We start from the raw sequence: 115343 nt of genomic DNA, 5'->3' as shown, positions 1-115343 counted from the left end.
GCACGAGGGCCGGTGGGCCGCGCGCGCCGCCCGGTGACCTTCTCGGCGGGGGCGCGCCGACCTACCATCCAGGGGTGCTCCTCGCCCTGATCGTCCTCGCCGTCGCGTGCCCCGTCCTCTACCTCGTCGCGGCGGTCCGGGTCGTCCCGGAGGCCACGGCGGACGTCGTCGAGCGCCTCGGCCGTCACCACCGCACGCTCACGCCGGGCGTGCGGCTGGTGTTCGCGCCGTTCGACCGGGTGCGGGCGCGCGTCGACCTGCGCGAGCGCGTGCTGCCGTTCCCGGCCCGGCCGATCGCGACGGCGGAGAACCTGCTCGTCCACGTCGAGACGGTCGTCCGGTACGAGGTCGCCGACGCGCGCGCCGCCACCTACGCCGTCGCCGAGCTGCACAGCGCGATCAGCGAGGTCGTCGTGACGGCCCTGCGCGCGGCGGTCGGGACGCGCGAGCTGGAGCAGGTCGCGCCGTCCCGCGCCGTCATCGGCGACGAGGTGCTGGCCGCGCTCGAAGGCCCCGCCGGACGCTGGGGGCTGCGGCTGCGCGCGGTCGAGCTGAAGGCCGTCGACCCGCCCGCCGGGCTCCGCGACGCCATCGAGGACGAGGCGCGCGCCGAGCACGAGAAGCGCGCCCGGATCCTGCGCGCCGAGGGCGAGCGGCAGGCCGCGATCCTCGCCGCCGACGGCGAGCGGACCGCGACGGCGCTGCGGGCGGGCGGGATCGTCCCGGGGTGACCCCCACCCGCCGCCCCTTTTCCGGCCCGCTCTACGCTTTCGGACCGTGGACGTGCTGGAAGGGGTCGCGGTCTTCGCGGCGGGCATCGCCGCCGGGGGCATCAACACCGTCGTCGGCTCCGGCTCGCTGATCACCTTCCCGACGCTCGTGGCGCTCGGCTTCCCGCCCGTCGTCGCGAACGTCTCCAACAACATCGGGCTCGTGCCCGGCTCGGTGACCGGCGCGTACGGCTACCGGCGCGAGCTGCGCGGCCAGCGGGACCGGCTGCTGCGGCTCGGCTCGGCGTCCCTGCTCGGCGCGCTGCTCGGCGGGACGCTGCTGCTCGCGCTGCCCGCGGGAGCGTTCCAGGTCATCGTCCCGGCGCTCATCGTGGTCGCGCTCGTCCTCGTGGTCGTCCAGCCCCGGCTCCAGAAGTGGCTGGTCGCCCGCCGGAACGGGACGCGCCCGCACGGCGGCCCCTGGCTGTGGGCGGCGATCCTGCTCGCGGGCGTCTACGGCGGCTACTTCGGCGCCGCGCAGGGCATCATCCTCATCGCCGTGCTCGGCATCGCGCTGGACGACGAGATCCAGCGCGTCAACGCGGCGAAGAACGTCCTGTCGGCGGTGGTGAACGGGTCGGCGGCCGTCCTGTTCACCGGGCTGTGGCTGTTCTCCGACACCCGCATCGACTGGCTCGCCGTCCTGCTCATCGCGCTCGGCGCGACGCTCGGCGGCCTGCTCGGCGCCCGCGTCGGCCGCCGCATCCCGCCGCCGCTGCTGCGCGCGGTGATCGTCGTCGTCGGGCTCGCCGCCCTGGCCAAGTTCCTGCTCTAGGGCAGCGGGCGGACCTGGACGACGCCGTTGTCCAGCACGCGCGTCTCGAACGCGGGCTGCCGGCCGGTCGCCGGGCCGTGGACGACCGCGCCGTCGTCCACCCGGAACGTGCTGCCGTGCCACGGGCAGACGACGCACAGCTCGTCGTCGCGGTCGTACACGATGCGGCCCTGGTGCAGCGGCCCGCCGAGGTGGCTGCACCGGTCGGTGAGGACGTGGATGTCGTCGTGGATCCGCAGCACGAACAGCGCGATGTAGCCGAGCCGCCGCGACACCGGCGCGCCGGGCGGCAGGTCGTCCAGCGAGCACAGGTCGTGCCAGCCGAGCGGCACCAGGTGCTGCACCGGGTCGGCGTGGCTGACGCCCGCCGCCTGCCGGTAGGCGAGGTGCCCGCCGAGGTAGGCGCCGCCGAGCACCGCCGTGAGCCCGGCGAACCCGAGCGCGCGTCCGGCCGCGTCCCGGCCGCGCAGCCGCGCGACGAGCGACGCCGCGTACAGCGCGGTCGCGGCGGACGTGCCGAACGCGTGGACGAGCCCCGTCCGCTGCTGCTCGCGGTGCAGCGACGACCAGTCGGCGAGCCCCGCCAGCGCGGTCGGGACGGCCCCGGCGAGCCCGGCGGCGACGAGCGTCCCGGCGGCGCGCCGGTTCCCGGGCAGCAGGTCGAGCACGCCCGCCGAAATCCAGCACCCGATGGGCAGGTCCGTCATCGGAGCGTGCGCCGGATGCCCGAACGGCACGCCGTTCAGCAGGTCCCGCAGCCTCCCGGGCGGCAGGACGCGCCGCGCGACGGACTGGACCGCCTCGACCACCGGGTCGAGCCGCTCCGCGCGCTCCATGCTCTCGGCGACGTCGGTCGGCCGCGCCCCGCGGCTCGGCCTGGCGACGCGCCGGAAGATGTTGCTCGCCCGTCGGTTCATGACCCTCCTCGGGAGTGTGGCGCCGCTCTCGACACTATCCGCCGCTCCCCGAGGCGGCCACTCGGGGATCGGGCTCCTACCGCGCGCGGTTCGCGCGAAACCCGGTGGTCATGCGATGGGTTCGACGGTGACGGGGACGCCGTTGAGGACGGCCGTGCCGGAGAGCGGGTCGATCTCGCGTTCGTCGGTGAGGGTGTTGACGCTGACGCCGGGGTCGGCGCTCGCGACGCGGGTGCGGGTGCCGGGACGGTCGTGGCCCCAGCCGTGCGGGAGGCTGACGACGCCGGGCATCAGGCGGTCGGTCGGCTCGGCGACGGCCTCGACGGTGCCGGTGCGGGCGGTGACGCGGACGCGGGCGCCCGCGGTGACGCCGAGGCGTCCGGCGTCGGCGGTGCTGAGCTGGAGCGTGCAGGTGTTGGAGCCGCCGGTCAGTTCGGGGACGTTGTGCATCCAGCTGTTGTTGGAGCGCAGGTGGCGGCGGCCGATGAGGACGAGCCCGGGATCGGCCGGGGCGGCGTCGAGGGCGGCGCGGAGCCGTCCGGTGTCGGCGGCGAACGCGGGCGGGCACAGCTCGATGCGGCCGGACGCCGTGCAGAGCACCTCGTCCAGGCGCGGTTCGAGGGGGCCGAGGTCGATGCCGTGCGGGTGCTCGTCGCGCAGCCGGGCGAGGGTGAGGCCGGACGGGTCGTCGCCGAAGCCGTCCCCGTACGGGCCGAGACGCAGCATCATGTCGAGCCGCTGCTCGGTGAGCGTGCCGTCGGCGAGGGCCTTGCGCAGTTCGCCGGGGTCCCGGCCGTGGACGGGCGAGCCGGGCAGCGCGACGGCCTTCCGCAGCGTGTCCGCGATGATCATCTCGTCCAGGTCGCCGGGCGCGGCGTCCAGGCCGGACGCGGTCACGGCGAGGCGGGCGAGGATCGCGGCCTCGCCGGGCCGTCCGGCGGGCGGCGCGACGACCGGCGGCGAGTACCGCGCGTAGTTGCGGACGGCGAGGCCGAGCAGCGCGACGTCGTAGTGCGGCGTCTGCCGGGGCCGGGGCGGCGGCAGGACGACGTGGGCGTGCCGGGTCGTCTCGTTGAGGTAGGGGTCGACGCTGACCATGAAGTCGAGCGTGCCGAGCGCGCGGTCCAGCCGGGCGGCGTTCGGCGCGGACAGCGCCGGGTTCCCGCCGATCGTGATCAGCGCGCGGACGCGGCCCTCGCCGGGCGTCTCGATCTCGTCGGCGAGGGTGGCGACGGGCAGTTCGCCCATCGTCTCGGGGAGCCCGCGGACGCGGCTGTGCCAGCGGCCGGGCGCGAACGGTCGGCGCAGGCGGTGGAGGGACCGGTGCGCGGCCCGCGCGAACATCGCCCCGCCGGGACGGTCGAGGTTGCCGGTGACGATGTTGAGGACGTCCACGAGCCAGCTGCTGAGCGTCCCGAACGCCTGGACGGTCGTGCCGAGCCGCCCGTAGACGGCGGCGCGCGGCGCGGCGGCGAGCGCGCGGGCCAGGCGCCGCGTGGTCGCGGGCTCGACGCCGGTGACGCGCGCGACGCGTTCGGGCGTGAGGTCGCGGACGAGCGCGCGGACGTCGTCCAGCCCGTTGAGCCGGTCGGGCAGCGCGGGCGGCGCCGCGACGAGGTCCTCGGCGAACAGGACCTGGACGAGCGCGGCGAGCAGGAACGCGTCCGTGCCGGGCCGCAGGAAGACGTGCTCGTCGGCGAGGTCGGCGGTGCGGGTGCGGCGCGGGTCGACGACGGTGACCGTCCCGCCGCGGGCGCGGACGGCGCGCAGCCGCTTCGGGAAGTCGGGCGCCGAGCACAGGCTGCCGTTGGTCTCCAGCGGGTTCGCGCCGAACATCAGCAGGTGGTCGGTGCGGTCCAGGTCGGGGACGGGGATCGCGGTGGGATCGCCGAACAGGTGCCCGGAGCTGACGTGCTTGGGCATCTGGTCGGCGGTGGACGCGGTGTAGACGTTGCGGGTGCGCAGCGCCTTGACGAGGGCGGGCGCGTACAGCGGCCCGGCGATGGAGTGGGCGGCGGGGTTGCCGATGTAGACGGCCACTGCATCGTTCCCATGCCGGTCCAGGATGTCCCGCAGCCGGGCGTGGACGTGCCGGAACGCCTCCTCCCAGCTCGTCTCGGCGTGCCCGGCGTCGCCGCGCAGCAGGGGCGCGTCGAGGCGGTCGGGGTCGGCGTCGAGGCGGCCGAGGGACGCGCCCTTGGGGCAGAGGTAGCCCCGACTGAACGGGTCGTCGGGGTCGCCGCGGACTTCGGTGATGACGTCGTCGTCGATGCGCAGCCGGAGTCCGCAGACGGCCTCGCACAGGGGACAGGTTCGGAAGGCGGTACGGCTCGCCATGAGATGCGCTCCAGGCTTTCCAGGGGTGGTTCCACCATGATGCCCGTGCGGACGGTGGTGGTACGGTCCGATCGCGGCCGAACGCTGAGGAGAAAACCGTGGTCATCCAGGGACACCGGGCGCCGGCCGCCGCCGTCGCGGCCCTCGCGCTGCTGGCGCTCGCCGCGTGCGGCGGGAACGAGGACCCGGCCGGTGCTGGGACGCCGCCCGCGTCGTCGCCGCCGGCCCGCGCGAAGACCTCCGCGCCCGCGAAGGAGCCGATCCTGCTGGCCTTCGGCGGGGACACGCATTTCGAGGGCCAGTTGCGGTCACGGCTGGCGTCGCCGAAGACGGCGCTCGGCCCGGTGGCGAAACTGCTGCGGGCCGCCGATTTCGCGATGGTCAACCTGGAGACGGCGATCACGACGCGCGGCACGCCGGCGCCGGGCAAGGAGTTCACGTTCCGCGCGCCGCCGTCGGCTTTCACGGCGCTGCGCGCGGCCGGGGTGGACGCGGCGTCGATGGCCAACAACCACGGCATGGACTTCGGCGAGGTCGGCCTCCAGGATTCGCTGCGCGCCATCAGAACGAGCAAATTCCCGACGGTCGGCATCGGGAAGGACGCCGACGCGGCCTACCGCCCTTATCGCGTGACGGTAAAGGGCAACCGCCTGGCCATCATCGGCGCGACGCAGGTCCTGGACGACCAGCTCATCCAGGCCTGGACGGCGACGGACACGAAGGGCGGCCTGGCCTCCGCCAAGGACGAGCCGCGCATGGTCCAGGCCGTTCGCGAGGCCCGCAAAACGTCGGACATCGTGATCGTCCACCTGCATTGGGGCCAGGAGCTGAAGAACTGCCCGCTCCCGCGCCAGCAGACGTTGGCGAAGAAACTCGTCGCGGCGGGCGCGGACGTCGTGGTGGGCGGCCACGCGCACGTCCCGCTCGGCGGCGGCTACCTGGACGGGAAGTACGTCCACTACGGCATGGGCAATTTCGTGTTCTCGTCCGCGAACGGCCAGACGGCGAACTCGGGCGTCCTGTTCCTGAAGATGCAGGGCCGCAAGGTGACGGCCGCGAAATGGAGGCCCGCCCGCATCGCGAACGGCCTGCCGATCCCGCTGACGGGCGCGGCGGCGACGGCGGAGACGAAGCGCTGGAACGGCCTGCGCGCCTGCACCGGCCTCACCGCGCGCCCTTGAGCGGCGAGAACTCAGGCGCGTGAGCGGGCGATCAGGTCGCGGTACCAGGTGAAGGAGCGCTTCGGGGTGCGGCGCTGCGTCGGGTAGTCGACGTGGACGAGCCCGAACCGAGCGTGGTACCCCGCCGCCCACTCGAAGTTGTCGAGCAGGGACCAGACGAAATATCCGCGCACGTCCACGCCGGAGTCCATCGCGTCCTGCATGGCCGCGATGTGCGAGGACAGGAAGGCGATGCGGTCGGTGTCGGCCACCGCGCCGGACGCGTCGGGCTCGTCGGGGAACGCCGCGCCGTTCTCGGTCACGACCAGCGGCGGCAGCGCGGCGCCGTACCGGTCGCTCAGGCCGCGCAGCAGGGCGGTGAACTGGTCGGGGACGATCGGCCAGCCCGTCCCGGTGACGTCGTGGCCGGGCGCGTCCACCATGTCGAACGGCAGGGGAGCGTCCGGGCCGGGCTGCGTGAGCCAGGTCGGCTGGTAGTAGTTCACGCCGAGGAAGTCCAGCGGCGCCGCAATGACCGCGAGGTCGTCGGCGCGGACGACGTCGTCCAGTCCGGGGATCTCGGGATACGAACCCGTCAGCACCGGATCGGTGAAGAGACGGTTCATGAACACGTCGAACGCCTCGGCGGCCCCGGCGGAGGACGCGTCCGCAGGCAGCGCGGGCGAATAGTGGTTCGCCAGACCGATCCTGGCCGCCCCGCGCTCACGCAGGACGCCCGTCGCGAGGCCGTGCGCCAGCAGTTGGTGGTGCGCGGTGGGCAGGGCGTCGAGCATGAGCGTCCGGCCCGGCGCGTACATGCCGAGCGCGTAGCCGTACGCCATGACGACGACGGGCTCGTTCAGCGTGATCCACGCGTCCACCCGGTCGCCGAGGCGGTCGGCGACGAGCGCGGCGTAGTCGGCGAACCGGGCGGCCGTGTCGCGGTTCATCCAGCCGCCCGCGTCCTCCAGCGGCTGCGGCAGGTCCCAGTGGTAGAGCGTCACGACGGGCGCGACGTCCTTGCCCAGCAGGCCGTCCACGAGCCGGTCGTAGAAGTCGAGCCCCGCCCGGTTCGCGGGGCCTGAACCGGACGGCTGCACGCGCGGCCACGCGACCGAGAACCGGTAGGCGTCCACGCCGAGGGCGCCGAGCAGCCCGACGTCCTCGGCCCAGCGGTGGTAGTGGTCGCACGCCACGTCGCCGGTGTGCCCGTCGCGGACGCGGCCCGGCGTGTGCGCGAAGACGTCCCAGGTGGACGGCCCGCGTCCGTCCTCGTCCACCGCGCCCTCGATCTGGTACGCGGCGGTCGCGACGCCCCACTGGAACGGCATGGGCAGCCCCCTCAACGCGAAGGAGATTCGGATTCTAGCGGCGCTTCAGGGTGATCGGCCGTACGCGTCCCGTCGCGATTGGGTGACAATGGTCGGGTGACCGAGATCCGGACCCCCCTCCGCCGGCGTCCCGCCCAGCGCCGCAGCGCCGAACGCGTCCAGCGGATGCTCGACGCCTGCGCCGGGATCCTCGACGAGGACGGCTACGACGGCCTCACTACGACGAAGATCGCGCAGCGCGCCGACGTCGCGATCGGGTCGGTCTACCAGTTCTTCCCCGACAAGCGCGCCGTCGCCCAGGCCCTCGCGCTGCGCAACTTCGAGCAGTTCGGCGACCGCGTCGCCGAGCGGCTGGCCGCCGGCGCGTTCGCCGACTGGTCCGACTCGGTCGGCGCGATCATCGAGGTGTTCGTGGACATGCACCGCACCGTCCCGGGCTTCCGCGTCCTGCGGTTCGGCGACGTCGCGGACACCAACCTGCTGGACGCCGCCGCCGACAACAACTCCGTCGTCGCCGAGGGGCTGCGCGAGCTGGTCGTCCGGACGTTCGCGCTCGCCGACACCCCCGCGCTGGCGCGGGCGCTCGCGGTCGCGGTGGAGGCGGGCGACGCGATCCTCAAGATGGCGTTCCGCCGCAACCCCGACGGCGATCCGGCGATCATCGCCGAGGCCGAGCGGCTGATCCACGGCTACCTGGCCGACCACATCGTGGAGGCGTGAGCGGAGCGGCCGGGGTTGTGCCACACTCCCCCAAACCCTCCGAGCGAAACAGGTGCGAGCGTTGGACGACGCGCAACTCCAGAGCCAGCAGCGGCTGCTGATCCGGCAGCGGATCCGGCTCATGGTGAACCAGTACGAGGTCCACACCGAGAACGCCGACGGAAGCGAGGGGCCGCTGCTGGCCTTCGCGCAGCAGAAGCGGCTGGCGTTCAAGGAGCAGGTCACGATCTACGCCGACGCCGAGAAGTCCCGGCCGCTGCTCGCCTTCAAGGCCCGCAAGCGCATCGACCTGGCGTCCGCGTACGACATCACGGACGCGTCCGGGCAGCCGATCGGCGTGTTCCGCAAGAACTTCAAGAAATCGCTGGTGAAGTCCACCTGGCACCTGGAGCAGCCGGGGCTCGGCGAGACGACGGGCAGCGAGCGCAGCACGTTCGTCGCGGTGCTGCGGCGGCTGTGGAACTTCATCCCGTACGTCGAGAACCTGCCGTTCGCCTGGCCGTACCACTTCGACTTCACGGCCGGGGACCAGGTCGTCTTCACGGTGGACAAGAAGTTCGGCTTCCGCGACCGCTACGTGGTCGAGATCAACGACCCCCGGCTGGACCGCCGACTCGTGATCGCGCAGGCCGTGGCGCTGGACGCCCTCCAGTCCCGCTGACCGTCCGGCCGGGGCAGCGCCCGCCCCGGCCCGGCCCGTGCCTACGGGCCTCCCGCCACGCCGCTCGGGCGCGGCTGCGCCGCCGTGACCGCCGGGACGGTCACGAACAGCCGGAAGCCGCCGCCCGCACCGGCGCCCGCGGTGACCGTCCCGCCCGCCGCCGCGACGCGCTCGGCGAGCCCGGACAGCCCGTTGCCCGGCGCGGGCGCGGCGGCGGCCCGCCCGTCGTCGGCGACCTCCAGCGTCACCGCGTCCCCGGCGCGGACGACCGTGATCGAGCAGTGCCGGGCGCCCGAGTGCCGCGCGACGTTCGTGGCCGCCTCCCGGACGGCCCAGCCGAACAGGGCGTCCACGTCGGCGGGCAGGTCGCCGTCGGGCACGTCCACGGCGGCCTCGACCGACGCCGCCGCCAGCACCGCCCGCGCCGAGACGATCTCGTCGCGCAGCCCGCGGGCGCGGTAGCCGGAGATCGTCCCGCGCACGTCGGCGAGGGCCTGCCGCGCGACGGACCGGATGTCGTCCACCTCGGCGGTCGTCCGGGCGGGGTCGCGCAGCGCCACCTCGCTTTTCAGGACGATCAGCGACAGGCTCTGCCCGAGCAGGTCGTGCAGGTCGCGGGCGATGCGCAGCCGCTCGTCGGCGGCGGCCAGCCGGGCGACCTCGCCGCGCGCCTCCCGGAGCTGGTGGACGAGCGTCCGCGAGTGCCGGAAGGCGCCCATCAGCATCCCGACGGAGAACGCCGTGATCGCGAGCGGCGCCGTCGTGCCCGTCCCGACGCCGGCCGCCGCGCCCTGGACGGCGAGCAGCGCCGCGCACGCGACCGGCGCGGCGAACGCGACGCGCTGCGGGAGCGTCATCGTCGCGACGGTCGCGAGGTAGATCGGCAGCCCGACCCAGGTCGCGCCGAACGCGAACGGCAGGGCGGCCGTCAGCACCGTCAGCGCGCCGAGCAGCACCCAGGTGGCGACGGGCGACGGCTCGAACCAGGACCGGCGGCTCGCGAGCGTCGCCACGTAGACCGCGACGTAGAGCGCGAGCGCGGCGAACTCGAGGACGCGGCGGGGGCCGTCCTCGCGGGCGATGTCGAACGCGGACGGGACGAGGTACACGAGCCCGATCGACGCCCACACGGTGCGGCGGAGCCGGGCGGGCGGCTCGGGGTGGCCGAAGAACACGGAGCTGACGGTTTTCATCTGGCCCACACGGTAGCCGTAGCGCGCTTTACATGTTACGAAGGAATGTAAAGCGGTGGGCTCCCAACAGCCCTCCACCCCCCGAGGAGGCGTGCCCGTGAGTTCCTTCGACCTGTACTCCGTCCCCGTGCCGCACGACACCTGGAACGTCCCGATGGCCGGCGACTCCCGCTTCACCTGGGAGTACGACGGCGGACGCGACCGTCTGCTGAACCTGTACCAGAAGGGCAAGGACAAGCAGTGGGACGCCCAGAAGCGCATCGACTGGGACCTGGAGGTCGACCCGAACAACGTCGCCGGCCTCCCCGAGGAGTTCAACCCGCTGCTCGGCTCCGACATCTGGGCCAAGATGTCCGAGCGCGAGCGGGACGAGTTCGGCCGCCACCAGGGGTCCTGGCTGTTCAGCCAGTTCCTGCACGGTGAGCAGGGGGCGCTGAACGTGTCCGCGCGGATCGTCCAGTCCGTCCCCGACCTGGACTCCAAGTTCTACGCCGCCACCCAGACGATGGACGAGGCGCGGCACGTCGAGCTGTACGCCAAGTTCGTCCAGGAGAAGATCGGGATGTACTACCCGGTCAACCAGGACCTCGCGCGGCTGCTCGCCGAGTCCCTGGAGGACAGCCGGTGGGACCTGCCCTACCTCGGCATGCAGGTCCTCATCGAAGGGCTCGCGCTCGCCGCGTTCGGCCTCTACCGCGACCTGGCGACCAACCCGCTGGTGAAGCAGCTCCTCGCCTACGTCATGCAGGACGAGGCCCGGCACGTCGCGTTCGGACGGCTCGCGCTCAAGGACTACTACGCCGAGCTGACCGAGAAGGAGCGGGCCGAGCGCGAGGAGTTCGTCGTCGAGGGCTGCTACCTGATGCGGGACCGGTTCACCGGACGCGAGGTCTTCGAGACGCTGGGCATGCCCGTGCAGCAGTGCATGGAGTACGTCGACCAGTCGTCGGTGTTCCGGCTCTACCAGTCGCTGCTGTTCAGCCGGATCGTCCCGTGCGTCAAGGACGTCGGCCTGTGGGGCGACAAGGTGCAGGCCGCGTACGCCGACATGGGCGTCCTCGACAACGCCAAGGCCGACCTCGAAGCGCTCATGCGGCAGGACGAGGAGATCGCCGAAAAGGTGGACGCGGAGCGCCACGCGCAGGAGCTCTCCGTCCGCAAGCAGGAGGTGGACGAGGCCATCGAGCTGGGCGCCGCCGGCTGATCATTTCGCCGCGGGGCCGCGCCGGGAGACCGGCGCGGCCCCGTCGCCATTCTCGTGATCTTCCGGTGATAGTGATCATGGCCTTTCGGTAACGCGCGGGTACTGATCCACTCCATAGCGCTGAAACAGCAGGTGATAAACCCCACAAAGAGCGTCCGCACGGTTGTGTCACCGGGATTTCCACCTACGGTCGAGGACTTGTGTGCGGAACGCCGTGAGGAGGCGGCGCCCGCACCGGCCGGACGCCGGCCCGCGGCGACGCGGGCGAGCGCCCTTCGGGGGCTTGAACAGGCGGGCGCGCCCACGGGGTCGTTTCCCCCGGCGGGCCGGCCCGCGCGGTGCGGCGCGCGCGTGCGCGCCCCCGCGATCTTCCACGGCGGGAGACGGCGTGCGCGCCGCCCCGCCGGGCGTCCGGGGACCTGTCCCCGACCAAAGGACCTTTCGTGGGCCGACATCGCCCTGAACTCGATATCCGTCGCTCTCTCGCACGTCTTCCGCGCGGTGTCGCCGCCCGGATCGCCTCTTCGGGGGCACGGCTGCGGACCGTCCTCATCGTCTCCGGCGCGGCCGTCGCGGTGCTCGCCGTGAGCGCCGGGACCGTCCTCGCCACCGGCGGCTCCGACCCCCGGCCCGCCGCAGCCGCCCAACCCACCCCCACAGCGCCGCTCGCCGACGCGCCGCGCGCCACCCCCAGCGTCACTCCGACGCGCAAGGTCCGTCCCGTCAAGCCGCTCGCGCAGAGCGTCCGGGACGAGAAGCCGAAGCCCAGGCCCAAGGTGCTCGACAGCGGCACCTGCGAGGCGTCCTTCTACGGCGAGGGCCAGATGACGGCCAGCGGCGAGCCGTTCGACCCGAGCGGGCTGACCGCCGCGCACAAGACGCTGCCGCTCGGCTCCAAGGTGCGGGTCACCAACCAGAACAACGGCAAGTCGGTGGTCGTGCGCATCAACGACCGCGGGCCGTTCGTCGCCGGACGCTGCCTGGACCTGTCGACGGGCGCGATGCAGGCCGTCGGCGGCATGGGCTCCGGGGTGATCCCGGTCCGCTACGAGGTGCTCTCGCGCGGCTGAGGCACCAGCAGCGCCGCGCGGCCCGGCTCCCTCGGCGCCGTGACGGCCGCGAACCGCTCCCGGAACCACTCGGTCAGCGCGGCGTCCAGCCGCACGGCCTCGGTGATCGGCGGCCGGGCCTCGGTGCCCGGCTCGGCCGCCAGCGCGTGGTCCATCGGGAACGTGACCGCCTCGGTGGCGGACGCGCCCGTCCGGACGAGCCGGTCCCGCAGGGCCGTGACCTCGCCGGGCGGGACGATCCGGTCCCGCGACCCGGCGACGAGCAGCAGCGGGACGTTGCGGTCGGCGAGGTCGCGGGCGCGGGCGCCGAGGTCGAGGCGGCCGGCGAGGGCGGTGGCGCGCCGGTCCCAGGTGCGGCGCCGTCCGGACCGGTTCTCCAGCGCGCGCGCCGAGCGGTGCGGGGACACGACCGGCGTCACCAGCGCGGCGGCGCTCACCGGGACGGTCCCGGCGGCGACCGTGAGCAGCGCCGCCGCCGCGCCCGTCGAGAAGCCGGTGAGGCCGATCGGGCCGTCGGGGACGCCGAGGTCGCGGCGCAGGTCGTCCAGGACGGCCGGGAGGTTCGCGACGGCGGTCTCGACGGCCGTCCCGTAGGACTCCATCGCCCGCGACTCCAGGAACGAGCCGGAGCCGAGGCCGTCGGGCGGCGCGTCGCTCGGCAGCTCCAGGTAGACGCGCCAGGTCGGGACGCCCGTCAGCGGCAGCGCGAGCGCCAGCGACACCGCCGAGCGCGGCGGGTCGAAGCCGGGCCAGCCGACGATCATGCGGGTCGGGCCGGCCGGGCGCGCGTCCACGGCCGTGGGCGGCAGGGCGAGATAGGCGACGCCCGCGGCGACGCCGTGGACGGGTCCCTCGATGTGCTCTCCGCTCATGACCTGCGTCAACTCCTGAAGCCGCGTCTCCCGGTCCCATGGTTCCAGCGGACGCGTCCGGCGGCGCGGTGAACCCGGCCGTCCTTGGCCGTCGCGTAAGGGAGCCGTCACCCTTCGTAACACGGCTGGCACGACGCCGTCAGGGTTATGGCGGCATCTGCCCGGATACCTCGGCCGCAAAAGGGAACAAACAGGCGATCGTGTCCGTCAAAGGGAGTCGTGGGCGCTGCGGGGGCGCGCCCGTCCGAGTCACGGGGAAGGAGCGCGCCGATGGACAAGAGGCGCGGTGCCGCCGCCGCAGGGCAGGCGTGGCAGATCTACAGCGAGACGCGCGAGGCCGGGGCCCCCGGGTTCGGGGAGCGGGCGCGCGCGGTGCCCCGGATGGTGAAGGCCGTCCTCAAGGGTGAATACAAGGGCCTGTCGATCGGGACGCTCGGGCTGCTCGCGCTCGGGATCGTCTACATCGTCTGGCCGCTCGACGCGATCCCCGAGGTGCTGCCCGTCGTCGGCCTGGCCGACGACGCGGGGGTCTTCCTCTGGCTGCTCGCGATGCTGGTGCGGCACGCGGGCGACTTCGTCCGGTGGGAGCACAGCGGGCGTCCGCGGGCCGTCCCCGGCGACATCACCGACTGACGCCGCCCGGGGCCAGCTCCGCCGCGAACCGCTCGGCGATCGCGCGCATGGCGGGAACGACGGCGCCGAGCGCCTCGCCCGTCATGCGCGCGGACGGGCCCGACACCGACAGCGCGGCGGGCGCGGGCGCCCCGGGCAGCGGCACGGCGACGCAGCGGACGCCGATCTCCTGCTCCTCGTCGTCCAGCGCGTACCCCCGCTCGCGGGTCTTGGCCAGCTCGGCGATCAGCGCGTCCGGGTCGGTGAGCGTGTGCGGGGTGTTGGCGGGCATGCCGGTGTGCGCCAGGATCTCGCGGACGCGCGGCTCGTCCAGCTGCGCCAGCAGCGCCTTGCCGACGCCGGTGCAGTGGGGCTTCACGCGCCGTCCGACCTCGGTGAACATGCGCATCGAGTGCCGGGACGGGACCTGCGCGACGTACACGACCGCGTCCCCTTCCAGCACGGCCATGTTCGCGGTCTCGCCGACCTCGTCCACGAGCCGCGCCAGCGCGGGCCGCGCCCACGAGCCGAGCAGCCGCCCCGCGCCGTCCCCGAGCCGGATCAGCCGCGGCCCGAGCGCATACCGCTTCGACGGCTCCTGCCGCACGTACCCGAGGTTCACCAGCGTGCGCATCAGCCGGTAGATCGTGGGCATCGGCAGCCCCGACACCTCCGTCAGCTCCGACAGCGCCAGCTCGCCCCCCGCGTCCGCGAGGTGCTCCAGCAACTCGAAGGCGCGCTCCAACGACCGGACGGCTTCCGCCACGGACGGCTCCTCTCTCCCGGCCCCGCGCCCGATTCTACGGAGAACTGATTTCACTATGCGAAATGACCACGAAGGGTTACCGACCGGGGATCGTCGGTAATAACCAAGACAGCCCGGTGCACCGCACAACACCCCCCGGGGCGTCCGAGCCGCACCAAGGGGGGACAACCGTGCACACGGCCCGCGCCACCCTCACAGCCCTGGCCGCAGCAACCCTGACCTTCCCCACCCTCCCCGCCACCGCCACCACCCCACCCTGCACCCTTCACCCGAACGCCGAAGCCTCCCCGACGCCGCCCGCCTTGCCCGACCCCCTGACGCTCCTCCTGGACATCGACCTGGGCGACCTCTCCCCAGAACCGCCGCACACCGCCGCCGACGGCTCACCTTGCCCGCGCGCCGCAAGCAGTGCGCCGCACCCGGCCGTCCCGCAAGAGGACGCGGCCGATGGCCCTCGCCCGGCGGCATGCGCGACCACCAAGAAAAGCGGCCCGGCATGCCCCGCGGGCAGCGCCCCGCACACAGGCGCGACTGTTCCGCACGGCGGTGCGACCGCCCCGAACAGCCCGGCGCACGCGAGTGGCGGAGGGCTGCGCCCGGCGGCAGGCGACCAGCCGCGCCCGCGCGGGGGCCCGGACGACGCGGACGCCCCGACTAACGTCGGCGGCAGCTGCCGCCCGACGCCGGGCGCGGCGCCCGACGCCGCAGGCAGCGTTCCGCGCGCCGCGCCCACCGCGCCGCACCCGCGTGATGCTGTCCCGCGCGAGGGCCCGGGTGCGCCGGTGCACGCCGACGGCGGACCTCGTCCGGCGACGTGCGCGGCTGGCTTCCCGTGCCTTGCGGACGGCGGCCCGCGCGCGGGCGCCGCTGCTCCACGCGGAGGCGCGGCCATCCCGGCACATGCCGACAGCGGCGGGCCTCGTCCAACGGCGTGCGCCGCCGGCTCCCCGTGCCTTGCGGGCGGCGGTCCGCACGCAGGCGTGGCTGTTCCGCGCGGGGACGCGGGCGGCCCGGCGCACGCCGTCAGTGGCGGGCTGCGCCCGGCGGTGGGCGGCCGGCCGCGTCCGCGTGGGGGCGCGGGTGCGCCGGGGCACGTTGGCGGCGTGCCGCGTCCGGTGGTGTGCGCGGGCGGCTTGCCGTGCGTTGCGGGTGGCGGTGGGCCGCGTGCGGGTGCGGGTGTTCCGCGCGGAGGCGTGGACGCTGCGGGTGGTTCGGTGGTGGGGGGTGGGGCGCGTCCGCGTTCTGGGGCGGGTGCGCTGGCGCAACTTGGTGAGGGTGGGTCTCGGCCGGGGGAAGGCGTGGGCGGTGGGGTGGGTGGGCTTTTGGCTGGTGGGGGGTCGCGTTCGGATGAGGTGGAGGGCTTGCCGGAGGTGGGGGGTGGGTCTCGTCCGGCGGACGGGGCCGGGGTGGGGGAACTGCCGCGGGCTTTGGGGGGTGGGGTGCCTCGGTTGCCCAAGGCTGCTCCTCGGGTGCCTGTTGTTGCTCCTTCGGTGGCCGGGGGTGGTGGTCGGGGGGAGATGACGCTCACTGCGCAGGACGGGGCGGGGAGTGGGCGTGACTGGGTTGTCGTGCTTGCGGCGTTCGTGCTTGCTGAGACGGCGATCCTGTGGGTGGGCGCGTGTCTGGGGGTCTGGCGGCGGCGTCGGGCGTTGCGGGAAGAGTGACAGACGGCGTGGTGGTGAGGGCGGGGGCGTTGTCACGGGGGTGACAAACGTGTCCGCGTCGAATGTGGTCCCCGGCTAATATCGCTGTCCATTTACCTTCGGGTAGCTTCACATCGCACGGTCCCGCCGGTCAGCCGGGGCGAGCGTCGCCCGCCCGGCGCCACACCGCCGCACGTCCGCCGACGGAGCGCAGCCTGATGCGTCCGTCCGGCCCATCCCCCGGGAGTTTTTTCCAATGGCACTGGGTTCGCTGCTTCCCGAACTCCGTCCCGGCGGCTCCGGCCGCACCCCGCTCGTCGAGCGGGTCGCGCGCTGGGCCAGGGAGAAGCCGGACGCGCCCGCCTACACGTTCGTGGACTACTCCCTCCGGCCGTCCGGCGCGCACCTCACGCTGACCTGGAGCGAGACCGACCGGCGGGCGCGGGCGCTCGCGGCGCGGCTGCGGCAGGTCGCCGAGCCCGGGGAGCGCGCGGCGCTGCTGCTGCCGCAGACGCTCGAGTACATGATGACGATGCTCGGCGCGATGTACGCGCACGTCGTCGCGGTGCCGCTGTTCTCGCCGGACCTGCCGGGCCACGCCGAACGCCTCATCGGCGCGTACGCCGACGCCGAGCCCGCGGTGATCGTGACGACGCGGAACGCGCTGCCGCACGTCGAGAAGTTCCTCGCCGACCACGACGTCCCGCAGCCCCGGGAGATCGTGTTCGCCGAGGAGGTCGACGCCGATCTCGCCGGGACGTGGCGGGACGAGCCCATCGGCTTCGACGACCTCGCCTACCTGCAGTACACGTCCGGGTCGACGCGGCGTCCGGCCGGGGTGGAGATCACGCACGGGAACGTCACCGCGAACGCCGCGCAGCTGTGGGCGGGGTGGGCGCCGGACCGGCCGAACCCCGAACTGGTGAGCTGGCTGCCGCTGTTCCACGACATGGGCCTCATCGCGACGATGGCGCTGCCGCTGGTGAACGGCGACCACGCGATCTACACCGACCCGGTGTCGTTCATCATGAACCCGATGCGGTGGATGGAGCTGATCGCGAGCCGTCCGGGCAAGAACGTCTACACGGCCGGGCCGAACTTCGCGTACGAGTACGTCGCGACGATGGCGAAGCCGAACAAGATCGCCGGGCTGGACCTGAGCGGGCTCACGACGTGCCTGAACGGGGCGGAGCCGATCCGTCCGTCCACGCTGCGGACGTTCGCGGACGCGCTGGCCCCCGCCGGGCTCCGGCCGGGCGCGCAGGCCCCCGGCTACGGGCTCGCCGAGGCGACGGTGTTCGTGTCGGCGGCGGCCGAGGACGCCCCGCCGCGCCTCATCACCGTGGATCGCGACAAGCTGACGCAGGGCGTCCTGGAGGAGTGCCCGGCGGACGCCCCGCACGCGAACACGCTCGTGTCCTGCGGCCGTCCGTACGGGCAGATCGTCGCGATCGTGGACCCCGAGGCGCGCACCGAGCAGCCGGACGGCACCGTCGGCGAAATTTGGGTCCACGGACCGAACACCGCGCGTGGCTACTGGCGCAACTCCGAGCGCAGCCAGAGCACCTTCGGCGGCGAGCTGGCCGAGCCGGGCGCGCTGCCCGCCGGGCCGTGGATGAAGACGGGCGACTACGGGGTCGTCCACGACGGCGAGCTGTACGTGACGGGCCGCATCAAGGACCTGATCATCGTGGACGGCCGCAACCACTACCCGCAGGACATCGAGGTGACGACGCAGGAGGCGCACGAGGCCGTCCGGCCGGAGTTCGTCGCGGCGTTCGCCGTCCCGGGGGACGAGACGGAGCGGCTGGTCGTCGTGGCGGAGCGCAACCGGCGCGTCCCGCTCGGCCGCCTCGACCTGGAGGAGGTCGAGTCGGCGGTCCGCGCGGCGATCAACGTCGAGCACGAGATGAGCGTCCATGAGTTCGTGCTCATCGAGCCGGGTGGGATCTCCCGGACGTCGAGTGGCAAGATCGCCAGAGCAGCGACGCGGCAGAGGTACCTTGACGGCGCGCTGTTGACGACGGCGGCGCGGATCGCCTCCCGCGGCTAACTCTGGAGGATCATGTTTACGGGGCTGGGCCGGCTCCTGCACCGGCGGCGCTGGATCGGCCTCGTCGTGATCGTCGGCGGGATCCTGGTGGCGGGCTTCTGGGGCCTCGGCGTCCTCGCGAAGTTCAAGAACGGCGGCTACGACGACCCGAAATCGTCGTCGTCGCTCGTCACGAAACTGGGCTCGACGTATTTCGGGAGCACCAACCCCGACATCCTCATCCTCTACAGCAGCAAATCGCGGACGGTCGACGACCCGTCCTACATGCGCGACGTCATCACGACCCTCGCGCGGCTGCCGAAGGACCGCGTCTCGTCCGAGGTGTCGTACTGGACGCTGGACGAGAAGAACGCCAAGAGCCTCGCGTCCGCGGACCGCCGCTCGACCATCGTGTCGCTGATGATGGCGGGCAAGGACGACAAGACCAAGGCCGACAACTACCTCTGGGTCAAGGACCGCCTGGCCGCGCCCGGCCTGGACACCCATCTCGGCGGCGCGTTCCCACTCGGCACCGAGTTCGGCGAGCAGGTCGTCGCGGACATCGTCCGGGCCGAGACCATCACCGCCATTCCGCTGTTCCTGCTGCTCGTCGTGCTGTTCGGCGCGGTCGGTGCGTCCGTCCTGCCGTTGTTCGTCGCGTTGTTCTCGATGCTGGGCGGCCTCGCCGTCCTGCACGCGATCTCGTTCCTGACGGACGTCAACTCGATGGCGCTCGAAGTCGTCACGATGATGGGCGTCGGTCTCGCGATCGACTATTCGCTGTTCATCATCAGCCGCTATCGCGAGGAATACGCCAAGGCCCTCGACGAGCACATGATCCCGCCCGGGAAACCGTGGAAGCAATTCCCGACGCGGCGGGAGCGGCGGGCCAAGCGCAGGGCGTACAAGCGGGTCGTCGCGCCACTGCGCCAGGCCGCGCTGGGACGGACGATGGCCACCGCCGGACGGACGATCATCGTCTCCGGCATCACCGTCTCCGCCGCGCTCTCCGGCCTGCTGGTGTTCCCGCAGCTGTTCCTGCGGACGATCGGGCTCGCCGGGATCGCGACCGTCCTCGTCGCCGTCCTCGGCGCGACGCTGCTGCTGCCGACGCTGCTGGCGGTGTTCGGACGCGGCGTCGAGTGGATGCAGATGCCGTGGCGCCGTCGGCGCAGCCCGAAGGCGCAGGAGGACCGGTTCTGGTTCCGGCTCGGCACGAGCGTCATGAAGCACCCGCTGCCGTATTTCGCGATCGTTCTGGTGGCGCTCGCCGTGATGGCCGGGCCGTTCCTGAACATCCGGTTCGGCGCGCTGGACGTCCGGCAGCTCCCCGAGGGCAGCACGACGCGGACCGTGGTGGAGACCGTCCAGAAGGAATTCCCGAGCGGGTCCGCCGAGCCGATCGACGTGGTGGTGTCCGGCGACCTCATTCCGAAGGACTGGCGGCCGTCGCGGGCGGGCGACAACATCCCGCAGTACCTGGAGGAATTCCGCCTCCGGCTGGCGCAGCTGCCCGGCGTGAACCAGGCCAAGTTCAGCGGCTATTCCGGGGACTACGGCGCGGTGCGGATCTCGGTCTACACCAAGTACGCGCCGATGGACGACCGGTCGTTCGACCTCGTCAAGCGGATCCGCGGCATGACCGTCATGAAGAACGGCTATCCGATGCATCTGGACATCGGCGGCACGACGGCCATGCAGGCGGACCAGATGGCGAGCCTCATGCGCAGCCTGCCGAAAATGGCGGCCGTGGTCGGCGCCTCGACGTTCCTGCTGCTGTTCATGTTCTTCGGGTCGATCCTGCTGCCGCTCAAGGCGATCGTGATGAACGTCCTGTCGATCGGGGCGTCGTTCGGCGCGATCGTGTGGGGATTCCAGTACGGGCATCTGGCGGGCATCCTGCATTTCACGCCGACCGACAGCGTCGAAGCGACCAGCATGATCCTGATCCTGGCCGTGGTGTTCGGGCTGTCGATGGACTACGAGGTCTTCCTGCTCAGCCGCATCCGGGAGGAATGGGACCACACGCACGACAACCGCGCCGCCGTCGCCCGGGGCATGCAGTACACCGGCGGGATCATCAGCAGCGCGGCCGTGCTGTTCCTGCTGGTCATCGGGGCGTTCGGGCTGGCCGGGATCACGGTGGTGAAGCTCATCGGCGTCGGCATGTTCGTCGCGGTCGTGGTGGACGCGGCGCTGGTGCGGGCGCTGCTCGTCCCGGCGACGATGCGGTTCCTCGGCGCGGCGAACTGGTGGCTGCCGGGGTTCCTCGCGGGCCTGCACGCCAAGGTCGACCTGCGGGAGGTCAGCGACGTCGCGGGCGCCGCGCCCGCCGCCCCGCCGCCGCTGCCGGACGACCAGCCGTTCTCCTTCCGCGTCCAGTGGGCCGAGAGCGCCGAGACCCCGGTGCGCGGCACGTCGATCTTCGCGAACGTCCCGGCGGACCCCCCCACGCTCGCCCCGACCCCGCCCGAGTCGCGCCCGCACGCGTCCACACCGCGCACGTCCGCGCCGCGCACGCCGGAGCCGTCTCCCGCGCCCACGCCACCAGCACCCGCGCCGCGCGCGTCCGAGCCGTCGCCCGCGGCGGGCGGGGACGTGCGTCCGGTGGGCGGGGACGCGTCGATTCCGGGCGACGCGCCGCGCACGCCGCTGCGCAAGGCGCCGGGCCCGGACGAGCCGTGGCGCCCCTGGGCGGACGGCCCGCCGGAGCCGCGGCGTCCCGGGACGTCCGGCGGGCGGCGCCAGATCGTCCCCAGCCCGACCGGCAGCGGCTGGGTCTGGCGGACGGTCCCCGACGACGAGTAGCGGTCAGCCCTCGGCGAGCGCGGCGAGGACCTGCTCGCCGTACTTGGCCAGCTTGTTCTCGCCGATCCCGCTGATCCCGCCCAACTCGTCCAGGCTCGCCGGACGAAGCGTGGCGATCTCCCGCAGCGTCGCGTCGTGGAAAATGACGTACGCGGGCACGCCCTGCTCTTTCGCCGTCGCCCCCCGCCACGCGCGCAGGCGCTCGAAAAGCGGCTGCGCCTCGGCGGGCATCTCGATCGGCGCCCGCGACTTGGACGCCGACTTCGCCTTCGCGGGCTTCGTCCGCTCCGGCTCGCGCCGCATCGGCACCTTGCGGGCGCCGCGCAGCACCTCGGCGCTCGCGTCCGTCAAAATCAACGACCCGTACATCGACTCCACCGCCACCAGCCCCTGCGCCAGGAGCTGACGCACGACGGCCCGCCATTCGGTGTCGCGCAGTTCCGTGCCGATCCCGAAAACGCTCAGCTCGTCATGCCCGAACTGCTCGACCTTCGCGTTCTTCTTGCCGAGCAGGATGTCGATGATGTGGCCCGCGCCGAACTTCTGCCGCCGTTCCCGGTCCAGCCGGACGATCGTGGACAGCACCTTCTGCGCCGCGACCGTCCCGTCCCACGTCTCCGGCGGGGAAAGGCACGTGTCGCAGTTCCCGCACGCGGCGCCGGACTGGCCGAAATAGTTCAGGAGCTGCGTCCGGCGGCACTCGACCGTCTCGCACAGGGCGAGCATCGCGTCCAGATGGCGGCTCAGCCGACGGCGGTGCTCGGCGTCCCCCTCGGACGAGTCGATCATCTTCCGCAGGTTGACGACGTCGTTCAGCCCGTAGGCCAGCCACGCCGTCGACGGCAGCCCGTCCCGGCCCGCGCGGCCCGTCTCCTGGTAGTAGCCCTCGACGGACTTCGGCAGGTCGAGGTGGGCGACGAACCGGACGTCCGGCTTGTCGATCCCCATCCCGAACGCGATCGTCGCGACGACGACGAGCCCGTCCTCGCGCAGGAACCGCGCCTGGTTCGCCGCGCGGACGTGCGGGTCCAGCCCGGCGTGGTACGGGACGGCCTCGATGCCGTTCTCGGTGAGGAACGCCGCGTGCTTCTCCACCGAGCTGCGCGACAGGCAGTAGACGATGCCCGCGTCGCCCGCGTGCTCCTCGCGCAGGAACCGCAGCAGCTGCCGCTTGGCGTCGGTCTTCGGCTCGATCCGGTACTGGATGTTCGGACGGTCGAAGCTCGCCACGAACTTCCGCGCGTCCTCCAGCCCGAGCCGCGTGGCGATCTCCGCGCGGGTGGCCTCGGTGGCGGTCGCGGTGAGCGCGATGCGCGGAATGTCCGGCCAGCGGGCGTGCAGCTCGGACAGCATGAGGTAGTCGGGCCGGAAGTCGTGCCCCCACTGCGCCACGCAGTGCGCCTCGTCGATCGCGAACAGCGCGATGTCGATCCGGCCGAGCAGGTCGACGGTGGCGGGGACGCGCAGCCGCTCCGGCGCGAGGTAGAGCAGGTCCAGCTCGCCCGCGAGCAGTTCGGCCTCGGTCATGCGGCGGTCGTCGGCGTCCTGCGCGGAGTTGAGGAACCCGGCCCGGACGCCCACGGCGCGCAGCGCGTCCACCTGGTCCTGCATGAGGGCGATGAGCGGCGAGATCACCACGCCGGTGCCGCGCCGGACGAGCGCCGGGATCTGGTAGCAGAGCGACTTGCCGCCGCCGGTCGGCATGAGGACCAGCGCGTCGCCGCCCGCCACGACATGCTCGATGATCTCCGCCTGGCCGTCGCGGAACGTCTCGTACCCGAAGACGCGCCGCAGCGTCTCCAGAGCCGGGGAATCTGTCGCGGGGGGCAGCACCATCGCTCCATCGTACGAGCCGGGTGCGACGGTCGCGCCGGAACGCGTCAGAGCCCGGCCACCAGGTCGCCGGTGATCTCGTCCAGGGAACCGGCCACGAACGCGGCGCAGCCGAGCGCGTCGCCGGGCGGGCGCTCCGGGTGCGGCACGGCGATCACCGGCATCCCGGCGGCGTGCGCGGCGCGCAGGCCTGCGGCGGAGTCCTCGACGGCGAGGCATTCGGCGACGTCGGTGTCCATCTGCGCCGCCGCCGCGAGGTAGGGGTCGGGCGCGGGACGGCCCCGGTCGACCTCCTCGGGAGCGACGGTCGCGAGGAACAGGCCCGCGATGCCGAGCCTGCCGAGGACCAGATCGATGATCGAGCGCGGCGACGAGCTGGTCAGCCCGATCGCGAACCGCTCCGACAGCCGCCGGACGGCGTCCACCGCGCCCGGCAGCAGCGGCACCGACTCGGCGTACCGCTCGGTCATCCGGTCCACGACCTGGTAGGCGACGTCGTCCACGGACGCGCCCGGGACGAGCCGGCGCGCCAGGTACTCGGCCCACTCGTCGGTGCTCATGTCCATGAGGCGGCGCTCGGTGCCCGGCGGCCACGCGCCGTCGCGGTCGCGGACGTACTCGCGCCGGACGTCCGCCCAGACGGGCGCGGAGTCGACCAGCACCCCGTCCATGTCGAAGATCACGGCTCGTACGGTCACGGCTGCCTCCCTCGTCCCAGGATGACCCCGCAGGTCATAAGGCCGTGGCCGAGCGGAGGTCAAATCCTGGCAAGGCGGATCTCATCCGCCGTGATGAGCCCGGGACGCCGCGAATCGCATCACAGGGGGATGCCGCCGGACGCCGCCGCCCGAGATCATCGGGAGCGTGCGGATACTACTGAAGATCGGAATCACGGCGGTCGCGCTGTGGATCGCCACCGTGTTCATCGACGGCATCACCGTCGGCGGCGACGACACCGGCCGCAAGGCCCTCGCGCTCGTCGGGGTCGCGGTCGTCTTCGGCCTCGTCAACGCGGTCATCAAGCCGATCGTCAAGACCCTCGGCTGCGCGTTCTACATCCTGACGCTCGGCCTGTTCGGGCTCGTCGTCAACGGCCTGCTCATGCTGCTCACCAGCAAGCTCGCCGAACGGCTCGACCTGCCCTTCCACGTCGACGGGTTCTGGCCCGCGTTCTGGGGCGCCATCGTCGTCGGGGTCGTCGGCTGGGCGCTGCACCTCGTCCTCGGGGACGACGACGACTGACGCGTCCTCCAGCAGTCCGCGGGCCGGCCGCTCGTGGCCGCTCCGGACGGCGGGGCGCTCCCCGTCCGTCCCGACGAGCACCCAGCGGCGGGCCCGCACGGCGCCCACCAGGAACTCGGCGTCGGTGATCTCGCCCGCGCCCGCGACGACCAGCGTGTCGGCGTCGGGCAGCGGGACGGCGCCGAGCGCGACCGGCGAGCCGCAGACCACGTCCGCCTCGGTCAGCAGCGGCGCGTGGTCGCCGACGCCGCCGAGCAGGCGGGCCAGCGTCTCGATCCGGCGCATGACGCGGGCCTGGTGGGCGGCCAGTTCCGCCGCGTCCGGGTTGTCGCCGCACAGTTCGCGGACGCGTTCGCGCGAGCGTTCCTCGGTCTCCCGGGCGCCCGTCAGTTCGGCCTCGTCCAGCGCCACGCGTTCGGCGACGGCGGCGTGCAGGCGGTTCAGTTCTTCGCGGGCGGACGTGACGCGTTCGTTCGCCGCCTGCGCCTCGCCGCGCGCCCGGTCGGCCGCGTCCGCCGCCGCGTCCGCGATCCGGGCCGCCGCCGCTGCCTTCTCTTCGAGCAGCAGGGCCTCCTGCTCGGCGTGGCGGGCGGCCGTCCCGGCCTGCGTCGCGCGGTCGACGGCCTCGCCCGCGCTGCGGGCCTGCGCGCGGTGCTCGGCGACGGCGGTCTCCCGCTCGGCGCCGAGCCGGGCGATCTCCTCCGCGAGTCGTTCCTGGGCGTTCTTGGCGCCCGCGAGGGCTTCGCCGCCTTCGACGAGGAACTGCTCCAGGCGCTCGCGGTGCGTCCGCGTGCGCTCGGCCGCGGCCTTGATCTCGTTGGCGCGGCGGGCGGCCTCGTCGGCCTCCCGCGTCCGCGCCCGGACCTCGTCGCGGAGCCGCTTCAGCTCCGGCGGGGGCGCCGCGACGTGCAGTTTCTGGGTGAGCGTCATCCGCTGCCTGGCGGCGCTCAGCGCGGACTCCGCCGACACCAGGCGGTAGTAGCTGGCGTGGCCCTCGGCGACGGCGTCGGCGTCCTCGGCGCCGAGCCGGTCGGCCTCGGCGGCGATCTGCGGCAGCTCCGACCGCGCCCGCGCCAGGTCGACGGTCAGGCGCTCCTCCTGCTGCCGGGCGGCCTGCGTCTCGGCGTGGGCCTGCGCGGTGCGCTCGTCGATCGCGACGCAGCGGCCGTAGGCGAGGTCGGCGACGCGGGTGCGCTCGCGGGCCTCGTCGGCGGCAGTGTCGGCTTCCGCGCGCAGGCGGTCGGCCTCGGCGCGCGGGCCGGCCGCCTCCTCGGCGGCGGCGTCGCGGTCCGCCGTGCGGCGCTCGGCTTCTTCCTCGGCGGGCGGGACGGCCTCGGCCGCGCGCTCGGCCGCCTCCGTCAGCTCCTCGATGCGGGCGGTCAGCGCGGCGATCTCGGCGTCGGCGGCGCGGCGGCGGCTCTCCTGGTCCTCTTCCAGGGCGCGGAGGGTGGCGACGTCGCGGGGCCACTGCTCCAGCCAGAGCAGGCCGCGCCGCAGCTCCTTCTCCTCGTCCTGCCAGGCGGTCCGCCACTTCGTGCCGACGGGACGGATCAGCACGCCCCGGACCAGCATCTCCGGCGCGATCTCCTCGTCGGCGATGGGCTGCAGGGCCTGTGTCTCTTCGCTCAGCGAGGACGCGTCCACGACGAGTTCCGCGTCCGGCACGGGCGGCAGCGCCCGCGTCTCCTCGCTGGGCGACGCGTCGGCGCGCGGCTCCCCGAACGGCGTCGCCTCCTCGTCCCGCGCCGCGCGCGGCCGACCGAACGGCGTCGCATCGTCGTCGCGCGGCGGGCCGGACGGCGCCGCCTCCTCGCCGCGCGCCCACCCGTCCCGCGCCGCGTCGGCGTCCTGCGCCGCGCGCGGCTCACCGGACGGCAGCCCGTTCTGCGTCGCGTCCTCGCCCCACGCCGCGCGGGAGGCGCCGGGTGGCGTCGCGTTGTCGGCGGGCGTCGGCCCGCTCTGCGTCGCGTTCCCGGCCCACGCCGCGCGGGAGCCGCCGGACGGCGTCGCGCTGTCGCCGTGCGTCGGGCTGTGCGGCGTCGCGTCGGTGGCCTGCGTCGCGTGCGGGTCGGGGACGGGTGGGAGGGCTTGGGTGGCCTCGCTGGGGGACGGGAGGTCGTCGGGCGTGACCGGGCGTAGCGGCAGCGTCCCCGTGCTCGGGCGGCCGAACTCCGTCGTCGGCTCGCGCCGCTCGTCCGGAAGCGCCGCGACGACGCGGGTGTCCTGGCGGGTCGCGGTGGACGGCGCGGACGGGGCCGCGAACTCGACCGTCCCGCCGCCGCGCCGCAGGACGGGCGCGGGGCCGGTGCTCGGCGGGTCCTCGGCGAGGTGCAGCACGAACGAGCCGGACGTGTCCAGCGCTTCCAGCAGGCCGGGCAGGCGTGCCGGGGGTGCCATCAGCAGCACCCGTTCGCCGCGCGCGAGCACGGCCGCGACCGCGTCGGCGACCGCGCCCTCCTGGTCGTCGGTCCGCAGCGCCGACGACGCGGACCCGGCCAGCGCGGCGGCGAGCGCGGACGCGTCCCCGGCGACGCGGCCGGAGCCGAACGCCGCCAGCGCCGCGCGCTGCGCCGTCCAGCCGAGCGTGCCGGACGGCGCCGTCAGCCCGTCCAGATAGGAGGCGAGCGCCCCGCGCAGTTCGTCGTCCACCGTCATCCCGCTCTCGTCCGGCCCGGGACATACTTCCCCCGCTGCCGCGCTCTAACGTCTCACAATCAGTGCGGGTTGGCCGCCAGCAGCTCCGCAAGAAGATCGTCCAGGGTGACGATCCCGGCGAACCGCCCGTCCGGCGTGTTGACGACGGCGAGCGGAGCGCGCGTCCTGCGCATCCGCGAGACGGCGTCCAGGACGGTCGTCTCCGGCGTCAGCTCGGTCGCGGGATGGGCCAGCCCGGCGGCGCCGCCGCGCACGTCCGGCGCGGTCACGGCGGCGCGGACGTGGACGATCCCGACCGGCCGTCCCGCGTCCGTCACGACGAGGCGGCTGTGCCCGCTCGCGGTCGAGACGCGGCGGACCTCGGCGGCGGACGCGGCGGCGTCCACGGTCGTCACCGAAGCGGCCGGGATGACGAGCCGCCCGACCGTGCCCTCCCGCGCGGCGATGGCGCGGTTCAGCAGCTCGTGGTCGTTGCGGCCGATCAGCCCGAGCCGCCGCGACTCGCCGACGAGGTGGCTGAGCCGCTGCGCGTCCGGATGGTCGTCGTGCTCGTCGCGCGGCGTGATCCGGACGAGCCGCAGCATCCCGTTCGTCGTCCCGTTCAGCACCGCGAGCACCGGCCGCGACACCTTCGCGAACGCCCGGAACGGCAGCGCCAGCGCGATCGCGGACCGCTCGGGGTTCCCGATCGCCCACGACTTCGGCGCCATCTCCCCGACGACCATGTGCAGGAACGTCACGACGGCGAGCGCGACCGCGATGGCGATCACGGTCGTCGCCGTCTCCGGGACGCCGATCGCGTGCAGCGGCGGTTCCAGGACGTGCTCGAACGCGGGCTCGGTCACGATCGCGAGGCCGAGCGAGCACATCGTGATGCCGAACTGGGCGCCGGCGAGCATGAGCGACAGTTCGCGCGTCCCGGCGACGGCCGCGGCGGCGGGACGGCTGCCGCCCTCCGCCGCCCGCTCCAGCGCCGTCCGGCTCGCGGCGACGAGTGCGAACTCGGCCGCGACGAAGAACCCGTTGCCCGCGAGCAGCAGCGCGGTGATCAGCAGCGCGGTCACGGGACGTCCTGCGGGACCTGACGCGGGATCCGCAGCCGAACCTGCGCCGGGACGCGCCGCGCCACCGACACGACCTCGATCTCCACGCCGCCGACCGTCACGCGGTCCCCGGCGGCGGGCAGCCGCCGCAGCTCGGCCATGACGAGCCCGCCGACCGTGTCGTAGGAGTCGCCGGCCGGCAGCGGCAGGTCGGTGATGCGGGTGGCCTCGTCGATGCGGAGCCCGGCGGTGACGAGCCAGGTGCCGTCCGGGCTCGCGGCGGCGGGCAGCGAGTGCGCGTCGGTCTCGTCGGAGATCTCGCCGACGAGTTCCTCGGCGATGTCCTCGAAGGTGAGGATGCCCGCGAGGCCGCCGTACTCGTCCACGACGCACGCGAACTCCTGGCCGGACTCGCGCATCCGCTCGATCACCCCGTACAGCGGCTGGCTGCCGGGGACGAGCAGCGCCGGCGTCGCGAGGGCGCGCAGCGGCGTGGCCGGGTCCAGGGCGTCGTCGGCGACGGACGGGACGCGGGCGACGCCGATCACGTCGTCCACCTCCTGCCCGTAGATCGGGTACGCGGTGTGCCCGGTCGCCCGGATCATCGCGATCATGTCGGTGACGGTGGCGTCGCCGGCCAGGACGCTGACGCGGGGGCGGGGCACCATGACCTCGTCGGCCGTCCGCTCCCCGAACGAGAGGGCGCGCGACAGCAGGCCCGACAGGTCGTCGGGCAGCTGGCCGGAGTCGTTGGAGCGGCCGATGATGTCGCCCAGCTCCTCCAGCGTCGCGCCGCCCGCCAGCTCCTCGACGGGCTCGACGCCGACGCTGCGCAGCAGCCGCGCGGCGGCCCGGTCGAAGAACCGGATGACCGGCCCGGCGACCGCGAGATAGACGAGGGTCGAGCGGGCGAGCGCGCGGGCCAGCGTCTCGGCGCGGGCCAGCGCGAGGTTCTTGGGGAACAGCTCGCCGAACAGCATCTGCACGAGCGTGGCGACCACGAAGCCGGTGCCGAGCGCGACGGCGTGCGTGGCGGCGTCCGGGACGCCGCACAGCTCCAGCAGCGGGCCGATCAGCCCGGCGAGCGCGGGCTCGGCGATGAAGCCGACGACGAGCGTGGTCATCGTGATGCCGAGCTGGGCGCCCGACAGCATGAACGAGAGCCGTCCGATCACGGCGAGCGCGCGGCGGGCGGCCGGGTCGCCCCGGTCCGCGGCCTGGGCCAGGCGCGCGCGGTCGGCGGCGACGAAGGCGAACTCCTGCGCGACGAAGTAGCCGGTCGCGGCGGTGAGCACGAGGACGGCGAGGACGCCGAGCACGGCGGTCACCATCGGGCACCGGGTCTATGACTGGGGTCCGACACCGCGGACGCTCAACTCCCTTCCTTCCGGTTCTTCTCTGTTGAACGCCACTCCATACCAGGTCGTTCCCGAGCACAAGCGGACGCGGCGTGACGTCGGCCTCGCGGCCGAAGACAATTGTGAAGAATTACGCCTTGTCGGGAAAAGTGTCACCGATCACACTGGTTCTGGAGCCGACCTTCGATCCTGACGCCGGTACCACCGACACAGACAACGGGGCCGACGTGACCGACAGCGCCCTCGGACGCGCGGCGATCGACGACGTCCTGCGCTCGCGCGCCGCCGACCGGGACCGGATCTCCGCCGCCCTGCTCGACCTGGACTGCCACGACGGGCACCGGCTGCTCGCCGGCGCGTCTCTGACGGGCGAGACGTGGCGGCGCTGGGACGAGACGCAGCACCGCGTCGCGCTGCTGTGGCGGCTGTTCGCCGAGTACCAGCGCGTCCTGGACGAGGCGGTGGCCGTCCGCAACCGACGCCGTCCGGACCTCGCGCTGCTCACCCGGCTGCTCACCGGCGACGCCGTCGAGATGCCCGGCGGCGAGATCCCGCTGGCGGAACGGACGCTGCTCGGGCCGCCCGTCGAGCGCGTCACGCTCCGCGAGGCCGTGGACCGCATGTCGGACGCGTTCGAGCGCGCCGCCGCCGTGATCGCCGCCGCCGACGCGGCCTGGACGGCGCTGCTCGTCCCGCTGGAGGAGGCCGAACGCGCCTGGCGCGCCGCCGCCCGCCTCGCCGGCGCGCTCGACGGCGCCCGCCGTCCCGAACTGGACCGCCTCGGGCGCGAACTGGACGCGCTCGGCCGCGTCGTCCGGTCCGACCCGCTGTCGCTCGTCACCGGCGGGCGCGCCGACACCGAGCGGCTGGACGCGCTGTCGGCCGAACTCTCCCGGCTCTGCCGCGACCTGGACGACGCCGTCCGCCTCCGCGACGCCTACGACGAGCGCACCCGCGCGCTCGCGGCTTCCATCGGCGCGGTCGCGGCGGCCGAGGACGCGGCCCGCCGCGCGCACGCCGCCGTCCGCGTCAAGATCGACGCCCCGGACGCCGAGGACCTCGTCCCGAGCGCCCCCGCCCTGCGCGACCGCCTCGCCGCCCTGGACCGCCTGCGCGCCGAACAGCGCTGGACCGAGGCCGCCGCCCGCGCCGACGACCTCGACCGCGCGGCCCGCGCCGCCCGCGACCGCGCCGACGCCCACCGCCGCGCCAGCACCGCCCTGCTGGACTGCCGCGCCGAACTGCGCGGACGCCTGGGCGCCTACCAGGCCAAAGCCGCCCGCCTCGGCCTGGCCGAGGACGACCTCGTCACGTCCCTCCACACCCGCGCCCATGACCTGTTGTGGACGGCTCCGTGCAATTTGCGTGAGGCGACGGCCGCAGTGGCGGAGTATCAACGGACGATCCAGGCGGCCGAGCACGAGACGGGATCCCGGCGATGAGCGAACGGGTCTGCGCGCAGCCCGGTTGCGGTGGCGCGATCGACGACGGTTTCTGCGACACCTGCGGCATGGCGCCCGCCCCCGAACTCCCCGTAGCCCCCCTCCCACGCCCCTACACCCCACCACTGCCCGGCGCACCACCCAACAACCCGCCCGAAGCACCCGCACCAGCCGGCACGTCCGGCACACCGCCCACCGCCACGCCCAGCGCGCCTCCCGGCGTCCCGCACGCCCAGCCGTCCACCGGCCCGCACGGCACTCCACTCGGCGCCGCGCCGCCCGCCTCACCGCCTGCATCGTCCGCCGCCGCGCCGCCGGGAGGCGCACCGCCGACCGGGCCGCCGGGCGCATCGCCCGGCGGTCCGCCTGGCGCTCCTGCGCCGGGTGGTGCGGGTGGCGCCGCGCCGCCCGGTGTGCCGCCGTTTGCGCCGTCGCCCGACATGTCGGCCACGGGCGCGGCGGGTGGTCCGCCGTCCGGCGCCTTGTCCGGCGCGCTGTCCACCGGCCTGCCCGGTGCCGCGTCGCCGTCCGGCGCGGCGGGCACCGGCGTGTCCGGCGCGGCGGGGGGCGGGCAGCCTGCGGCGCCGGGCGTCGGGCCGCAGGGCGCTCCGTCCGCCGCCGCGCCGTCGGCCCCGGCTGGGATGTCGCATGTGTCGACCGGTTCTGGGGGGTCTGGGGCGGTCGGGGGCGGGTCCGGGATGGTGGGTACCACCGTTTCTGGGGGGACGGGCTCGCATCGGCGGGGGATGCTCGGCGCCGGGCTGGTGGACGTGCCGCCGGTGCCGTATCAGGATCCCTCGGCGGCGGTGCTCAAGGACCCGAGGGTTCCCGAGGCGCGACGGTTCTGTAGCGCGTGCGGGGCCAAGGTCGGGCGCGGGCGTGATGGGCGGCCGGGGCGCACCGAGGGGTTCTGCAGCAACTGTCGGCATCCGTTCTCGTTCACGCCCAAGCTGCGCGGCGGGGATCTCGTCGTCGGGCAGTACGAGGTGCTGGGGTGCCTCGCGCACGGCGGGCTCGGCTGGGTGTACCTGGCGCGGGACCGCAACGTCAGCGATCGGTGGGTCGTCCTCAAGGGGCGGCTGGACGACGAGGACGCCGACGCGCTCGCCGCGGCCACGGCCGAGCGGGCGTTCCTCGCGGAGGCCGAGCACCCGAACATCGTCAAGATCTACAACTTCGTCCGGCACGCCGGGTCGGGCTACATCGTCATGGAGTACGTCGGCGGCGAGTCGCTGAAGGACATCCTGAAGCGGCACCGCGCCGAGCACGGGGCCGAGAGCGCGCTGCCGCTCGGCCAGGTCATCGCCTACGGGCTCGAAGTGCTGCGCGCGCTCGGCTACCTGCACGGCGTCGGGCTGCTGTACTGCGACTTCAAGCCGGACAACGCGATCCAGTCCGAGGAGCAGCTCAAGCTCATCGACCTCGGCGGCGTGCGGCGCACGTACGACACCACCAGCCCGATCTTCGGGACGGAGGGCTACCAGGCGCCCGAGATCTCCGACCGGGGCGCGTCCGTGGCGTCCGATCTGTACACGGTCGGACGGACGCTGGCCGTGCTCAGCTTCCCGTTCCGCGGCTACACCGGCCGGTACCGGCACGCGCTGCCGCCGCGCGCCGACGTCCCGCTGCTGCGCAGGTTCGAGTCCTACGACCGGCTGCTGCGCCGCGCGACCGATCCGGTGCCCGAGCGGCGGTTCGCGAGCGCCGCCGAGATGGCCGACCAGCTCACCGGCGTGCTGCGCGAGGTCCTGTCGGCCGAGGACGGACGGCCGCGTCCCGCCCCGTCCCCGCTGTTCGCGACCGGGCCGCGCGCCGCCGGGACGGAGCTGACCGGCGCCCTGGACCCGGCGGAGGCCGCGGCGGCGCTGCCCGTCCCGCACGTCCACCCGTTGGACCCGGCGGCGCCGTTCCTCGGCGGGCTCGCCGACCGCGACCCCGAGGACCTCGCCGCCGCGCTGGCCGCCGCGCCGGCGCGGACGCCGGAGGTGCGGTTCGCGCTCGTCCGCGTCCGGATCGAGCTGGGCGACGCCGAGGCCGGGCCGCTGCTGGACGAGCTGGCCGGCGACCTGCCCGGCGACTGGCGCGTGGCGTGGTACCGGGGCGTCCGGGAGCTGGCGGCCGGGCACGGCGCCACCGCCGCCGCGATCTTCGACGGCCTGTACGGGCTGTTCCCCGGCGAGATCGCCCCGAAGCTCGCGCTCGCGTTCGCCCGCGAGACCGAGGGCGCCCCGGCCGGACGGCTGTACGAGACGGTCTGGCGCACCGATCCGACCCATGTCAGCGCGGCGTTCGGGCTGGCGCGGGTCCGGCTGGCGGCGGGGGACGCGGCGGCGGCCGTCGCCGTCCTGGACTCGGTGCCGCGCATCTCCAGCCACTGGCAGGCCGCGCGGATCGCCGCGTTCACGGCGGCCGTGCGCAGCGGACGGGCCCTGGACGACGCCGCGCTGCGCGACGCCGACCGCAGGCTCCGCGCGCTCCCGCTGGACACCGAGCGCCGCGCCCGGTTCACCGCCGACCTGCTGGAGGCGGCGCTCGCCCGGCCCGGCGGCGGCACCGGGGACGGCGTGCTGCTCGACGTCCCGCTGCGCGAGGGCCCGCTGCGCCGCCGCCTGGAGCACACCTACCGGCAGCTCGCCAAGCTCGCCGACGGCCCGGCGGAGCGGCACGCGCTCGTCCGCCGCGCCAACGCCGTCCGTCCCCGGACCCTGTTCTGAGGAGCCCACGATGACCGCGTTCACGCTGACCGTCGACCAGAACCCCCATCTCCCCGCGGGCGGCCGGGAGATGCACGCCGTGCTCGGCGTGCGGGCGGAGAGCGGCGGGGGCGGGGTTGCGGCGGCGCAGATCATCATCATCGACACGTCCGGGTCGATGGGGTACGCGGGCAGGATGAAGGCCGCCAAGGCCGCCGCCCGCGCCGCGCTCGCGACGATCCGCGACGGGGTGGCGTTCGCGGTCATAGCGGGCGCGAACACTCCGCGGATGGTGTATCCGTCGCGGCGGAATCTCGTCCGAATGGACGCGGCGTCGCGGGAGGCCGCGCAGACCGCCGTCGCGCGGATGGTCGCCTCCGGAGGCACCGCGATCGGTACCTGGCTGGTGCTCGCGAACCGGTTGTTCGAGGGACGGTCCGAGGCCGTCCGGCACGCGATCCTGCTCACCGACGGCAAGAACCAGCACGAGCGCCCCGAGGAGCTGGGCCGCGCGCTGGACGCCTGCCGGGGCGGGTTCGTGTGCGACGCGCTCGGCGTCGGCACCGACTGGGCGGTCGCGGACCTGCGCCGGATCACCTCGGCGCTGCTCGGCGCGTTCCTGGACGTCCCCGAGCCCGCCGACCTGGAACGGAGGTTCCGCGAGCTGACCGAGACCGCGATGGACAAGGAGGTCGGGGACGTCGCGCTGCGCGTCTGGACGCCCCGGCACGCCACGCTCCGGTTCCTCAAGCAGATGGTGCCGGTGCTGGACGACCTCACCGGCAAGGGCGTCCCGTCCGGCCCGCAGACCATCGACTTCCCGCTAGGGGCCTGGGGCGCCGAGGAACGCGAATATCACCTCTGCGTCGAGATCCCGGCGGGCGACATCGGACGCCGGATGCGCGCCGCGCAGGCACGGCTGCTGCTCGCGGACGGCGCGCAGGCGGCCTCCGGGGACGTCCTCGCCGAGTGGACCGACGACGTCGCCAAGGCCACGCTCATCAACGGCCGCGTCGCCCGGCACACCGACCAGGCGGAGCTGGCCGAGGCCGTCCAGGAGGGCCTGGCCGCGCGCCGCGACGGCGACGAGGACACCGCGACCGCCCGGCTCGGCCGCGCCGTCGTGCTGGCCCGCGAGGTCGGCAACGACCAGGTCGCGGAGCTGCTCGACCGGGTCGTGGACGTGCTGGACCCGGTGTCGGGGACCGTCCGGCTGAAGAAGGACGTCGACAAGGCCGACGAGATGTCACTCGACACGCGCTCGGTGCGGACCGTCCGGACCCGCACCGGCGAGCCCGCCACGAGCCGCACCGCGCGCACCCGTCCCGGGGACGCGTCATGACGGCGCGCTGCCCGAACGGCCACGCTTCGGCGTCCGAGGACTACTGCGACGTGTGCGGCGAACCGATCGCCTGCCCGTTCTGCAACGCCCCCCGGACCGGCGGACGGTTCTGCGAGGACTGCGGCTACGGCTTCGCGTCCGGGGACCGTCCCGAACCGCTCGCCCGCCCCGAGCCGACGTCGGCCCCATCGGGCAACTCCGGCGCGGCCTCCCGCCGCCCCGGACGCGGCTGGACGGCCACCATCTCCCCCGATCCGACCTACTTCGCCACCGTCCAGGCCCAGGACGGCCCCGACACCCCGTCCCTCCGCTTCCCCGCCGACGACCACCCCCGAACCGTCCCACTGCTGGGCGACAAGGTCCGCATAGGCCGCCGCAGCGTCGCGCGCGGCCTGCTGCCCGAGATCGACCTGAGCCTCCCGCCCGCCGACCCGGGCGTCTCGCACGCCCACGCCGTCCTCGTCGCGAGCCCGGACGCCTGGACGATCATCGACACCGGCTCCACCAACGGCACCACGATCAACGGCGGCCTCGACCCCATCCCGGCGAACGCCCCCGTCCCGGTCGGCGACGGCGACCGCATCCACGTCGGCGCCTGGACGACGATCACCCTGGCGTTCGACCCCGGAGCCCACCCGTGACCCCCGACAACACCCCGAACACGGGCCCGAACACCCCACCCCCGCCCAACACCCCACCCCCGCCACGCACGCCGAACGCGCCAAGCGCGCCGAGCGCGCCGAGCGGGGTGACCGCCCCGAGCGGGCCGAACGCGCCGGGCGGGCCAAGTGCGCCCAACGCGCCGCGCGGGGTCAACGCCCCGAGCGCCCCGAGCGGCCCGGGCCGCCCGAGCGCGCCGAATGCCCCGGACGCTCGGACGAGCGGGCTGAACGCGCCGAGCGGCCCGAGCGCAGCGGGCGTACCGGGCGCGGCGAACGCGCCCGGCGGGGCGAGCGCGCCGAGTGGGCCGAGCGGGCCGAACGCGCCGAGCGGGCCGAGCGGGCCGAGCGGGCCGAGCGCGCCGAGTGGGCCGAACACAGCTGACGCGGCTAGCGCGGCGAACGGGCCAAGCAGCGCCAGCGCGGCGAGCGCGCCGGGCGGCCCGAGCGCCCCGAGTGGGCCGGGTGAGCCCGGTGGGCCGGGTGGGGCGGGCGGAGCGGGTGCGGAGGGTGGGGCGGTGCGGGCGCTGGGCGTGGTTGCGGCGTGGCTGCGGACGGTGCCCGGTCGGATTCGGGCGGGTGCGGTCGGTGTTCTCCTGCTGCTCGCCCTGCTCGCGGCGGTGCTCGCGGCGGGGGTCGGGCAGGCGCGCGGCGGTGTCGACACGATCGGGCATGACGCGGGGCCGCAGGTCGTCGTGACGGGCGATCTGTACTTTGCGCTCAGCGCGATGGACGCGCAGGTCGCCGACATCCTGCTCATCGGCGGCGAGCACGGGCTCGGCATCGGCTACGACGCGTCCGTGCGGCGGTACGACCGCTACCGGGGGCTGGCGGACACGGCGGCGGTGCAGGCGTCGCAGCTCGCGGGCAGCGACCCGGCGCGGCTCGGGACCGTCCACGCGGTCCTGGACGGCCTCGGCCGCTACGAGCGGCTCGCCGCGCAGGCCATCCAGCTCGCCGACCAGGCCGGATACCCGGCGGGCCGGCCGACGCCCGACGTCGTGGCCACCTACCGGCGCGCGACCGACCTGATGCGGCTGCAGCTGCTGCCGCAGGCGTACAACGTGACGCTGGACAGCGGCGCGACCGTCCGCGCGTCCTACGAGAGCCGCCGCTCGGCGGTGCTGGCCGACCGGGCGCTCGTCCTCGTCGCCGGGGCGGTCGTGCTCGCCGCGCTGGTCGCCGGGCAGATCTACCTCGCGCGCGGCTTCCGGCGCGTGCTGAACCCGGCGCTGGCGCTCGGCACGGTCGCGACGCTCGCGCTGGTCGTCGCGGGCGCCGCCGTGCTGTCGGCGGAGGCCGGACGGCTCCGGGAGGCGAAACGGGACGGGTTCGACTCCGTCCTCGCCCTGTCGCGCGCCCGCGCCATCAGCCACAGCGCGTTCGCCGACGAGAGCCGCTTCCTGCTCGACCCCGAGCGCGCCGACACCTATGAGCAGACATATCTGGACAAGTCGCTGGCCGTTCTGGACGTCGAACCGGCCAAGGACCAGCCGTTCAATCTCGCCACCTACTACGCGGGCCTCGGCCGCCAGATCACGGCCTTCGCGGCCGGGTACGGCGCGTTCCTCGGCTTCTTCGGCGACGAGGCGCGGCAGGAGCGGACGCGTCCCGGGCTCGTCCGGACGCTCGCCGCGTACCGGACCGTCCAGGACAACGACCGCCGGATGCGCGCGCTCGCCGGGCGCGGCGACCTGTCCGGGGCGGTGCGGCTGCGGATGGGCACCGGACGGTCCGGCGCGATCGGCGCGTTCGACGCCTACGACGCGGCGCTCGGCGCGCTGCGCGACCAGCACCGCCACGTCCTGAACGACGCCGTCCACGCCGCCGACGCCGACCTGCGCGGCTGGGACTGGATCCCGCCCGTGACGGCGGTCGGCGTGGCGGTGCTCGTGCTCGCGGGCGTCCGGCCCCGGCTGGCGGAGTTCCGGTGAGGGGGAACGCGATGCGCCGCGCCGCCGCCGTGCTCATGCTCGCGCTCGCCGCGACGGCGTGCGGGCCGGGGGAGTCGTCGGTGACGGCGAAGCGGTCGCTGCGGATCGGCGTGAAGGCCGACCAGCCCGGCCTCGGCCTGCTCGACCCGAAGACGGGCCGCTACAGCGGGTTCGACGTGGACGTCGCCACTTACGTCGCGGGGAAGCTGGGCGTGCCGCCGGAGCGGATCACGTTCAAGACCACGCCGTCGTCCACACGGGAGAAGGCGCTCGCGGCCGGAACCGTCGACATGATCTTCGCGTCGTACTCGATCACGCCGCGCCGCAAGACGCAGGTCACGTTCGGCGGGCCGTACTACGTCGCGCACCAGGACACGCTGGTCCGCGCCGACGACCGGACGATCACGAACGTCCGGGACCTCGCCGGCAAGCGGATCTGCGCGGTGTCCGGCTCCAACTCCTGGAAGCGCGTCACCGAGGAGCGCGCGGTGAAGGCCACGCCCGTCGAGATGGCGACGTACAGCGGCTGCATCGCCGCGCTCGCCGCCGGACGGATCGATGCGCTCTCCACCGACGACCTCATCCTCGCGGGCTACGCGGCGGGCACCCGCACCCGCGTGATCAACGCGCCGTTCACCGACGAGAAGTACGGCGTGGGCCTGCGCAAGGGCGACCTGGCGGGCTGCGAGGCCGTCAACCGGGCGCTCACCGCGATGTACCAGGACGGGACGGCCGCGCGCCTGCTGGAGCGCTGGTTCGGGCACTCCGGCCTGAAGATCAACCCGTACGTCCCGCAGTTCGAGGGCTGCTCCTAGTGCGCGGCGGACGGCAGCGCGCCCACGGCCTCCTCCAGTGAGTCGTACACCGGGATGAACCGGTCGACGGCGGTGATGTGGAAGATCCGCCGCACCCGCTCGGTCAGCGCGACGAGCACCAGCGGCACCCCGGCCCCGGCCGCGCGCCGGTTCGCCGAGACGACGGCGTTGAGCCCGGTGGAGTCGCAGAAGGTGACGTCGTGCATGTCCACGATGAGCGCGTGCCCCGCCTCCACGACGTCGAGCATGGTCTCCTCGAACCGGTCGCGGGAGACGAGGTCCAGCTCGCCGCGCACCTCCACGATCGTGTACCGGTCGTGCCGGACCAGGTGAAGGCCGAAGTCCACGACCACCTCCCACCACCGTCGGCGAAGGCCCAGGGACCTTCCAGCATGAACGAGCCGTGCCCGTGGTCAAGACCGGCGCGCTTTAGGGACGCGGCGGCGCGCGCCCGGTCCCGTCCGTAACCGGGGACGGGCCGCCGCGTCCAGCCTACGGGGACTGCGGCGACCGTGCGTCACCGGTGCGGGACGAATCCGCCACAAGGCCCTGGCGCTGGGCGGAACGGTCTCCTCACCCCGGAAAGTTACCGATGAGAAACCTACGACAACGAAACTTACCATTCAGTAGAAATGGCGGTGACCGCCGGGTCGTCTGGGTCTTGTGACCGCTTGGTCCCCATGTGGCCTAAATCTCGCGATCGGTGCGCTGAGCTGGGAACTTTCCCCTGTCCGGTGACCGGCCTCCCCGTTACTTGGGGCAGCGGTTACAGTGGCGAGTGCCGAATTCGGGAGGCCGGGTGTTCTACACGTTCATGTCGCGCGTCGTCGCGCCGATCCTGCGCCTGATATTCCGACCGCGCGTCGAGGGCCTGGAAAACGTGCCGACCGACGGTCCGCTCATCGTGGCGGCCAACCACCTGTCGTTCATCGACAGCTTCATCATCCCGCTGTCGATCCCGCGTCCCGTCACCTACGTCGCCAAGGCGTCGTACTTCGAGGGGAAAGGGCTGAAAGGGCGGTTCGTCCGCTGGTTCCTGACCACGCTCGGTCACGTCCCGATCCAGCGCGGCGCCCAGCGCGCGGCGATGGGCGCGCTGGAGCAGGCCGTCGGGATCGTCGAGTCCGGCGGCGCGTTCGCGATCTACCCCGAGGGCACCCGCTCCAAGGACGGACGGCTCTACCGGGGCCGCACCGGCGTCGGCTGGCTCGTCCTCGCCACCGGCGCCCGCGTCCTGCCGGTCGGCCTCGCGGGCACCGAGAAGATCCAGCCCGTCGGCACCGGACGGCCCCGGATCCTCGCGCCGCGCCCGACCGTCCGCATCGGCAAGCCCCTCGACTTCGGCCACTACAGCGAGCTGCCGCCCGCCAAGGCGCGCCGCGCCGTCACCGACGACATCGTCGCCGCCATCCAGGAACTGACCGGCCAGGAGTACACCGGCGCGTACAACGAGCACGCCGACGCCGCCGGTTAGGGTCGGCGCATGACGCGCAGGATCCTTCCCGTCCTCCTGCTGGCGACGGCGGCGACCGCGAGCGGCTGCGGCGGCGACGGCGGCGGCCCGTCCCCGGCGTCGACGGCGCGGGCCCAGCTCGGCGGCGCCGGCTACACCGCCGCCCAGCTCGAACAGGCGCTGATCACCGACCTGCCCGGCTACCGCCGCGCGGGCGCGCCCGACTCCGGCGAGTACGGGGCGCTGCGGTCCGTCCAGCACTTCCGGCAGCTCCAGCGCGCCGTCAAGGTGGACCGTCCGGACTGCGCCCGCACCGACCCCGCCGCCGCGCTCGACGCGGCCACGCCCGCCGCGATCGTCTCGTTCACCAAGGGCGGCGGCGTCAGCGTCACCGAGACCCTGCTGTCGCTGCCCGACGACCAGGCCGCCCGGCTCGTCGGCGAGCGCACCCCCGCCGGGTGCCGGACGTTCACGACGACCGTCGGCGCCCAGAAGGCCGAGCACCGGGTCGTGGAGCCGCCGCCCGGGACGATCGGGCAGGGCTCCCGGACGGTCGGCGTCACGACCGTCAGCGGCAACTCCCACACCAAGACCTGGTACGTCGTCCTGCGCGGACGCCGCACCGTCACCACGATCAGCCTGTTCGGGCCGGTCGCCACCCGCGCCGACGCCGAGGACATCGCCCGTCGCGCCGACGAGCAGGCGCGCCGCATCCTCTCCTGACCCTCGCGGCGGACCGGACGAACGGATAGTTTTCCGGTACGCGTCCGTGACGAGTGAGGGAGACGCTTGGTCGGCAAGGAAGGCCGGGTCACCGGCAGGATCGGTCCCGGGCTGGTCGGCGAGGTCATGATCGCCGTGCGCGGCGGCGCCGAGGCGTTCTACGCGCATCCCGTCAATCCCGGGGACGAGTTCGCCGTCGGGCAGATCATCGTCGTGGTCGAGTACCACCCGCCCCGGACCGTCTATGTCGCGCCCGCTCTGAGCTGACATCGGGCGGAACCTCGGGGCCGTTCGCGGCGTCTACGCAGATGCACGACTTCAGCGCCGTCCGCGCGGCGGCGCGCACCCCCCCGAGGAGGCACCCATGCCCATCGCCGTGGCGGTGATCGGCGCCGTCGTCGCCGTCATCGTGCTGATCATCATGTTCAAGATGGTCTGGCGCGTCGCCGAACCGAACGAAGCGCTGATCATCTCGGGGCTCGGCGCGAAGTCCAAGCCCGTCAACGGGATCGACAGCCTCGGGTTCAAGATCGTCACGGGCAAGGGGACGTCCGTCCTGCCGGGCTTCCAGGTCGCGCGCCGCCTCCGCCTCGACAGCCGCGCCGCGAACCTGGAGGTCAACTGCGTCACCCAGCAGGGCATCCCGGTGAAGGTGCGCGGCGTCGTCATCTACAAGGTCGGGGACGACCTCGTCTCGATCGCCAACGCCGCCCGCCGCTTCCTGGAGCAGCAGAGCTCGATGGACGGCGCCATCCACGAGCTGTTCACCGGCCACCTGCGCTCCATCATCGGCAACCTGACCGTCGAGGACCTCATCCTCAACCGCGAGCGGCTGACCAGCGAGACGCGCAGCTCCGCCGCCGACGAGATGAGCAAGCTCGGCCTCGTCGTGGACTCGCTCCAGATCCAGGAGATCGACGACGAGACCGGCTACATCACCAACATCGGCCGTCCGCACGCCGCGAAGGTCGCCGCGACCGCCCGCATCGCCGAGGCCGAGCGCGACCAGGAGGCCACCCGCCGCGAGCAGGAGGCGGCGCGCGAGAACGCCGCCGTCATCCGCGACACCCAGATCAAGAAGGCCGAGTACGAGGGCCAGGTGCAGCAGGCCGCCCAGCAGGCCCGGCAGGAGGTCATCCTCAAGGAGACCCGCAACGCCGAGCTGGAGGCCGAGCGCACCGAGAAGCGGCTGGAGAGCGAGGTCCGCAAGCCCGCCGACGCCCGCGCGTACGAGCAGGTGAAGCTGGCCGAGGCCGAGCGCGAGGAGCGCATCGCCTACGCGCAGGCCGCCGCGACCGAGGTCCAGCTCAAGGCGCAGCGCGAGGCCGAGGCGACCCGGCTGCTCGGTGAGGCGCAGGCCGAGGCGACGCGGCAGAAGGGCCTCGCCGAGGCCGAGGCGATCCAGGCCCGCGCGCGGGCGCTCGCCGAGAACCAGGAGGCGGTCATCGCCCAGCAGCTCGCCGAGAAGTGGCCGGAGATCGTCCAGGCCGGGGCGGGCGTGTTCGGGAACGTCGACAACATGGTCGTCCTCAACGGCGCCGAGGGCGTCGAGGACCTGCTCGCCAAGGCGCTCACGCTCGGCGGCACCGGCCTCGGGCTCGCCCGCACGCTGCTCAACGGCATGGGCGGCGCCGCGGCGAAGGACGGCGGGAACCCGGCCAACGGGCAGGTTCCGGCGGCCATCGAGTCCGAGAACTGACGGTTCGCGCCGCACACCGGTCGGTCGGCCGGTGTGCGGCGCTCTGGCCGCGCGGACGTCCCGGACCGATTATGTTCATGGGCATGTCCGTGCCGCGGCTCGCCGTCACCGTCGACCTCGTCGTTCTCACCGTCCGCGAGCAGCGGCTCTGCGCGCTGATGTGGCGGCGCGACCGGGCGCCCTACGACGGCGCGTGGTCCCTGCCCGGCGGCTTCATCCAGCTCGACGAGGACCTGCCCGCCGCCGCGTCCCGGCTGATGGCCGAACGCGCGGGGCTCGCGGACGTCCGGATCCACCTCGAACAGCTCGCCACCTACGGCTACCCCGACCGCGACCCGCGCCAGCGCGTCGTCAGCGTCGCCTACCTCGGCCTCGCGCCGGACCTGCCCGCGTCCAGCCGCGCGCAGGTCCTCTGGCAGGCCGTGGACGACCTGGTGGAGCGCGACCGTCCCGCCTTCGACCACCGCCGCATCCTCTGCGACGGAATGGAACGGGCGCGGGCGAAACTCGAATACACCTCGCTCGCCGCCGCGTTCTGCCCGGCCGAGTTCACGGTCGCCGAACTGCGCCGCGTCTACGAGATCGTCTGGGGCACCCCGCTCGACCCCCGCAATTTCCACCGCAAGGTCACCGGCGCGGACGGCTTCCTCGTCCCGACCGGCCATTCCACGACCCGCGACGGCGGCCGTCCCGCCCGCCTCTACCGCCGCGGCGACGCCGAACAACTCCGCCCCCCGATGCTCCGCCCCCGCCCCTAGTCGCCCTCTTCGTAGGCGGCGAGACAGTCGCGGCGGAGCATGTCCGTGCGGATGGTCAGCGCGCCGAGCAGTTCCTCGTCGCTGAACCCGTCGGTGGTGCGGAAGGCCCAGCTCGGGTGGCCCTCTTCGTCCAGGCATTTCACGAGGACGATCCCGCCCAGGGCCGTCCAGCGCTCCGGCAGCGGCAGGACCTCGATGCCCGGGAGGGCCTCGCCGATCGCGATGGGCTTCTCGTCGTCGGCCACGGTCACTCCTCGGAGAACGTCCGCCGGTGGGACCCGCGGACCCGGCGAATATACGGGGTCCGGCGGCCGTCCGGAAACGGATTTTCCGCGGGGCGGCCGGGTTCGGATCCGGCGTTGGGAGGCTAAAGGAACGGCGTCGGCGGGCTGGTGTCGCGGAGGGCGCGGGTAGTGCCTCTGGAAACGGGGGTGAAAGATGAGCGCAGGGTTGCTTCCGACGCCGGACTTCACGTTCGATCCCGAGGCGGCCGGGGCGTGCGTCGCCGGTGTGCGGCCCTTTCGCAAAGGGGCGTACCGGCTGGACGCCGAGACGGTGTCGGGGAAGTTCGTCGTCCACAACTACGGGCACGGCGGCGCGGGGATCACGCTGAGCTGGGGGTGCGCGGCGAAGGTTCGCGACATCGTCCGGGAACGGCTCACGACGTCGCATGACACCGAGGTCGCGGTGCTCGGCGCGGGCGTCATGGGGCTCACCGCCGCGACCTTGCTGCTGGATCTCGGGCTCGATGTCACGATCTACTCCGACCGGCGGCCGGTCGACACGACCTCGCACAAGGCGGGCGGGGAGTGGGGCGTGTCGGTCATCGACTCGGTCGGGAAGAAGGAAGAACTCAAGCAGATCATCACGACGGCCTATACGAAGTTCAAGTGCAGTGTGGGGCAGAATTTCGGCGTCTTCGAGCGGCCGTTGTTCACGCCGAAGGAGTCGGAGAACCTGGAGATCGTCCGGGACTGGCTGCCGAACCTCCTGCCGGAGCGGAAGAAGTGCGACCGGCTGCCCGTCAGCGGGCCCGCGCGGCGCGGGTTCGAATACCAGACGCTGCTGATCGAGCCTCCCGTGTTCCTGAACCGGCTGGAGACTGATCTCGCGGCGCGCCACGTGCCGATCGTGCTCCGCCGGTTCGCGAGCCGCGCGGAAGTTCTCGCGCTGTCGCAGAACATCATCGTCAACTGCACGGGACTCGGTTCGATGAAGCTGTTCAACGACGCCAAGATGTGCCCGATCACCGGGCAACTGGCGATGCTTCCGCCGCAGCCGGGACTGAAATACCTGCTCGGCCGGGACGGGTACATGTTCCCGCGCAGCGACCATGTCGTCATCGGCGGGACGACCGAGCAGAAGGTGAACAGCGAGGTCCCCAACAAGGCGTGCTGCAAGCAGCTCGTCCGGGGGATCGCGAAATGGTTCGGGCTCGCTCCGGCGGAACCGCTGCCCGACACGCACATTCACCATCCGCGCAACGCTCCGGTCGTGGATCCGCGTCTGGCGGCGTCCTTGGAGGACCGGTGACGTTCACGGTCGCCGACTACGTCCTCACGCGGCTGGCGCAGCAGCGCGTGGACACCTTGTTCGGCGTTCCGGGCGCCTACTGCGCGGACCTCTACGGGGCGACCGCCGCGCACGGGATCACGCCGGTCGTCACCGCGAGCGACCTGGAGGCCGGGTACGCGGCGGACGGTTACGCGCGGACGAAGGGACTCGGCGCCGTCGCGGTCGCCAACGGGGTCGGCGTGCTGAGCATGATCAACGCGATCGGCGGCGCGTTCGTGGAGCGCAGCCCGGTCGTCGTGCTGAACGGCGGGCCGAGCCGTGCGCAGCTGGACAAGCTGAAGACGTTCGACGTCCTGTTCTCGCATTCCACCGGACGGCCCGACGCGGACCTGACCGCGTACAAGCTCGTCACCGCGAGCGCGGTCCGCGCCGAGAAGGCCGCCGACGTCCCGGCCGTGGTGGACGGCGCGCTCACCACCGCGCTGAGAACGAAGAAGCCGGTCTATGTCGAGATCGCCCAAGATCTGTGGAGAAAGGCGTGCCCGTCGCCCACAGGATCGCTGTCGCCGGGCGTCCCGCCGGTCGGTACCGAGAAGCAGCTCGCCGCAACGATCGTCGCGCAGATCCGCGCCGCGACGTCGCCGGTGCTGCTGGTCGGCGCGGAGATCCAGCGCTACGGCCTCGCCGACCGCGTCGCCGACCTGATCGCGCGGCTCGGCGTGCGCTGGTCGAGCGCGCTGCTCGCCAAGTCGACGCTCGCCGAGCAGGGGAACGGCTGGGTCGGCGTCTACGACCCGCCGCACTCGGCGCCCGCCGCCGCGGACGCCGTCGAGCACGCCGACCTGCTCGTGACGCTCGGCTGCGTGTTCCCCAGCGGCTACGCGCGCCTGGTGGCGGGCGGCCGTGACCACATCATCTCCGCCTACGACGGCACGGTGAAAATCCGGACCGGCGCCAAACAGAACGCCGAGATCGGTGCCCTGGTCACAGCCCTGGCGACCGAGGCGGCGAAGGCACCCCCGCGCCCGTCCCCGCCCGCGCTAAGACCGCCCGCCCCCGGCCCGCCCGCCGGCGCCCTCACCTACCGGGGCGTCTTCGAGCGGATCGCCGCGGCCCTGGACGCGTCCTGGATCGTCGTGCCCGACATCTTCCTCGGCGTCTACTCGGCCGCGAACCTGCCTGTGAAAGGCCGCGACGGCTTCCTCTGCAGCGCCGTCTGGGCCTCGATCGGCCATTCGGTCGCCGCGTCCGTCGGAGCGGCCTTCGGCTCGTCCCGCCGCCCCCTGGTGATCTGCGGCGACGGCGGCTTCCACATGACCGCCCAGGCCCTGTCCACAATGGCCCGCTACAACCGCGACCCGGTCGTCATCGTCATCGACAACGCCCTCTACGCCTACGAGCAGTTCCTGGTGAACGAGGACTATTTCACCCACCCAGGAACACCGCCGGCCCCCTACCTGACGCTGAACAAATGGAACTTCACCCAGGTCGCCCAAGGCCTGGGCATCCCGTCCGCCCGATCAGTGAACACCGAAGCCGACTTCGACGCGGCCCTCGCCGCCGCGAAATCCTCCGCCAGACCAGCCCTGATCGCCGCCGAGATCAACCCCCACGACCTCCCCGCCGAACTCGCCTGAGCATCGTTTTCTCACACGCCCAACTGGTCGCGCATCGCGTCGACGTCGAGCAGGGCCCAGTGCTCGACGATGCGGCCGTCGCGGACGCGGACCATGTCCATGCTGAGGACTTCGTAGCGTCGGCCGGAGCCGGTGTGGGTGCCCCGCACGGTGTAGCGGTTGACGGAGGTGTCGCCCGAGACGATGTTCTGCTCGATCGTCACCGAGACGTCGTGGAACGTGCCGTCGGCGCTGATCTGTTCCCACTTGTGTCGCCACGCGTCGCGCCCCCGGTGATCGCCCTGGGTGCCGCCCCGGTGGTCGACGACCTCGGGATCGATCAGTTCCAGGGCGCCGTCGAGCCGGCCTTGCAGAATCTGCGGGTAGCTCTCGACGGTGCGCCGGTGAACCTCTCCCGGCCCTGGGCGCTCTGCTCCCTGCGGCATGCGGCTTCTCCTCCGGCGGCGATGGTAAATGGGGAGTTCCCCGGTTAACGGGTTCGGCTACCGTAACCGGGGAAGTCCCCGATTGGCAAGGAGAGTCATGTCAGCGCAGAGCGCGGAGCCCGGGCGTCGGCGCCGCGCGGACGCCCAGCGCAACTACGACCTGCTCGTGGCCGCGGCCAGGGACGTCTTCCACGACCACGGCGTCGACGCCCCGCTCGACGACATCGCCCGCCGGGCCGGCGTCGGCAACGCCACGATGTACCGGCACTTCCCGACGCGCCGCGAACTGATCATCGCGGTCTACGCCGATGAAGTGGCCGCGCTCTGCGACCGAAGCCGCTCCCTGCTGACCGTGGACCCTCCCGGCGACGCCCTTTTCGGCTGGCTGCGGGACTTCGTCGCGCACGTGGCGACCAAACGGGAACTGGCGCTGTCGATCACCGACGACCGCACGGGTCAGCGCTCCGCACTGTTCGACCACTGGCACGACTCGATGCACACGGCCGCGTCCGCGCTGCTGACCCGGGCGCAAAGCGCGGGCGCCGTCCGCCCGGACCTCAGCGCGACGGAATTGCTCGCCCTGGCCAACGGGATCGCGCTGACCGCCACGGACGCCGCTCGAACAGAGCGCCTTCTCCTGCTGGTCCGACAGGGCACGGACACCCCCGCACTATCGGCCGACGGCATCCGCTGAACGCGGTGCGCGCGACGCCGGTTTCCGCTGCGTCCTCGAACCGCGTATCCCGGCGAGGGCGGCGAGGGCGGTGGCGATGGCGAAGATCAGGGTGCCGAGGACGTTGACCTGGGGCGGTGTGCCGGTTCTCGTCGATGCCCAGATCCATAGGGGAAAGGTGAGCGTGGTGCCGCTGGTGAAGTTCGCGATGACGAAGTCGTCGATGGAGAGGACGAAGGCCAGAAGGGCGCCGGCCAGGATGCCCGGGGTGATGAGGGGGAGCGTTATCAGGCGGAATCTCGGCCAGGCGGTTGCGCCCAGGTCTTCTGCCGCTTCTTCCAGGGACGGGTCCAGACTTACCGCTCGTGCGCGGACTGTTGTCGCCACGAAGGCGGTCGCGACCATCGTGTGCGCGGCCAGGATGGTCGGATAGCCGCGGGGGACGTCGAATGTCACGAACATCGAGAGCAGCGATGCTCCCATGACCAGGTCCGGGCAGGCGATCACCAGGAAGAGGACGGCCGTTGCCGTGCCTCGGCCTCGGAAGCGGTGGCGGGCCAAGGCCAGGCCCAGAGGGGTTCCCAGCGCGGTCGCCATTGCTGTGCTCAGGGCGGCGATCGTCAGGGAGTTGAGGGCGGCGGTCGTCAGGTCGGGCTTGGCGAACAGGTGGGTGTACCACCTGAGCGTGAAGCCCTCCCAGCGGAAGTTCTGCTTGCCGTGGACGTCGTTGAAGCCAAAGACGATCATGACGGCGATCGGCAGGAGCAGCCAGGCGATCAGGAGCAGGGTGTAGAGGCGGAGCGGGGAGAATCGGCGGCGGGCGGGAAATTTCATGGTGTGGGCGTGTCCAGGATTCCGCGTGTGCCGAGTGCTCGGGCGTAGAGGAAGATTCCGGCCAGCAGGATCGCCATCAGCGTGAAGGAGAGGGCGGACGCCACGGGATAGGCGCCGTCGTCGAAGTACTGGGCCTGGATGACGTTGCCGATCATCGTGTTGCGCGGACCGCCGAGGATTTCGGCGTTCACGTAGTCCGCGGACGCCGGTACGAACGTCATGACCACTCCGGCGAAGACGCCCGGCAGGGAGAGCGGCAGGACGACGCGGGCGAACGCGGCCGTGCGGTCGGCGTGGAGGTCGTGGGCCGCCTCGATCAGACGCGGGTCCAGGCGTTCCAGCGCCACGTAGACCGGCAGGACCATGAACGGCAGGTAGGTGTAGGTGAGGCCCGCCACCACGGCCGTCGTCGTGTCGAGGACGTGGAAGTCGGATGGAACGATCCCGTGGTCGCGCAGCGGTCCGAGAACCGGGCCGTTGTCGGTGAGGACCAGCTTCCACGCCACCGTCCGCAGCACGAACGACACGAAATAGGGAATGAGGAGCAGGAGCAGGTAGCTGGATTTGCGGCGTCCGGCGCGGAAGGCGATCCAGTAGGCGGCCGGATAGGCGAGCGCGATGCACAGGATCGTCGCGAGAAGGCCGTACCAGAGGGACCGGACGAACGTGTCCCCGTAGGTACCCAGGCCGTCGGTGTAGTTCTGCCAGTGGAACGTCTGGCGGAATCCGTCGATGAGATTCCCCGTCTGGAGCGACAGCGACGCCATCATCGCCACCGGGACGACGAAGAACACCGCCAGCCACAACCCGCCCGGCAGGACCAGCAGATACGGCGCCAGGCGACGGGAGAACGGCATCACGAACCCCGGGCGATCGGCTCGAAGATTCCCAGGTAACGAGGCTGCTCGTCCGGAGTGAGACGGCGGTAGCGGCGGAGCCGCGCCATGTCGGACGCCGAAGGGAACACCAGCGGGCTCGCGCCCAGCCGCGTCAGGTCGGCGCGCTCGCGGCCGGTGGCCTGAGCCGCGTCCCGGCGGACGATCTCCTGCACGCCGGACACCGGGGTGATGTAGTTGACGAATTCCGTCAGCGGCGCATTGTGGGCCGGGAGATACAGCCAGTCCATGAGCGTCAGGGCGTCCACGGGAGAAGACGCGGTCCGTGGAATGCAGAGATTGTCCGTCCACAGCGTCCCGCCCTCGGACGGCACCACGAACTTCACGTCCGGGCTGGTCAGCGTGTAGACGTCGCCGGACCACGCCATCGTCAGCCACACGTCGCCCTTGCTGACGGCGTCGACGTAATCCTGCGTGTAGTACTTCCGCACGATCCCGTCGTCGCGCTGCCGCCGCAGCCGGGCCGCGGCCTTCTCCCAGTCGGACGGCCGCGACGTCTCCGGATCCACCCCGACGGAGAACAGCCCGAAACTCCCGAGTTCCTGCGCGTCGCTCATCATCCCGACCCGCCCCCGGTATTTCGGCGCGAACAGCTGGGCGATGCTGGTGATCTCCTCGTCCACGTACTTCGTGTTGTAGGCGATCCCCGTGATGCCCGCCTCGTACGGGACGGTGAACGCGTTGCCCGGGTCATACGACGGATTCCGGAACCCCGGCGCGGCGTGCGCGGCGAAGTTCGGCAACCGGGACAGATCCAGCGGCGCCAGATAGCCGAGCCGCCGGCACTGCTCCAGCTGGATCCCGTTCGTCATGACCATCAGGTCGAAGCCGATCGACTGCCCGGCCGCCAGCGGCGCCCGGATCTTGCCGAACCACGGCCCCATCTCCTGAATGGCCTCCCGGTACGCGACGCGGATTCCGGTGTCCTTCTCGAACGCGGTGAGCGTCGCCCGGTCGTCCTCGATGTAGCCGGGCCAGTTCGCCCAGCTCAACCGTCCCGTTCGCCGTTTCCCGGCCCAGAACGACGTGACGTCCGGAGTGGCCGCCCGGCCTTTCACCCCGCACGCCGACAACGCCAGGGCGGTGCCCGCAAGCCGCAGCGCGTCGCGCCGCCGGACGGGGCTCAACGGGCGGTCTCCAGCGCGTACGAATGGTCCGGTTCCCACGACAGCCACACCTCGTCGCCCCGCGCGGCCACCTCGTCGGCGGACGCCGCGTTCTGCCGGAACACCACGACGTCCGCACCGGCCGACGTCGTGACGTTGTAGTTCGTAGCGGTCCCGAGATAGACGACCTCGGTGACCGTCCCGCGCACGCCGCACAGCCCGCCGCCGGGCCGCGCCCGCCCGAGGGAGATCTTCTCCGGCCGCACGGCCAGCTCCAGCCGCCGTCCGCGCGCGACCGCGCCGCGCACCGGAACCTCGATCCGCCCGTCGGCCCCGTGGACGACCACCGCCCGCCCCGCCGCCACCTCGGCGACCTCGCCCGCCAGCAGGTTCGACGTCCCGACGAACGACGCCGCGAACCGCGTCGCCGGACGCTCGTAGACCTCCCGGGGCGTCCCGACCTGCTCGATCCGCCCGTCGTTCAGCACGGCGATCCGGTCCGACATCGTCAGCGCCTCGCCCTGGTCGTGCGTCACGTAGACGAACGTCAGCCCGACCTCGCGCTGGATCCGCTTCAGCGAGACCTGCATCGCCTGCCGCAGCCGCAGGTCCAGCGCGCCGAGCGGCTCGTCCAGCAGCAGCGCGCGCGGCCGGTTCACGAGCGCGCGGGCCAGCGCCACCCGCTGCTGCTGCCCGCCCGACAGCTCGCGCGGACGGCGCCGCTCCAGCCCCGTCAGTTCCACCGTTTCCAGCATCGCGCCGACCCGCGCCGCGATCTCGCCGCGCGGCACCCGGCGCCGCCGCAGCCCGAACGCCACGTTCTCGAACACGCTGAGGTGCGGGAACAGCGCGTACGACTGGAACACCGTGTTCACGTCGCGCCGATGCGCCGGCACGCCCGTCACGCGCGTCCCGTGCAGCCGCACCTCGCCGGCCGTCGGCTCCTCGAACCCGGCGATCAGCCGCAGCGTCGTCGTCTTCCCGCAGCCGGACGGCCCGAGCAGCGAGAAGAACTCGCCCTCGTGGACCGTCAGGTCCAGCCCCCGGACGGCGGTCGTCCCGGAACGGTACGTTTTCGCGACGCCGGCCAGCTCGACCGCCGGGGCCTGTGGGCTGGTCATGCCGGTGACCTTGGCAGATCGTCCAGATTTATGGCAAGCCGCTCACTCGTTGCCCAGTTCCTCCTCGATAGGCGTCGAGTGCGTGACGCGCTCGTGCTCGGCCAGGTCGGCATGGCGGTGCTCGCGGTGCTGGACGGTGCGCTCGGTCGTCGTCAGGTCCGGCGCCGGATCCACCGGCACCGACCGCATGACCTCGTCCAGGTTGGCGTAGTCGGCGAGCGGCAGCGCCCGCAGCGCCCGGACCTGCGGCTCGCCCGCGCCCACCCGGCTCGCGTGCGCGACCAGGTCGTCCTTGGACGCCGGAAAGCGCATGTCGTTCAGCGCCGCCTTGATCTCTCCCGCATCATGAAGCCTCATGCCCGCCGGTTACCCGGGCCGCCCGCGCTGTAACGGTCAGCCGTGGAGCGAGCTCTGCTCGACGCCGAGCGCGAACTCCGGCCGCCACGCGGCGCGGCCGGACGGGCAGTGCCCCGACGTCAGCCGCTCCCGGACGTTCAGCCGCCACGCCCCGTCCCGCGCCCGGTAGGTGTGGCGCGCGGCCAGCAGGGTCTTCCCCGCCGTTCCGTGGACCGCGACCGTTTTCGCGGGCGTCCGGTCGCCCCAGTCGATGGTGACGGAATAGGAGCACCCGACGGTGCTCTGCGCCGGATTGGGCACCTGCACGGCCACCTTCGGATTGGTGCTCGCGCAGTTCTCGTCATGCGGCGGCTTGAGCACGCACGCGTCGCTGTAGGTGGGCCGTCGCCCGTCGTAGGTGCCGACGTCCACGATCGAATGAATGCCCGGCACCGGCACCCCGATGCCCGCCGCCACCACGACCAGCACGACGAATCCCACGACCGCCGCCTCCACGATCGCGAAGAACAGCGGCAGCACGCCGATCAGCCCGACGGCGACGCCGACCGCGAGCAGGAACACGCACATCCCGAAGGACGGATAAAGGTAGTCGGAATACGTCGTGGCCTTCGCGGCGCCCGCCCGCCGGGCGAACTCCGCCGTGACGGCGTCCGGCAGCCCGCCGTTGTTGAACTGGGAGAAGAACGTCACGAGCCCCACGACGTTGGCCGCGACGAGGGCCACGTGGTGCCCGCCGTTGAGGACCTTCATGCCCCGGCTCAGGTGGCGCCACGCGACCGTGAAGTCCATCCACCGCGTCAGCACGCCGACGACGAAGACGAAAACGAACGCCCCCAGCATCGGCGTGCCGTCGAACGGCCCGTTCACCGCGTTGAAATTGCCGGTGACGCCGTCCAGGCGCACATGCCGCAGCGGCGGGCCCTGGTAGTCGATCTCGTACAGGTCAGGGAACAGCATCGCCGCGATCGCGAGACCCGCGCCCCACACGATGAAGCGCGACCGGCGGCGCGCCGACATATTGATGAAACGCCCGATCGGCCCGGAACCGAGCTTGATCGCGACGTCCTCGACGTTCTTGAGCGGGACCATCGCCGCCTCCCCCGAGTGCTCCTCCCACTTTCGCAGCGGAAACGGCGGAGAGCGGCGGAACGGCCTGGCCGAAAGCGGACTCGCCCGGTCAGATGCCGAGCAGGTCGACCAGGTCGTCGGCGTGGTCCTCTTCTTCGGCGAGGATGAACTCCATGAGGCGGCGGCTCGTCGGGTCGCCGTCGCCGAGCCAGCGGATGATCTCCTGGTAGGTGGAGATGACGATCCGCTCCGCCTCCAGGTTGTCGCGCAGCATCTGGGCGAGGTCGCCGTCGGACGGCGTCGTGTAGTCCGTCGCGGAGCGCTCGGTGAGCTTGGCCGGGTCGAACGCGGGCTCGCCGCCGAGCTGGTTGACGCGGCCCGCCACGCGCAGCGCGTGCCCCAGCTCCTCCTTGGCGTGGTCGGTGAACTGCGACGACACCTGGGCGCTGTCGATGCCGCTCGCGGAGATCGCGTGCCGCGTGTACCGCAGCCAGCAGACGACCTCGGTGGCGACGACGTCGTTGAGGACCTCGATGACCCGCGTGCTGTCGCGCCCGTAGGTCTCGGTGATCGGCCCCTCCTCCATCTTCTGCCGCACCTCGGCGCGGATCTTGGTGACGTCCAGGACGAAGTTGTCGCTCATACCGGCCCTCCCGTGATGATCATCGGCGCCCGGTACGTTCCCGCGTCCCGGCCAAGGGAGCGGCCGACGGCGGCAAAGTCGTGATCATCACCACGGAATAGGACGACCGGGTCAGGGAAGAGGTGGAGAGCGCATTGATCGTCGGTCAAAAACAGCAGTCCCCGCCGTCCCAGCAGGGTTTCCGCGTCTCCGGCGTTTCCAGCGCCGCACGCGGGGCAGTCTGCCATTGTCGAGGGAAACGGAGGCGATCCGGTATGAAGGTCGTGATCGAGATGACCCTGCCCCGGGACGCCGGCAGCGCTCCACTGGCCCGGCACACGCTCGACGCCTCCCTGCGCGGGCTCGGGGTCGAGCCGGGCGTGCGCGCCGACATCGCGCTCGCCCTGGGCGAGGCGTGCGCCAACGTCATCCAGCACGCGCGCGCCAGCCACGAGTACGAGGTCCGCGCGCTGATGGACGGCCTGCGCTGCGTCGTGGACGTCATCGACGGCGGCGGCCACAACGGCGCGCAGCCCTGGGCCGACGCGCAGGCGCCGCCGCACGCCGAGAGCGGACGCGGCCTCCAGCTCATCCGCGCCTGCACCGAACAGCTGGACATCTCCGACCGGATGCACCGCGACGGGGCCGTCGTCCACTTCGAGAAGTCGCTGGTGGGATGAGAACGGCCCCGTTCCGCCGGGCGGAACGGGGCCGTGGACCGACGATCAGCCGGTGACCGGCAGGTCGCCCTGGACCGGCTTCGGCTTGGGCGCGGCGGCCTTCGGCGCGTGCGGCTTGACCGGCTTGACGGGCTTCACCGGCTTGACCGGCTTCACCGCGTGCGCCGGGGCGCCGCAGGTCGCCGAGGAGACCGCGAGCGTCTGGGCCTTGCCGCCGCCGAGCGGGACGGTCGCCGACAGCGCCGTCACGCGCAGCCGGCCGTCGGGCAGCCGCTCCTGCTTGTTGAGGACGACCGCGCCGTCACCGAGCCCGTCCACGTGGAACGGGACGGTCGTGTTCGGCGGCGGGCTCACCGCGAGCCGCTTGCCCGCGACCAGCGCGTTCACGATGTGGGACGTGCCGCGGCCGGCCTCGCACTTGGCGGTGACGGCCTCGGCGAACAGCCCCGCGCTCGGGACCTTCAGCTTCGCGACCTCCGACGAGGCGAAGCCGCGCGACGCCTTCACGTTGAGGACGCCGACGTCGACCAGCTTGTCGGGGTTCACCCGGGCGAGGCTGCGCGTGACGGTGGCCGCGGCGGACTGCGCGAGCGGCAGCGGCGGCACCGAGACCGGCCCGGTCGCCGTCAGCCCGAACGCCGTGCTGCCGGGGGTCGCGGCCGGGGCCGCGGCGCCCGCGGGGGTGGCGGCGGCGACGCCGATCGCGGCGGCGACCAGGCCGATCTGGGCGAGGCGGGCCTTCATCGAGGACATGGATCGACTCCTAGTTCACATGCTGAGGTACGGCTGACCCGGGGGATCAGCCGGAGATGAGGACGACCGTCCCGAGCGGCACGCGGGACAGCTCGCGCAGCGCCGCGTCCGGCACCCGGACGCAGCCGTGCGAGACGGCCTTCCCGAAGACCGAGGCGTCCGGCCAGCCGTGGAACGCCACGGTGCCCGGCCCCCCGCCGAAGGTGTCCAGCGACGCCGAGTGCGTGCCGAGCGGGATGACCAGCGGGCTCGGCGTCTTCTTGGCCGGGGCGAGCTGGGCGAGGACGAACGTCCGTCCGGTCGGCGTGGGCGTGTTCGCGGCTCCGACGGCGACCTTCCACGCGCCGACGCTCGTGCCGGACTTCTCCAGCGTGAGGGTGCGGCGCGCCGTGTCGACCCTGACCGTGTACGGCGAGCGGGCGGCGCGGAGCCCGTCCTCGCCGGAGATCCAGCCGCTGGCCTGGTCGGGCCGGCTCGGGAGCAGGACGCGCGACCAGGTGCCGGAGCGTTCGACGACGGGGACCCAGGTGGGCCCGCCGAGCTCCGTCACGGGGAGCACGGCCACCTGCCGTCCGCCGGGCCGGTCGAAGACGGGACGCGGCGCGGTCGGATGCACGACCGTGCCGTCGCCGCCGTCCGCGGCGCCGGTGTCCCGGGCCAGGGCGGGGATCTTCGCGTACGTGGTCGTTTCGGGCGTCTTCCCGGTGGGGGACGCCGCGGACACGGGCCGGTCGTCCGCCGTGGCGGCGTCCGGCGACTGCCCGCACCCCCCGAGGACCAGGGCCAGCGCGGCCACGGGCGGCAGGATCACGGCCGCGCGGGCGCGCGGGCGGGTGCGGTGCGTTCTCATGGAAGGGCCCCCTCCGGGAGGCGTGATGTCCGACCCGATAAGCAGCTCGGGGGAAAGGTTTACGGTCGTCATCTCGCCGGGGATGCTAGCGGGGGGAGAACGGAGCGTGTTCGGATTTTCGGGGAATCCGGCGGGACTTTTCCCGCCGGGCCCGCGCCATTCCACGATAATGGTGAATATGTCCGGAACGACGGCTACAAGTTCGCTTGATCGGACATAACTCCGCTTTGCCCGCGGGAAATCGGACGAAAATGCTCAGGCGTGGCGTCCGGCGGCGGCGGAGAACTCGGCCAGCCCCCAGACGAGCGACTGCCGCGCCTGGGCGGGCATTCCGGACAGGATCCGGCCCAGCTCCTCGCGGCGCCGGACGCGCAGCCGCTCCAGCAGCCGCCGCCCGTCGGCCGTCAGCCGGACGGTCACCTCGCGCCGGTCCTGCCCGGTGTCGCGGCGCAGCAGCCCGGACGCCTCCAGCCGGTCGCAGAGCCGGCTCGCCGAGGACGTCAGCGCGCCCAGCCCGGCCGCGAGCCCGCTCACGTTGACCGGGCCGCGTTCCAGGATGAACAGCGCGCGGAGCTGCGTGGCGGGGACGGGGACGTCCGGCCCGTCATGGACGCGGGCGACGACGTCCAGGAGGGCGCCCGCCGCCGCGTCGAGGGCCGCCGCGGTCTCCAGGGGGTCCTGACCGGGTGGAGCGACCATGTATCCCACTGTGACACAAGGGGTCGGCGGCGGGCATCTCGACCGGGGCGATGCGGTCAGCGGGGAAGCTTCACCACGGTGACGAAGAAATTGTCGATCTGCCGTACGACCTGGATGAACCGGTCGAAGTCGACGGGCTTGGTGACGTACGCGTTCGCGTGCAGATCGTAACTGCGGAGGATGTCCTCGTCGGCCTCGGACGTGGTCAGCACCACGATCGGGATGCTGCGCAGGTCCGGGTCCGCCTTGACCTCCTCCAGCACCTGCCGGCCGTCCTTGCGGGGCAGGTTGAGGTCCAGCAGGATCAGGTCGGGGCGCGGCGCGTCCGCGTGCTCGCCCTCCCGCCGCAGGAACGCCATCGCGTGCTCGCCGTCGCTGGCGACGTGGAGGTGGTTGCGGAGCTTGTTGTGCTCGAACGCCTCGGTCGTCAGCAGGACGTCGCCGGGGTCGTCCTCGACCAGCAGCACCTCGATCGGGCGGGCGTCGGGCGCCGGGTCGTTATTCATCCGCGGTCTCCTTCTCGGCCGGAAGTGTCCACCGTATGACGGTTCCGGGGCTTTCCTGGTCTTCGTTCACGTCCAGCCAGATGCGACCGCCGTGATACTCCACGATCTTCTTGCAGAGCGCGAGCCCGATGCCCGTCCCGGCGTACTCCTCGCGCGGGTGCAGGCGCTGGAAGATGAGGAAGATGCGCTCGGCGTGCCGGGCCTCGACGCCGATGCCGTTGTCGGCGCAGGCGAACTCCCAGGCGTCGCCGTCGCGCCGCACGGTGATCTCCACCTCGGGCGCGACGCCGGGCCGCCGGAACTTGATCGCGTTCCCGATGAGGTTCTGGAAGAGCTGGCCGAGCTGCGTCCGGTCGCCGCGCACGTGCGGGAGGTCGGCGACGCGGACGTCCGCGCCGGTCTCCTCGCGCAGCGTCGCGAGGTCGGCGAGGGACTGCGCGGCGACGGCGTTGAGGTCGACCGCGTCCTCGGTGCGGCTGACGCGGCCGACGCGGGAGAAGCCGAGCAGGTCGTTGATGAGCGCCTGCATGCGCTTGGCGCCGTCCACGGCGAACTCGATGTACTGGCGGCCCCGGTCGTCGAGCTGGTCGCCGTAGCGGCGCTCGATCATCTGGCAGAAGCTCGCGACCTTGCGCAGCGGCTCCTGGAGGTCGTGGGACGCGACGTAGGCGAACTGCTCCAGCTCGGAGTTGGAGCGGCGCAGCTCGGCGGCCTGGGCGTCCAGGAGCTGGCGGGCGCGGGCCGTGCGCTGCCACTCCAGCAGGATCCGGTGCCGCATCGCGTCGATGACGGCGGCCAGCTCGGAGATCTCGACGGGCCGCCGGATGTCGAGCGGGTGCGTCAGGTCGCCCTGGACGACGGCCTGGACCTTGTCGCTGAGCTGCGACACCGGCCGCAGGACCGTCCGGCGGATCAGCACCGCGAGCGCCAGCCCGGTCACGACGATGACGCCGAGGGCGCCGCCGACCGACCAGGTCGCCGCGTTCGCGCGGCTCTGCAGGATCCGGACGGTCTCGGCGTGCAGCGCGGTGATCCGCTGCTGCACGCGCGCGATGTCGGTCCGGACGGTCACGAACCGCGCCTGGCCCGTCTTCTCCAGCTCGTCGGCGCCGCGCCGGTCGGCCGCGACCGGGTCCGCGTAGGCGGTGCGCCACGCGGCGATCTCGGCGGTGACGCGGTCGAGCCCGGCGAGCGTCGGCCCGGCGCCGTGGACGCCGCGCAGCAGCGCGCGCATCCGGCGCGCCGCCGCGGCCTCGTCCCGGACGGCGGCCCGGTACCCGGCGAGGCTCGATGCGGCGCCGGTCGCCGCGTACTCGCGGACCAGCGTGTCCTGGCGGGCGATGGCGCCGCTGAGCTGGAACTGCTCCAGCGTCGCCGGGTCGACCTTGTCGATGAGCGTGTTGCGCGCGCCGATGTTGCCGGCGAGCGCGAACCCGGCGAGCGCGACGGCGGCGGCGAGCAGGACGGCCAGCAGCACCGACCCGATGCGGTAGAGCTGCGACAGCCGGATGCGGTCCAGGCCGCGCCGCTCGGGGCGGGGCATCGGCTCCACGAACGCGGGCGGGCCGAGGACGGCCTCCAGCTCGGCCAGTTCCTCGTCGGTAAAGTCCTCGGCGGTGTCTTCGGCGGTGTCGGCGGTCATGAGAGTTCACCCCGGGTGAGCAGGAGCAGGGCCAGGTCGTCGGACAGGACGTCGCCGTTGCGCCGTTCGGCCTCGCCGATCAGGCCGTCCAGCAGCGCCCGGCCGCGCTCGGCGCGGGCGTGCGCGGCGCGGGCGAGGGTGAGCAGCCCGGCGAGGTCGAGGCGTTCGCCGTCGCCCTCGCCCGAGTAGCCCTCGATCAGGCCGTCGGTGTAGAGCATGAGCGCCCAGTCGTCGCCGAGGTGGACGTCGCCGGCGGGCCAGTCCAGGCCGGGCAGCAGGCCGAGCGCGGGGCCGCACGGCTCGTCGGGCAGCGGGTCGACGCCGTCCGGCGTGAACAGGACCGGGCGCGGGTGCCCGGCGCGCCAGACGCGGACGGTGCGGCGGTCGGGCGCGAGCGCGAACATGCACAGCGTCGTGAAGATCTCCTCGCTCCACCGCTCGTGGCACAGCACGGCGTCGAGCGTGCGCAGCAGCGGGGAGCCGGTGTGGCCGGCGAGGACGAGCGTGCGCCACGCCATGCGCAGCCGGACGCCGAGCGACGCCTCGTCCGCGCCGTGCCCGCTGACGTCGCCGATGACGCCGTGGACGGTGCCGTCCGCCATCTGGACGGTGTCGTAGAAGTCGCCGCCGAGCAGCGCCCGGTCGCGGCCCGGACGGTAGCGGGCGTGGTGGCCGATGCCGGGCTCGTCCAGGATCGGGACGGGCAGCAGCCCGCGCTCCAGCCGCGCGTTCTCGCGGCCGAGGATGCGGGCCTCGACGAGCTGGCGTTCGGACTCGTCGGCGCGCTTGCGCTCGATGGCGTAGCGGATGGCGCGGCTGAGGAGCGGGCCGTCCACGTCCTGCTTGACGAGGTAGTCCTGCGCGCCCGCGCCGACGGCCGCGACGCCGACGTGCGCGTCGGCGAGGCCGGTGAGGACGAGGACGGCGATGTCCGGCGCGGCCTTCAGGACCTGCCGGAGCACCTCCAGGCCGGACGCGTCGGGCAGCGACAGGTCCACGATCACGCAGTGGAGGGAGCGGGTCAGCGACCGCAGCGCCTCGGCGAGCGTGCGGGCGACGATGATCTCGACGTCGGGTTCGGACTCGGCGATGAGGTCCTCGAAGAGGAGGGCGTCGGCCGTGTCGTCCTCGACCAGCAGCAGGCGCAGGCGTGTGCCGGTCGCCACGCCCGGAGTCCCGTTGCGGGTGACGGCGGACACCGCGTCGTTCCCTCCTTTGTCCCGCCCGTGGGCGGTGACCGTCTCGGTCTGCTTGTCATCGGGCAAATGTTAGGCCAGCCGGTCGGTTACGAGCAGTGACTCGGGGAACTGGATCCGCTGAGCAAAAGGAGTGATCCCGCATGGCGCTGAGTGTGCCGCCCGCACGGCGCGAGTCCGTCGACATCGCCGAATCGTGGCAGGTTTGCCGCATTCGGGGCGACCTTGACTGTACTCGGGCGGATCTGCTGCGCGCGTACGTGGACGCCGCGCTGGAGCCGCCGGTGCCGGGCGGGGCGCCGCGGATCGCGCTGCACCTGGCGGAGGTGCCGTTCTGCGACTCCTACGGACTGTCGGCGCTGGTGTACGCGGCGAAGCGGCTGCGCGCGGCGGGCGGCGCGCTGCGGGTGACGAGCGCGTCGCGGCAGGTGCGCTCGCTGATCCGGCGCTGCGGGCTGGACTGCCTGCTGCCGCTGCCGGACTGAGTCGGCGGCGGAAAGAGATCGTGCCCGGCGTGCGAATGGTCGCGGAGCCGTTTCGGCGACGATCTTGCTCGGGGCCGCGCGGGCCTTTACCCGGAGGGTCGGAACGCGCGGCGGCCGGCGGCCGGTGCGGGAACGCCGGAGAAGGGAAAGCCGACGGGGGTCAGGCGCTTTTCAATGGCCGCCGGACGGCCCGCCGCGCGGCGCGCCGCTGGGCCACCGCGGCGCGCGCCGCGTTGAGGCTCTCGCGGACCTGGGCCGCGCCGCGAGCCGCCGTGGCGCCGTCGATCTTGCGCCCCGCGTAGGCGGCGAGGACCTCCGCCACGGGCGGCGGCGTGTACTCGTCGCGGCGGGGTTCGACGGGGGCGACCGGGACGGCGGCGGGCGGGCTGGGAGGGATTCCCTCGGCGATGCGGGCCGCCGGGGTGAGAACGAGCGCGAGATGGGCGTGGCACTGCGGGCACTCGGCCTCGGAATGCGTTTCTCCGTTCACACCCCCCATCATTACCCGGGGGTCTGACATTTCATCCGCGCCGACCGTTTCCCGCGGTCCCCGGGAGACGAAGGACGCCGGTTCGTGATGGGCGAAATGGCGTCAGCGGCGCGCCGGGGAGGGCACGGCGCGGGACGGCGCCGGATGGGTCCGCGTCGGTGTGGCGTGCCGGGCCGCGCCGGTGACGGCCAGCGCGACGAACACCGCGAGCCACAGCACGGCGCGTCCGGCCCGGTGGCCGTAACCGCAGGTCAGCCACAGGGCGGCGAGCCCGGCCCGGTGCCAGCCGCCGGGCGTGCCGCGCCGTCTGGCCTGGAGCGCGCGGTAGCGCAGGTCGCGGGACGTCCGGCCGGACGTGGCGGCGGCGAGCCGGGCGTAGAGGTCGGCGAGCGCGGGGTCGGGCCGGGGGCCGGGGTCGTCGGCGAGGACGGCCGTGGCCCGCCACGGCGCCAGCCGGGGCCGCAGGACAGGGAAGACGCACCGGCCGGTGAGGCTCAACTCACCGCTGACGCCGAGCAGGACGCACCGCGACAGGTCCACGTCGGCGAGGGCGATGCGGGGCGCCCGTACGTCGCGCAGGGACAGCAGCCGGACGGGCGCGGCGGGCGGCTCGTCCAGCCCCGCGAGCGGCCGGGCGGCCTCGCGGACGTCCAGCGGCCCGGCGAAGGACGCGCCGGTGAGGTCCAGCGCGGCCGAGCGGACGCGGAACTCGCCGCGTCCGCGCACGCACGCGCCCCGGGCCGAGAGCAGCGGGGCGGCGGCGGTCACGTGCAGGCCCTCATGGGCGGTCAGGCCGTCCAGTTGGAGCGCTCCCATGACCGTCAGCGGCCCGAGCCGCGCGCCCCGCCGGAAGCGGGCGCGGTCGAACCGGGCGTTGCGGCCGACGCGCAGCCGCCGGAACGACGCCGGGCCGGTGAGCCGGGCGCCGCGCAGCGCGAAGTCGCGGTCGAGGCGGGCGCGGTCGAACTCGGCGGCGCCGGTGAACGCGGCGTGGTCGAAGTCCGCGTCGGCGAACCAGCGGGTCTCGCCGAACAGCGCGTCGCCGCCGAACACGGCCTCCGCGAACGACGCGTGGCGGTGGAAGCGCGCGGTGTGGAACGTCACGCTGCCGCCGAACCGGGCGCCGTGGAACGAGACGTGGCCGAGGAAGCGGGCGTCGTAGAAGGACGCGGGGCCGGTGAAGGCCGTCCCGTCGAAGGACGCGTCGCCCTCGAAGCAGGCGTCGGCGAACGACGTCCCGGCGGGCAGGACGGCGCGGTCGAGGCGGGCGCGGCCGAGATGGGGGCGCCCGTCCGGGCCGCGCAGGGCCGCGAGCAGGGCCGCCAGCGCGGACGCGGGGACGGCGACGCCGCGCAGGTCGAGGTCGGAGCCGGGCCGGAGCGCGGCGAGGAACCGGTCGAAGCGGTCGGCCCGCAGGTGCGCGACGCAGGTGCCGGACGGGACGGCGGACCGCCCCGCGCAGCCGGCGACCGGGCACCGGGGCCAGTCCAGAGTGCTCACCGAGGCGTTCACTCTGACCGTTTTACCAAGGGGATGGGCGTCCTGGGATCTTTCTTTACGGTCAGGTCGCTGATGCCTCGTTCTTGACCGTCGTTCAGTGTGCCGAACCCCGAGTGGCCGAGGCGGAACATGGGCATGATCGTCATATCCGACTCCAGGCCGAAACTTCCGTTCGACTGCTGTTCACCTCGGGCAGGGACAATTGCGTCATGACCGTAAACCCCGGACATCTCCCCCGTGACATGGACGTTCTGCCGGACGACCGGTTCCTGGACCGGGAGGAGAGCTGGCTCCGCTTCAACCAGCGCGTGCTGGAGCTGGCCGAGGACCCCGGCCTGCCGCTGCTCGAACGCGTCCGGTTCCTGTCGATCTTCGCCAGCAACCTGGACGAGTTCTTCATGGTCCGCGTCGCGGGGCTGGCGCGGCGGATGGCGACCGGCCTCGCCGTCCAGTCCGCCAGCGGGCGCCAGCCGCGCGAGGTGCTGGAGCGGACCGCGACCGTCGCGCACCAGCTCATGCTGCGGCACGCCGCGTCGTTCGCCGACGACGTCTGCCCGGCGCTCGCCCGCGAGGGCATCGACATCCTGCGCTGGGACGACCTGTCGGAGACCGAGCAGGAGCGGCTGCGGCGGTTCTTCCGGGACCGGATCTACCCCGTCCTGACCCCGCTCGTCGTGGACTCGGCGCACCCCTTCCCGTACATCTCGGGGCTGTCGCTGAACCTCGCGGTGATCGTCCGGGACCCCGAGACGGACGCGACGATGTTCGCCCGCGTCAAGGTCCCGCCGGTGCTGCCGCGCTTCGTGGAGGCGTCCGCGGATCGGTACACGCCCCTTGAGGACGTCATCGCCGCGCACCTGGACCAGTTGTTCACCGGGATGGAGGTCGTGGAGCACCACGCGTTCCGCGTGACCCGCAACCAGGACCTGGAGATCGACGACGACATCAGCGAGGGTCTGCTCCAGGCGCTGGAGCGGGAGCTGCTGCGCCGCCGCTTCGGCCCGGTCGTGCGGCTCGAAGTGGAACGGTCGATCACCCCGGCCGTCCTGGAGCTGCTGACGACCGAACTCGGCATCACCGAGCAGCAGATCTACCGGGTGCCGGGGCCGCTGGACCTGGCCGGGCTGAGCGCCATCGCCGACCTGGACCGGCCGGAGCTGAAGTACCCGCCGTTCGTGCCGTCCAAGGACTCGCTGCCCGAGGACGCGAGCATCTTCGCCGCGATCCGCGAGCGCGACGTGCTGATCCACCACCCCTACGACTCGTTCGCGACGACCGTCCAGCGGCTCATCGAGGACGCCGCCGCCGACCCGCGCGTCCTCGCGATCAAGCAGACGCTGTACCGGACGAGCGGCGACTCGCCCATCGTGGACGCGCTGATCGAGGCCGCCGAGGCGGGCAAGCAGGTCGTCGTCGTGGTGGAGCTGAAGGCGAGGTTCGACGAGCGCGCCAACATCGCGTGGGCGCGCAAGCTGGAGAAGGCGGGCTGCCACGTCGTCTACGGGTTCGTCGGGCTGAAGACGCACTGCAAGCTGGCCCTGGTCGTCCGGCAGGACGCCGACGGGACGCTGCGCCGCTACTGCCACATCGGCACCGGCAACTACCATCCGAAGACCGCGCGGCTCTACGAGGACCTGGGGCTGCTGACGGCCGCGCCCGAGGTCGGCGAGGACGTCAGCGCGCTGTTCAACCACCTCACCGGCTACTCGCGGCAGAAGACCTACAACCGGCTGCTGGTGGCGCCGCAGAGCGTGCGGTCCGGGCTCGTCCAGCGGGTGGACCGCGAGATCGAGCACCACCGGGCGGGGCGCGCCGCGCGCGTGCAGATCAAGTGCAACTCGCTGGTGGACGAGGTCCTGATCGACGCGCTGTACCGGGCGTCGCGGGCCGGCGTGCCGGTGGACGTGTGGGTGCGCGGAATCTGCGCGCTGCGTCCGGGCCTGCCGGGGCTGTCGGACACGATCCGCGTCCGCAGCGTCCTCGGGCGCTTCCTGGAGCACTCGCGGATCTTCACGTTCGCCAACGATGGCGATCCCGAGGTGTGGATCGGTAGCGCGGACCTCATGCACCGCAACCTGGACCGCAGGGTCGAGGCCCTGGTGCGGGTCACCGAACCCGCGCAGCGGAACGCGCTGCTGGACTTCATGAACCTGGCGATGGACGACGGCACGTCCGCGTGGTGGCTCGACGCCGAGGGCACCTGGACGCGCCGCACTCCGCCGCCCGGGGAGAAGCTGCTGGACGTCCAGACGCACCTGATCCGCAGCCGCCGGTGGAAGAACGTCGCCGATGGATGAGATCCGCGCCGCGGGCGTGGTGCTGTGGCGCGACGGCCTGGACGGGGCGGAGATCGCCGTGGTCCACCGGCCGCGCTACGACGACTGGTCGTTCCCGAAGGGGAAGGTCGAGCCGGGGGAGCACGTCGTCGCGACGGCGCTCCGGGAGACGGTCGAGGAGACGGGCATCGCGCCCGTGCTCGGCCGGCGGCTGCCCACCCAGCGCTACACGGTGTCCGGGCGGCCCAAGCGGGTGGACTACTGGGCGGCTGAGGCGGACGGTTCGGCGTTCGTCCCCAACGACGAGGTGGACGCGCTCGACTGGCTCCCGCCGGACGAGGCCGCGCGCCGCCTCAGCTACCCGGTCGACGCCGACCTGCTGCGCGCGTTCCTGGACGGCCCGCGCCGCACCCGGCCGCTGCTGATCGTCCGGCACGGCTCGGCGGGGGACAAGCGGACGTTCCCCGGCCCCGACGAGCTGCGCCCGCTGGACGACCTCGGCCGTGACGAGGCGGTCGCGCTGGCCGGCCCGCTCGTCGCGTTCGGCCCGTCCCGGCTGATCAGCTCGGCGACGGCCCGGTGCGTCGAGACCCTGCTGCCGCTCGCCCGCGCCACCGGGCTGCCGGTCGTCACGGCGGCGGCGGTCACGGTCGGCGCGGACGTCGACGCCGGGACGGCCTTCCTGCGCGCCCTCGCCGAACCCGCCGTCGTCTGCACGCACGGCGAGTCGCTGACGAAGATGGTGGACGGCCTCTGCCGCGCCCTCGGCGCCGCCGTCCCCGACGACACGTCCCTGCCGAAGGGCGGCTTCTGGGTCGTCCACCTCACGTCGGACGGTGTGGCCGGTTTGGAACGTCACAGCGTCTGACCGGAGTCAGCCGAGGCGCGGGCGCTTCTTCCACTTCTTCGCGAAGCGGCGCCGCGCCTCGGCGGCCCGGGCGTCCTCGCGGGCGTAGAGGACGCCGAGGCGGAAGGCGTCCTCCAGGTCGAGGGGCGCGGCGGCGCGCAGCCGGTTCCGGGCCGTCACGGCGTCCTGGTGCTCGCCGAGGACGGTCTGGAGCCGCTTCGCGCCCTTCACGGCCTTACGCGCGGGCTTCCCGCCCGCGTCGCGCGCGGCCTCGGCGGTGTAGCGGGCGAGCTTGGCGGCCTTGCGCAGCTCGTGCAGCGCGACGTCCCGCGCGGTGTCGGCGTCGGTGTCGGTCCGCGCGGTGCGCAGCGCGTCGTGCCGCCGCTCCATCCGCCGCCACGCACGGGCGACGGTCCGGCGCAGCTCGGGCCGGGCGGGACGGCGGGCGGCGCGGGTCAGCGGCGGGTCCAGGTGCAGCGCGTCCAGGGCGTCCAGCAGCGCGAAGTAGCGCGGCGTGCCGAGCGCGGCGCCGAGCCGGGCGCGGGCGGCGGCCTCCTCGGCGGCGAGCCCGGACGCGACCAGCTCGGGCGCGAGATCGGCGCCCGCGGCGGTCTCCGCGTCGAAGTGGGCGCGCAGGACGTCCAGGTCCCGCACGTCGCCGAGCGCGCCCGCCAGCCACTTCAGCTCGGTGCGCAGCGGATCGACGCGGGTCCGGTCGAGCAGCCGCCGGTACGTCTTCAGGACGCTCCGGAGCCGCCGCGTCGCGACCCGCATGTCGTGGACGTCCTCCTCGTCGGCGAGCCGGGCGCCGGGGTCGCGGCGCAGCAGCTCGTCCACGAGCCGCGCCAGGTAGGCGAGCAGGACGTCCCCGGCCGTCGTCGGCGGGCGCCCGCGGGCCTCGCGCCGCGCGACCTCGGCGGGCGACGGCGCGATCCGGCCCATGAGGACGCGGGCGAGCTTGGACGGGGACGCGGCGTCCCGCGCCCCGGCCGCCCGCAGCCGCTCCCCGGCGGCCTCCAGCAGCGCGCCGTCGCCCGCCCCGCCCAGCTCGACCTCGATCTCGCGCCACGCGATCGTGTCGTCGGTGCCCGTGCTGGTATCGGCGCGGCCCGTGACGGCGTCGTCCGCGACCTCGGCCAGCTCCGCGCCCGTGGCGTCCAGCAGCAGCCGCGCGGTGCGCTCGGTGTCGATCGCGGCGACGGGGACGAGCGGCAGCCCGCGCGTCCGGGCCAGGACGAGCCCGGCCAGCTCCGTCGGCACCGCGTCGCCGAGGCCCGGCGGGGCGTGGTGCTCGCGCCGCGCGGACGGCCCGGCGGGCAGCTTGAGGTGCCAGCCCGCGTCATGCCCCCCGGCGCGGCGGCGCAGCGTGATCCCGCCCGCCGCGAGCCGCAGGTCGGGCGTGTCGTAGTAGACGGCGCGCAGCGATTCCCGGACGGGCTCGGACACGGCCGCGACGCCGTCCAGCCCGGACAGGTCGGGCAGCGTGAAGTCCGGACCCGCCTCGTGCTTGGACTCGATCTCCAGATGTTCCGGCACTGGTTCCTCCTGGGGGGTCGGAACTTGCGCTTGATGATTCCCGGACAAAACTGCACAAAACGCCTGTAACGCCCAGCACACAGGGTTGACCGGGGACGCGGGCCGGGACCTTAATGACTCCATGTCCAATGAAGTGCGCTCCCGGACCGTCCGCGGCGACGGCGTCGACCTCGCCGTCTTCGAGCGGGGCGCCGGTCCCGCCGTCCTGCTGGTCCACGGCTACCCCGACACGCACCAGGTCTGGGACGCCGTCGCGGAGCGCCTGGCCGAGCGGTACCGCGTCATCAGCTACGACGTGCGCGGCGCGGGCGCGTCCGGGCGGCCCCGGCGCACCGCCGCGTACCGGTTCGAGCACCTCATGGCGGACATGCGGGCCGTGCTGGACGCGGTCAGCCCCGGCGAGCCCGTCCACCTCGTCGGGCACGACTGGGGCTCGATCCAGTGCTGGGAGGCCGCCTGCACGATGCCGGAGCGGTTCGCGTCCTACACGTCGATCTCCGGGCCGTCGCTGGACCACGTCGGGCACTGGACGCGCCGTTTCCACCCGCGCGCGTCGGTCCGGCAGACGCTGCACTCCTGGTACATCGGGTTCTTCCAGTCGCCGCTGCTGCCCGAGCTGGCGTGGCGCAGCGGCGTCGCCGGACGGCTGATCACGCGGCTGGAGCACGGCGACCCCGACTTCGCGGCCACGCTGCCGCACGACGGCGCCGCCGGGGTCCGCCTCTACCGCGCGAACATCCCGTCCCGGCTGCTGCGGCCCCGCGACCGCCGGACGGACCTGCCGGTGCAGATCGTGATCCCCGAGGACGACAACTACGTCACCCCCGCGCTCGCCGAGGCCGCGCGGCCGTTCGTCCCCAACCTGTGGATCCGGCGCGTGAAGGGACGGCACTGGATCCCGTCCGCACGCCCCGACCTCATCGCGCGGCTCGTCGGCGAGCACGTCGAGCAGGTGCGCGGCGCCGAGCCGTCCCGGGGCGTGCGCCGGGCGCGCGTCGAGAGCAAGCCGGAGTTCGCCGGGCAGCTCGTCGTGGTGACGGGCGCGGGCAGCGGCATCGGCCGCGCCACCGCGCTGGCCTTCGCCGAACGCGGCGCGGAGATCGTCGCCGCCGACCGCGACACCGAGTCCGCCGAGCGCACCGCGCGGCTCGCGTCCCTGCTCGGCCCGCCCGCCCGCGCCTACACGGTGGACGTCTCCGACGTCGCCGCGATGGAGAAGTTCGCCGCCGAGATCGACGTCCCGGACGTCCTGGTCAACAACGCGGGCATCGGCATGTCCGGCTCGTTCCTCGACCACACGCCCGAGGACTGGGAGCGCGTCCTCGGCGTCAACCTCGGCGGCGTCATCCACGGCGCGCGGCTGTTCGGCCGCCGGATGGCCGAGCGCGGCGAGGGCGGCCACATCGTCAACCTCGCGTCGATGGCCGGGTACACGCCGTCGCGCGAGCTGCCCGCCTACAGCACGAGCAAGGCGGCCGTGCTGATGCTGAGCGAGTGCCTGCGCGCCGAACTCGCGGACGCGGGCGTCGGCGTCTCGGCGATCTGCCCCGGCGTCGTCACCACCGCGATCACCCGGACCACCGCGTTCGTCGGCCTCACCCCGGACGCCCAGGACCGGCGCCGCCGCCGGATCACTCGCGCCTACGGCCGCCGCGCCTATCCGCCGGAGCGGGTCGCGGCGCAGATCGTCCGGGCCGTCCGGGACGACCGCGCCGTCGTGCCGGTGACGCCCGAGGCCCGGCTGGCCTACCTGGCGTCGCGCGTCTCCCCGTCGCTCCTGCGGCTGGCGGCCCGCGTCCGGCTCAACTGAGCGGCTCGGCCAGCCCGACCACGATCCCCTCGGGGCCGCGCACGTAGCAGAGCAGGAACTGGTCCTCGTACCGGACGATCTCGCCGACCAGGTCCGCGCCGACCGCCTTGACGCGGGAGACCGTGGCCTCGATGTCGTCCACCGCGAACATCACGCGGCGGATCCCCAGCGTGTTCGTCGGCGCGTCCACCGGCCCGTGGCGGACGGCCCCCGGCGAGTGGAACTTCGCCAGCTCGACCCCGCCCGGCACGCCCGGGATCCGCAGCATCGCGATCTCCTGCCGGACGTCCGCCAGCCCGATCACCCGCTCCACCCACGGCTCGTCCAGCGGCCACCGGCCCTGCAGCTCCATGCCCAGTTCGACGAAGAAGGCGATCACCGCGTCGAGGTCGTCGACCACGATGAGGACGTTGTCCATCCGCTGAATCGTCATGGGCGCGAGCGTAGCGGCGGGCACCGACGGTTCAGTCCTCGGCGGTGAGGGGCTTGGCGATGTCCTCCAGGCCCTTGCGCTCGGCCTTCACGCCGAACACCACCTCGACCAGCCCGGCCGCGATCATCAGCAGCGCGCCGGTCACGAACGCCATCGACGTCGTCCCGATCCCGCCCGCGATGAGCTTGGAGAAGACGAGCGGGCCGGTGATGCCGCCGACCGCGGTGCCGATCGCGTAGAAGAACGCGATGGCGAGCGCCCGGGTCTCCATCGGGAAGACCTCGCTGACCGTCAGGTACGCCGAACTGGCGCCCGCGGAGGCGAAGAACAGCACGCCGCACCAGCAGGCCGTCAGCGTCAGCGCCGACAGGATCCCCGCGTCGAACGCCCACGCGGTGAGCAGCAGCAGCACGCCGGACAGGATGTACGTCCCGCTGATCATCGGCTTGCGGCCCACGCTGTCGAACAGCGGCGACAGCAGCAGCGGCCCGAGGAAGTTGCCCGCCGCGATGACCGCGTAGAAGTAGCCGGTCGCCGCGTCCACGTGGAAGAACTTGGTGAGGATGTCGGCGTACCCGAACGTGATCGCGTTGTAGAGGAACGCCTGCCCGATGAACAGTGCGAACCCGAGGATCGCGCGCTTGGGGTAGTGCGCCCACAGCGTCCGCGCGATGAGCCCGAAGCCGAGGCTCTTGCGCTGGCGGATCGTGATCTCCTGGGACGGCTCGACCAGCCGCTTGCCCGACTCGTGCTCGACCTCTTTCTCGACGTCCCCGACGAGTTGCTCCGCCGCGTTCGTCCGGCCGTGGATGATCAGCCAGCGCGGGCTCTCCGGGACGTGCCGCCGCACCACCAGGATGATCAGGCCGAGCACCACGCCGAGCGCGAACGCCAGCCGCCAGCCGACGTTCACCGGCAGCTCGCTGAGCAGCGGGACGGTCAGCAGCGCCCCCGCCGCCGCGCCCAGCCAGAAGCTGCCGTTGATCACGATGTCGATCCGGCCGCGGTGCCGGCTCGGGATCAGCTCGTCGATCGCGGAGTTGATCGCCGCGTACTCGCCGCCGATGCCGAAGCCGGTGATGAACCGGCACAGGAAGAACCACCAGGGCGTCCACGACAGCGCGGTGAGCGCGGTGCCGAGCAGGTACACCACCAGCGTGATCATGAACAGCTTCTTGCGGCCGAAGCGGTCGGTCATCCAGCCGAAGAACAGCGCGCCCAGGCAGGCGCCCGCGACGTAGACGGCCGCGCCGACGCCCGTCACGGCGCTCGCGCTGATGTGGACGCCGCTGCCCGGTTTGGCGAGCTGCGGGGCGAGGTTGCCGACGATCGTGACTTCGAGACCGTCCAGGATCCAGACGGTGCCGAGGCCGATGACGATCATCCAGTGCCAGCGCGACCAGGGCAGCCGGTCCAGCCGGGCGGGGATCTTTGTCCGGACTGTGCCGGTCTGCACGCCGTGCGTGCCTGCGGTACTCGTCACGCAAAAGGTAGTAACCGGTGGCGAAGCGAACAACCTTTGTGATCAACAAAGGTTCCGTCGTGTCCCCGCCGACCTGCGGCGCGGCGCCGGATCTTTGCCCGCCGCAAACGCCTACATGACGGACGAAAACGTCGTCCCGGGGCGCGTGACGGCCCCGGGACGACGTCTCCGCGGTCTAGCTGGTGTAGCTCGGCAGCATCCGCTCGTGCGTCTCGCGCAGCTCCGACAGCGGGATCGCGAACAGCTCGCCGGTCTCGCCCTCGGCCGTGCGGCCCGTGACGCGCAGCTCGTCGCCGCCGACGACGCCGAGCTGCGTCACCGGCACGCCGAACTGCTCGCACAGCGCCGCCACGCGCGCCTCGCCGCCCGGCCGGATCGCCACGACGGCCCGCGCGACCGACTCGCTGAACAGCGTCACGAACGCGTCCCCCGGCAGCGTGATCGACGCGCCGAGCCCGCCGCGCAGGCACGACTCGACCAGCGCCTGCGACAGGCCGCCGTCCGACAGGTCGTGCGCGGCCGTCAGCAGGCCGTCGCGCGCCGCCGCGACCAGCACGGACGCGAGCGCCCGCTCCGCCGCGAGGTCCACCTTCGGCGGCAGTCCGCCCAGGTGGCCGTAGACGACGTGCGCCCATTCCGACCCGCCGAACTCCTCGCGGGTCTCGCCGAGCAGCGCCAGCGTCGCGCCGTCGGAGGTGAACGACATGTTCACGCGGCGCCGGACGTCGTCGTGGACGCCCAGCACCCCGATCACCGGCGTCGGGTTGATCGGCGTGCTGCCGGTCTGGTTGTAGAAGCTGACGTTGCCGCCGGTGACGGGCGTCCCGAGGTACTGGCACGCGTCCGCGAGCCCCTCGGCGGCCTGCGCGAACTGCCACATGACGCCCGGGTCCTCCGGGGAGCCGAAGTTCAGGCAGTTCGTCACCGCGAGCGGGCGCGCGCCCGTCGCCGCCACGTTCCGGTACGCCTCCGACAGCGCGAGCTGCGCGCCCGAGTACGGGTCGAGGCGCGCGTAGCGGCCGTTGCCGTCCAGCGAGAGCGCCACGCCGAGGCCCGTGTCCGGGTCGATCCGGACGATCCCGGCGTTCTCCGGCATCGCCTGGACGGTGTTGCCGAGCACGTACCGGTCGTACTGCGACGTGATCCACGTCTTGGACGCCAGGTTCGGCGACCCGGCCAGCCACAGCACCGTGCGGCGCAGCTCGTCCCCGTTGGACGGCCGCGTGAGCTGCCCCGGCGTGTTGCTCTGCAGCGCGCCGAGGTCGGCGGGCGGCGCGGCCGGACGCTCGTACACCGGCCCCTCGTCGGCGGCCGTGCCCGGCGGGATGTCGACGATCGTCTCGCCGCGCCAGGTCATCACGAGCCGTCCGGTGTCGGTGACCTCGCCGATCACGGTCGCCGGGATCTCCCAGCGGGCGCAGATCTCCAGGAACCGCTCGACCTTGGCGGGCTCGACCACCGCCATCATCCGCTCCTGCGACTCGCTCATGAGGATCTCCTCGGGGAGCAGCGTCGCGTCGCGCAGCGGGACGGTGTCGAGGTCGACGGCCATGCCGCCCGTCCCGGCGGCGGCCAGCTCGGTCGTCGCGCAGGACACCCCGGCCGCGCCGAGGTCCTGGACGCCGACGACCAGGTCCTCGGCGAACAGTTCCTGGCAGCACTCGATGAGCACCTTCTCCAGGAACGGGTCGCCGACCTGGACGCTCGGGCGCTTGGCCTGCGAGGCGTCGTCGAACGTCGCGGAGGCCAGCACGGACGCGCCGCCGATGCCGTCCGGGCCGGTGCCCGCGCCGAACAGGATCACCTTGTTGCCGGGGCCGGGGGCCGCCGCGCGCTGGATCTCGTCGTGCCGCATGATGCCCACGCACAGCGCGTTGACCAGCGGGTTCTGCGCGTAGCAGGCGTCGAAGACCGTCTCGCCGCCGATGTTGGGCAGGCCGAGCGAGTTGCCGTACCCGCCGACGCCCGCGACGACGCCGGGCAGCACCCGCTGCGTGTCGGGCGCGTCCGCCGGGCCGAAGCGCAGCGAGTCCATGACGGCGACCGGGCGGGCGCCCATCGCCATGATGTCGCGGACGATCCCGCCCACGCCCGTCGCGGCGCCCTGGTACGGCTCCACGTAGGACGGGTGGTTGTGCGACTCGACCTTGAACGTCACCGCCCAGCCCTGGCCGACGTCCACGACCCCGGCGTTCTCGCCCATCCCGACGAGCAGCGCGTCGGTCTGCGGCGCCTTCTCGGCGAACTGCCGCAGGTGGACCTTGGACGACTTGTAGGAGCAGTGCTCGCTCCACATCACCGAGTAGATCGCCAGCTCGGCGGACGTGGGGCGGCGGCCGAGGATCTCGCGGACGCGCTGGTACTCGTCGTCCTTCATCCCCAGCTCGGCGTACGGCTGCGGCCGGTCGGGGGTGCGCCGGGCGGCGTCGACGGTGTCGGTGACGACCTCGGGCGCCGCCGCGACGGCGGGCTGCTCGCCCGTGCCGGCGGGCTCCGCGCCGTCCTCGGCCACGGCGGGCTGCGGCCCGGTGTTCCCCGTGACGACGGCCTGCGGCCCCGTGTTCCCGGGAACGACGGCCTGCGGGCCCGTACCGCCGGGCACGACGGCCTGCGGGCCCGTACCGCCGGGTACGGCCGGTTGCGGTCCTGTGCCGCCGGGCACGGCGGGCTGGGGGCCTGTACCGCCCGTGACGGCGGGCTGCGGTCCGGTCTCGTCCGGAACGACGGCCTGCGGCCCCGTCCCGCCCGTGACGGCAGGCTGCGGGCCGGTGCCACCGGGCACGGCCGGTTGCGGCCCTGTACCGCCGGAGACGGCGGGCTGAGGCCCTGTACCGCCCGGGACGACGGCCTGTGGGCCTGTACCGCCCGGAACGACGGGCTGCGGCCCGGTGCCGGGCACGGCGGGCTGCGGTCCCGTGCCGCCCGTGACGGCGGGCAGGGGCCCTGTGCCGCCCGTGACGGCGGGCAGGGGGCCTGTACCGCCCGTGACGGCGGGCTGAGGTCCCGTACCGCCCGGAACGGCGGGCTGCGGGCCCGTGTTCCCGGTGACGGCGGGCTGGGGGCCGGTGTTCTCGCCGGGCACGACCGGCTGCGGGCCGGTCCCGGTCACGGCGGGCTGCTCGCCGCTCTCGGCCACGCCCACGACGAGACCGGGCAGCGCGCCCTCCTCGGCCAGCGCGCGCACGAAGTCGGCGTCCGCGTCGGCGGGCGCGAGGCCCGGCGCGGGCGGCGGGGTCGGGGTGGCCTCCGGAGTCGCCTCACCGGCGGGCTCGGGCGCCGCGGCCGGCACCGGCGGGGACGAGGCGCGGCGCAGCGCGGCGTCGCCCTCCTCCACGATGGCCCCGAACGCCTCGGTGACCGCCGGGTCGACCGGCGCCAGCTCCGGGTCGCCCTCGTCGGACTTCAGGTCCTCCAGCCACTCCAGGCTGGGCTCGTCGCGCCGGCGCCGGGACTTGCGGTCCGGGCCGGAGACGTCGGGACGCTGCTCGCTCATCTGTTCTCCCTCCTGCGCGCCCGGCTCCCCGGGGTCATGCCTCCACCAGCCGCTTGACGATCGAGGTGAAGAAGCCGAGCCCGTCGGTGGACGGCCCGGTCAGCGACTCGACGGCGTGCTCGGGGTGCGGCATCAGCCCGACGACGTTGCCCGCCTCGTTGCGGACGCCCGCGATGTCGTTGAGCGAGCCGTTCGGGTTCAGGTCGAGGTAGCGGGCGACCACGCGGCCCTCGCCCTCGAGTTCGGCGAGCGTGTCGGGGTCGGCGACGTAGCGGCCGTCCCGGTTCTTGATCGGGACGACGATCTCCTGCCCGGCGGTGTAGTCGCGCGTCCAGGCGGTGTCGGCGTCGTCCACCCGCAGCCGCTGGTCGCGGCAGACGAAGTGCAGGCCCGCGTTCGGGAGCAGCGCGCCGGGCAGCAGGTGCGCCTCGCAGAGCACCTGGAAGCCGTTGCAGATGCCGAGGACGGGCAGCCCGCCGCGCGCCGCGTCCACCAGCTTCTCCATCAGCGGCGCGAACCGGGCGATGGCCCCGGCCCGCAGGTAGTCCCCGTAGGAGAACCCGCCGGGCAGGACGACCGCGTCCACGCCCCGGAGGTCGTCGTCGGCGTGCCAGAGCGCGACCGGCTCGGCGCCGGCCAGCCGCACGGCGCGCGCGGCGTCACGGTCGTCGAGGGAACCTGGGAAGGTGATGACCCCCACCCGGGCAGCGTCCATCTTCGTTCCTTTAGGTAGCGATCTTCGTCCGCCGGTCACGGCGAACCGACCCCGCTGGATGAGGGCGGCCGGAGAGGGGCGGCACTGCCCGCCGTCGCCGCTGCGCGTCGCGAGTCTCCTGGCGCGCGCTCCCCAATCTACCCGGCGCTGTGCGTGAGACGGCGGTCAAGTCGCCGGATGACGGCCCCGTCCCGCCAGGTCAGGCGCTTCCGCAGGTGGACGATGGTGCCCCGGTCGGTCGCCGGGTCGATCGTCACCTCGTCCACCAGCGCGCGCATGATCCTAATCCCGCGGCCCGACTCGGCCAAGTCGCCCCGGTCGGACGTGAGAGATGCCTCACTCGCGCCGCGGCCCCAGTCCATGATCCGCAGGTGGCAGGAGTCGCCGTCGAGGAGCCCGGCGACCTCGTAGTCGCCGCGGCCGTGCTGGACGGCGTTGGTGCAGGCTTCGGAGAGGGCGATGAGCAGGTCGCCGACGCAGTCCTCGGCGGCGCCGAGGCCGCGCAGGACGTCCCCGACGACGCGGCGGACCAACGGGATCGTCGGCGCCTCGCCGGGCACGGCCAGCGAGAAGTTCATGTCCATCGCGCCCCCTGGTCCGCACGCCGTGGGTTCGGACTACGTACCGGTAAAGGGCTTCCCCGGCATGATCTGTCGTAATCGTTACGCCGTGGGGTCTTTGCGGGGCGCGGAAGTGACGCCCGCCTTACAGGACGCGCACCTCGTAGCTCTCGACGACCGGGTTCGCGAGCAGGGTCTCGGCGATCGTCCGGACCTGGTCGAGGGCGGCCTCGTCGGCCGGGCCGTCCAGCTCGACCTCGAAGCGCTTGCCCTGGCGCACCGCGCTCACGCCCGCGAAGCCGAGCTGCGGGAGCTTGCGGGCGATGGCCTGCCCCTGCGGGTCGAGGATCTCCGGCTTCAGCATGACGTCCACGACGACGCGCGCCACGACGGCCCCCTCACTGATCTGCGCGTTCCCGTGCGGACTCCGCGCGATTCCCAACGTCCGGACTGACGACAGGCAGCGTACGGCACGATGGCAGGTCACAGCCCACCGTCCCCCCAGGAGAGCCGCGATGAACCCCGACGAGCTGTCGCCGCCCGAGCGCCGTCTGTGGGAGGCCTACCGCCGGGGCGCGTCGGTGGACCTGTCCGGCGGGACGGGCCGCACCGACACCGGAGGCTCGGCGCTGTGGGGCCCGGAGCGGATGATCCGCGCGGACGTGCTGGCGGCGCTGCTGGCGGGCGCGGTGGAGCCCCAGCCGGGCCAGGTCGCGGGCGTCCGGCTGACGGGCGCGCGGATCACCGGGACGCTGAACCTCAAGCACGCGCGCGTGGACGTCCCGCTGGACCTGACCGGCTGTGTCCTCGACGAGGCTCCGCACCTGTACTGGGCGACGATGAACAGCGTCCACCTGCTGGGCTGCACGCTGCCGGGGCTGGTGGCGTCCGGCGCGCGGATCGACGGGCACCTGTGGCTGGAGGACAGCCGGATCGGCGGCGGCGTCTGGCTGGACGGCGCCCACATCAGCGGCATCCTGAACATGTCGGGCGTCCGGGTGGCCAATCCGGGCGGGGACGCGCTGCTCGGCGACCGGCTCGTCGTGGACGCCAACGTCTACTGCGACAAGGGCTTCACCGCCGAGGGCGAGGTGCGGCTGCCCGGCGCGCGGATCGGCGGCCAGCTCATCCTGCGGGGCGCCACGCTGAACAACGCCGGCGGTCCCGCGCTGTACGCGAGCCGGCTGGAGGTCGGCGCGAACGTGTTCTGCGACGCGGGGTTCACCGCGCGCGGCGAGGTCCGGATGCGCGGGGTGCGGGTCGGCGGCTACTTGTCGTTCGTGGGCGCGAACCTGGCCGCGCCCGGCCGGACGGCCCTGAACGCCGACGACCTCGCCGTCGAGACCGACGTGTACTGCTCCGACGGGTTCACCGCCGAGGGCGCGGTCACGTTCGCGGGCGCGCGCGTGCAGGGCCAGCTCGACCTGCGCGGCGCCCGGCTCGCGCACGAGGGCGGGACGGCGCTCAGCCTCCAGCGCATCCAGGCCGAGGAGGTCGTGCTGCGTCCGGCCGAGCCGGTGCGCGGCGTCGTGGACCTCGCCTACGCGCGGATCAACCTGCTGCGCGACGACCCCGCGTCCTGGCCCGACCGGCTCCAGCTCGACGGCTTCCAGTACGAGACGCTGGAGCCGCCGCTGTCGGCCCGCGAGCGCCTGAACTGGCTGCGCCGCGACACCGACGGCTACCAGCCGCAGCCCTACGAGCGCCTGGCCCAGACCTACCGGACGCTCGGCCTGGACGAGGAGGGGCGCTCGGTCCTGCTCGCCAAGGCCCGCGACCGGCGCGCGACGCAGAGCCTGCCGCGCAAGGCCGTCGGGTGGGTGCAGGACGTCCTGGTCGGTTACGGCTACCGTCCGTTCCGGGCGTTGACCTGGCTCCTGGGGCTGCTCGCGATCGGGACGGTCGTTTTCTCGCTGCACCATCCGGGCGTCCTGGACGACGGCCACAAGCCCCATTTCAACGCCTTCTTCTACACGCTGGACCTGCTGCTGCCGATCGGGAGCCTCGGTCAGGAGGCGGAGTTCGCGCCGTCCGGGTTCTACCAGTGGATCGCGAACCTCATCACGGCGGGCGGCCTGCTGCTCGGACTGACGGTCGCGGCCGGTGTGACGCGGGCGCTCTCGCGGGAGTGACGGTCGGCGGGACGCGGGTAGGAACTGGTCATCGGGGGTTGCGCCCCGGGGCGTGATGTCTGTCACGATGGCTTATGTGGCTTTCATCCCCCACCCGGGGTGGAGCCTCCGAGGCCGGTCCCGGCTGCGGCGACCCCGCGTCCGGGACCCCGAACCAGGAGGGTCATCAATGACGATCGACTCCATGCGCGACCGGCCCCCGGAGGGCGGGCTCGTCCAGCTCCTCACACCGGAGGGCGAGCGCGTCGAGCACCCGGACTACCCGCTGGACCTGTCCGCCGAGGACGTGCGCGGTCTCTACCGCGACCTGGTGCTCGTCCGGGCGATCGACCGGGAGGCCGTCGCCCTCACCCGGCAGGGCGAACTCGGGCTGTGGGCGTCGCTGCTCGGCCAGGAGGCCGCGCAGATCGGCTCCGGCCGCGCGCTCACCGCCCAGGACATGGTGTTCCCGACGTACCGGGAGCACGGCGTCGCCTACTGCCGGGGCGTCGACCCACTGAAGCTGCTCGGAATGTTCCGGGGCGTCAACCACGCCGGCTGGGACCCCGCCGAGCACGGCTTCCACCTCTACACCATCGTCATCGGCAGCCAGACGCTCCACGCGGCGGGCTACGCGATGGGGATCCAGCGCGATGGGCTGCTCGGCACACCGAACGCCGGGGCCGCCATCGCCTACTTCGGCGACGGGGCCACGTCCCAGGGCGACGTCAACGAGGCGTTCGTGTTCGCGTCGGTGTTCAACGCGCCGGTCGTGTTCTTCTGCCAGAACAACCAGTGGGCCATCTCCGAGCCGCTGGAGCGCCAGAGCCGCATCCCGCTGTACCGGCGGGCGCAGGGCTTCGGGTTCCCGGGCGTCCGGGTGGACGGCAACGACGTGTTCGCGTGCCTCGCCGTCACCCGCCGCGCGCTGGAGAACGCCCGGACGGGCCAGGGACCGACGCTCGTCGAGGCGTACACCTACCGGATGGGCGCCCACACCACCACCGACGACCCCACGCGGTACCGGCTCCGGACGGACGAGGAGGCGTGGAAGCTCAAGGACCCCATCGAGCGCGTCCGGGCCTACCTGCGCCGCTCCGGCCTCGCCGACGACGCGTTCCTCGCGTCCGTCGAGGCCGAGGGCAAGGACATCGCCGCCGACCTGCGGACGCGCTGCCGCGCGCTGCCCGACCCGCGCCCCGAGGCGATCTTCGAGAACGTCTACGCGGCGCCGCACGCGCTGATGACCGAGGAGCAGGAGGCGTTCGCGGCCTACCTCGCCTCGTTCGAGGAGGAGGTGGCCTGATGACGACCCTGACGCTCGGCCGCGCGCTCAACGAGGGCATGCGGCGCGCGATGGAGGACGACCCGAAGGTCCTCGTCATGGGCGAGGACGTCGGGCGGCTCGGCGGCGTCTTCCGCGTCACCGACGGGCTCCAGAAGGACTTCGGGGAGGAGCGGGTGATCGACACGCCGCTCGCCGAGTCCGGGATCGTCGGGACGGCCATCGGACTCGCGCTGCGCGGCTACCGCCCCGTCTGCGAGATCCAGTTCGACGGGTTCGTGTTCCCGGCCGCCGACCAGATCATCACGCAGCTCGCCAAGATGCACCTGCGGTCGCTCGGGGCGGTGAAGCTGCCGGTCGTCGTGCGGATCCCGTGCGGCGGCGGCATCGGCGCGGTCGAGCACCACTCGGAGTCGCCGGAGGCGTACTTCGCGCACACGGCCGGGCTGCGGGTCGTGGCGTGCTCCAACGCGGCGGACGCGTACACGATGATCCGCCGCGCCATCGCCTCGCCGGACCCGGTGATCTTCTTCGAGCCCAAGCGGCGGTACTGGGACAAGGCGGAGGTCTCCACCGACGTCGCCCTGTCCGATCTGCCGGATCTGCATGCGGCTCAGGTCGTCCAGCCGGGCGACGACGTGACGGTGCTCGCCTACGGGCCGTCGGTGAAGACGTGCCTGGAGGCCGCCGCCGCTGCCGCCGCCGAGGGCCGCTCCCTGGAGGTCATCGACCTGCGGTCGCTCAACCCGCTCGACGTGGACACCGTGGAGGCGTCCGTCGCGCGGACGGGACGCTGCGTCGTCGTCCACGAGGCGCCGGTGTTCGCCGGGTTCGGCGCGGAGCTGGCCGCGCGGATCACCGAGCGGTGCTTCTACCGGCTGGAGGCGCCGGTGCTGCGGGTCGGCGGGTTCTCGACGCCCTACCCGCCGTCCCGGCTGGAGGACCACTACCTGCCCGACCTCGACCGCGTCCTGGACGCCGTCGACCGGACCTTCGCGTGGTGAGCGGCGTGCACCTGTTCAAGCTGCCCGACGTGGGCGAGGGGCTGACCGAGGCGGAGATCGTCAAGTGGCACGTGGCGGTCGGCGACACCGTGGAGGTCAACCAGACGATCGTGGAGATCGAGACGGCCAAGGCGATCGTTGAACTGCCGTGCCCGTTCGACGGGGTGGTGAGCGAGCTGTTCGCCGCCGAGGGCGCGACGGTCGACGTGGGCGAGCCGATCATCGCCGTGGCCGACGCCGCCGCCGTCGACGCGCCCGCCGCCGCGACGGCCGCGCCGGAGTCGGCCGCGCCCGCCCCGGACGCGCCGGCGCCGGACGTCGCGGAGCCCGCGGCGCCCGAGCCGGAGCCGCTGCCCGCCCAGCCTGCGGACCTCAAGGAGGACCTGGTCCCGCAGGCGCCGCCGGAGGAGCCGAAGCGGCAGCCGGTGCTGGTGGGGTACGGAGTGAAGCCGGGCGCGACGAAGCGGCGTCCGCGCAAGGCCGGGCACGCTCGTCCACAGCCTGTGGACGGACGGGCCGCGACGCTCGCCAAGCCGCCCGTCCGCAAGATGGCGCGCGACCTCGGCGTGGACCTGACGACCCTGACCGGCAGCGGCCCGGCCGGCACGATCACCCGCGACGACGTCCGCGCGGCCCTGGAAGCCCCGCCCGCGCCTGCCTCGCCGACGGCGCCCGCGGCGCCCGACGGGTCCGCCGCGCCGACGGCGCCCGCGGCGCGGGCCGGGTCTGCGGCGTCCGCGGCGGGGGAGCGGATCCCGGTGAAGGGCGTCCGCAAGGCGATGGCGGCGGCGATGGTGGAGTCGGCGTTCACGGCGCCGCACGTCACCGAGTTCCTCCAGGTGGACGTCACGCCGACGATGGACGCGGTCGCCCGCCTGCGGACGTCGCCCGACTTCGCCGACGTCAAGGTCTCCCCGCTGCTGTTCGTGGCCAAGGCCCTGATCGCGGCGGCGCGCCGCCACCCGACGGCGAACGCGACGTGGGACGGCGACGCGATCGTCGTCCACCCGTCGGTGAACCTGGGGATCGCGGCGGCGACCGATCGGGGCCTGCTCGTCCCGAACGTCAAGGACGCCCAGACGCTCTCCCTGCCGGACCTGGCCCGCGCCCTGACGGCGCTCGCCGAGACGGCCCGGGCGGGCAGGTCCACCCCGGCGTCCCTCACCGGCGGCACGATCACGATCACCAACATCGGGGTCTTCGGCATCGACGCCGGAACCCCGATCCTCACCCCGGGCGAGGCCGCGATCCTGGCGTTCGGCCGGATCCGCGACCTGCCGTGGGTCCACGAGGGCGAGCTGGCGATCCGCAAGGTCACCACGCTCGCGCTGTCCTTCGACCACAGGATCCTGGATGGGGAGGAGGGCTCGAAGCTCCTCCGCGACGTCGGGGACATGCTCGAGGACCCGCTCACCCTGCTGGCCCGCTCCTGACGCTCGACGCCCGGCGGGTGGCCGCGCCCACCCGCCGGGAAAAGCAGTTTCGGGCGGGGCCCGCCGAGTGCGAGGGTGGCGACCGTTCGGTCGGAGGGCCGCCCGCGGGCGGCGTCTGGGGGGAGGCTGCGCGGTGGACGATGCTGATCTCTACCGTCGCGGCGCCGCGACGCTGCTGGCGTCCTGGCAGGAGTACGCGCGCGGAGCGCCCGACGCGGCCGTCCGGCATTTCCCCGGCGTCTCTGCGGCCGTCTTCCCGGCCGGCCCTGAACGCGCCGTCTACAACAACGCGCTGCTGGAACGCGACCTGGACGCCGCCGCGCGCACGGCCGCGCTGGACGCGATGGAAAACGCGTACGCGGAAGCCGGCGTCACCCACTTCGCCGCCTGGGTGCACGAGAGTGACAAGGCGCTGCGCGACGACATCGAGCGGCGCGGCTACACCTTCGCCGAGTCGTCGCGCGTGATGGGCATGGTGCTCGACGACCTCAGCGCGCCCGTCCCGGACATCGACCTGGGCCCGCCGGACTGGTCGGAGTACCTGCGCGTCCTCGGCACGCCCCCGGGCCTTCTGGAAAAGGCGGACAGCACCGCCTTCCACGTCCTGATCGCCCGCCTGGACGGCGAGAACGCCGCGACGGCGATGGCCTTCGACCACCACGACGACTGCGGAATCTACAACGTGGGAACGCTGGAGCACGCCCGCCGCCGGGGGCTGGGCACGGCGCTGACCGTCCTGCACGCCCACAACGCGCGAGCGCGCGGCTGCCGGACCGCCAGCCTGCAATCAACGGAAATGGCCGAACGCGTCTACGCGGCCGTGGGCTTCCGCGACCTGGGCCGCTTCTTCGAGTACGCGCCCAAGGGCTGAGAACGCGACGTTCTCACCGTTTACCCGCTCTGGTCGGCGCCGGCGGAGCGACGGATCAGCGCACGCGTCCCCGCAGCCGGTCGGCGATGCCGAGGAACACGTACAGGTTCGGAATGCCGGACACCGAAGCGCTGACCGGCGCCCGCCACTTGCCCGCGACCTTGAACTTGAGAAAGCCCTGGATGATCTGCAGGTCCTCGACGTCGTGCCAGCGGATGACGCCCTTGGCGGAGCCGACCTCGTCCCGCGTCACCCACAGCCTGCCGAACTCGACGCGCTGCCCGGCGTTCAGCCGATCGAGCGCGCCCGGAAGCCGGACGCGGGTCACGGCCTCCTGAAGCGCCGTCCCCCACTCGTCGTGCCGCTCGAACTTCCCGGTCGCGGGCGTCCCGCCGTTGCGCCCCTGGAGCGTCACCTGCCCACCGTCCACAGTGGTGAGCTTGTAGGTGTAGTCCGTGTACCCGGCCACCCCGGTATGCCGAAGACTGCTCTGGAACACCTCGGTCCGGTCATAGCGAACGGCGTGCGTCCCACCTTTGACAGCGGCGACAAGCCCGCGCTCGTAAAGGTGAAGACCGAACCGAGTGTTCTTGGAAGCGGTCGACAGCTCGGAGACCCACAGACAAACAGCGATCACCGCGATCAGAACGAAGAACATCCCGAAGGCGCTCCCCGCAGCGAACAGCAGGACCGCCAGCACCGCGCACACAACCGCCGCGATAAGCGAGAACCGGATCGACCCCCCGTCCGGCTGAGCCCCCGCATAAACCCCACGCCGACCCCCGAGCCCGGCCCGCTCTGCCACCTGGTCCATCTGCACGGCCAACTCGCCCGCCACGTGCCCGGCCATCCCGGCTCCCTCGCGCTCCGCACACCGTCGACACGGCACCGACCCTCCGGCACCACACCCAGCGCGGGACGCTATCAGACAAACATGTCTATTTGATGGCGCGGACGGGAGCGGGGGTCAGACGGGGGTGGGGACGGGGGTGGGCGACGGGAGGGGGTGGTTCAGGGCCTTGAGGACGGCGCGGAGGCGGTCGGGGTAGTCGGTCACGATCGCGTCGGCGCCCAGACGGGTGAGCCAGGCCATCTCGGCGGGGTCGTTGACCGTCCAGACGGCCACGGGAAGGGCCACCGCGTGGGCGTCGGCGAGCAGGGCCGGGGTCGTCAGGTGGCGTTCGGGCGACAGGACTGTGGCGCCGATGGCCAGGGCCGCGCCCACCGGGTCGGCCGGGGGAAGCCCCGCCAGCCAGCGCGTGCCGGGCCGCAGCGTTTTGCGCTCGATCAGCGCGACGCGCCCCAGGGACGGCGCGCAGTGCGCCGCCGCGGCGAGGACGCGCCAGTCGAAGGCCAGCAGACGGCTGCGGGACGTCAGATCGTGCGCGGCGAGGACGTCCGCCACGGCGGCGGTGAAGCGCCGCACCCGCGCCTCCGGCCAGTCCGGATCGGTCTTCAGCTCGACCGCCAGCTCCACCCGCCCGGACGGCCCGAGCAGCGCGCACGCCTCGGCCAGCGTCGGCAGCCCCGTGCCGGGCACCGCGCGCTGCGTCAACGCGAACGGGTCGGCCGTCCCGGCCACGGGCCGCCGCGCGCTCGCGTCCAGCGTCCGGACCTGCGCGAGCGTCAGATCCCCGAGCGCCCGCCCCACGTACGGGAACAGCGGATCACCCGGCACGGCCGGCCCGGTGTCGGCGAGGTTCACCGCCGACAGCACCTGGTCGTGGTTGAGCACGACCACGCCGTCGGCGGTCATCCCCACGTCCAGTTCGACGGCGTCGACGCCGAGATCGAGCGCGTGGACGAAACCGGGCAGCGTGTTCTCCGGCCGCAGCCCCCGCGCCCCCCGATGACCGTGAATCTCCACGGTCCCCCCGAAGGTTGTCACGCACGCAACTTACCGGGCGGTCACGAACGCGGGATGGCCGGACGGTGAGAACGCTCCGAACAGGAGAAACGCGCTCACTGCGTCACGGAACCGGCTCCGAACAGGCTCTTGAGGTCGCCGAAAAGCCCCGGATTCGGCTGCACCTGGAAGTACTCCAGGTTCACCAGCAGCCCCTTGCGTCCGTGCCGTCGCAGTTGCAGGTGCACCGGCGCGTCGCCCGGGTGGGCCTTGAGGATGCGCTTCAGCTCCGCCGTGGTCGGCTCGGTGATCCGGTCCATCGCGACGCTGATCACGACCGGGGGCTCCTTGCCGGTCGCGGCCGAGACGTCCAGCACCTCCATCTCCTGCGCGTGGATCGACACGTTGCCGTCGCGTTCGTTCATCCGGCCGAGGACCGAGATCACGACGTCCGGCGCGAGCGACGGCGCGTACAGCTGGTAGACCTTCGGGAAGAACAGCACCTCGATGCTGCCCTCCAGGTCCTCCAGCTTGATGATCGCCCAGGTGTTGCCCTGCTTGGTGACCTTGCGGTCCAGGCCGGCGATGATCCCCGACAGCCGGACCATGCCCTCGCGTCCGCCCGCGCCGGCCTCGGCGGTCGAGATGTCGCGGGCGCGCTCCAGAATGCGTTCCGCGCCGTCCAGCGGGTGCGAGCTGACGTACAGGCCGAGCATTTCCCGCTCGAACTGCAGCAGCGTCGCCTTGTCCCATTCGTCGCCGGTGGGAATGGCGACGGAGAACGAGCCGCCTCCGCCGTCGGCGACGTCGTCCATGCCGCCGAACAGCGAGTCCTGGCCCATCGCGGCGTTCTTCTTCTCGCTGATGACCGCGTCGATCGCCTGTTCGTGGACCGACAGCAGCGCCTTGCGCTCGTGCCCGAGGCTGTCGAACGCGCCCGCCTTGATCAGCGATTCGATGGCCCGCTTGTTGCAGACCGGCATCGGCACCTTGGACAGGAAGTCGTTGAAATCGGCGTACGGGCCGTCCTCGCGGCCCTTGAGGATGCCGTCCACGACGTTGTCGCCGACGTTGCGGATCGCGTTCAGCCCGAACCGGATGTCGTCGCCGACCGCCGCGAACCGCGCGACGCTCTCGTTCACGTCCGGCGGCAGGACCTTGACCTTCATGCGGCGGCACTCGCCGAGGTACACCGCCATCTTGTCCTTGTTGTCGCCCACGGACGTGAGCAGCGCCGCCATGTACTCGGCGGGGTAATTCGCCTTGAGGTAGGCCGTCCAGTAGCTGACGAGCCCGTACCCGGCGGTGTGGGACTTGTTGAAGCCGTAGGCCGAGAACGGCACCAGGACGTCCCAGACGGCCTGTGTCGCCTCCTTGGAATAGCCGTTCTTCGCCATTCCCTCCGAGAAGATGGCCCACTGCTTGTCCATCTCGGCCTTCTTCTTCTTGCCCATCGCGCGGCGGAGGATGTCCGCGCCGCCGAGCGTGTACCCGGCGAGCTGCTGCGCGATGGCCATGACCTGCTCCTGGTAGACGACCAGGTGGTAGGTGTTGCCGAGGATCGGTTCCAGCGCGTCCTTCAGCTCGGGGTGGATCGGCTCGATGGGCTGCTGGCCCGCCTTGCGCAGCGCGTAGTTGACGTGCGCGTTCGCGCCCATCGGCCCCGGACGGCCGAGGGCGAGGACGGCCGACACGTCCTCGAACTCCGTCGGTGACATCAGCTTGGTGAGGTCGCGCATCATCGTGGAGTCGAGCTGGAAGATGCCGAGCGTCCAGCCCGCCCGCAGCAGCGCGTACGTCTTGTCGTCGTGCAGCGACACCTGCGCCATGTCCAGGTCGACGCCCCGGTTGGACTTCACGTTCGCGACGGCGTCGCCGAGGATCGTGAGGTTGCGCAGGCCGAGGAAGTCCATCTTGAGGGCGCCCAGCTCCTCGCAGGACGGCCCGTCGAACCCGGTGATGCGCGCGCCGTCGTCGGGCCGCTGGTGGATCGGCATGACCTCGATCAGCGGCTCCGACGACAGGATCACGCCGGCCGCGTGGACGCCGGTGCCGCGCGTCAGGCCCTCGATGCCGAGCCCGGTGTCGATGACGCGCTTGATCTCCACGTCGTCGTTGTAGAGCTGGCGCAGCTCGGCGGCCTCGGCCCAGCGCGGGTGGTTCTCGTCGAAGATCCCGGTCAGCGGGATCTCCTTGCCCATGACGGCGGGCGGGAACGCCTTGGTGATGCGGTCGCCGAGCGCGAACGGGAAGCCGAGGATGCGGCAGGCGTCCTTCACCGCGGCCTTCGACTTGATCGTCATGTAGGTGATGATCAGCGAGACGTTGTCCTCGCCGTACCGCTCGGTGACGTAGCGGATCATGTCGCCGCGCCGACGTTCGTCGAAGTCCAGGTCGACGTCCGGCATGGAGATGCGTTCGGGGTTCAGGAACCGCTCGAAGATCAGTCCGTGCTCGATCGGGTCGAGTTCGGTGATGCCGGTGACGTAGGCGACCATCGACCCGGTCGCCGAGCCGCGGCCCGGGCCGAGCCAGATGCCGTTGTCGCGGGCGTAGTTGCAGATGTCGGCGACGACGAGGAAGTAGCCGGGGAACCCCATCGACTCGATGACGCCCAGCTCGTACTCGATCCGCTCGGTCACCTCGCGCGGGACGTCGTCACCGTACCGCTTGCGGGCGCCGCGCTCGGCCTCCTTGCGCAGCCACGACATCTCGGTCTCGCCGTCGGGGACGGGGAACTTGGCGGCGAGGTCGCGGTGGGAGAACACGTCCGCGTAGTCCTCGACCATCTCGGCGACGAGGAGCGTGTTGCGGCAGCCCTCCTGCCACGGGTCGGACGCGTCGACCGCGCGCATCTCGTCGGCGGTCTTGAGGTAGTAGCCGCTGCCGCCGAACCGGAACCGGTTCGGGTCGGACATGAGGCTCTGGGTGCCGACGCACAGCAGCGCGTCGTGCGCGTCGGCCTGGCTCTCGGTGACGTAGTGGGAGTCGTTGGTGACGAGCGGCGCGATCCCGAGCCGCCGCCCGATCTCGACCAGGTCCTCCCGGACGCGGCGCTCCAGCGGGAGCCCGTGGTCCATCAGCTCCAGGAAGTAGTTCTCCTTGCCGAAGATCTCCTGGTAGGTGGCGGCGGCCTTGAGCGCCTCGTCGAACTGCCCGAGCCGCAGCCGGGTCTGGACGGCCCCCGACGGGCACCCCGTCGTCGCGATGATCCCCTCGCCGTGCTGCTCGAACAGCTCGGCGTCCATCCGGGGCCACTTGCGGTAGTAGCCCTCCAGCGACGCCAGCGACGAGATCTTGAACAGGTTGCGCAGGCCCTGGGCGTTGCGGGCCCACATCGTCTTGTGCAGGTAGGAGCCGGACGCCGAGACGTCGCCGCCCTCGCCGGTGGCCTCGTTGGTCTTCTTCTGGCTCGGGTCGCCCCACAGGATGGGCTTCTTGACGAACCGGGACTCCGGCGCGACGTACGCCTCGATCCCGATGATCGGCTTGATCTCGGCCTTCTTGGCGGCCTTCCAGAACTCGTACGACCCGAACATGTTGCCGTGGTCGCTCATCGCGACCGCGGGCATCCCCAGCTCGGCGGCGCGCTCGACCAGCGGCGCGATCTTCGCCGCGCCGTCGAGCATCGAGTACTCGGTGTGAACATGCAGGTGGACGTACGAATCAGCCACGCGCCGCGCCTCCCCAGGGGCCTCTGCCGACGCACAAGACCCTAGTCCGTTCCGCGCCCGTCCCAAGCCTCGATCGCCGTCTGTGGATAACTCTCAGACGGCCGTGTTCTCGCGGCGGCGCCGGTACCAGGGGAGAAGCCGCCAGAGCCGTCCGACCAGGATCGTCCCGGCGAGCCAGAGTACGTACGTGAGCGGTGTCCACGCGCCGCCGACGCGTTCGGCGTGCCCGTCGGTGAACGTGAACGTGACGGCGTGCTGGATCAGCGCGATCCCGTCCCAGGTGAACGTCCCGGTGACGTGCGGGTCGGTCGCGAGGACGCCGCGCTCGAACGCGTTCTCGGCCTCGTCGAGCGCGTACAGCAGCAGCATCGGGACGAGCGAGAGGAAGTATCCGGCGGCGAGCCAGGAGTGGCGCGGGCCGGGCCCGTACTCGGCGGCGAGGAACTCCTCCGCGAGCCGGCGGCTGCCGCCGAGCCGGCGCAGCGCCTCGCCGACCCCGACGTCGCGGGCGGCGTCGCGGAGATTGTCGCGAACCTCACGGCGCTTGGCGACGCGGGTCGCGTGCGGGAGGTCGTAGAGCTGCTGGTCCAGCGTCCACACGAGGCGTTCGATACGGAGACGGTCGATCAGGCTCAGGTCGTTCGGCACGGCGGCTCTCCTCATCGGGGCGCGGGCAGCGGGCGGGTCAGGACGGCGTTGACGATCGCGGTGTGCCGGGACCAGTTCTCCGTCCCGGCCGCGAGCGCCTCGAACCCGGCCGGGGTCGGCCGGTAGTACTTGCGGGCCGGGCCGCTGGACGACGCGACGAGCCGCGAGGCGACCCGTCCCTCCCGCTCCAGCCGCGCGAGCGCCGGGTAGACGGTGCCCTCCAGGACGTCGGTGAGCCCGGCCGCCTGGAGCCGCTGGACCACCTGGTAGCCGTAGGACTCCTGTTCGGCCAGCAGGTGGAGCAGCAGCAGCGGCAGGACGCCCTTGAGCAGTTGCGAGTCGTGAGTGGGGGTCACGTCGCCTATGTTCCGCCCAGTACTTGGCGAAATCAAGTACTAGGCGCAAAAAAGAACGGCCGAGCGGGAATCCCGCCCGGCCGTCCGGAACGCCCGGGTCAGACCAGGGAGCGCAGCGACAGCGTCTGGTCGCGCCCCGGCCCGACGCCGATCGCGGAGATCTGCGCGCCGGACATCTCCTCCACCGCGCGGACGTACTCCTGCGCGTTCTTCGGCAGGTCCTCGAAGGTGCGCGCGGCGGTGATGTCCTCCTTCCAGCCGTCCAGGTACTCCAGGACGGGCTTGGCGTGGTGGAAGCCGGTCTGCGTGGTGGGCAGCTCGTCCACGCGATCTCCGTCCACCTCGTAGGCGACGCAGACGGGGATGCGCTCAAGCCCGGACAGGACGTCCAGCTTGGTGAGGAAGTAGTCCGTCACGCCGTTGACGCGGGTGGCGTAGCGGGCGATGACGGCGTCGAACCAGCCGCAGCGCCGGTCGCGGCCGGTCGTCACGCCGTACTCACCGCCGGTCTTGCGCAGGTACTCGCCCTGCTCGTCCAGCAGCTCGGTCGGGAACGGGCCGGAGCCGACGCGGGTCGTGTACGCCTTGAGGATCCCGATCACCTTGGTGATCTTGGTGGGGCCGACGCCGGAGCCCGCGCACGCGCCGCCCGCCGTCGGGCTGGACGACGTCACGAACGGGTAGGTGCCGTGGTCCACGTCCAGCAGCGTGCCCTGCGCGCCCTCCAGCAGGACGACCTTGCCGTCGTCCAGGGCCTTGTTGAGCACGAGCGTGGTGTCGGCGACGTAGGGCCGGATCCGCTCCCCGTACGCCAGGTACTCCTGGACGATCGGGCCGGTCTCGATGCGGCGCCGGTTGTACACCTTGGTCAGGACCTGGTTCTTCTCGCGCAGCGACAGGTCCAGCTTCTGGGTGAGGATGTTGGGGTCGAACAGGTCCTGGACCCGGATCCCCATGCGGTTGATCTTGTCGGCGTAGGTCGGGCCGATGCCGCGCCCGGTCGTGCCGATGCGGGCCTTGCCGAGGTAGCGCTCGGTGACCTTGTCGAGGGTGCGGTGCTGCGGCATGATCAAATGCGCGTTCGCCGAGATCAGCAGCCGGTCGGCGGAGATGCCGCGCTCGGCGAGCCCGTCGATCTCCTGGAAGAGCACGGCCGGGTCGATGACGACGCCGTTGCCGATCACCGGGACGACGTCGGGGGACAGGATCCCGGACGGCAGCAGGTGCAGCGCGTAGCTCTCGTCCCCGATGACGACCGTGTGCCCCGCGTTGTTGCCGCCCTGGTAGCGGACGACGTAGTCGACGTCGCCGCCGAGCAGGTCGGTGGCCTTGCCCTTGCCCTCATCTCCCCACTGAGCTCCGACAAGAACGATGGCAGGCATGCCGGTAATCCTTCCCACGACGAAGGCCCCGTGCGGAGCGGCGCCGCCCGGTCGGGGCGGATCCGTCGCTCGTCGCGGTGCGCACCCCGGGGGTCGCACCCTGGGAGTTTTCGCACGCGCGAAGGGGCCTCTTACGAAAGAATCGTACCCGCACGCCGCCGTGGGAGGAACCGCCCGGCGGGTCGCGGACGTCCGCCGCGGCGGTTCCCGACGCGCCGAAAGGGGCTCAGCCGAGCACCTCGGCGGCCGTGGGGCTGCTGTCGCGCAGGAACGCCCGGCAGCGTTCGGCCTCGGCGTCCTCGCCGATCGCGGCGGCGGCGCGGCCGAGCGCGTGCAGCGCCCGCAGGAACCCGCGGTTCGGTACGTGCTCCCACGGGACCGGGCCGGTGCCCTTCCAGCCCGCGCGGCGCAGCGCGTCCAGGCCCCGGTGGTAGCCGGTGCGCGCGTACGCGTACGACTCGATGACGCCGCCCTTGGCGAAGGCCGCGTCGGCGAGCGCCGCCCACGCCCCGGAGTACTCGGGGAAGCGCGCGGCGATCTCGACGGGGTCGACGCCGTCGTCCAGGGCGGTGCGCGCCTCGGCGTTGTCCGGCAGTTCGGTCGGGGGAGGTCCGCCGAGCAGGTTCTGGGTCATGCGCGTCATGGTAGGCGTCCGGCGCGGCGCCCGTGGTCAGTGCCCGTCGGGGAGCGGGAGCCGGAAGTGGGCGAGGCCGCCGGCGAGGTCGATCGTGGGCGCGTCCGGCCAGCCGGTGTGCAGCGCCGCGAGCGCCGGACGGTTCTCCAGGCTGACCTCCGCGTCGAAGCCGGTGACGCCGCGGCGGCGCGCGAGCCCGGTGAGCAGGCCGACGAGCAGGCGCGCGACGCCGTGCCGCTGCCACGGGTCGGCGACGAGGACGGCCAGTTCGGCGCGTTCGGGACGGTCGCGGTCGCGGACGTACTCGGCCACGCCGATCAGCGCGTCGCCGTGCAGCGCGGCGAGCGCATCGTGGTTCCAGTGGTCCAGGTGCGCCAGGGACCGGACGTAGGAGTCGGGTACACACGGCATTCCGGACAGGAAGCGGGTGTAGAGGCTCGCGGACGACAGCCGTCCCGACATGGCGCGCAGGCGGTCGGCGTCGGTGACGCCGTACGGGCGGACGCGGATCTCCGGCAGCACCACCGGATCGACGAGTTGTTTCACGCAACCCATGGAACCGCAGCGGGTTGCGTCAAACAACTCATTGGACGAAGGAGTCTCAGGCCCCCGGTCCGTCGAGCGGCACGACGTCGCGCGGCTCCAGCGCCGCGCCGCACGCCGAACACGTCAGAGCGGACGTGATCGTGCCCGTGCAGCCACGGTGGGCGACGATGCGCGGCGGCCCGTCGGGCGCGTAATAACGGTCGCCCCAGAGCATGAGCGTCATCATTGCGGGCCACAGTTCGACGCACTTGCGCGTGGGCCGGTACTCGAACCGGTCCGGACGCTCCTGGTACCGAACGCGGCGCAACAGTCCCTCGTCGCACAGTCGCGTCAGCCGGTCGGTGAGGACGTTGCGGGCGATGCCCAGGTCGTCCTGGAAGTCGTCGAACCGCCGGTGGCCCTCGAACACCGCGCGGACGACCAGGAGCGTCCACCGGTCCCCGACGACCTCCAGCGACCGGGCGACCGAGCAGTTCTGGGACACGTAGCTGCGGGGAAGAGCCATGCCGGCGAGACTACCCGGCGGGTTTCATCATGCAACGGGCGCGGCGGGAGCCCCGCCGCGCCCGTTCACGGTCCTACTTCAGGCGCTTGCCCGCCGACTGCAGGCTCTCGCACGCGTGGGTGATGCGCGCGGCCATGTTCGTCTCGGCGGCCTTGCCGTACGAACGCGGGTCGTACTGCTTCTTGTTGCCGACCTCGCCGTCCACCTTGAGCACGCCGTCGTAGTTGCGGAACATGTGCTCCGCGATCGGACGGGTGAACGCGTACTGCGTGTCGGTGTCGATGTTCATCTTCACCACGCCGTACGACACGGCCTCGCGGATCTCCTCCAGCGACGAGCCCGAACCGCCGTGGAACACGAGGTCGAACGGCTTGTCCTTGCCGTACTCGGCGCCGACCGCGTCCTGGATGTCCTTCAGCACCGGCGGACGCAGCTGCACCGAACCCGGCTTGTACACACCGTGGACGTTCCCGAACGTCGCCGCGAGGATGTAGCGGCCCTTCTCGCCGACGCCGACCGCGCGCGCCGTCGCCAGCGCGTCCTCGGTCGTCGTGTACAGCTTCTCGTTGATCTCGTGGGCGACGCCGTCCTCCTCACCGCCGACGACGCCGATCTCCATCTCCATGATGATGTTCGCCCGGGCGCACTCCTCCAGCAGCTCGGCCGCGATCTGGAGGTTCTCCTCCAGCGGCACGGCCGACCCGTCCCACATGTGCGACTGGAACAGCGGCTCCTGACCGCGCGCCACCCGCTCCTGGGAGATCTTGATGAGCGGGCGCATGAACCCGTCCAGCTTGTCCTTCGGGCAGTGGTCGGTGTGCAGCGCGATGTTCACCGGGTACTCCGCCGCGACCACGCGCGCGTACTCGGCGAGCGCCGTCGAACCGACGACCATGTCCTTCACCGTCGAGCCCGACAGGTACTCCGCGCCGCCCGTGGACACCTGGACGATGCCGTCGCTCTCGGCCTCGGCGAACCCGCGCAGCGCGGCGTTGAGGGTCTGGCTGGACGTCACGTTGATGGCCGGGTAGGCGAAGCCTTCCCGCTTGGCACGGTCGAGCATCTCCGCGTAGACCTCGGGGGTCGCGATGGGCATGTGGGGTGTCCTTTCTTTGCGGTGGTGCCGCCGGGCGTCCGGCCGGGCGGTTGCGCCCGTCCCGCCCGGCTCCAGGTCAGAGGTCCCGGGCCTGCGGTACGGGCATGGCTGCCGTCCACCGCTCAGTATCCCGTTTTCCGTGCCGCGGGCCAGAGCCGGGTCGGTTCGACTCGCGGACCCCGGGGCATCCGCACGGGTACGCTCGGGAATGTGGATCTCGCTCTGCTTTCCCTGAACATCACCGAGTGGCTGCACCCGACGGCGTGGCTGCAACTTTTCGGCACGTTCGCCGTCGTCGGCGTCATCGCGATCATCTTCGCGGAGACCGGCCTGCTGTTCGGCTGCGTTCTCCCCGGCGACTCGCTGCTGTTCACGGCGGGGATCCTGACGGCCGTGAACGAGGTGAACGGCCAGGAGTTCGAGTCGCTGTCGCTGCCCGCGCTGCTGGTCGGCGGGCCGATCGCGGCGATTCTGGGCGCCCAGCTCGGGCACTGGCTCGGCGCCCGCTACGGCCGCCGCCTCTTCGACCGGCCCGACTCGCGGATCTTCAAGCGGGAGTGGGTGGAGAAGGCCGAGCTGTACTTCAACCGGTTCGGACCCGCCCGCGCGGTGTTCATCGCGCGCTTCATCCCGATCGTCCGGACGTTCCTGAACCCGCTCGCCGGAATGCTCGGGATGCCGGCCCGCACGTTCTTCCTGTGGAACGTCATCGGCGGCGTGGTCTGGACGGACGCGCTGTTCCTGCTCGGCCACTTCCTCGGTTCCGAGGTCCCCGACATCGAGCGCTACATCCTCCCCGGTGTCGCGGTCGTCCTGGTTCTCTCGGTCATTCCGATCATCCGGGAGATGCGGCGCGGAAGCGGCGACAAGGACGGCTCGGCGAAGAAGAATGACGCCGATGAGTCCCGACCGTCGCTCCAGGGTGACAGTTATCGCTAACCTCCCCATGTGGGACGTCATCGGTCGGACCCCAGGGGTCTCGCGCGCATCGTCATCGCGACCGTCGCCGTGGCCCTGGCCCTGGGACTGCTGGTCGGCGGTGCGATCGCGCTCGTCAACGCGGTGACCGGCGGCTCGGACCAGAGCGGCCCGCCGGGCGCGCAGTCCCGGGCGGCGACGCCGTCGTCGCCGAGCCGGTCGGAGTCCGCGCCGTCCAGCAGCACGCCGCTGGTGATCCGCGCCGTGCGCGGCTCGACACTGGTGACGATCACCGATCCGGGCAGCAACGACGTCGTGTTCCGCGGCACGCTCATGTCCGGCGAGGGACGCCGCTACGACCAGGCGCCGCTCAGCGTCGTCGCCGGGGACGGCGGGGTGGTCGAGGTGACGATCTACGGCAAGGTCGAGAACCGTCCGGCCGGGCAGCGCGCCACCTGGTACGTCGCGCGGCGCTGACCTACTCGACGCCGAGGTCGCCCGTGGTGAACGGGTGGCGGTACTCCAGGCCCTCGGCGGCGATGCGCTCCGCCGCGCCGCGCTCCAGGATCGTCGCGACGGCCACCACCTCGGCGCCCGCCTCGCGCAGCGCCTCGACGGCCGTCAGCACCGAACCGCCCGTCGTGGACGTGTCCTCGACGGCCAGCACCCGGCGTCCGGTGACGTCCGGGCCCTCGATCCTGCGCTGCAGTCCGTGCGCCTTGCCCGCCTTGCGGACGACGAACGCGTCCAGGCTTCGTCCGCGCGCCGCCGCCGCGTGCAGCATCGCCGTCGCGACCGGGTCCGCGCCGAGCGTGAGACCGCCGACCGCGTCGTAGTCCAGGTCCTCGGTGACGTCCAGCATCACCTTCCCGACGAGCGGGGCGACCGCGCCGTCCAGCGTGACGCGGCGCAGGTCCACGTACCAGGACGCGCGCCGTCCGGACGACAGCACGAAGTCGCCGTGCACCACGGCCTTGGCCTTGATCTCTCGCAGCAGGTCATCACGATCGCTCACAGGGAGAACCCTAGTGATCGGGATTCTCGCGTCCGCATCCGCCCGTGTAGCGTGCGGGACGTGACGCCGGGAACCGTCGTGCTGCTGCACGCTCCGTCGGCCACCGCCGCCGTGTGGGCCGACGTGCCCGAAACCCTGCGAACCTTCGGCCACGACGTCGTAGCCCCGACCGTGGCGGCTGTTCCCGGCCCGCCCTACGTGGCCCGCGCAGCCCTGATCCTCGCCGCCACCGACCCCGCGTCACCCCTGCTCCTCGTCGCCCAGGGCGCCGCCGGCCCGCTCCTGCCCGCCCTCGCCCGAGCCCAACGCGCCGCCCACCGCACCATCGGCGGCTACCTCTTCGTGGACGCCGCCCTACCCACCCCCGACCGAGCCCACGGCACCCTCCCCGAAGACTGGCCGGACGCCCCCTGCGGCTACCTGCGCACCCACGCCGACCGCACGTCCGACACCACGACGAGCCTCGCCGCGGCCCGCGAACAGGCCGTCCGCGAATCCCGCCTACGCGGCTGGCCCGTCCACGAACAAACCCCACCCACCACCATCGCCCAAGCCCTGACCACCCTGATCACCACCCTCTAACCAACCCACCACCCACCCTCCGAACACCAAGCACCATCCACCCACCCCACGCCCAAAGAGCCACCCCACCCGCGCCCGCCACATTTACGCACCACCGAACTCCCCGCGCGACACACCCCACCCCACGCCACGCACAGTGTCCGCGCCACCCGCGCCCGTCCGCGCCGCCCGCCGCCTCGCGCCACCCGCCGTCCTGCGTCACCGGCGCCCGCACCATCCCCGCGCCACCTGCGCCAGGCGCTGGTCCGCGCCGCGCCGCCGCGCGCCGCCTCACCCGCGCCGCCTCACCCGCCTCACCCGCCCCGCGCTGGGCCGCCCCGCGCAGTCCGCGCAGTCCGCGCAGTCCGCGCCACTCGCGCCGCGCAACGACGCCCGCGCCTCCGCGCCACGCGGCGACGCCGCGCCGTCTGCGCCGCGCCGTCCGGGTTGCGCCGTCCGCGCCGTCCCGCGCTGCGCCGTGCCGTACCGTCCCGTGCCGCGCCGCCCGTGCTTCCGCGCCCCCCTACCCCGCGCCACCCCGCGCCGTCCGCGCCGCGCAGTCCGGGCCGCGCCACGCCCCCGCGCCGCGTCACTCGCGCCGCGCGACGCGCCGTCCGGGTCGCGCTGGATGTGCCTCAGCCCGGGACCAATGCTCGCCACGCCAAGTGCCAGGCGGCATGCCGCCGAACGCAGGAACTTCGCGTGCGGGAGCACTTCCCAGCGGAACCGCGCGGCGCAGCACCGGGCGGCGTCGGCCCGTGCCATACGGCCGTAGGGCGTCCGTCCGTGCGGCAGTTCGCGCTCTCGCGTTGGGCTGCGTGCGGTGTGAGCGGGGTTGAGCCGCTTCGTGCTGCCTGGCGGCGTGCGGTGCTCGCGTGCGCTGGGCCAGACGTCGCGCGCAGGGTCATTGCCACACTGCGCGTGGGTGCCTTGTCGCGTGGGTCTGTGCGTTGTGTTGTGCCTGTGGGTCAGGAGCGGCCTCGGCCGCTGACCAGGTCGCGGAGGCGGTCCACGGCGGCCACGGCCGGGCCGGCGGTGCGCAGGACGCCGGGCTTGGGCGGGGTGTGGGGGTGCGGACGGGTCGGGGCGTGCTTCTTGGCCGCCGCCAGCTGTTCGCCCAGGGCTCGTGCGCGCTCGGGGTCGATGACCTCGCGGAGTTTGGGCCAGACGGCCTGCTCCTCGTAGTCGATGTGCTCGCGGGCGTCGGCGATGAAGCGGGCGAGCAGGTTCTCGAAGTCCGCCTCGCCGGGCTTGGACTTGTCGAGTTTCGCGAGGATCTGCTTGGCCTGCTGTTCCTGGTCGATGGCGTGGTCGGCCAGGGAGTCGCCGTCCGCGAGGAGTTCCCGGACGGTCGGCCAGAAGTACTCCTCCTCGACCGCCTCGTGCATCGACTCGTCGATGATCAGGCGTTCGACGGTCGCACCGCGCCGCTTCAGCTCGTCCTGGTCGCTCGGGGGTCCCTTGCGGGCGCCGGCCTCCAGTTCCGTCAGGACGGCCTTGACCTTGGCGTGGTCGCTGCCCAGCACGTCGAATACGTCCGCCATGTCGTTCCTTCCTCTCGGATCGCGGCGCCCTCCGCCGCTTCGGGGCCGGTCCCTGCCCGGCTGGGCGGCGCCCATGCGCGATGGCGAGGTCTGGTGACTTTGGGTGACAGTTGTGTCGCTTAGAGTTCTTCTGTTGTCGCGTGGGTGCTGAGGCCCGCGTCCCGCCGAGGAGTGCCCGCCGCATGACCGAGCGCCGGTTCCGCGTCCCGCTGCCCGGCCTGCCGCCGCGCAGCCGGTCCGAGGAGAACCGCACGTCGACGCCGCTCGAACTGTTCTTCGACCTGTGCTTCGTCAGCGCGGTCGCGCAGGCGGGGGCGCGGCTCGTCCACGCGCTCGGCGCCGGGCAGTTCGCGCACGGTGTGATCGGCTACTGCATCGCGTTCTTCGCGCTCTGGTGGGCGTGGGTGAACTTCACGTGGTTCGCCTCCGCGTACGACAACGGGGACGTCCTGTACCGGATCGTCACGCTGGTGCAGATTTCCGGCGCGCTGGTGCTGTCGGCGGGGGTGCCGCGCGCGTTCGAGTCGGCGGACCTGTCCATCGCGGTGATCGGCTACGTGATCATGCGGCTGGCGCTCGCGTTCCAGTGGCTGCGCGCGGCGGCGGGCACCGCGGGCGCGGCCCGGGCGACGGCGCTGCGCTACATCGCCGGGCTGATCACCGTGCAGCTCGGCTGGGTCGGGGCGACGCAGGCGTCCTACACCACGCGGCTGATCCTGTTCCCGATCCTCGCGGTCGTGGACGTCGCCGTCCCGGTCCTGTCGGAGTACCACCACCGGACGCCCTGGCACCCCCACCACATCGCCGAGCGGTACGAGCTGTTCACGCTGATCGTCCTCGGCGAGGCGGTGACGGCCGCGTCGCTCGGCGTCCAGTCGGCGCTGGACGAGCGGGGCGAGCTGGCCACCATCCTGCCGATCGCGCTCGGCGGCCTCCTCATCGTCTTCTCGGCGTTCCGGATCTACTTCGTCGCGCCCGCCGGGGCGCGGCTGACCACCGGTGAGCAGCCGTTCGTCTGGGGTTACGGGCATTACGTGATCGCCGGGTCCGCCGCCGCGATCGGCGCGGGGATCGAGGTGGCCGTCGAGCAGACCGACCACCAGTCGCCGATCTCGGCGCTCGCCGCGTCGGCCGCGGTGACGTTGCCGACGGCCCTGTTCGTGCTCGCGGTGTGGCTGCTGCACGCACGGCACTTCAAGCGGGACGTCGCCGAGCAGTGCGTACTTCCCGTGACCGCGCTGCTCGTCCTCGCCTGCACGTTCGCGGGCCACTGGACGGCGCTGCTGGCGGGCGCGGTGGCCGCCGTGAGCGTCGGAGTGAGCACGCTGCTGGAGGAACGGCGCGCGGAACATCTGGGCTGATTGTTCGCCGACCGCGAGACGGTGCGAACGCGGTACATTCCCCGGACGAGACCGTGGATCCAGGGGAGCGCTTCCGTGACGCAAGACCCGCGCCCGACCGCGAGGTCCGACGCCGCCGGTTCTCCCGGACCCGGCGACACCGAGTTCGAGGCGCTCGATCCGACCGGCCCGGAACCGGCCGAGGGCGGCGGCGGGCTGTTCCGGTCGAGCGCGATCATGGCGGTGGGGACGGTCGCGTCCCGGCTCACCGGGTTCGTCCGGACGACGGTCCTGATCGCTGCGCTCGGCACCCAGGCCCTCGGCGACACGTTCAACACCGCCAACACCATTCCGAACATCATCTACGAGACGCTGCTCGGCGGCATTCTCACGGCCGCGCACGTCCCGTTGCTCGTCCGGGCCCGGCAGAAGTCGGCGAAGTACGGCGAGGAGTTCGAGCAGCGGCTGTTCACGCTGCTGCTCGGCGCGCTGGCCCTTCTGACCGCGCTCGCGATGGCCGCGTCGCCGCTGCTCATCCGCCTTTACGCGAACGGGTTCTCCGCGTCGCAGCGGCATCTCGGGATCGTTTTCCTGCTGTTCTTCCTGCCGCAGATCTTCTTCTACGGGTTCAGCGCCGTCGCCGGGGCGTCGCTGAACGCCCGCTCGCGGTTCGCCGCGCCGATGTGGGCGCCCGTGCTGAACAACATCGTGGTGAGCGCCGTCGGGATCACGTTCATCGTGGTGACGGCAGGCCCCGTCACGCCGGACAGCATCTCCAGCGGCGAGGTCACGCTCATCGCGCTCGGCACGACGGCGGGCGTGATCGCGCAGGCGCTCGGGCTGATCCCGTCGCTGCGCGCGATGGGGTTCCGGTGGCGTCCGCGCGTCGACTTCCAGCCGGGCGAGCTGCGGTCGCTCGGCGGCATGGCGGGCTGGACGCTCGCGTTCGTCGTCGCGCAGCAGCTCGGCCTGCTCGTCTACACCAACATCGCCAACAGCGCCGGGGTGCGCGGGCTCCACGAGCACGTCGGCTACGGCGTCGGCCTCACCCCGTGGGCGAACGCGTACCAGTTCTTCCAGCTCCCGTTCGCGATCGTCGCCGTCTCGGTGATCACGGCGCTGTTCCCCCGGATGAGCCGGCACGCGGCCGACGGACGGCTCGACCGCGTCTCGGAGGACCTCTCGGCCGGCCTGCGCCTCTCGCTGATCATCATCATTCCGGCGGCGGCGCTGCTGTTCGGGTTCGCGGGCGAGATCTGCGTCGTCTTCTTCGCGCACGGCAACACCGACGCGGCGGACGCGGCGATGATCGCCCGCGTGCTGCGCGTCTTCGCGGTCGGCCTGATTCCGTTCGCCGCGCTCCAGATCCTCCAGCGCGGCTTCTACGCGGTCGCCGACACGCGCACGCCGGCGCTGGTCGGGTTCTTCACGATGGCCGTCAGCATCGCGCTCGCCGTCACCGGCTACCTGCAGCTCTCGACGCCGCACATCGTGCTCGGCGTCGCGGGCGCGCAGGGCGTGTCGTGGCTGCTCGGCTGCGTCGTCACGCTGGCGCTGCTGCGCCGCCGCCTCGGCAGCCTGCACGGACGCGACATCGTCGGCCCGATCCTCAAGGCGGCCGTCGCCAGCGTCGCGCCGCTCGCCGTCGCGATCGCCGCCCACGAACTCCTCGTCCACAAGACGGCCGGGGGCTTGATTCCGTCCCTGGTCGTCCTGCTGGCCGGCGGCGTGCTCGGCATGGCGCTGTTCGTCGCCGTGGCGCGCGTGCTCCGCGTCGAGGAGATCACCACCGTCGGCCGCATGGTCACCGCCAGGCTCCGCCGCTGATCATTACGACGTTTTTCGAACTGGTGTCCGAAAAGTACGGTCGAATTGCGGTGTCCACTCTGGACAATTGTTGGACATATTTGCAGTATTATTCCGCCGGTCCTCGGGGCGCCCCTATCGTGTGAACTCGCCATGGCGGCGGCCTCGGGAGGATCACATGGGCGGGAACGGGGAAGTCCAGATCGCACTGACCGTGCTGGAAGAGGACGGGAAGTGGGTCGGCACGGACTCGGACGGCATCGCCATCGGCGTCGTCCGGCTCGGGAACTGGCAGGTGCAGCCGGTGGACGCGACGGGGGAGGCGCGCGGCGGCGACGACGCGTACCTCGTGCGGATCAATTACGAGCTGGACCTGGAACCGGGCTTTCCGGCGGTGGAATGGCTGGAAGTCGGGTTCGACTTCACCGGCGCAGACCCGGTCGCCGTGGTCGACGCCGTTCCGTTTTCCACGACCGGGTCGCGACCGGCGACCTCGTACACGCTCGGACGGCTCCTGAATCTGCTCCCGTCGGCCGGAGAATCCTCGGCGGACGTCCATCTCCCCGCCACGACCGGCGTCATCGACGTGTTCGGCATCGGCGGCCGGAAGGTTCGCTGGCGGCACCGGGCGGAGGGCGACGGGGCCGTCCGTCCGGGAGCGCACGTTATCTGGGCCGTCCTCCTGGTGCCCGCCGGCACCGAAAGCCTCCAGGTCGAGTTCTCCGCGCGCTATGACCTGCGGACGGGCGAGAGTTTCCTGCCGGGCCAGCTTCCGCAGCCGTTCCCGCTCGACCTGCGCGATCCGTCGGCCGTCGAAACGGCCCTTGAACCGTCGGCGACCGTCGACGGCGGAGAGAAGAAGGCCGGTGCCCCCCGCGTCTTCATCTCCTACGCCCACGACACCCGGCCGCACAAACTGGCGGCCCGTCAGCTCGGCGCCCTGCTGGCCCGCTGCGGCGTCGACCTCCATATGGACTATCTCGCCCCCGCGGCGAGGAACGACTGGTACAAGTGGGCCATTCAGCAGATCAGAAAGGCCGACTACATCGTGATCCTGGCCTCGCCGATGTGCCGGGCGATCGGGGACGGTGAAAGTACGGACGGCCGGCACAAGGGAATGCATTGCGAGTCGGCGATGATCCGGGACGTCCTGCACGGCGACCGCGCGTACTGGTTCCCGCGGCTGCTGCCCACCGTGCTGCCCGGAGAATCGGTGCAGAACATCCCGCTCTACCTCCAGCCGTACACGGGCGATCACTACATCGTCGATGAATTCACCGAAGAGGGCATCGGCGACCTGCTGCGGGCGATGGGCGTCACGCCGCCCGTCGGTCTCTCTACGGCGTCGGACGCGACGGGCTGAGAAGCGCCCGTCCCGGTGCGGCCGGGACGGGGTTGTTCATTCGTCCTCGCCGCGCACGCGCCAGTCGGGGTGGTCCTGTTCGATCGCGGCGGCGAGATGAAGGGGGACGGGAAGCGTGGTGCGGTCGTCCCAGGAGATCGGCTGCTCGCACAGCCGCGCCGTCAGGGCGGCCAGCGCTTCGGCGGTCCAGGACCCGGTGCGGACGACCACGATCTCTTTCGCCGTGTAGGCGTGCCACGGCCTGCCGAGTTCACGGGAATCAGCGGTCCACCGGGTGAACTTCGCGCCGGCGTTGCCGCCTTTCGCCTTCAGCGTCACCGACCGGCCGGGGAAAAGCCATGACGGCTGGACGCTGTCGGTCAGCCGGTAGACCTTCCGGTCCGGGGCGGCGGGCTGGTGGGGGTCGCCGGGCCGGTTGGCCTTTTCGCGGCGGGTCACGGGCCGTCCGATCTCGCTGACGTCGGTGTTCAGCCGGACGACCGCGACGTCGCCGCCCTTTTCGCGAACGGCGTCTCCGGGAAGCGGCCCGCCTCCCAACCTGCCGTTCTGCAGGCCCGGCCACAGAAGTCGCGTCGCTTGAGCGTCCACGAACACGACGAGCGGAGTGCCCGCGAACTCTCCCGCAGCCAGATCGCTCAGCCTTCGTTCGATCTCGTCGCGGGTGCGCCCGGCCTTCTGCGCCGTGCGCCCGAGCCGGACCGTGCCGATCGAGCCGGAGTGGAATTCGGTGATTCCCTCCGCCACCCGGACCCAGGCGTCGCGGTTCTCGCTGAACATCAGCGTGCGCCAGGACGCGAGGTCGTCCGGATCCACGAACAGGGCGACCATCGTCAGGACGAACAGCGGCGCGCTTTCACCCGTCTGCTGCCTGCGGATGTTCACGCCGACGAGAAGAACCCTGCGGTCCAGGCGGTGCGCCAATCCGTCCCGGGTCAGCGCGTGGAGCAGACGGTCGTCGAGGACGCCCGCCGCGCGGAGAAGGTCGCGCAGCGCGGCGCGCGCGGCGTGCTTCTTCTCGGCCGGCCCGCGCGCCTTGGACTTCGGCGGCAGGACGACCGGTTCGGTCGCGGTGAACTGCGACGGAATCCCGAGGTGGCCCAGCAGCCGCCGCAGATGCGGTTTGGCGTCGAGTTCCGGACGTTCGATGGTGGCGTGGTATTCGGTCTCCAGCCAGGCGACGACCAGGTGACGGTCGCCCGCCCCTTCGACGCGGACGCCGTCCAGGAAGGCGGCGCGGTTCGCGGTGGCGTGGTCGAGGAGGTCGGGGCAATGGCGGGCGACGACGTCGAAACGCTCGTTGACGCTGACCGGAGCGCCACCGGGCCGGGGCCGGACGGGACGCCCGGCCATTTCTTCGAGTTCGGCGAACATCCGATCGCGCGCGTCCGCCGTGTCGTAGGCGCAGACCAGAGTGATCCGCTCGTATCCGCTCGGTCCGACGGCGTCGCCCGCCAGCCCGCCGTCGGGGTACTGCTTCACGCGCCGCACGAGCCTGATCGACTTGTCGATCTGATAGTCCAGCGGAACCAGCAACGGCAGAGTGCGGAGGATGTGCTCGTGCAGGCGCAGCATGAAGCGCGGGCCGAGGCCGCTTCCGAGGAAATGGACCCGGCTTCCCGACATCTGCGGCCGTATCGCACCGGGCGTCTTCGGCAGCTCGGCGGGAATGTCCAGCGGTTCCAACTGGCACGCTTCGAGAATCGCGGTGATGGCCGGGTCGAGCCGAGTGCGCCAGGTGCCCGTCGCCTCGTCGGGATACCGCTTGACCGGCAGCCGGAGTACGGGAGCCTTCGCGTCGCCGCGTTCGATCCAGGCGTGCTTCGCGCCGTACCCCTCGGGCGAGATCCTGGACAGGGACGCGTCGAAGCACACGACCGGGTCCGCGACGCCCGCCACCGTGACGAGCCGGGCTTTCACCGTGGCCATGCCGAACACCGGCGGATTGGATGCGACGATGAGGTCGCCGAACTCCCAGGCGAGCAGCGAACCCGAGGTGTCCATGCGAAGCGCCAGCGCGCGTCCGGGGTCCACCTGTAACGGTTCGCGCGCGAGTTTCCGCAGGATCTGCCGGCAGGCCGTCTCGAAGACCCAGCGCGGGGCGGCGGGCACCGTTCCCGGACGGAACTCGATGTAGTCCGCGAAAGAGCGCGCGGGTTCCGGCTCGGGCAGCAGCTCCGCGAGAACGGGCGTGCCTGCGCCGTTGCGCACGTGCCGTTCCCAGGCACGGACGGCGACGCGCAATCGGTAGTCGAGGGCGCTCCCACCGGTGAGAAGCAGCATCGGTTCTTTCGGCGGGAGGTCGCCGTCCTTCGGGCCGGCCGCTCGGAAGAATTCGGCCGGCTGCCCGGTCGCGGCGACGAGCCCGGTCGCCAGCGCTTTGTACGGCTGCCGCCGTTTGCCGTCGCCGCCGGGAAGCGTCTCCCAGGCAGCCGAGAACGGCTCGCTCAGCGGGTAGGCCGTGATCGTTCCGAGCAGCGCGTCCAGGTTCTCGCGAGGAATGCGGTACGCGAGGCTGATCAGCATGAGTCACCGCCGTTGGACGCGCGTGCCGCGTAGTCCAGGAAGGCGCCGAGCGTCGTTCCGTGGTATTTCCGCAGGTCCGTCAGGACCGAGTCGGCGCCCCACTTCTTCTCCAGCAGCCGGATGAGCGTGGCGAGATCGCTGCCGCCTTTCGCGTCGTGGAACGCGCCGTCCACCAGATGCAGAACGGCGGACGTACCGCCGCGCCGCGCTCGGCCGATGAGCTGGACGGCGCCGTTGATGATCTCGGCGACCACGCCGAGTTTCACGTCCTCGGGCTGGGCCTGGAAATAGGGCGGACGGCGCACGATCGTCTCGAAGTACTTTCCGGCGGTCTTCCGGCGCAGGGCGAGCAGGCGCCGTGGATCGCTCGCCGGGCCGGGATGCTCGGCGAGCGCCTTCGCCTGGATGTGCGCCAGCAGTTCGGCCGGCTCGTCGATCAGCGGGATGGGCCGGACGATGAGCCATACGGACCCGAGCGCGGAGCGGTCACCGGCGCCGATGATGTTCACGCCCCGCTGGACGCGCGCGAGCGGCGCGATGAGAATGTCGGCGGCCCGGAGAGCCGCGAAGTCCTCCAGCCGGTCGGCCGGAATCTCGCGCCATTGCCCGAAATCGTCGAGGACGAGCGGACCGTCGTCGGGACGAAGGCGCACGGCGAGGCAGATCCGGTGCGCGGCGACGCCCGCGACGGAAAGTCCCTCGGCGACGTGCCGGGCCGCGGCGTACGACGTGGTGGCGAGCAGAATGCGGGCCCGTTCCGGATCGGACGTCTTCAACCGGTCGAGTTCGGGCTGCAAATATTCGCCCCAGAGCGCGGTCGCGATGCGCCGGGTCGCCTCGGTCCGCCGGAGGCCGTCGAGCCCGGAGATCTTGCGGAGTTCCCCGTGCGGGTCCTGCACGGGCGCCGCTTCGATGCGCACGGATCCGGGATTGTCGTCCGCGACCCACCACGCCGGTTTGACGTGGACGTGGTGATGCGGCGCGCCGGGGAAATAGGACGTCGCGGAAAGGCCGACGACAATGCGCCGCGTGCCCGCGTGCGCCAGGGCCGTCGTGTCGCCGAGGCCGATCGTGTACGTGTGCGGGTCGCCGCCGAAGGCCGCCGTCGACAGCCGCGCCGGATCGCCGCCCGTGTCGTCGTAGTGCTCGGTGAAGGCGAAGACGAGCCTGCCGAGCGGGCCGGTCGGAGTGACCCGCCATCTGCCGTAGGTGCCGAGCGCGTCCGCGATGTCGGCCGCGGATTCGACGCCGATGTCGACGAGTTGGGCGTTGTTGGCCATCAGTCGGTGCAGATAGAACCGGATGCGTTCGAGAATGGCCCGGCGCAGGACGCGATTGACGACCTTCGCCCGGTCGTCCTCGGCCGTGGCGGCGTACAGCCGGTCGAGCGCCGCGCGCGCCTCGGGAATCGCGAGACCGCCCGACCCGCCGGTCACGACCGCCGCGAGATGGCGGCGGACTTCGGCGAACTCTTCCGGCTCGTCGGGGAGCGGATCCGATTCGCCGGGGAACAGCGAAACGAACATCCGCAGCTGCTTCTCGGTGACCTCGTCGGGTTCCACGCCGAACAGCTCGCTCGTCAGCCAGTTGTCCCAGCGGCGCGGGACCAGCCAGTAGCGGCTGGGTCCGCGCGGGCGCCGCCGGTTCGGGGGCGCGGCCGATCCGAGCCGTTCGTAGCTGAGGTGGCTGACGTAGTTCTCCGAGAGGTAGCGCAGGCCGAAATAGGAGTCGCGAACGCTTGCGTCGACCTCGTCGCGCAGCCGTCCGAACGCCGCGCCGAAATCCTGGTCGAAGCGCCGCAGCGGCGTGTTCGTCCGTCCCGCGTGGTCGAGGACGAGATGACGGCCCGCGTTGTCGATGGCGAACTGCTGGAAGGCGTCGACCTCGTCGATGACGACGACCTGGCACCGCCGCAGGATCAGTTCCTCGGCCGTCAGCCGGTCGTTCTCGCCGAATCCGTCGTCCACCGGGGTCTGGAGAACTCCGAGGGAGAAATTCGCGTGCGAGGTGACGATGACGTCCGCCGTGCACGCACTTCGCGCGGCGCGGTAACGTCCGCAGGTCGTCCGCCAGGGACACGACACCGTCTCGTCTCGCTTTCCCCGTCGGCTGGGACGCCGCAGAGTGGCGCAGGGCTCGTCGCCGGGCTGCCACCCGTCGATGGCCTCGTCGGCCGAGGCCACGGCGGCGAGCGCGCAGCCGTAGCCGAACCGGGACCAGATCCAGTCGGCGTCCGGGCCTTTCTCCGAGATGCGCGCCACCGCTTCCTCGGCCACCGTGAGCAGCGATCGGGGCGAGACCAGCGGCACCACGTCGGCGTCTTGGCGGAATCGTTCGACGGCACGCTCGATCTGGAAGGTCGCGCGGACGACGTCGGCATTCGTCGGCAGGACGAAACCGACCGTCACGCCGTGTTCGACGGCCCAGCAGGCGAACGTTTCGATGAGGACGACCGATTTCCCGAACCCGGTATAGGCCAGCAACTGGCTGAGCGTTCCTGCGGTGAGGCGGAGTTCTTCGACCCGTTCGCCCTTGCGGTCGCGGATCTGGTCGGCGAACCTGCGCACCGCCTTCGCACGGAAACCGCTGCCCTCCGGGCCGTCCACGTCGGCGTCGATCCGCTCGGCGATGCGTTCCAGTTCCTTGAACGGGACCGCGAGTTCGTCCCGTGCGGGCGCGTCGGCGACGACCGCGAGTGGGACGTCGGGCGCGAGGTGGTGCGTTCGGATCTCGTAGCGGAAGTCCACGAACGTCTGGTCGAAACCGCGCGGGCCGGGCACCCGCGTCGTCGTCGTGTGGAGGCCGGTGACCGCCGGAGGAAGGGAACGCCTGGTCGCCGCATGAAGCACGTCGAGATCGCGGAGGGCGCGGTCGACGAAGTCCGGGAGCGGCATTCCGGGATCGACGGTGATCTCGCCGCTCTGCTTGTAGTCCGCGGCGGCGGTGCATCCCGCCACCGCGTTGCTCTCCAGGAGCTGGTCCAGGATTCTGCCCGCCGCCTCGGCGTTGGCCATCTGGTTGGTGCGGCGGCGGATCAGCTTCATGAAGCGCCTGGCCTCCGCCGTGGTGAGGTTGCGCCATTCCGACCAGTCCGCGATATGGCCGTCGAGGACGAAGAGGACGTCGTCGCGCGTGATCGTGCGGGCGTCGCCGTCGCCCTCGCCGAGGGTGAAGAAGGAAGCGGCCAGCCCTGTCGCCGCCCGCATGATGTGGGGCAGCACCTTCTCGGAGGCGGCGGCTTCCGCTCTCACGCGCGTCCTTTGAGCGCTCGCCGGACTTCGCTCCGGAACCGGGTCTCGGTGACGATGTCCAGGCCGGGAAGCGATGATTTGATCACGTCCACCTGGTGTTGATGGGTTCTGGGCAGGAGAACGCGCGCCCGGGGCGGTTTCGCCCGGAGGTCGGCGACCAGGCGATGCGGGGACCGGTATTCCTTCAGGTCGACCCGGAACTCCCGGCCGCCGGCGACGACGCGCAGGTCGTAGGCGTCGCGTTCGGGCCAGAGCCAGACGTCCGCGCCGAGGTCCCGCAATTCACGGCAGATCCTCAGTTCGCTCGCGCCCGGGACGACGATGAACCGCCAGACGCCGTGGTCCAGGCAGACCGATCCGCCGGCCTCGCGGGCGTCCGGAACGTCCGCGCGCGGTCCCTCGTCAATGCGCCGGAGCGCGGGCGGACGCCGGTCGGCGTCCGTCGCGATCCTGAATACCGCGGCGTGCGGACGATAGCGGCACCGGACTTTCGTGCCCGTCACGGCCATCGGCCAGCGGCAGTCCGGACAGGCCCACCACCATGCCGATCCGTCCTTGCGGCGATGGAGCTGGCCGTCGGGAACGTCGACGTAGCCTTTCCCCAAGACCCGGATACGGGAACCGCTCACGAGTTCGCCGATCTCTTCGCGCGAGCCCGCAGGATGCTCGATGAGGAACGTCCTGGACCGGACGTAGTCGTCCTGGTTCCGCGTTCCGATCATGCCGGCGAACACTTCGCTCCGAATCTGCTCGGAGTGCATCGTGGTCCACGTCGGCAGCCACGTCTCGGTTCCGGAGAGCGCGGACAGCGGCATGGCGTATTCGGCCGCCAGGTCGTACGCCTCTTCGGTGAGCCCGCCGTCGTCGAGCAGAACGGCCGCGCGGATCATCTCGTCGGCGTCCGTCGCGAATTCCAGGAGCCCGCCGAGCGGCCGGTGCAGGCACTGGACCAGGCCGTGCGGAGTGACAGGACCTCGACCCGGGCCGTGGGCCTCCATGACGATTCCGGTCATCCGCGCGACCTCCCGCATCGCGCGAGGCTGGTCGCCGCGCCTCGTCCAGGCATAGGCGGCGCGTAAAGCGGCGGCGATGACGCGTCGCCGCCGTCCGTCGGAATCGTCGTCGGCCGCGCCGTTCCCGTCGCTCACGGGGTGGCTCCCTTGGGGGCGTCGGGGCACCAACGAACGAAGCCGCAGCCTTTGCAGTGCTTACCGGGCCTGGTCGGGAAGAGTTCGTCCTCGCGCCACTGTTGCGCGTACGCGGTGACGACCTGGCGAGCCCGTTCGACCAACTCCGGATCGGTGGCGTCGAGAACCGACACGACAGGCCCCGTGCCGGTCAGACGTTCCAGCTCCACCCGGCAACCGCCGTTCCCGCCGGGAAGAACGCCCGCGGCGGAGAGCACCAGCCCGAGCGCGAGCTGGGGAAACTGAGCGAGAAGGTCGCCGTCCTTCAGTCGGCGGGCCGTCTTGGTCTCCCGGAGGACCCAAGAATCCGCCGCGCGGTAGACGAGGTCCGTTTTCGCGATCACCGCGACGTCGGCGGACGGGTCATAGACCACCACGTGGCGCTCCGGCAGGACTTCGGCGTTCTCGTGGACATGCCGGAGCGGGCAGACGAGCGCGTGGTCGCCGATCATCTGAATGCCGAGCCGCGCCTCGATTCCGGTGACGGAATGCGCTCCCGCCCGCCATCCCTCGCGCGTCGTCGGCGCCTCGTCGGACCGGCAGGCGCGCGCGGGCGACCGCCGGTGCCGTTCCTCGATGAACGCGTGCACGGCGTTGCCGCGCTCCGTCGCCTCGGTGTTCTCGGCCGGCCGGTCGCGGGGGAGGAAGAGGTCCTCGAAATGGGAACGCGCCGGGCAGGTCCGGTACGAGCGCGCCGTCGTGATCGACCACGATCGGCGCGGACCCGGAGGATCGGCGATCCCGAGAAGGCCCGGCCGGGCAGGGACGGCGGGACAGAGGTCGACCACGTCGCATCGGCCGCACTTGTTGCCGGGCCGGTACTCGCCGCCGGCGGACACTTCGTGGACGCGCTTTTCCGCGTCGTTCCGGTATTTCTCGCGCGCCGCCTGCGGGGAATCGTCGAACAGGACGTTGTGCGAGCCGTCCGCACACCCGATCTCGACGATCCGGACGCGACGCACCGGCGAAGGGCGTCCGAGAACGTACGGCTTTCCCCAGGAGGAACCCAGGACGGGACGCGCATCGGCGAGCACGCCGGCCGCGACGGCGATCTCCGCTTCGTCCCTGGCCCGGTGCGCGACCGAGGAAATGCGGACGAGGCGCAGTTCGCGGATCTCCGGCCCGGCATGGCGCCGACCGGTCACCGTTTCCTCGTGCAGCGTGGCGACGTCGCCGTTCCGCATGATCCGCCGTCGTGCCCACGCGCGCGTGACCGGCTCGAAGGACGGGTCCTCGGCCATTCCGGATGCCGCGTCGATCGCCGCAGCGGCGCTGAGGTAATTGCGGACGGCCCCGGTCGTCCAGGCCGCGAGACCGGGGTGGCAGCGGTGCCCCGCGGACGTGCGCCAGCGGGCGAGTGCGGCTTCCGGCGGCAGGTGATCGAACTCGATGAGGTCGAGGATCGCCTCCAACGGGCCCAGCGACCATGTCGTCCGGAGACGGCTCCGCCGGGGAACGGCCGTTTCCCGGGCCACCGCCGGATGGGTTCTGAGGGCCAGCTGCTGCGGACACGACTCGTCATCGCTGCGGACATGCGCCGGGCTGACCCTTATGAAATTGGTGTCGCCGGTCATGCCGGGCATCACCGTCCAGGACACTGCGTTCGTCCTCCGCTCAGGCCCGGTGTCCATTATTTGTCACTGTCGATTTCTCGAATGATCTGTGTAGGGTGTCGTTCGCTCCCGGACGGTGACGGGGGCCGGTACCGGACGAAAGGCATCACGGCAATGGTCGACGGGCGATTCCATGGCCTGTTCGTGGGGCTGGACAACTACGCGGCCCCGCAGTTCAAGGCCCTGAACTATGCGAAGCGGGATGCCGCCGTCCTGCACGCATTGTTCTGGGACGCGTTCGATGAGAAGCCCACGCTAGTCACCGACGCGGATGCCACCAAGGACAGATTGGTGACAGAAATCGGACACCTCGCGTCCGTCAGCACGGACGACGACGTCGTCGTGCTCACCTACTCGGGCCACGGGACGTCGACGGGCGAACTGGCCACCTACGACGCCGATCCCGACCGGCTGGAGGCGACGGCCCTGCGGCTCGAGGAGTTCGTCCGGCAGGTCGAGACCGTTCGCGCCCGGGTGCTGATCGTCGCGCTCGACTGCTGCTTCTCCGGCGGTGCGCTGGCGAAGGTCCTGCGCCGACCGGAAGAGGGGCGCGCGAGCCGGGGCGGCCTGGAAACGGCCGACCGCGCCCTCAGCAGGGTGTCCGGAAACGGCCGTGTCGTGCTGGCCGCCTCGACCGCGCACGAAAAGGCCTTCGAGGTGCACGAGTTCGGGCACGGCCTGCTGACCTACTACCTCGTGGAGGGTCTGCTCGGCCGGGGCAACGTGATCGAGAACAACGAGATCCCTGTTTTCAAGCTGGCCGAATACGTCCTCAGAAAAGTGGGCGAACACGAGTCCGGCGTGGTCAAGCGGCGGCAGACTCCGTCCTTCGGCGGGAATCTGGGCAACCTGTCGCTACCGGTGTTCAGGAAAGGTGATCATTACGAGGAGCTGAAACTCGGCTCGCCGATTTCGGCGACCAGGGCGCTGTCCAGTCTGAAGTCGTCCGGGATCCCGGCTCCCGTCCTGCGGTTGTGGAAAGACCGGATCGGCAGGCTGAACCAACTTCAGGTCGATGCCATCAACCATGCGGCGCTGCTGGACGGGAACAACGTCCTGGTGAGCGCGCCGACGTCGTCGGGAAAGACGATGGTCGGGGAACTCGCGGCGCTGCACGCCGTCGCGCACGGGCGCAAGGCGGTGTTCCTCCTGCCGAGCCGGGCGTTGGTCAACGAGCTGTACGAGCGGTTCGAGGAGACCTACGGCACGTTCGCCGTGCGCACGATCCGCGTGACGGGCGAGCTGCGGGACCAGGTGCGCGACCTGCTCACGGGCGAGTTCGAACTCGCGGTCTGCACGTACGAGAAGTTCATCGGCCTTCTGTTCAGCCGTCCGGAACTGCTGGACCGGATCGGCGTCATCGTCGTGGACGAGATCCAGTCCCTCGTCCTCCCCGACCGGGGGCCGCTGCTGGAGATCCTGTTCACCTGGATCAGGATGCGCCGCGTCACCGGGAACTCCCCGCAGATCGTCGGCCTTTCCGCGGTGCTCGGCGAGCCGCAGGAACTCGCCTGGTGGTTGAACGCCGATCTCGTCCAGGTGCGCGAGCGCGAGACTCCGCTGCTGGAAGGCGTGGTCGACCCGTCGGGGCGTTACCGCTACCGCGACCAGGACGGGACAGAAAAAACGGTGCAGTTCGTCGGGCCGCCGGAAGGTGCGAGGGACGATCTCGCCACGCGTCTTGTGCGGGAGCTGGTCGGGCAAGGGCAACAGGTCATCGTCTTCCGGGGGCGGCGGGATCTCGCCCGCTCGTTCGCCGCCAGGCTCGCCCGCGAACTTCGGCTCCCGCCCGCGGAAACGGTTCTCGACGGCCTGCCGCGAAGCGATTCCGGACGGCTGACCGATCTGCTCCGGGACTGTCTCGGCGGTGGGGTCGCCTTCCATGTCTCCGATCTGAACGAGCAGGAGCGGCGCCTGCTGGAACGCTCGTTCAAAGAAGCCGGGAGCGAGATCCGCGTCGTCGTCGCGACCACGACGCTGGCGCAGGGCGTGAATCTTCCGGCGGACGCTGTCGTCATCTGCGAGTTGGACCACCCCACCGCGAAGTACGCCGTTTCGGAGTACAAGAACATGGCCGGTCGCGCGGGCCGGACCGGGCACGTCGCGGAGGGACGTTCGTTCATCGTCACCCGAGGCGGCATTGACACCGAGCTGAAGTGGGCGGAGTACGTGACGGCGGAGTCCGAACCGGTGCGCTCCGCGCTGCTCGAACCGTCGATGGATCTCCGGACGCTGGTCCTCTCCGCGTTCACCGGACCGGCCGTGACGGCGGGCCGGACGTCCCTCGCCGCCGTCACCCGGTTCATCTCGTGGACCTTCGGCGCGCACCAGAGCGGCGCGCGGGGCGGGCGAGAACTGTTCTCCAAGAAAGACGTCCGCACGGTTCTGGCGGACCTCGAAGAAGCGGGCTTCCTCAGTTCCTCCCGAGGCGAGTACACGCCGACGAGGCTCGGGGAGATCGTCGTGCAGCAGGGGCTGAGCGTCGATTCCGTCCTGGCGATCGCCGAGGCGCTCGCGGCGGTGCCGCCGGACGGCATGAACCGCATGACGCTGATCTGCGCCGCCCACCTCGCCGTCGAACTGGAGGACACCAGGTTCTCGAAGAACTCCGGCCACCGGAACAAGAACAAGGAGGACAACTCGCTGCGCCGCGCTCTTGAGCAGCAGCGGGCGGCGGAGCCCGTTCTCCGCAAGCTCATGGCGGATCCCGGACGACGCGGCGAAGGGCTCGCCCGCGCGCGGCGCAGCATCGCCTGCCTGCGCTGGAGCACGGGAATTCCGCTTTTCCGGATCGAGCGCGAACTCACGGAGGTCCAGGCGCTGACCACGGGGGAGACCGGACCCGTCGCGCAGACGGCCCAGCGGACGGCCGACATCATCGACACCGTCATCGACATCGGCCGGCACGTCAATCCCGCCGCGGACTTCGGCGACCTGCCGGACGTGCTTTCCGTCCAGCTCGAACTGGGCATCGTCAAAGGGCTGGTCCCGATCGCGCGCCATGCCGACGGCGCCCTCACCCGGCCGGTGTACCTCGGACTGGCGCGCAACGGGCTCGGAACCGTCGATTCCCTTCTCGCCGCCGAAACGTCGCGCGTTCTGGAAAGCGTCGGCGGCCGTCGCGAGATCGCGGGGATCGTCCTGGACGCGGCCTGGACGGCGCGCGCCGAGGCCGAACGCGGCGATCTCGCGATGGACCTGCCGGAACCGGAGGACTGAGCGGAACGCCGGTTCAATCGCCCGGCGCGGACGGGTCCCAACTGAGCCCGTACGAACGGTTCGCTTCGAGCCCGGTGAAAGACGCGCTCGCCTCCCGGGCGGCGTCGACGGTGACGGGCTTGCGCGGGAGCGAGGAATCGCCGACCTCCAGCGGCAGCTCGTCTGAAATGAGGCGGACCTGCTCGGGAAGCGGCATCGTGCTCCCGAAGCGGACCGTGAGATCGAACCGGCGGCAGGCGTATCTCGGCGTGCAGACGTAGAACGGCGCCAGCGGCACCGCCGCCGTGAGCCGGACGGATATGTCGTGGCCCTTTCCCCGGGCCAACGGCTGCGGCAGCCGCACCCGGAATCCGATCCGGGACGTGGAGAGGCGTTCCTTGGACTCCAGAACGCCGCCGCGCAGCACGGTGATCCCGAGATCGGGCGAAGGGCGGTCATGGCTCGGCGCGACGACGGTGTGCGAGTGCTCGATTTCCGTCAGGCCGTCGCGGTGGCTGACGATGTGCCGTTCCTCGATCACCTCGACCGTCGACCGTTCCAGCAGGACGAGGACTTTGAGCCGGCCGACATGCCACGGCATTTCCTTGCGGCGCGGCCCCGGACCGCCGGCCGTGGCCAGGGCCTCTTCCGCGATGCGCTGGAAGGCCGCGTCGGCGCGTCTGCGGACGGTGCGGGAATCGCAGTGGAGTTCGGCGGCGAGATGGCCGATCCGCACGCCGACGCGGTCGTCGCTCGGGCCGTCCAGACCGAGCGTGACCCGGGCGGTCGCGGCCATGCTCGGCGGCAGGCCGTCCAGAAGGTCGAGCAGCCGGATCCTGACTTTCGCGACCTGCTCGGCCGGCCCGTCCTCTTCGGTCACTCCGGCGATATGCCGCAGCGCGCCGCCGATGCGCGCCGGCGCGGCGGCGTCGTCGACACCGAATCCGCGGCTGAGGCTTTTCAGCTCGGCCACGACGTGCGCCACGCTGAATTCCATCGGTCACCTCCATGAAGACGCCATCGGTCAGGTCGCGGCGCGGACGCGTGCTTCTCCCACGACGACGGGATCGAGCGGGCCGCACGTCGCGTCCGCCTCGGCCCAGCGTTCGGCGGCCCCGGCGTCGTTCCCGGTGGCCGCATGGACGTTGCCGAGGCCGGTCAAAGCCCGTGCCGTCTCGTAACGGCTGCCGCACTTCTCGGCCAGCGCGGCGGCCTCTTCGTAGCGGAGCCGCGCCTCGGCGTGGTTTCCCGCGTGAAAATGCGCCCATGCCGTGCAGTTCACGGCCATCGCGACGTCCAGCCGCAGGTCCAGCGCCTCGAACTCCGCGCGCGCCATTTCCGCGTGCCGGACGGCGTCGGCATAGCGGGCGAGTTCCGTTTCCGCCAGCGCGATGCCGCGCAGCGCGATCGCCGCGTTCCGCGTGTTGGACGCCCGGCGGTACGACACGAGGACCGAACGCAGGTCGTGCAGCGCGTTCTCGTGTTCGCCGAGGTAGAGCGCGGTCCAGGCGAGATGGGACGTGGCCGTGGTGATGCCGTGCTCGTCCTCCGCGTCGCGGAAGAGGCCCAGCGCCTCCTGGAAATAGTCGACGGCGACGGGTAGATCGCCCCGGTCGAAATGGGCGGTGCCGAGATTGCTGACGGCGATCGCCAGCTTCTGCCGGTCGCCCGACGCCCGGGCGGCCGAGACGGCGTCGAGCTGCGTGCTGATCCAGTGTTCCCACTGCTTGGTGAGGAAGAAATACTGCCGCAGCATGGAGGCCAGCTGCCAGCAGTGCTCGTGCAGCCCGCTCTCGGCGGCCAGCCGGCACAGTTTCACGAGGCTGGGCCATTCCCGGTGCAGCCAGGCGAGCGCCGACGCGTGGTCGGGGAATCGGCGGGCCGCTCCGAGCGGGTCGGGAAGGGCGAGCGGCGTCCGGTACCGGTGCGGGTCCAGGTGGGCGTCGCTCGCCGCCGCGAGCAGCAGATTGTGATCCAGCAGGCGGACGGTGGCCGCCCGCCGGTCGTCCTCGGTCATGCAGGGAAGGACCTGGTTCCGGGCGAACGTGCGGAGCAGATCATGGGTCGTCACGCGGTCGGCCGACGCGTAGGTGACGAGGTGCGCGTCGCTGAGCTGGTCCACCAACCGCCGTGCCCGGACGAGGTCGGTGCCCGCCAGCGCGGCCACGCTGCCGATCTCGACCTGCCGGGCCGGGTGCAGCGCCAGCAGGCCGAAAAGCCGGAGCGCCGCGCCGGTGAGCGCCTGGCAGGACAGGTTGAAGGCCGCCGCGACGCTGCGTTCGCCGTCGTCCAGGACGCTGAGCCGCGCGTTCTCGTCGGCGAGGCGCTCGTCGAAGTCGTCGAGCGACCAGGTGACGCTGCTCTGGAAGCGCGCCGCCGCCACGCGCAGCGCGAGCGGTAACCGGCCGCACCGCGCGACGACGCGGCCGACGACGGAATCGGCGGCGGTCCGGGCGTGCTCGCCGCCGATCGCGCGAAAGAGCGACGCGGCCTCGGCCGAGGGCAGGACCTCGACGGGGAGCCGGGTGGCGTCGTCCAGGGCGTTCAGACGGTTCCGGCTGGTGACGAGCAGCTTGGAGCCCGAACCGGCCGGCAGGAGCGGCGTGATCTGCCCGGCGGTGCCCACGTCGTCGCAGACGAGCAGCAGCCGTTTGCGGCGGATTCTGCTCTGGTAAAGGCCGGCGCGGGCGGTGCGGTGGGCCGGGATGTCGCGGGCGGGAATGCCGAAGAAGCGGAGCAGGGCGTCGAGGACGTCGTCGGCACTGACCTCCGCGACGCCCGGCGAGTGGTCACCGAACTCGACGAGGATGCAGCCGTCCGGGAACAGCTCGGTAGCGTTCCACGCGCCGCGCAGGGCCAGCGCGGTCTTTCCCGCCCCGGCCATTCCGCTCAGCACGCAGGCGTT

The 115343-nt window shown here is 72.5% G+C and carries 97 protein-coding genes (2 of these 97 only partly in view); 43 read left to right on the top strand and 54 right to left on the bottom strand.

Annotation, left to right across the window (positions count from 1 at the left end):
• The 3 genes in view from GQ466_RS23350 to GQ466_RS23340 are tightly spaced (at most 46 nt apart) and all read left to right on the top strand, a layout consistent with a single transcriptional unit that may run on beyond the window.
• Nucleotides 1-37: the 3' portion of an ABC transporter ATP-binding protein gene (locus GQ466_RS23350; protein ID WP_161105134.1), read on the top strand. Its footprint begins 752 nt before the window's first position; the window shows 37 of its 789 coding nt (coding positions 753-789); the start codon falls outside the window, past its left edge; the stop codon is at nt 35-37.
• A 37-nt stretch (nt 38-74) separates the two neighbouring features.
• On the top strand, nt 75-731 hold the full coding sequence (locus GQ466_RS23345) for an SPFH domain-containing protein (protein ID WP_161105133.1): 657 nt from the start codon (nt 75-77) through the stop codon (nt 729-731).
• Nucleotides 732-777: 46 nt separating this feature from the next.
• Complete coding sequence (locus tag GQ466_RS23340) at nt 778-1545, top strand: TSUP family transporter (protein WP_161105132.1); 768 nt, start codon at nt 778-780, stop codon at nt 1543-1545.
• On the opposite strand, the gene GQ466_RS23335 is transcribed toward GQ466_RS23340, so the two are convergent.
• Nucleotides 1542-2462, bottom strand: coding sequence for a Rieske (2Fe-2S) protein (locus GQ466_RS23335; RefSeq protein ID WP_161105131.1), 921 nt, complete (start codon nt 2460-2462; stop codon nt 1542-1544). The two genes, GQ466_RS23340 and GQ466_RS23335, sit on opposite strands and share 4 nt — an antisense overlap.
• Before the next feature lie 108 nt (nt 2463-2570).
• The gene (locus GQ466_RS23330; RefSeq protein WP_161105130.1) at nt 2571-4799 is read right to left on the bottom strand and encodes a molybdopterin-dependent oxidoreductase; all 2229 of its coding nucleotides are present in this window, start codon (nt 4797-4799) and stop codon (nt 2571-2573) included.
• 98 nt (nt 4800-4897) lie between these two features.
• Between GQ466_RS23330 and GQ466_RS23325 the strand changes: the two genes are divergently transcribed.
• Complete coding sequence (locus tag GQ466_RS23325) at nt 4898-5980, top strand: CapA family protein (RefSeq protein WP_337193594.1); 1083 nt, start codon at nt 4898-4900, stop codon at nt 5978-5980.
• A gap of 11 nt (nt 5981-5991) precedes the next feature.
• On the opposite strand, the gene GQ466_RS23320 is transcribed toward GQ466_RS23325, so the two are convergent.
• A complete protein-coding gene (locus GQ466_RS23320) occupies nt 5992-7290 on the bottom strand; it encodes a GH1 family beta-glucosidase (protein ID WP_161105129.1) in 1299 nt (432 codons plus the stop codon).
• Nucleotides 7291-7386: 96 nt separating this feature from the next.
• Here GQ466_RS23320 and GQ466_RS23315 point away from each other — a divergent pair, with 96 nt between their 5' ends.
• Together GQ466_RS23315 and GQ466_RS23310 are read left to right on the top strand one after the other, a co-directional pair.
• Nucleotides 7387-8010, top strand: coding sequence for a TetR family transcriptional regulator (locus GQ466_RS23315; protein ID WP_161105128.1), 624 nt, complete (start codon nt 7387-7389; stop codon nt 8008-8010).
• Nucleotides 8011-8071: 61 nt separating this feature from the next.
• A complete protein-coding gene (locus tag GQ466_RS23310; RefSeq protein WP_202420964.1) occupies nt 8072-8671 on the top strand; it encodes an LURP-one-related family protein in 600 nt (199 codons plus the stop codon).
• 41 nt (nt 8672-8712) lie between these two features.
• Here the strand turns inward: GQ466_RS23310 and GQ466_RS23305 are convergent, their stop codons facing one another.
• Nucleotides 8713-9864 (bottom strand): sensor histidine kinase, encoded by a 1152-nt coding sequence (locus GQ466_RS23305; RefSeq protein WP_161105127.1) that lies wholly within the window; start codon nt 9862-9864, stop codon nt 8713-8715.
• A 97-nt stretch (nt 9865-9961) separates the two neighbouring features.
• Here GQ466_RS23305 and GQ466_RS23300 point away from each other — a divergent pair, with 97 nt between their 5' ends.
• Both GQ466_RS23300 and GQ466_RS32460 read left to right on the top strand, forming a co-directional pair.
• Nucleotides 9962-11068 carry a diiron oxygenase gene (locus tag GQ466_RS23300; RefSeq protein WP_161105126.1) on the top strand — a complete coding sequence of 369 codons (1107 nt, stop codon included), beginning with the start codon at nt 9962-9964 and terminating at the stop codon, nt 11066-11068.
• A 443-nt stretch (nt 11069-11511) separates the two neighbouring features.
• On the top strand, nt 11512-12138 hold the full coding sequence (locus GQ466_RS32460) for a septal ring lytic transglycosylase RlpA family protein (RefSeq protein ID WP_337193593.1): 627 nt from the start codon (nt 11512-11514) through the stop codon (nt 12136-12138).
• On the opposite strand, the gene GQ466_RS23290 is transcribed toward GQ466_RS32460, so the two are convergent.
• On the bottom strand, nt 12114-13010 hold the full coding sequence (locus GQ466_RS23290; RefSeq protein WP_161105125.1) for an alpha/beta hydrolase: 897 nt from the start codon (nt 13008-13010) through the stop codon (nt 12114-12116). The genes GQ466_RS32460 and GQ466_RS23290 overlap by 25 nt on opposite strands.
• A gap of 270 nt (nt 13011-13280) precedes the next feature.
• Between GQ466_RS23290 and GQ466_RS23285 the strand changes: the two genes are divergently transcribed.
• On the top strand, nt 13281-13643 hold the full coding sequence (locus GQ466_RS23285) for a YkvA family protein (RefSeq protein ID WP_161105124.1): 363 nt from the start codon (nt 13281-13283) through the stop codon (nt 13641-13643).
• Here the strand turns inward: GQ466_RS23285 and GQ466_RS23280 are convergent.
• Nucleotides 13633-14388: an IclR family transcriptional regulator gene (locus GQ466_RS23280; protein WP_337193592.1), complete on the bottom strand. Its 756-nt coding sequence runs from the start codon at nt 14386-14388 to the stop codon at nt 13633-13635. The genes GQ466_RS23285 and GQ466_RS23280 overlap by 11 nt on opposite strands.
• Before the next feature lie 1899 nt (nt 14389-16287).
• Between GQ466_RS23280 and GQ466_RS23270 the strand changes: the two genes are divergently transcribed.
• Together GQ466_RS23270 and GQ466_RS23265 are read left to right on the top strand one after the other, a co-directional pair.
• Complete coding sequence (locus tag GQ466_RS23270) at nt 16288-18084, top strand: fatty acyl-AMP ligase (RefSeq protein WP_161105123.1); 1797 nt, start codon at nt 16288-16290, stop codon at nt 18082-18084.
• Nucleotides 18085-18096: 12 nt separating this feature from the next.
• Nucleotides 18097-20871, top strand: a complete 2775-nt coding sequence (locus tag GQ466_RS23265) for an MMPL family transporter (RefSeq protein WP_161105122.1) — start codon at nt 18097-18099, stop codon at nt 20869-20871.
• A gap of 3 nt (nt 20872-20874) precedes the next feature.
• Here the strand turns inward: GQ466_RS23265 and recQ are convergent, their stop codons facing one another.
• The gene (gene recQ / locus GQ466_RS23260; protein WP_161105121.1) at nt 20875-22707 is read right to left on the bottom strand and encodes a DNA helicase RecQ; all 1833 of its coding nucleotides are present in this window, start codon (nt 22705-22707) and stop codon (nt 20875-20877) included.
• A 44-nt stretch (nt 22708-22751) separates the two neighbouring features.
• Nucleotides 22752-23402: an HAD family hydrolase gene (locus tag GQ466_RS23255; RefSeq protein ID WP_337193591.1), complete on the bottom strand. Its 651-nt coding sequence runs from the start codon at nt 23400-23402 to the stop codon at nt 22752-22754.
• Nucleotides 23403-23568: 166 nt separating this feature from the next.
• Between GQ466_RS23255 and GQ466_RS23250 the strand changes: the two genes are divergently transcribed.
• On the top strand, nt 23569-23946 hold the full coding sequence (locus GQ466_RS23250) for a phage holin family protein (RefSeq protein WP_161105120.1): 378 nt from the start codon (nt 23569-23571) through the stop codon (nt 23944-23946).
• 2714 nt (nt 23947-26660) lie between these two features.
• On the opposite strand, the gene GQ466_RS23245 is transcribed toward GQ466_RS23250, so the two are convergent.
• On the bottom strand, nt 26661-27665 hold the full coding sequence (locus tag GQ466_RS23245; protein ID WP_161105119.1) for a CNNM domain-containing protein: 1005 nt from the start codon (nt 27663-27665) through the stop codon (nt 26661-26663).
• A complete protein-coding gene (locus GQ466_RS23240) occupies nt 27662-28975 on the bottom strand; it encodes a hemolysin family protein (protein WP_161105118.1) in 1314 nt (437 codons plus the stop codon). The genes GQ466_RS23245 and GQ466_RS23240 overlap by 4 nt, the downstream gene beginning before the upstream one ends.
• A gap of 254 nt (nt 28976-29229) precedes the next feature.
• Here GQ466_RS23240 and GQ466_RS23235 point away from each other — a divergent pair, with 254 nt between their 5' ends.
• The 4 genes from GQ466_RS23235 (at nt 29230) to GQ466_RS23220 (ending at nt 35120) form a co-directional block, all read left to right on the top strand.
• Entirely contained in the window at nt 29230-30444 is a 1215-nt protein-coding gene (locus tag GQ466_RS23235; RefSeq protein ID WP_161105117.1) for a hypothetical protein, read from the top strand.
• Nucleotides 30445-31190: 746 nt separating this feature from the next.
• Nucleotides 31191-33158 carry a serine/threonine-protein kinase gene (locus GQ466_RS23230; protein ID WP_161105116.1) on the top strand — a complete coding sequence of 656 codons (1968 nt, stop codon included), beginning with the start codon at nt 31191-31193 and terminating at the stop codon, nt 33156-33158.
• A gap of 10 nt (nt 33159-33168) precedes the next feature.
• A complete protein-coding gene (locus GQ466_RS23225) occupies nt 33169-34479 on the top strand; it encodes a VWA domain-containing protein (protein WP_161105115.1) in 1311 nt (436 codons plus the stop codon).
• Nucleotides 34476-35120, top strand: a complete 645-nt coding sequence (locus tag GQ466_RS23220) for an FHA domain-containing protein (protein ID WP_161105114.1) — start codon at nt 34476-34478, stop codon at nt 35118-35120. The genes GQ466_RS23225 and GQ466_RS23220 overlap by 4 nt, the downstream gene beginning before the upstream one ends.
• Here GQ466_RS23220 and GQ466_RS23215 read toward each other — a convergent pair.
• On the bottom strand, nt 35086-35517 hold the full coding sequence (locus tag GQ466_RS23215; protein ID WP_161105113.1) for a hypothetical protein: 432 nt from the start codon (nt 35515-35517) through the stop codon (nt 35086-35088). The two genes, GQ466_RS23220 and GQ466_RS23215, sit on opposite strands and share 35 nt — an antisense overlap.
• A gap of 139 nt (nt 35518-35656) precedes the next feature.
• Between GQ466_RS23215 and GQ466_RS23210 the strand changes: the two genes are divergently transcribed.
• Entirely contained in the window at nt 35657-37072 is a 1416-nt protein-coding gene (locus tag GQ466_RS23210) for a hypothetical protein (protein ID WP_161105112.1), read from the top strand.
• Nucleotides 37069-37887 (top strand): glutamate ABC transporter substrate-binding protein, encoded by an 819-nt coding sequence (locus GQ466_RS23205; protein ID WP_337193590.1) that lies wholly within the window; start codon nt 37069-37071, stop codon nt 37885-37887. Before GQ466_RS23210 ends, GQ466_RS23205 begins: the two co-directional genes overlap by 4 nt.
• On the opposite strand, the gene GQ466_RS23200 is transcribed toward GQ466_RS23205, so the two are convergent.
• Nucleotides 37884-38234 carry an anti-sigma factor antagonist gene (locus GQ466_RS23200; protein WP_161105111.1) on the bottom strand — a complete coding sequence of 117 codons (351 nt, stop codon included), beginning with the start codon at nt 38232-38234 and terminating at the stop codon, nt 37884-37886. The two genes, GQ466_RS23205 and GQ466_RS23200, sit on opposite strands and share 4 nt — an antisense overlap.
• Before the next feature lie 452 nt (nt 38235-38686).
• Between GQ466_RS23200 and GQ466_RS23195 the strand changes: the two genes are divergently transcribed.
• From GQ466_RS23195 to GQ466_RS23175, 5 genes are all read left to right on the top strand, one after another.
• Complete coding sequence (locus GQ466_RS23195; protein ID WP_161105236.1) at nt 38687-39361, top strand: 1-acyl-sn-glycerol-3-phosphate acyltransferase; 675 nt, start codon at nt 38687-38689, stop codon at nt 39359-39361.
• 9 nt (nt 39362-39370) lie between these two features.
• A complete protein-coding gene (locus GQ466_RS23190; RefSeq protein ID WP_161105110.1) occupies nt 39371-40063 on the top strand; it encodes a hypothetical protein in 693 nt (230 codons plus the stop codon).
• Nucleotides 40064-40129: 66 nt separating this feature from the next.
• Nucleotides 40130-40330: a hypothetical protein gene (locus GQ466_RS23185; RefSeq protein ID WP_161105109.1), complete on the top strand. Its 201-nt coding sequence runs from the start codon at nt 40130-40132 to the stop codon at nt 40328-40330.
• 97 nt (nt 40331-40427) lie between these two features.
• Nucleotides 40428-41762 (top strand): flotillin family protein, encoded by a 1335-nt coding sequence (locus tag GQ466_RS23180; RefSeq protein WP_161105108.1) that lies wholly within the window; start codon nt 40428-40430, stop codon nt 41760-41762.
• Between the two features lie 83 nt (nt 41763-41845).
• Nucleotides 41846-42520 carry an NUDIX hydrolase gene (locus GQ466_RS23175; RefSeq protein ID WP_103562678.1) on the top strand — a complete coding sequence of 225 codons (675 nt, stop codon included), beginning with the start codon at nt 41846-41848 and terminating at the stop codon, nt 42518-42520.
• On the opposite strand, the gene GQ466_RS23170 is transcribed toward GQ466_RS23175, so the two are convergent.
• Complete coding sequence (locus GQ466_RS23170; RefSeq protein WP_202420963.1) at nt 42517-42765, bottom strand: hypothetical protein; 249 nt, start codon at nt 42763-42765, stop codon at nt 42517-42519. The genes GQ466_RS23175 and GQ466_RS23170 overlap by 4 nt on opposite strands.
• Before the next feature lie 193 nt (nt 42766-42958).
• Between GQ466_RS23170 and GQ466_RS23165 the strand changes: the two genes are divergently transcribed.
• A complete protein-coding gene (locus GQ466_RS23165) occupies nt 42959-44053 on the top strand; it encodes an FAD-dependent oxidoreductase (RefSeq protein ID WP_161105106.1) in 1095 nt (364 codons plus the stop codon).
• The gene (locus GQ466_RS23160; protein ID WP_161105105.1) at nt 44050-45672 is read left to right on the top strand and encodes a thiamine pyrophosphate-binding protein; all 1623 of its coding nucleotides are present in this window, start codon (nt 44050-44052) and stop codon (nt 45670-45672) included. The genes GQ466_RS23165 and GQ466_RS23160 overlap by 4 nt, the downstream gene beginning before the upstream one ends.
• 11 nt (nt 45673-45683) lie before the next feature.
• On the opposite strand, the gene GQ466_RS23155 is transcribed toward GQ466_RS23160, so the two are convergent.
• Nucleotides 45684-46097 (bottom strand): ester cyclase, encoded by a 414-nt coding sequence (locus tag GQ466_RS23155; RefSeq protein WP_161105104.1) that lies wholly within the window; start codon nt 46095-46097, stop codon nt 45684-45686.
• Between the two features lie 97 nt (nt 46098-46194).
• On the opposite strand from GQ466_RS23155, the gene GQ466_RS23150 reads away from it, so the two are divergent.
• A complete protein-coding gene (locus tag GQ466_RS23150) occupies nt 46195-46791 on the top strand; it encodes a TetR/AcrR family transcriptional regulator (protein WP_161105103.1) in 597 nt (198 codons plus the stop codon).
• On the opposite strand, the gene GQ466_RS23145 is transcribed toward GQ466_RS23150, so the two are convergent.
• The 7 genes from GQ466_RS23145 to GQ466_RS23115 all read right to left on the bottom strand — a co-directional run bounded on the left by GQ466_RS23145 (nt 46768) and on the right by GQ466_RS23115 (nt 52795).
• Nucleotides 46768-47604 (bottom strand): ABC transporter permease, encoded by an 837-nt coding sequence (locus GQ466_RS23145; RefSeq protein WP_161105102.1) that lies wholly within the window; start codon nt 47602-47604, stop codon nt 46768-46770. The genes GQ466_RS23150 and GQ466_RS23145 overlap by 24 nt on opposite strands.
• Nucleotides 47601-48461 (bottom strand): ABC transporter permease, encoded by an 861-nt coding sequence (locus GQ466_RS23140; RefSeq protein ID WP_161105101.1) that lies wholly within the window; start codon nt 48459-48461, stop codon nt 47601-47603. Before GQ466_RS23140 ends, GQ466_RS23145 begins: the two co-directional genes overlap by 4 nt.
• The gene (locus tag GQ466_RS23135) at nt 48461-49627 is read right to left on the bottom strand and encodes an ABC transporter substrate-binding protein (protein ID WP_237418261.1); all 1167 of its coding nucleotides are present in this window, start codon (nt 49625-49627) and stop codon (nt 48461-48463) included. Before GQ466_RS23135 ends, GQ466_RS23140 begins: the two co-directional genes overlap by 1 nt.
• The gene (locus GQ466_RS23130; RefSeq protein ID WP_161105100.1) at nt 49624-50727 is read right to left on the bottom strand and encodes an ABC transporter ATP-binding protein; all 1104 of its coding nucleotides are present in this window, start codon (nt 50725-50727) and stop codon (nt 49624-49626) included. Before GQ466_RS23130 ends, GQ466_RS23135 begins: the two co-directional genes overlap by 4 nt.
• Before the next feature lie 42 nt (nt 50728-50769).
• A complete protein-coding gene (locus tag GQ466_RS23125; RefSeq protein ID WP_161105099.1) occupies nt 50770-51084 on the bottom strand; it encodes a DUF2795 domain-containing protein in 315 nt (104 codons plus the stop codon).
• A 36-nt stretch (nt 51085-51120) separates the two neighbouring features.
• The gene (locus tag GQ466_RS23120) at nt 51121-52173 is read right to left on the bottom strand and encodes a hypothetical protein (RefSeq protein ID WP_161105098.1); all 1053 of its coding nucleotides are present in this window, start codon (nt 52171-52173) and stop codon (nt 51121-51123) included.
• 88 nt (nt 52174-52261) lie between these two features.
• Nucleotides 52262-52795, bottom strand: a complete 534-nt coding sequence (locus tag GQ466_RS23115; RefSeq protein WP_161105097.1) for a ferritin-like domain-containing protein — start codon at nt 52793-52795, stop codon at nt 52262-52264.
• 254 nt (nt 52796-53049) lie between these two features.
• On the opposite strand from GQ466_RS23115, the gene GQ466_RS23110 reads away from it, so the two are divergent.
• Entirely contained in the window at nt 53050-53454 is a 405-nt protein-coding gene (locus GQ466_RS23110; RefSeq protein ID WP_161105096.1) for an ATP-binding protein, read from the top strand.
• A 45-nt stretch (nt 53455-53499) separates the two neighbouring features.
• Here the strand turns inward: GQ466_RS23110 and GQ466_RS23105 are convergent, their stop codons facing one another.
• The 6 genes from GQ466_RS23105 to GQ466_RS23080 all read right to left on the bottom strand — a co-directional run bounded on the left by GQ466_RS23105 (nt 53500) and on the right by GQ466_RS23080 (nt 59103).
• Nucleotides 53500-54207: a choice-of-anchor P family protein gene (locus tag GQ466_RS23105; protein WP_161105095.1), complete on the bottom strand. Its 708-nt coding sequence runs from the start codon at nt 54205-54207 to the stop codon at nt 53500-53502.
• A gap of 46 nt (nt 54208-54253) precedes the next feature.
• Nucleotides 54254-55057, bottom strand: coding sequence for a L,D-transpeptidase (locus GQ466_RS23100; protein ID WP_161105094.1), 804 nt, complete (start codon nt 55055-55057; stop codon nt 54254-54256).
• 255 nt (nt 55058-55312) lie between these two features.
• Nucleotides 55313-55756 (bottom strand): MarR family winged helix-turn-helix transcriptional regulator, encoded by a 444-nt coding sequence (locus tag GQ466_RS23095; RefSeq protein ID WP_161105093.1) that lies wholly within the window; start codon nt 55754-55756, stop codon nt 55313-55315.
• A gap of 56 nt (nt 55757-55812) precedes the next feature.
• On the bottom strand, nt 55813-56262 hold the full coding sequence (locus GQ466_RS23090; protein ID WP_161105092.1) for a response regulator: 450 nt from the start codon (nt 56260-56262) through the stop codon (nt 55813-55815).
• On the bottom strand, nt 56255-57904 hold the full coding sequence (locus tag GQ466_RS23085) for a sensor histidine kinase (RefSeq protein WP_161105091.1): 1650 nt from the start codon (nt 57902-57904) through the stop codon (nt 56255-56257). The genes GQ466_RS23090 and GQ466_RS23085 overlap by 8 nt, the downstream gene beginning before the upstream one ends.
• The gene (locus GQ466_RS23080) at nt 57901-59103 is read right to left on the bottom strand and encodes a SpoIIE family protein phosphatase (RefSeq protein WP_161105090.1); all 1203 of its coding nucleotides are present in this window, start codon (nt 59101-59103) and stop codon (nt 57901-57903) included. The genes GQ466_RS23085 and GQ466_RS23080 overlap by 4 nt, the downstream gene beginning before the upstream one ends.
• Before the next feature lie 140 nt (nt 59104-59243).
• On the opposite strand from GQ466_RS23080, the gene GQ466_RS23075 reads away from it, so the two are divergent.
• Nucleotides 59244-59585 carry an STAS domain-containing protein gene (locus tag GQ466_RS23075; protein ID WP_161105089.1) on the top strand — a complete coding sequence of 114 codons (342 nt, stop codon included), beginning with the start codon at nt 59244-59246 and terminating at the stop codon, nt 59583-59585.
• 160 nt (nt 59586-59745) lie between these two features.
• Here the strand turns inward: GQ466_RS23075 and GQ466_RS23070 are convergent, their stop codons facing one another.
• The gene (locus tag GQ466_RS23070) at nt 59746-60075 is read right to left on the bottom strand and encodes a hypothetical protein (protein ID WP_202420961.1); all 330 of its coding nucleotides are present in this window, start codon (nt 60073-60075) and stop codon (nt 59746-59748) included.
• A gap of 102 nt (nt 60076-60177) precedes the next feature.
• A complete protein-coding gene (locus tag GQ466_RS23065; protein ID WP_161105088.1) occupies nt 60178-61575 on the bottom strand; it encodes a pentapeptide repeat-containing protein in 1398 nt (465 codons plus the stop codon).
• A gap of 209 nt (nt 61576-61784) precedes the next feature.
• Here GQ466_RS23065 and GQ466_RS23060 point away from each other — a divergent pair, with 209 nt between their 5' ends.
• Both GQ466_RS23060 and GQ466_RS23055 read left to right on the top strand, forming a co-directional pair.
• Nucleotides 61785-63872 carry an RNA degradosome polyphosphate kinase gene (locus GQ466_RS23060; RefSeq protein ID WP_161105087.1) on the top strand — a complete coding sequence of 696 codons (2088 nt, stop codon included), beginning with the start codon at nt 61785-61787 and terminating at the stop codon, nt 63870-63872.
• Nucleotides 63865-64719, top strand: coding sequence for an NUDIX hydrolase (locus tag GQ466_RS23055; RefSeq protein ID WP_161105086.1), 855 nt, complete (start codon nt 63865-63867; stop codon nt 64717-64719). The genes GQ466_RS23060 and GQ466_RS23055 overlap by 8 nt, the downstream gene beginning before the upstream one ends.
• A 6-nt stretch (nt 64720-64725) precedes the next feature.
• Here GQ466_RS23055 and GQ466_RS23050 read toward each other — a convergent pair whose 3' ends face one another.
• A complete protein-coding gene (locus tag GQ466_RS23050) occupies nt 64726-66234 on the bottom strand; it encodes a CHAD domain-containing protein (protein ID WP_202420960.1) in 1509 nt (502 codons plus the stop codon).
• Nucleotides 66235-66355: 121 nt separating this feature from the next.
• Between GQ466_RS23050 and GQ466_RS23045 the strand changes: the two genes are divergently transcribed.
• Complete coding sequence (locus tag GQ466_RS23045) at nt 66356-68044, top strand: SDR family oxidoreductase (RefSeq protein ID WP_161105084.1); 1689 nt, start codon at nt 66356-66358, stop codon at nt 68042-68044.
• On the opposite strand, the gene GQ466_RS23040 is transcribed toward GQ466_RS23045, so the two are convergent.
• From GQ466_RS23040 to purS, 6 genes are all read right to left on the bottom strand, one after another.
• Nucleotides 68037-68477, bottom strand: coding sequence for a VOC family protein (locus GQ466_RS23040; RefSeq protein ID WP_161105083.1), 441 nt, complete (start codon nt 68475-68477; stop codon nt 68037-68039). The genes GQ466_RS23045 and GQ466_RS23040 overlap by 8 nt on opposite strands.
• Before the next feature lie 31 nt (nt 68478-68508).
• Nucleotides 68509-69960: an MFS transporter gene (locus tag GQ466_RS23035; RefSeq protein ID WP_337193589.1), complete on the bottom strand. Its 1452-nt coding sequence runs from the start codon at nt 69958-69960 to the stop codon at nt 68509-68511.
• Between the two features lie 175 nt (nt 69961-70135).
• The gene (gene purL / locus GQ466_RS23030) at nt 70136-72337 is read right to left on the bottom strand and encodes a phosphoribosylformylglycinamidine synthase subunit PurL (RefSeq protein ID WP_237418302.1); all 2202 of its coding nucleotides are present in this window, start codon (nt 72335-72337) and stop codon (nt 70136-70138) included.
• A 1150-nt stretch (nt 72338-73487) separates the two neighbouring features.
• Nucleotides 73488-74168, bottom strand: a complete 681-nt coding sequence (gene purQ, locus GQ466_RS23025; RefSeq protein ID WP_161105082.1) for a phosphoribosylformylglycinamidine synthase subunit PurQ — start codon at nt 74166-74168, stop codon at nt 73488-73490.
• A gap of 137 nt (nt 74169-74305) precedes the next feature.
• Entirely contained in the window at nt 74306-74752 is a 447-nt protein-coding gene (locus GQ466_RS23020) for an ATP-binding protein (protein ID WP_161105081.1), read from the bottom strand.
• Nucleotides 74753-74873: 121 nt separating this feature from the next.
• Nucleotides 74874-75116, bottom strand: a complete 243-nt coding sequence (purS, locus tag GQ466_RS23015; RefSeq protein ID WP_161105080.1) for a phosphoribosylformylglycinamidine synthase subunit PurS — start codon at nt 75114-75116, stop codon at nt 74874-74876.
• 127 nt (nt 75117-75243) lie between these two features.
• Between purS and GQ466_RS23010 the strand changes: the two genes are divergently transcribed.
• The 5 genes from GQ466_RS23010 to GQ466_RS32940 all read left to right on the top strand — a co-directional run bounded on the left by GQ466_RS23010 (nt 75244) and on the right by GQ466_RS32940 (nt 81432).
• Nucleotides 75244-76860 (top strand): hypothetical protein, encoded by a 1617-nt coding sequence (locus GQ466_RS23010; RefSeq protein ID WP_161105079.1) that lies wholly within the window; start codon nt 75244-75246, stop codon nt 76858-76860.
• 169 nt (nt 76861-77029) lie between these two features.
• Nucleotides 77030-78145: a pyruvate dehydrogenase (acetyl-transferring) E1 component subunit alpha gene (pdhA, locus tag GQ466_RS23005; protein WP_202420958.1), complete on the top strand. Its 1116-nt coding sequence runs from the start codon at nt 77030-77032 to the stop codon at nt 78143-78145.
• Entirely contained in the window at nt 78145-79128 is a 984-nt protein-coding gene (locus GQ466_RS23000) for an alpha-ketoacid dehydrogenase subunit beta (RefSeq protein WP_202420957.1), read from the top strand. The genes pdhA and GQ466_RS23000 overlap by 1 nt, the downstream gene beginning before the upstream one ends.
• Nucleotides 79122-80561, top strand: a complete 1440-nt coding sequence (locus tag GQ466_RS22995) for a dihydrolipoamide acetyltransferase family protein (RefSeq protein WP_337193588.1) — start codon at nt 79122-79124, stop codon at nt 80559-80561. Before GQ466_RS23000 ends, GQ466_RS22995 begins: the two co-directional genes overlap by 7 nt.
• A 133-nt stretch (nt 80562-80694) precedes the next feature.
• Nucleotides 80695-81432, top strand: a complete 738-nt coding sequence (locus GQ466_RS32940; RefSeq protein WP_161105078.1) for a GNAT family N-acetyltransferase — start codon at nt 80695-80697, stop codon at nt 81430-81432.
• Nucleotides 81433-81487: 55 nt separating this feature from the next.
• Here GQ466_RS32940 and GQ466_RS22985 read toward each other — a convergent pair whose 3' ends face one another.
• The 10 genes from GQ466_RS22985 to fbaA all read right to left on the bottom strand — a co-directional run bounded on the left by GQ466_RS22985 (nt 81488) and on the right by fbaA (nt 92119).
• Complete coding sequence (locus tag GQ466_RS22985) at nt 81488-82282, bottom strand: DUF6585 family protein (RefSeq protein ID WP_161105077.1); 795 nt, start codon at nt 82280-82282, stop codon at nt 81488-81490.
• Between the two features lie 117 nt (nt 82283-82399).
• Nucleotides 82400-83320: a glycerophosphodiester phosphodiesterase family protein gene (locus GQ466_RS22980; RefSeq protein ID WP_161105076.1), complete on the bottom strand. Its 921-nt coding sequence runs from the start codon at nt 83318-83320 to the stop codon at nt 82400-82402.
• 74 nt (nt 83321-83394) lie between these two features.
• Nucleotides 83395-86952, bottom strand: a complete 3558-nt coding sequence (dnaE, locus tag GQ466_RS22975; RefSeq protein ID WP_161105075.1) for a DNA polymerase III subunit alpha — start codon at nt 86950-86952, stop codon at nt 83395-83397.
• A gap of 93 nt (nt 86953-87045) precedes the next feature.
• Nucleotides 87046-87600 (bottom strand): hypothetical protein, encoded by a 555-nt coding sequence (locus GQ466_RS22970; RefSeq protein WP_202420956.1) that lies wholly within the window; start codon nt 87598-87600, stop codon nt 87046-87048.
• 11 nt (nt 87601-87611) lie between these two features.
• Complete coding sequence (locus tag GQ466_RS22965) at nt 87612-87956, bottom strand: helix-turn-helix transcriptional regulator (RefSeq protein WP_161105073.1); 345 nt, start codon at nt 87954-87956, stop codon at nt 87612-87614.
• Between the two features lie 98 nt (nt 87957-88054).
• Nucleotides 88055-89338, bottom strand: coding sequence for an adenylosuccinate synthase (locus GQ466_RS22960; RefSeq protein ID WP_161105072.1), 1284 nt, complete (start codon nt 89336-89338; stop codon nt 88055-88057).
• Between the two features lie 226 nt (nt 89339-89564).
• Nucleotides 89565-89981, bottom strand: a complete 417-nt coding sequence (locus GQ466_RS22955) for a DUF3151 domain-containing protein (RefSeq protein WP_161105071.1) — start codon at nt 89979-89981, stop codon at nt 89565-89567.
• Nucleotides 89982-90008: 27 nt separating this feature from the next.
• A complete protein-coding gene (locus tag GQ466_RS22950; protein ID WP_202420954.1) occupies nt 90009-90527 on the bottom strand; it encodes a GNAT family N-acetyltransferase in 519 nt (172 codons plus the stop codon).
• Between the two features lie 46 nt (nt 90528-90573).
• Complete coding sequence (locus GQ466_RS22945) at nt 90574-91023, bottom strand: winged helix-turn-helix transcriptional regulator (RefSeq protein ID WP_161105069.1); 450 nt, start codon at nt 91021-91023, stop codon at nt 90574-90576.
• Nucleotides 91024-91096: 73 nt separating this feature from the next.
• Nucleotides 91097-92119, bottom strand: a complete 1023-nt coding sequence (fbaA, locus tag GQ466_RS22940; protein ID WP_161105068.1) for a class II fructose-bisphosphate aldolase — start codon at nt 92117-92119, stop codon at nt 91097-91099.
• 210 nt (nt 92120-92329) lie between these two features.
• On the opposite strand from fbaA, the gene GQ466_RS22935 reads away from it, so the two are divergent.
• The gene (locus GQ466_RS22935) at nt 92330-93058 is read left to right on the top strand and encodes a VTT domain-containing protein (RefSeq protein ID WP_161105067.1); all 729 of its coding nucleotides are present in this window, start codon (nt 92330-92332) and stop codon (nt 93056-93058) included.
• Nucleotides 93059-93067: 9 nt separating this feature from the next.
• Entirely contained in the window at nt 93068-93514 is a 447-nt protein-coding gene (locus tag GQ466_RS22930) for a hypothetical protein (RefSeq protein WP_161105066.1), read from the top strand.
• Between the two features lies 1 nt (nt 93515).
• Here the strand turns inward: GQ466_RS22930 and pyrE are convergent, their stop codons facing one another.
• Nucleotides 93516-94052 (bottom strand): orotate phosphoribosyltransferase, encoded by a 537-nt coding sequence (gene pyrE / locus GQ466_RS22925; protein ID WP_161105065.1) that lies wholly within the window; start codon nt 94050-94052, stop codon nt 93516-93518.
• 60 nt (nt 94053-94112) lie between these two features.
• Here pyrE and GQ466_RS22920 point away from each other — a divergent pair, with 60 nt between their 5' ends.
• A complete protein-coding gene (locus GQ466_RS22920) occupies nt 94113-94634 on the top strand; it encodes a hypothetical protein (protein WP_161105064.1) in 522 nt (173 codons plus the stop codon).
• Nucleotides 94635-95581: 947 nt separating this feature from the next.
• Here GQ466_RS22920 and GQ466_RS22915 read toward each other — a convergent pair.
• Nucleotides 95582-96157: a hemerythrin domain-containing protein gene (locus GQ466_RS22915; RefSeq protein ID WP_161105063.1), complete on the bottom strand. Its 576-nt coding sequence runs from the start codon at nt 96155-96157 to the stop codon at nt 95582-95584.
• A 182-nt stretch (nt 96158-96339) separates the two neighbouring features.
• Here GQ466_RS22915 and GQ466_RS22910 point away from each other — a divergent pair, with 182 nt between their 5' ends.
• From GQ466_RS22910 to GQ466_RS22900, 3 genes are all read left to right on the top strand, one after another.
• Nucleotides 96340-97518 (top strand): low temperature requirement protein A, encoded by a 1179-nt coding sequence (locus GQ466_RS22910; protein WP_161105062.1) that lies wholly within the window; start codon nt 96340-96342, stop codon nt 97516-97518.
• Nucleotides 97519-97593: 75 nt separating this feature from the next.
• Nucleotides 97594-99324 (top strand): murein biosynthesis integral membrane protein MurJ, encoded by a 1731-nt coding sequence (gene murJ, locus GQ466_RS22905; RefSeq protein ID WP_161105061.1) that lies wholly within the window; start codon nt 97594-97596, stop codon nt 99322-99324.
• Nucleotides 99325-99481: 157 nt separating this feature from the next.
• Nucleotides 99482-100666 carry a toll/interleukin-1 receptor domain-containing protein gene (locus GQ466_RS22900; protein WP_161105060.1) on the top strand — a complete coding sequence of 395 codons (1185 nt, stop codon included), beginning with the start codon at nt 99482-99484 and terminating at the stop codon, nt 100664-100666.
• 36 nt (nt 100667-100702) lie between these two features.
• Here GQ466_RS22900 and GQ466_RS22895 read toward each other — a convergent pair whose 3' ends face one another.
• The 4 genes from GQ466_RS22895 to GQ466_RS22880 are packed head-to-tail and all read right to left on the bottom strand — an operon-like array spanning nt 100703 to nt 108811.
• Entirely contained in the window at nt 100703-103189 is a 2487-nt protein-coding gene (locus tag GQ466_RS22895; RefSeq protein ID WP_161105059.1) for an RNaseH domain-containing protein, read from the bottom strand.
• On the bottom strand, nt 103183-106440 hold the full coding sequence (locus GQ466_RS22890; RefSeq protein ID WP_202420952.1) for a hypothetical protein: 3258 nt from the start codon (nt 106438-106440) through the stop codon (nt 103183-103185). The genes GQ466_RS22895 and GQ466_RS22890 overlap by 7 nt, the downstream gene beginning before the upstream one ends.
• Complete coding sequence (locus GQ466_RS22885) at nt 106437-107588, bottom strand: restriction endonuclease-related protein (RefSeq protein WP_202420951.1); 1152 nt, start codon at nt 107586-107588, stop codon at nt 106437-106439. Before GQ466_RS22885 ends, GQ466_RS22890 begins: the two co-directional genes overlap by 4 nt.
• Nucleotides 107585-108811, bottom strand: a complete 1227-nt coding sequence (locus tag GQ466_RS22880) for a PD-(D/E)XK nuclease family protein (protein ID WP_202420950.1) — start codon at nt 108809-108811, stop codon at nt 107585-107587. The genes GQ466_RS22885 and GQ466_RS22880 overlap by 4 nt, the downstream gene beginning before the upstream one ends.
• Here GQ466_RS22880 and GQ466_RS22875 point away from each other — a divergent pair.
• Entirely contained in the window at nt 108782-112459 is a 3678-nt protein-coding gene (locus GQ466_RS22875; protein ID WP_202420949.1) for a DEAD/DEAH box helicase, read from the top strand. The genes GQ466_RS22880 and GQ466_RS22875 overlap by 30 nt on opposite strands.
• A 13-nt stretch (nt 112460-112472) precedes the next feature.
• Here the strand turns inward: GQ466_RS22875 and GQ466_RS22870 are convergent, their stop codons facing one another.
• Together GQ466_RS22870 and GQ466_RS22865 are read right to left on the bottom strand one after the other, a co-directional pair.
• On the bottom strand, nt 112473-113435 hold the full coding sequence (locus GQ466_RS22870; protein WP_161105057.1) for a hypothetical protein: 963 nt from the start codon (nt 113433-113435) through the stop codon (nt 112473-112475).
• A gap of 27 nt (nt 113436-113462) precedes the next feature.
• Nucleotides 113463-115343 carry the 3' portion of a helix-turn-helix domain-containing protein gene (locus GQ466_RS22865; RefSeq protein WP_161105056.1) on the bottom strand. The gene runs 345 nt beyond the window's last position, so only the last 1881 of its 2226 coding nucleotides appear in the window; its start codon lies beyond the right edge, outside the window; it ends in the stop codon at nt 113463-113465.

This window comes from Actinomadura rayongensis (assembly GCF_009831215.1).
In the GTDB taxonomy this organism is placed as follows: Bacteria; Actinomycetota; Actinomycetes; order Streptosporangiales; family Streptosporangiaceae; genus Spirillospora; species Spirillospora rayongensis.
The sequence above is the reverse complement of the archived record's forward strand: the minus strand, read 5'-3'. Positions and strand labels throughout refer to the sequence as shown.

Bases quoted from the DNA above. Each gene is read 5' to 3' on its own strand.
- GQ466_RS23335 (WP_161105131.1), bottom strand. From the start codon at position 2,462: ATGAACCGACGGGCGAGCAACATCTTCCGGCGCGTCGCCAGGCCGAGC.
- GQ466_RS23330 (WP_161105130.1), bottom strand. From the start codon at position 4,799: ATGGCGAGCCGTACCGCCTTCCGAACCTGTCCCCTGTGCGAGGCCGTC.
- GQ466_RS23320 (WP_161105129.1), bottom strand. From the start codon at position 7,290: ATGCCGTTCCAGTGGGGCGTCGCGACCGCCGCGTACCAGATCGAGGGC.
- GQ466_RS23305 (WP_161105127.1), bottom strand. From the start codon at position 9,864: ATGAAAACCGTCAGCTCCGTGTTCTTCGGCCACCCCGAGCCGCCCGCC.
- GQ466_RS23290 (WP_161105125.1), bottom strand. From the start codon at position 13,010: ATGAGCGGAGAGCACATCGAGGGACCCGTCCACGGCGTCGCCGCGGGC.
- GQ466_RS23285 (WP_161105124.1), top strand. From the start codon at position 13,281: ATGGACAAGAGGCGCGGTGCCGCCGCCGCAGGGCAGGCGTGGCAGATC.
- GQ466_RS23270 (WP_161105123.1), top strand. From the start codon at position 16,288: ATGGCACTGGGTTCGCTGCTTCCCGAACTCCGTCCCGGCGGCTCCGGC.
- GQ466_RS23265 (WP_161105122.1), top strand. From the start codon at position 18,097: ATGTTTACGGGGCTGGGCCGGCTCCTGCACCGGCGGCGCTGGATCGGC.
- recQ (WP_161105121.1), bottom strand. From the start codon at position 22,707: ATGGTGCTGCCCCCCGCGACAGATTCCCCGGCTCTGGAGACGCTGCGG.
- GQ466_RS23240 (WP_161105118.1), bottom strand. From the start codon at position 28,975: ATGGTGACCGCCGTGCTCGGCGTCCTCGCCGTCCTCGTGCTCACCGCC.
- GQ466_RS23230 (WP_161105116.1), top strand. From the start codon at position 31,191: ATGCTCGGCGCCGGGCTGGTGGACGTGCCGCCGGTGCCGTATCAGGAT.
- GQ466_RS23225 (WP_161105115.1), top strand. From the start codon at position 33,169: ATGACCGCGTTCACGCTGACCGTCGACCAGAACCCCCATCTCCCCGCG.
- GQ466_RS23220 (WP_161105114.1), top strand. From the start codon at position 34,476: ATGACGGCGCGCTGCCCGAACGGCCACGCTTCGGCGTCCGAGGACTAC.
- GQ466_RS23190 (WP_161105110.1), top strand. From the start codon at position 39,371: ATGACGCGCAGGATCCTTCCCGTCCTCCTGCTGGCGACGGCGGCGACC.
- GQ466_RS23180 (WP_161105108.1), top strand. From the start codon at position 40,428: ATGCCCATCGCCGTGGCGGTGATCGGCGCCGTCGTCGCCGTCATCGTG.
- GQ466_RS23175 (WP_103562678.1), top strand. From the start codon at position 41,846: ATGTCCGTGCCGCGGCTCGCCGTCACCGTCGACCTCGTCGTTCTCACC.
- GQ466_RS23165 (WP_161105106.1), top strand. From the start codon at position 42,959: ATGAGCGCAGGGTTGCTTCCGACGCCGGACTTCACGTTCGATCCCGAG.
- GQ466_RS23155 (WP_161105104.1), bottom strand. From the start codon at position 46,097: ATGCCGCAGGGAGCAGAGCGCCCAGGGCCGGGAGAGGTTCACCGGCGC.
- GQ466_RS23150 (WP_161105103.1), top strand. From the start codon at position 46,195: ATGTCAGCGCAGAGCGCGGAGCCCGGGCGTCGGCGCCGCGCGGACGCC.
- GQ466_RS23145 (WP_161105102.1), bottom strand. From the start codon at position 47,604: ATGAAATTTCCCGCCCGCCGCCGATTCTCCCCGCTCCGCCTCTACACC.
- GQ466_RS23140 (WP_161105101.1), bottom strand. From the start codon at position 48,461: ATGCCGTTCTCCCGTCGCCTGGCGCCGTATCTGCTGGTCCTGCCGGGC.
- GQ466_RS23130 (WP_161105100.1), bottom strand. From the start codon at position 50,727: ATGACCAGCCCACAGGCCCCGGCGGTCGAGCTGGCCGGCGTCGCGAAA.
- GQ466_RS23125 (WP_161105099.1), bottom strand. From the start codon at position 51,084: ATGAGGCTTCATGATGCGGGAGAGATCAAGGCGGCGCTGAACGACATG.
- GQ466_RS23120 (WP_161105098.1), bottom strand. From the start codon at position 52,173: ATGGTCCCGCTCAAGAACGTCGAGGACGTCGCGATCAAGCTCGGTTCC.
- GQ466_RS23115 (WP_161105097.1), bottom strand. From the start codon at position 52,795: ATGAGCGACAACTTCGTCCTGGACGTCACCAAGATCCGCGCCGAGGTG.
- GQ466_RS23110 (WP_161105096.1), top strand. From the start codon at position 53,050: ATGAAGGTCGTGATCGAGATGACCCTGCCCCGGGACGCCGGCAGCGCT.
- GQ466_RS23105 (WP_161105095.1), bottom strand. From the start codon at position 54,207: ATGTCCTCGATGAAGGCCCGCCTCGCCCAGATCGGCCTGGTCGCCGCC.
- GQ466_RS23100 (WP_161105094.1), bottom strand. From the start codon at position 55,057: ATGAGAACGCACCGCACCCGCCCGCGCGCCCGCGCGGCCGTGATCCTG.
- GQ466_RS23095 (WP_161105093.1), bottom strand. From the start codon at position 55,756: ATGGTCGCTCCACCCGGTCAGGACCCCCTGGAGACCGCGGCGGCCCTC.
- GQ466_RS23090 (WP_161105092.1), bottom strand. From the start codon at position 56,262: ATGAATAACGACCCGGCGCCCGACGCCCGCCCGATCGAGGTGCTGCTG.
- GQ466_RS23085 (WP_161105091.1), bottom strand. From the start codon at position 57,904: ATGACCGCCGACACCGCCGAAGACACCGCCGAGGACTTTACCGACGAG.
- GQ466_RS23075 (WP_161105089.1), top strand. From the start codon at position 59,244: ATGGCGCTGAGTGTGCCGCCCGCACGGCGCGAGTCCGTCGACATCGCC.
- GQ466_RS23060 (WP_161105087.1), top strand. From the start codon at position 61,785: ATGACCGTAAACCCCGGACATCTCCCCCGTGACATGGACGTTCTGCCG.
- GQ466_RS23055 (WP_161105086.1), top strand. From the start codon at position 63,865: ATGGATGAGATCCGCGCCGCGGGCGTGGTGCTGTGGCGCGACGGCCTG.
- GQ466_RS23045 (WP_161105084.1), top strand. From the start codon at position 66,356: ATGTCCAATGAAGTGCGCTCCCGGACCGTCCGCGGCGACGGCGTCGAC.
- GQ466_RS23040 (WP_161105083.1), bottom strand. From the start codon at position 68,477: ATGACGATTCAGCGGATGGACAACGTCCTCATCGTGGTCGACGACCTC.
- purL (WP_237418302.1), bottom strand. From the start codon at position 72,337: ATGAAGGACGACGAGTACCAGCGCGTCCGCGAGATCCTCGGCCGCCGC.
- purQ (WP_161105082.1), bottom strand. From the start codon at position 74,168: ATGGACGCTGCCCGGGTGGGGGTCATCACCTTCCCAGGTTCCCTCGAC.
- GQ466_RS23020 (WP_161105081.1), bottom strand. From the start codon at position 74,752: ATGGACATGAACTTCTCGCTGGCCGTGCCCGGCGAGGCGCCGACGATC.
- GQ466_RS23010 (WP_161105079.1), top strand. From the start codon at position 75,244: ATGAACCCCGACGAGCTGTCGCCGCCCGAGCGCCGTCTGTGGGAGGCC.
- pdhA (WP_202420958.1), top strand. From the start codon at position 77,030: ATGACGATCGACTCCATGCGCGACCGGCCCCCGGAGGGCGGGCTCGTC.
- GQ466_RS23000 (WP_202420957.1), top strand. From the start codon at position 78,145: ATGACGACCCTGACGCTCGGCCGCGCGCTCAACGAGGGCATGCGGCGC.
- GQ466_RS22985 (WP_161105077.1), bottom strand. From the start codon at position 82,282: ATGGCCGGGCACGTGGCGGGCGAGTTGGCCGTGCAGATGGACCAGGTG.
- GQ466_RS22960 (WP_161105072.1), bottom strand. From the start codon at position 89,338: ATGCCTGCCATCGTTCTTGTCGGAGCTCAGTGGGGAGATGAGGGCAAG.
- GQ466_RS22955 (WP_161105071.1), bottom strand. From the start codon at position 89,981: ATGACGCGCATGACCCAGAACCTGCTCGGCGGACCTCCCCCGACCGAA.
- GQ466_RS22950 (WP_202420954.1), bottom strand. From the start codon at position 90,527: ATGGGTTGCGTGAAACAACTCGTCGATCCGGTGGTGCTGCCGGAGATC.
- GQ466_RS22945 (WP_161105069.1), bottom strand. From the start codon at position 91,023: ATGGCTCTTCCCCGCAGCTACGTGTCCCAGAACTGCTCGGTCGCCCGG.
- fbaA (WP_161105068.1), bottom strand. From the start codon at position 92,119: ATGCCCATCGCGACCCCCGAGGTCTACGCGGAGATGCTCGACCGTGCC.
- GQ466_RS22915 (WP_161105063.1), bottom strand. From the start codon at position 96,157: ATGGCGGACGTATTCGACGTGCTGGGCAGCGACCACGCCAAGGTCAAG.
- GQ466_RS22910 (WP_161105062.1), top strand. From the start codon at position 96,340: ATGACCGAGCGCCGGTTCCGCGTCCCGCTGCCCGGCCTGCCGCCGCGC.
- GQ466_RS22900 (WP_161105060.1), top strand. From the start codon at position 99,482: ATGGGCGGGAACGGGGAAGTCCAGATCGCACTGACCGTGCTGGAAGAG.
- GQ466_RS22895 (WP_161105059.1), bottom strand. From the start codon at position 103,189: ATGCTGATCAGCCTCGCGTACCGCATTCCTCGCGAGAACCTGGACGCG.
- GQ466_RS22880 (WP_202420950.1), bottom strand. From the start codon at position 108,811: ATGCGGAACGGCGACGTCGCCACGCTGCACGAGGAAACGGTGACCGGT.
- GQ466_RS22870 (WP_161105057.1), bottom strand. From the start codon at position 113,435: ATGGAATTCAGCGTGGCGCACGTCGTGGCCGAGCTGAAAAGCCTCAGC.